Source organism: Gordonia sp. McavH-238-E (assembly GCF_022348225.1).
Classification (GTDB): domain Bacteria; phylum Actinomycetota; class Actinomycetes; order Mycobacteriales; family Mycobacteriaceae; genus Gordonia; species Gordonia terrae.
The window spans coordinates 57,143-150,882 of record NZ_JAKRFE010000012.1; the positions used below are offsets into that span (position 1 = coordinate 57,143).

The 93,740-nt window shown below is 67.5% G+C and carries 89 protein-coding genes (1 of these 89 cut by a window edge); 41 read left to right on the forward strand and 48 right to left on the reverse strand.

Going from position 1 to position 93,740, the window contains the following annotated elements; translation table 11 throughout:
- A protein-coding gene (locus MHN80_RS18685; RefSeq protein ID WP_004021132.1) for an AIM24 family protein crosses the window boundary here: on the reverse strand, positions 1-686 show its 5' portion. Its footprint begins 34 nt before the window's first position; only the first 686 of its 720 coding nucleotides appear in the window; its start codon is at positions 684-686; its stop codon lies beyond the left edge, outside the window.
- Between the two features lie 16 nt (positions 687-702).
- Positions 703-1,323 carry an AIM24 family protein gene (locus tag MHN80_RS18690; protein WP_033204169.1) on the reverse strand — a complete coding sequence of 207 codons (621 nt, stop codon included), beginning with the start codon at positions 1,321-1,323 and terminating at the stop codon, positions 703-705.
- Between the two features lie 247 nt (positions 1,324-1,570).
- Between MHN80_RS18690 and MHN80_RS18695 the strand changes: the two genes are divergently transcribed.
- Genes MHN80_RS18695 through MHN80_RS18715 form a run of 5 tightly spaced genes read left to right on the forward strand, consistent with a single transcriptional unit; the run spans position 1,571 to position 7,167 of the window.
- A complete protein-coding gene (locus tag MHN80_RS18695; RefSeq protein WP_239402962.1) occupies positions 1,571-2,683 on the forward strand; it encodes a hypothetical protein in 1,113 nt (370 codons plus the stop codon).
- A complete protein-coding gene (locus MHN80_RS18700; protein WP_004021129.1) occupies positions 2,680-3,897 on the forward strand; it encodes an HpcH/HpaI aldolase/citrate lyase family protein in 1,218 nt (405 codons plus the stop codon). Before MHN80_RS18695 ends, MHN80_RS18700 begins: the two co-directional genes overlap by 4 nt.
- Positions 3,894-5,192 carry a phosphoribosyltransferase family protein gene (locus MHN80_RS18705; RefSeq protein ID WP_239402963.1) on the forward strand — a complete coding sequence of 433 codons (1,299 nt, stop codon included), beginning with the start codon at positions 3,894-3,896 and terminating at the stop codon, positions 5,190-5,192. Before MHN80_RS18700 ends, MHN80_RS18705 begins: the two co-directional genes overlap by 4 nt.
- Positions 5,192-6,316: a cysteine protease StiP family protein gene (locus MHN80_RS18710; protein WP_239402964.1), complete on the forward strand. Its 1,125-nt coding sequence runs from the start codon at positions 5,192-5,194 to the stop codon at positions 6,314-6,316. The genes MHN80_RS18705 and MHN80_RS18710 overlap by 1 nt, the downstream gene beginning before the upstream one ends.
- Positions 6,313-7,167 carry an HAD family hydrolase gene (locus MHN80_RS18715; protein WP_239402965.1) on the forward strand — a complete coding sequence of 285 codons (855 nt, stop codon included), beginning with the start codon at positions 6,313-6,315 and terminating at the stop codon, positions 7,165-7,167. The genes MHN80_RS18710 and MHN80_RS18715 overlap by 4 nt, the downstream gene beginning before the upstream one ends.
- Here MHN80_RS18715 and MHN80_RS18720 read toward each other — a convergent pair whose 3' ends face one another.
- Positions 7,168-7,905 carry a response regulator gene (locus tag MHN80_RS18720; protein ID WP_239402966.1) on the reverse strand — a complete coding sequence of 246 codons (738 nt, stop codon included), beginning with the start codon at positions 7,903-7,905 and terminating at the stop codon, positions 7,168-7,170.
- Positions 7,906-8,172: 267 nt separating this feature from the next.
- On the opposite strand from MHN80_RS18720, the gene MHN80_RS18725 reads away from it, so the two are divergent.
- Both MHN80_RS18725 and MHN80_RS18730 read left to right on the forward strand, forming a co-directional pair.
- A complete protein-coding gene (locus tag MHN80_RS18725; RefSeq protein WP_374206391.1) occupies positions 8,173-8,844 on the forward strand; it encodes a helix-turn-helix transcriptional regulator in 672 nt (223 codons plus the stop codon).
- Positions 8,845-8,922: 78 nt separating this feature from the next.
- The gene (locus tag MHN80_RS18730) at positions 8,923-9,381 is read left to right on the forward strand and encodes a hypothetical protein (RefSeq protein ID WP_239402968.1); all 459 of its coding nucleotides are present in this window, start codon (positions 8,923-8,925) and stop codon (positions 9,379-9,381) included.
- A gap of 18 nt (positions 9,382-9,399) precedes the next feature.
- Here the strand turns inward: MHN80_RS18730 and MHN80_RS18735 are convergent, their stop codons facing one another.
- The 4 genes from MHN80_RS18735 to MHN80_RS18750 form a co-directional block, all read right to left on the reverse strand.
- On the reverse strand, positions 9,400-9,651 hold the full coding sequence (locus tag MHN80_RS18735) for a DUF6480 family protein (protein ID WP_033204173.1): 252 nt from the start codon (positions 9,649-9,651) through the stop codon (positions 9,400-9,402).
- 44 nt (positions 9,652-9,695) lie between these two features.
- Entirely contained in the window at positions 9,696-10,697 is a 1,002-nt protein-coding gene (locus MHN80_RS18740) for an alpha/beta hydrolase family protein (protein ID WP_239402969.1), read from the reverse strand.
- On the reverse strand, positions 10,694-11,104 hold the full coding sequence (locus MHN80_RS18745; RefSeq protein ID WP_239402970.1) for an ester cyclase: 411 nt from the start codon (positions 11,102-11,104) through the stop codon (positions 10,694-10,696). Before MHN80_RS18745 ends, MHN80_RS18740 begins: the two co-directional genes overlap by 4 nt.
- A gap of 94 nt (positions 11,105-11,198) precedes the next feature.
- On the reverse strand, positions 11,199-12,500 hold the full coding sequence (locus tag MHN80_RS18750) for a nucleotide disphospho-sugar-binding domain-containing protein (RefSeq protein ID WP_239402971.1): 1,302 nt from the start codon (positions 12,498-12,500) through the stop codon (positions 11,199-11,201).
- A 189-nt stretch (positions 12,501-12,689) separates the two neighbouring features.
- Between MHN80_RS18750 and MHN80_RS18755 the strand changes: the two genes are divergently transcribed.
- From MHN80_RS18755 to MHN80_RS18765, 3 genes are all read left to right on the forward strand, one after another.
- Entirely contained in the window at positions 12,690-13,313 is a 624-nt protein-coding gene (locus MHN80_RS18755) for a TetR/AcrR family transcriptional regulator (RefSeq protein WP_239402972.1), read from the forward strand.
- Between the two features lie 242 nt (positions 13,314-13,555).
- On the forward strand, positions 13,556-13,939 hold the full coding sequence (locus MHN80_RS18760) for a hypothetical protein (RefSeq protein ID WP_239402973.1): 384 nt from the start codon (positions 13,556-13,558) through the stop codon (positions 13,937-13,939).
- Between the two features lie 181 nt (positions 13,940-14,120).
- Complete coding sequence (locus MHN80_RS18765; protein ID WP_239402974.1) at positions 14,121-14,633, forward strand: hypothetical protein; 513 nt, start codon at positions 14,121-14,123, stop codon at positions 14,631-14,633.
- Between the two features lie 35 nt (positions 14,634-14,668).
- Here MHN80_RS18765 and MHN80_RS18770 read toward each other — a convergent pair whose 3' ends face one another.
- Both MHN80_RS18770 and MHN80_RS18775 read right to left on the reverse strand, forming a co-directional pair.
- Entirely contained in the window at positions 14,669-14,989 is a 321-nt protein-coding gene (locus MHN80_RS18770; RefSeq protein ID WP_239402975.1) for a nuclear transport factor 2 family protein, read from the reverse strand.
- 29 nt (positions 14,990-15,018) lie between these two features.
- The gene (locus tag MHN80_RS18775; protein ID WP_086536017.1) at positions 15,019-15,795 is read right to left on the reverse strand and encodes an SDR family oxidoreductase; all 777 of its coding nucleotides are present in this window, start codon (positions 15,793-15,795) and stop codon (positions 15,019-15,021) included.
- A gap of 84 nt (positions 15,796-15,879) precedes the next feature.
- Here MHN80_RS18775 and MHN80_RS18780 point away from each other — a divergent pair, with 84 nt between their 5' ends.
- Positions 15,880-16,776 (forward strand): LysR family transcriptional regulator, encoded by an 897-nt coding sequence (locus MHN80_RS18780; protein ID WP_239402976.1) that lies wholly within the window; start codon positions 15,880-15,882, stop codon positions 16,774-16,776.
- Between the two features lie 53 nt (positions 16,777-16,829).
- Here the strand turns inward: MHN80_RS18780 and MHN80_RS18785 are convergent, their stop codons facing one another.
- Positions 16,830-18,002 (reverse strand): low temperature requirement protein A, encoded by a 1,173-nt coding sequence (locus MHN80_RS18785; RefSeq protein WP_239402977.1) that lies wholly within the window; start codon positions 18,000-18,002, stop codon positions 16,830-16,832.
- A gap of 173 nt (positions 18,003-18,175) precedes the next feature.
- Here MHN80_RS18785 and MHN80_RS18790 point away from each other — a divergent pair, with 173 nt between their 5' ends.
- On the forward strand, positions 18,176-19,567 hold the full coding sequence (locus tag MHN80_RS18790; RefSeq protein WP_239402978.1) for an acyl-CoA synthetase: 1,392 nt from the start codon (positions 18,176-18,178) through the stop codon (positions 19,565-19,567).
- A gap of 762 nt (positions 19,568-20,329) precedes the next feature.
- Here the strand turns inward: MHN80_RS18790 and MHN80_RS18795 are convergent.
- Together MHN80_RS18795 and MHN80_RS18800 are read right to left on the reverse strand one after the other, a co-directional pair.
- A complete protein-coding gene (locus MHN80_RS18795) occupies positions 20,330-21,517 on the reverse strand; it encodes an alpha/beta fold hydrolase (RefSeq protein WP_239402979.1) in 1,188 nt (395 codons plus the stop codon).
- Positions 21,514-22,632 (reverse strand): homogentisate 1,2-dioxygenase, encoded by a 1,119-nt coding sequence (locus tag MHN80_RS18800; RefSeq protein ID WP_239402980.1) that lies wholly within the window; start codon positions 22,630-22,632, stop codon positions 21,514-21,516. Before MHN80_RS18800 ends, MHN80_RS18795 begins: the two co-directional genes overlap by 4 nt.
- A 141-nt stretch (positions 22,633-22,773) precedes the next feature.
- Here MHN80_RS18800 and MHN80_RS18805 point away from each other — a divergent pair, with 141 nt between their 5' ends.
- Positions 22,774-23,394, forward strand: a complete 621-nt coding sequence (locus MHN80_RS18805; RefSeq protein ID WP_239402981.1) for a TetR/AcrR family transcriptional regulator — start codon at positions 22,774-22,776, stop codon at positions 23,392-23,394.
- Positions 23,395-23,449: 55 nt separating this feature from the next.
- Complete coding sequence (locus MHN80_RS18810) at positions 23,450-24,025, forward strand: GNAT family N-acetyltransferase (protein ID WP_239402982.1); 576 nt, start codon at positions 23,450-23,452, stop codon at positions 24,023-24,025.
- A 13-nt stretch (positions 24,026-24,038) separates the two neighbouring features.
- On the opposite strand, the gene MHN80_RS18815 is transcribed toward MHN80_RS18810, so the two are convergent.
- From MHN80_RS18815 to MHN80_RS18845, 7 genes are all read right to left on the reverse strand, one after another.
- Complete coding sequence (locus tag MHN80_RS18815; protein WP_180819540.1) at positions 24,039-24,767, reverse strand: DUF429 domain-containing protein; 729 nt, start codon at positions 24,765-24,767, stop codon at positions 24,039-24,041.
- Between the two features lie 26 nt (positions 24,768-24,793).
- On the reverse strand, positions 24,794-26,101 hold the full coding sequence (locus tag MHN80_RS18820) for a TrpB-like pyridoxal phosphate-dependent enzyme (protein ID WP_239402983.1): 1,308 nt from the start codon (positions 26,099-26,101) through the stop codon (positions 24,794-24,796).
- Positions 26,102-26,161: 60 nt separating this feature from the next.
- Positions 26,162-26,827: a response regulator gene (locus MHN80_RS18825; RefSeq protein WP_239402984.1), complete on the reverse strand. Its 666-nt coding sequence runs from the start codon at positions 26,825-26,827 to the stop codon at positions 26,162-26,164.
- Positions 26,824-28,557 (reverse strand): sensor histidine kinase, encoded by a 1,734-nt coding sequence (locus MHN80_RS18830; protein ID WP_239402985.1) that lies wholly within the window; start codon positions 28,555-28,557, stop codon positions 26,824-26,826. Before MHN80_RS18830 ends, MHN80_RS18825 begins: the two co-directional genes overlap by 4 nt.
- Before the next feature lie 113 nt (positions 28,558-28,670).
- Positions 28,671-30,275, reverse strand: a complete 1,605-nt coding sequence (locus MHN80_RS18835; protein ID WP_082931966.1) for a CitMHS family transporter — start codon at positions 30,273-30,275, stop codon at positions 28,671-28,673.
- Positions 30,276-30,334: 59 nt separating this feature from the next.
- Positions 30,335-31,543 carry a DNA polymerase IV gene (dinB, locus tag MHN80_RS18840; protein WP_239402986.1) on the reverse strand — a complete coding sequence of 403 codons (1,209 nt, stop codon included), beginning with the start codon at positions 31,541-31,543 and terminating at the stop codon, positions 30,335-30,337.
- A gap of 181 nt (positions 31,544-31,724) precedes the next feature.
- Positions 31,725-32,339, reverse strand: a complete 615-nt coding sequence (locus MHN80_RS18845; protein ID WP_239402987.1) for a TetR family transcriptional regulator — start codon at positions 32,337-32,339, stop codon at positions 31,725-31,727.
- A 95-nt stretch (positions 32,340-32,434) separates the two neighbouring features.
- Here MHN80_RS18845 and MHN80_RS18850 point away from each other — a divergent pair, with 95 nt between their 5' ends.
- Together MHN80_RS18850 and MHN80_RS18855 are read left to right on the forward strand one after the other, a co-directional pair.
- Positions 32,435-34,192 carry a CocE/NonD family hydrolase gene (locus MHN80_RS18850; RefSeq protein WP_239402988.1) on the forward strand — a complete coding sequence of 586 codons (1,758 nt, stop codon included), beginning with the start codon at positions 32,435-32,437 and terminating at the stop codon, positions 34,190-34,192.
- A gap of 68 nt (positions 34,193-34,260) precedes the next feature.
- Complete coding sequence (locus tag MHN80_RS18855; protein WP_004021103.1) at positions 34,261-35,103, forward strand: class I SAM-dependent methyltransferase; 843 nt, start codon at positions 34,261-34,263, stop codon at positions 35,101-35,103.
- 125 nt (positions 35,104-35,228) lie between these two features.
- On the opposite strand, the gene MHN80_RS18860 is transcribed toward MHN80_RS18855, so the two are convergent.
- From MHN80_RS18860 to MHN80_RS18875, 4 genes are all read right to left on the reverse strand, one after another.
- A complete protein-coding gene (locus tag MHN80_RS18860) occupies positions 35,229-35,633 on the reverse strand; it encodes a VOC family protein (RefSeq protein ID WP_239402989.1) in 405 nt (134 codons plus the stop codon).
- Positions 35,634-35,789: 156 nt separating this feature from the next.
- Complete coding sequence (locus MHN80_RS18865; protein WP_239402990.1) at positions 35,790-37,130, reverse strand: carboxylesterase family protein; 1,341 nt, start codon at positions 37,128-37,130, stop codon at positions 35,790-35,792.
- On the reverse strand, positions 37,123-39,264 hold the full coding sequence (locus tag MHN80_RS18870) for a cation-translocating P-type ATPase (RefSeq protein WP_275447926.1): 2,142 nt from the start codon (positions 39,262-39,264) through the stop codon (positions 37,123-37,125). Before MHN80_RS18870 ends, MHN80_RS18865 begins: the two co-directional genes overlap by 8 nt.
- A gap of 87 nt (positions 39,265-39,351) precedes the next feature.
- Positions 39,352-39,639 carry a DUF1490 family protein gene (locus tag MHN80_RS18875; protein ID WP_004021099.1) on the reverse strand — a complete coding sequence of 96 codons (288 nt, stop codon included), beginning with the start codon at positions 39,637-39,639 and terminating at the stop codon, positions 39,352-39,354.
- Between the two features lie 347 nt (positions 39,640-39,986).
- On the opposite strand from MHN80_RS18875, the gene ilvD reads away from it, so the two are divergent.
- Entirely contained in the window at positions 39,987-41,702 is a 1,716-nt protein-coding gene (ilvD, locus tag MHN80_RS18880; RefSeq protein WP_239402991.1) for a dihydroxy-acid dehydratase, read from the forward strand.
- A gap of 43 nt (positions 41,703-41,745) precedes the next feature.
- Here the strand turns inward: ilvD and MHN80_RS18885 are convergent, their stop codons facing one another.
- Positions 41,746-42,261 carry a MarR family winged helix-turn-helix transcriptional regulator gene (locus MHN80_RS18885; RefSeq protein WP_239402992.1) on the reverse strand — a complete coding sequence of 172 codons (516 nt, stop codon included), beginning with the start codon at positions 42,259-42,261 and terminating at the stop codon, positions 41,746-41,748.
- Positions 42,262-42,370: 109 nt separating this feature from the next.
- On the opposite strand from MHN80_RS18885, the gene MHN80_RS18890 reads away from it, so the two are divergent.
- The 3 genes from MHN80_RS18890 to MHN80_RS18900 all read left to right on the forward strand — a co-directional run bounded on the left by MHN80_RS18890 (position 42,371) and on the right by MHN80_RS18900 (position 44,880).
- Positions 42,371-43,300: an NADP-dependent oxidoreductase gene (locus tag MHN80_RS18890; RefSeq protein WP_239402993.1), complete on the forward strand. Its 930-nt coding sequence runs from the start codon at positions 42,371-42,373 to the stop codon at positions 43,298-43,300.
- A gap of 282 nt (positions 43,301-43,582) precedes the next feature.
- The gene (locus tag MHN80_RS18895) at positions 43,583-44,524 is read left to right on the forward strand and encodes a manganese catalase family protein (RefSeq protein WP_239402994.1); all 942 of its coding nucleotides are present in this window, start codon (positions 43,583-43,585) and stop codon (positions 44,522-44,524) included.
- 89 nt (positions 44,525-44,613) lie between these two features.
- Positions 44,614-44,880, forward strand: coding sequence for a lipopolysaccharide assembly protein LapA domain-containing protein (locus MHN80_RS18900; RefSeq protein ID WP_239402995.1), 267 nt, complete (start codon positions 44,614-44,616; stop codon positions 44,878-44,880).
- Positions 44,881-44,911: 31 nt separating this feature from the next.
- Here the strand turns inward: MHN80_RS18900 and MHN80_RS18905 are convergent, their stop codons facing one another.
- Both MHN80_RS18905 and MHN80_RS18910 read right to left on the reverse strand, forming a co-directional pair.
- Entirely contained in the window at positions 44,912-46,162 is a 1,251-nt protein-coding gene (locus MHN80_RS18905; protein WP_239402996.1) for a triacylglycerol lipase, read from the reverse strand.
- Positions 46,163-46,279: 117 nt separating this feature from the next.
- The gene (locus tag MHN80_RS18910) at positions 46,280-46,924 is read right to left on the reverse strand and encodes a bifunctional 2-polyprenyl-6-hydroxyphenol methylase/3-demethylubiquinol 3-O-methyltransferase UbiG (RefSeq protein ID WP_239402997.1); all 645 of its coding nucleotides are present in this window, start codon (positions 46,922-46,924) and stop codon (positions 46,280-46,282) included.
- 139 nt (positions 46,925-47,063) lie between these two features.
- Here MHN80_RS18910 and MHN80_RS18915 point away from each other — a divergent pair, with 139 nt between their 5' ends.
- From MHN80_RS18915 to MHN80_RS18955, 9 genes are all read left to right on the forward strand, one after another.
- Positions 47,064-47,855: an LLM class F420-dependent oxidoreductase gene (locus MHN80_RS18915; protein WP_239402998.1), complete on the forward strand. Its 792-nt coding sequence runs from the start codon at positions 47,064-47,066 to the stop codon at positions 47,853-47,855.
- A gap of 57 nt (positions 47,856-47,912) precedes the next feature.
- Positions 47,913-49,955: a TPM domain-containing protein gene (locus tag MHN80_RS18920; protein ID WP_239402999.1), complete on the forward strand. Its 2,043-nt coding sequence runs from the start codon at positions 47,913-47,915 to the stop codon at positions 49,953-49,955.
- 221 nt (positions 49,956-50,176) lie between these two features.
- Positions 50,177-52,267, forward strand: a complete 2,091-nt coding sequence (locus tag MHN80_RS18925) for a PhoX family phosphatase (protein WP_239403000.1) — start codon at positions 50,177-50,179, stop codon at positions 52,265-52,267.
- A 264-nt stretch (positions 52,268-52,531) separates the two neighbouring features.
- A complete protein-coding gene (locus MHN80_RS18930) occupies positions 52,532-53,335 on the forward strand; it encodes an SDR family NAD(P)-dependent oxidoreductase (protein ID WP_101820533.1) in 804 nt (267 codons plus the stop codon).
- 82 nt (positions 53,336-53,417) lie between these two features.
- Positions 53,418-54,545 carry a DUF5938 domain-containing protein gene (locus MHN80_RS18935; RefSeq protein WP_165629353.1) on the forward strand — a complete coding sequence of 376 codons (1,128 nt, stop codon included), beginning with the start codon at positions 53,418-53,420 and terminating at the stop codon, positions 54,543-54,545.
- Positions 54,546-54,552: 7 nt separating this feature from the next.
- The gene (locus MHN80_RS18940; RefSeq protein WP_239403001.1) at positions 54,553-56,085 is read left to right on the forward strand and encodes a long-chain fatty acid--CoA ligase; all 1,533 of its coding nucleotides are present in this window, start codon (positions 54,553-54,555) and stop codon (positions 56,083-56,085) included.
- Positions 56,086-56,180: 95 nt separating this feature from the next.
- Positions 56,181-56,810 carry a TetR/AcrR family transcriptional regulator gene (locus MHN80_RS18945; RefSeq protein ID WP_239403002.1) on the forward strand — a complete coding sequence of 210 codons (630 nt, stop codon included), beginning with the start codon at positions 56,181-56,183 and terminating at the stop codon, positions 56,808-56,810.
- A gap of 90 nt (positions 56,811-56,900) precedes the next feature.
- Positions 56,901-57,347: a MarR family winged helix-turn-helix transcriptional regulator gene (locus MHN80_RS18950; protein ID WP_004021086.1), complete on the forward strand. Its 447-nt coding sequence runs from the start codon at positions 56,901-56,903 to the stop codon at positions 57,345-57,347.
- 16 nt (positions 57,348-57,363) lie between these two features.
- A complete protein-coding gene (locus MHN80_RS18955; protein WP_239403003.1) occupies positions 57,364-58,641 on the forward strand; it encodes an MFS transporter in 1,278 nt (425 codons plus the stop codon).
- Positions 58,642-58,644: 3 nt separating this feature from the next.
- On the opposite strand, the gene MHN80_RS18960 is transcribed toward MHN80_RS18955, so the two are convergent.
- A complete protein-coding gene (locus MHN80_RS18960) occupies positions 58,645-59,286 on the reverse strand; it encodes a YoaK family protein (RefSeq protein WP_239403004.1) in 642 nt (213 codons plus the stop codon).
- Between the two features lie 68 nt (positions 59,287-59,354).
- Positions 59,355-59,744 carry a hypothetical protein gene (locus MHN80_RS18965; protein ID WP_239403005.1) on the reverse strand — a complete coding sequence of 130 codons (390 nt, stop codon included), beginning with the start codon at positions 59,742-59,744 and terminating at the stop codon, positions 59,355-59,357.
- Positions 59,745-59,863: 119 nt separating this feature from the next.
- Here MHN80_RS18965 and MHN80_RS18970 point away from each other — a divergent pair, with 119 nt between their 5' ends.
- A complete protein-coding gene (locus MHN80_RS18970; protein WP_239403006.1) occupies positions 59,864-60,730 on the forward strand; it encodes a dihydrodipicolinate synthase family protein in 867 nt (288 codons plus the stop codon).
- On the opposite strand, the gene MHN80_RS18975 is transcribed toward MHN80_RS18970, so the two are convergent.
- The 3 genes from MHN80_RS18975 to MHN80_RS18985 are packed head-to-tail and all read right to left on the reverse strand — an operon-like array spanning position 60,720 to position 63,681.
- Positions 60,720-61,349, reverse strand: coding sequence for a TetR/AcrR family transcriptional regulator (locus MHN80_RS18975; protein ID WP_239403007.1), 630 nt, complete (start codon positions 61,347-61,349; stop codon positions 60,720-60,722). The genes MHN80_RS18970 and MHN80_RS18975 overlap by 11 nt on opposite strands.
- Positions 61,350-61,357: 8 nt before the next feature.
- On the reverse strand, positions 61,358-62,245 hold the full coding sequence (locus MHN80_RS18980) for an alpha/beta hydrolase (protein ID WP_239403008.1): 888 nt from the start codon (positions 62,243-62,245) through the stop codon (positions 61,358-61,360).
- A gap of 11 nt (positions 62,246-62,256) precedes the next feature.
- Positions 62,257-63,681, reverse strand: a complete 1,425-nt coding sequence (locus MHN80_RS18985) for an APC family permease (RefSeq protein ID WP_239403009.1) — start codon at positions 63,679-63,681, stop codon at positions 62,257-62,259.
- 215 nt (positions 63,682-63,896) lie between these two features.
- Here MHN80_RS18985 and MHN80_RS18990 point away from each other — a divergent pair, with 215 nt between their 5' ends.
- The 3 genes from MHN80_RS18990 to MHN80_RS19000 all read left to right on the forward strand — a co-directional run bounded on the left by MHN80_RS18990 (position 63,897) and on the right by MHN80_RS19000 (position 67,667).
- On the forward strand, positions 63,897-65,006 hold the full coding sequence (locus MHN80_RS18990) for an FAD-dependent monooxygenase (protein ID WP_239403010.1): 1,110 nt from the start codon (positions 63,897-63,899) through the stop codon (positions 65,004-65,006).
- A 115-nt stretch (positions 65,007-65,121) separates the two neighbouring features.
- A complete protein-coding gene (locus tag MHN80_RS18995) occupies positions 65,122-65,784 on the forward strand; it encodes a GntR family transcriptional regulator (protein WP_239403011.1) in 663 nt (220 codons plus the stop codon).
- A gap of 71 nt (positions 65,785-65,855) precedes the next feature.
- A complete protein-coding gene (locus tag MHN80_RS19000; protein WP_239403012.1) occupies positions 65,856-67,667 on the forward strand; it encodes a gamma-glutamyltransferase family protein in 1,812 nt (603 codons plus the stop codon).
- A gap of 24 nt (positions 67,668-67,691) precedes the next feature.
- On the opposite strand, the gene MHN80_RS19005 is transcribed toward MHN80_RS19000, so the two are convergent.
- Entirely contained in the window at positions 67,692-68,186 is a 495-nt protein-coding gene (locus MHN80_RS19005) for an Lrp/AsnC family transcriptional regulator (RefSeq protein WP_239403013.1), read from the reverse strand.
- Positions 68,187-68,329: 143 nt separating this feature from the next.
- Here MHN80_RS19005 and pdhA point away from each other — a divergent pair, with 143 nt between their 5' ends.
- The 6 genes from pdhA (at position 68,330) to MHN80_RS19035 (ending at position 75,089) form a co-directional block, all read left to right on the forward strand.
- A complete protein-coding gene (gene pdhA / locus MHN80_RS19010; protein WP_239403014.1) occupies positions 68,330-69,421 on the forward strand; it encodes a pyruvate dehydrogenase (acetyl-transferring) E1 component subunit alpha in 1,092 nt (363 codons plus the stop codon).
- The gene (locus MHN80_RS19015; RefSeq protein WP_239403015.1) at positions 69,418-70,407 is read left to right on the forward strand and encodes an alpha-ketoacid dehydrogenase subunit beta; all 990 of its coding nucleotides are present in this window, start codon (positions 69,418-69,420) and stop codon (positions 70,405-70,407) included. The genes pdhA and MHN80_RS19015 overlap by 4 nt, the downstream gene beginning before the upstream one ends.
- A gap of 17 nt (positions 70,408-70,424) precedes the next feature.
- Positions 70,425-71,786, forward strand: a complete 1,362-nt coding sequence (locus MHN80_RS19020) for a dihydrolipoamide acetyltransferase family protein (RefSeq protein WP_239403016.1) — start codon at positions 70,425-70,427, stop codon at positions 71,784-71,786.
- 31 nt (positions 71,787-71,817) lie between these two features.
- On the forward strand, positions 71,818-73,200 hold the full coding sequence (gene lpdA, locus MHN80_RS19025; protein WP_239403017.1) for a dihydrolipoyl dehydrogenase: 1,383 nt from the start codon (positions 71,818-71,820) through the stop codon (positions 73,198-73,200).
- A 34-nt stretch (positions 73,201-73,234) separates the two neighbouring features.
- Entirely contained in the window at positions 73,235-74,329 is a 1,095-nt protein-coding gene (locus MHN80_RS19030; RefSeq protein WP_239403018.1) for a Glu/Leu/Phe/Val dehydrogenase, read from the forward strand.
- A 73-nt stretch (positions 74,330-74,402) separates the two neighbouring features.
- Positions 74,403-75,089, forward strand: a complete 687-nt coding sequence (locus MHN80_RS19035; protein WP_239403019.1) for an EthD domain-containing protein — start codon at positions 74,403-74,405, stop codon at positions 75,087-75,089.
- Between the two features lie 9 nt (positions 75,090-75,098).
- On the opposite strand, the gene MHN80_RS19040 is transcribed toward MHN80_RS19035, so the two are convergent.
- The 15 genes from MHN80_RS19040 to MHN80_RS19110 form a co-directional block, all read right to left on the reverse strand.
- Positions 75,099-75,746 (reverse strand): helix-turn-helix domain-containing protein, encoded by a 648-nt coding sequence (locus tag MHN80_RS19040; RefSeq protein ID WP_374206393.1) that lies wholly within the window; start codon positions 75,744-75,746, stop codon positions 75,099-75,101.
- Between the two features lie 69 nt (positions 75,747-75,815).
- Entirely contained in the window at positions 75,816-77,009 is a 1,194-nt protein-coding gene (locus MHN80_RS19045) for an FAD-binding oxidoreductase (RefSeq protein ID WP_239403021.1), read from the reverse strand.
- A gap of 57 nt (positions 77,010-77,066) precedes the next feature.
- The gene (locus MHN80_RS19050) at positions 77,067-78,314 is read right to left on the reverse strand and encodes an allantoate amidohydrolase (RefSeq protein ID WP_239403022.1); all 1,248 of its coding nucleotides are present in this window, start codon (positions 78,312-78,314) and stop codon (positions 77,067-77,069) included.
- Positions 78,311-78,955 (reverse strand): HutD family protein, encoded by a 645-nt coding sequence (locus tag MHN80_RS19055; RefSeq protein WP_239403023.1) that lies wholly within the window; start codon positions 78,953-78,955, stop codon positions 78,311-78,313. Before MHN80_RS19055 ends, MHN80_RS19050 begins: the two co-directional genes overlap by 4 nt.
- Positions 78,956-79,103: 148 nt before the next feature.
- Positions 79,104-80,435, reverse strand: a complete 1,332-nt coding sequence (locus MHN80_RS19060; RefSeq protein WP_239403024.1) for an FMN-binding glutamate synthase family protein — start codon at positions 80,433-80,435, stop codon at positions 79,104-79,106.
- Positions 80,436-80,647: 212 nt separating this feature from the next.
- Positions 80,648-81,406 carry a protein glxC gene (locus MHN80_RS19065; RefSeq protein ID WP_239403025.1) on the reverse strand — a complete coding sequence of 253 codons (759 nt, stop codon included), beginning with the start codon at positions 81,404-81,406 and terminating at the stop codon, positions 80,648-80,650.
- Positions 81,394-82,290 carry a glutamine amidotransferase gene (locus tag MHN80_RS19070; RefSeq protein WP_239403026.1) on the reverse strand — a complete coding sequence of 299 codons (897 nt, stop codon included), beginning with the start codon at positions 82,288-82,290 and terminating at the stop codon, positions 81,394-81,396. The genes MHN80_RS19065 and MHN80_RS19070 overlap by 13 nt, the downstream gene beginning before the upstream one ends.
- A gap of 66 nt (positions 82,291-82,356) precedes the next feature.
- Complete coding sequence (gene glnT / locus MHN80_RS19075; RefSeq protein WP_374206394.1) at positions 82,357-83,715, reverse strand: type III glutamate--ammonia ligase; 1,359 nt, start codon at positions 83,713-83,715, stop codon at positions 82,357-82,359.
- 229 nt (positions 83,716-83,944) lie between these two features.
- Positions 83,945-85,315, reverse strand: coding sequence for an ammonium transporter (locus tag MHN80_RS19080; RefSeq protein WP_239403028.1), 1,371 nt, complete (start codon positions 85,313-85,315; stop codon positions 83,945-83,947).
- A 64-nt stretch (positions 85,316-85,379) separates the two neighbouring features.
- Complete coding sequence (locus MHN80_RS19085) at positions 85,380-86,411, reverse strand: DUF3445 domain-containing protein (protein ID WP_239403038.1); 1,032 nt, start codon at positions 86,409-86,411, stop codon at positions 85,380-85,382.
- Positions 86,412-86,413: 2 nt separating this feature from the next.
- Positions 86,414-87,415 (reverse strand): PDR/VanB family oxidoreductase, encoded by a 1,002-nt coding sequence (locus MHN80_RS19090; protein ID WP_239403029.1) that lies wholly within the window; start codon positions 87,413-87,415, stop codon positions 86,414-86,416.
- Positions 87,412-88,950, reverse strand: coding sequence for a DUF3445 domain-containing protein (locus MHN80_RS19095; protein WP_239403030.1), 1,539 nt, complete (start codon positions 88,948-88,950; stop codon positions 87,412-87,414). The genes MHN80_RS19090 and MHN80_RS19095 overlap by 4 nt, the downstream gene beginning before the upstream one ends.
- A complete protein-coding gene (locus tag MHN80_RS19100) occupies positions 88,947-89,948 on the reverse strand; it encodes a PDR/VanB family oxidoreductase (protein ID WP_239403031.1) in 1,002 nt (333 codons plus the stop codon). Before MHN80_RS19100 ends, MHN80_RS19095 begins: the two co-directional genes overlap by 4 nt.
- A complete protein-coding gene (locus tag MHN80_RS19105; protein WP_239403032.1) occupies positions 89,945-90,514 on the reverse strand; it encodes a dimethylamine monooxygenase subunit DmmA family protein in 570 nt (189 codons plus the stop codon). Before MHN80_RS19105 ends, MHN80_RS19100 begins: the two co-directional genes overlap by 4 nt.
- Positions 90,515-90,523: 9 nt before the next feature.
- A complete protein-coding gene (locus tag MHN80_RS19110) occupies positions 90,524-90,907 on the reverse strand; it encodes an ethanolamine utilization protein (RefSeq protein ID WP_239403033.1) in 384 nt (127 codons plus the stop codon).
- Positions 90,908-91,215: 308 nt separating this feature from the next.
- Here MHN80_RS19110 and MHN80_RS19115 point away from each other — a divergent pair, with 308 nt between their 5' ends.
- The gene (locus tag MHN80_RS19115) at positions 91,216-91,569 is read left to right on the forward strand and encodes a WhiB family transcriptional regulator (RefSeq protein WP_239403034.1); all 354 of its coding nucleotides are present in this window, start codon (positions 91,216-91,218) and stop codon (positions 91,567-91,569) included.
- 83 nt (positions 91,570-91,652) lie between these two features.
- A complete protein-coding gene (locus MHN80_RS19120) occupies positions 91,653-92,027 on the forward strand; it encodes a hypothetical protein (RefSeq protein WP_239403035.1) in 375 nt (124 codons plus the stop codon).
- Here the strand turns inward: MHN80_RS19120 and MHN80_RS19125 are convergent.
- The gene (locus tag MHN80_RS19125) at positions 92,024-93,499 is read right to left on the reverse strand and encodes an MDR family MFS transporter (RefSeq protein WP_239403036.1); all 1,476 of its coding nucleotides are present in this window, start codon (positions 93,497-93,499) and stop codon (positions 92,024-92,026) included. The two genes, MHN80_RS19120 and MHN80_RS19125, sit on opposite strands and share 4 nt — an antisense overlap.
- Between the last annotated feature and the right edge of the window lie 241 nt (positions 93,500-93,740).

A 93,740-nucleotide genomic window follows, 5' to 3' on the forward strand; every position in this document is an offset into this window, starting at 1 on the left:
ATGCCCTGTCCGGAGCACTCCAATTGCATTGCCTCACCGCCGGTTCGGCCGACATTCCGCCAGCTCATCGACGATCGCAGAGTGGTGTTGACCTGCCCCGCCGATCCGACGAAGGCCTGTGGATCAACGCTCACCGGCGGCTTCTGCGGCGACACCTCTAGCTCGAAGACCCCGCCGTGCCCGAGGAGGACCGCCGAGCCGGGACCCGACAGCTGCGTCGTGAACATGCCCTGGCCGGTCACTGCGCCGGCCGCCGCGTTCCGCAGCGCCCCGAACAGACCGCCGCCACCGCCACCACCGCCGCCGCCCTGTGACGCGACCGAGACGACCGACGCCTGCAGGTTGGCCCCATAGGCGAGCAGGCGTGATGCTTCGACGCGCATCATCCCGCCGACTGCGCCGAGATCCACGACGTGGACCTCGATGCCGAGGAAGCCGTAGTGCACCTCACCGTGCCCCTGGGCGATCATCGTGGACTCGTGCTCGCCGGCGAGCATCCGACCGGCCATGCCGCCCATCCCGCCCAGTCCCGGCATCCCGCCGCCCATGCCGCCGGCACCCGCGATCTGGTGGGGCTGGAAGTGCACATCACCCTTGTAGAAGAGCATCGCCCCACGTCGTGCGATGACCGGACCGGTCCGACCGATGTCGACGGAGACGACCTTGCTGTTGACCTTGGTGAACATTCTCGCTACCTCACCCTCACCGCTCGGCCGGCTGGATCGACACGACGCCGCTGCCATCCCAGCGCAGCGAGAACGCTTCCCCGCCACCCTGTCCCAGCGCCGACCGCCAGGACACGTCGGTGACGAAGGACTGACTCAGCTGCCCACGGGCGCAGACGAACGCGTCCGGATCGACCACGAGGGGATACTGCGGTGACACCTCGAGATGGATGAGCGGGCCGCCGTTGGACAGCAGCGCGATCTGTCCGTGGCCACTCACCGTCGTGGTGAACAGGCCCTGACCCGACGACGCGCCGCGCAGACCGGCGAACGTGACGTTGGTCTGCAGGTTGCCGTTGAGCACCATCAGCTGCTCGGACTCCACCTGCAGCGTCTCGTTGTTCAGCTCGATGACCGTCGTCTCCGCGGCGTTGTGGGCGAAGTAGACGATGCCGTTGCCCGACGCCTCCATGAGCGACAATGCCTCCCCGGTGGCACGCTGCTTGAGGCCCGCGAGCACACCGTCACCGCCGCCGAAGCCCGCCGATTTGAAGGTGACCTGTCCCTCGTAGGCGACCATCGACCCGCTGATCGCGCGCACCGCAGAATTGTTCAGCCTGGCTTCCACCACGCGTTTGGACCGTTGTACCAACTGCATTCGACGTGCCTCTCTCGCGCCGCGGGGAGGTCGCCGATCGACCGTCCCTCGTTCGTCTCCCGACGCCATCCCCGCACCACGGCACCCGCAGGCGACCGGCATCCCAGCCCGCCGTGCGCCGGGGAATCCGGCCTCATACGGAGATGAAAATAGCCGATAGCATCGTGTGGTGCCCGGAAACTTCGTACGTCGATGGTTCGGGAACGATTCACGCACGAATTCCGCACCACCTGCATCATCGGAACAAATGACAGCGGCGTTCCTGGAGTCCGAATCCGTCCTGGCCGAGATCGATCCGGCCGTCGGTGTGACCGCCACCCTGGACCCGCGATCGCGGCTTCGCACTGTGTGGTCGGAACTCCGTGAGCAGCACGCCCAGGCGACGTCGGACTATCTCAGCCTGGTGTCGCCGCCCACCGGCACACGTGTCGCCCCGCAGGATCTCGAGCGCTCGACGCAGGCGTTGCGGGCGATCACCGCGTCGATGCGCGACTTCGCCCAGACCAACGCCGGCACCCTCGAACGGGCGCGGGCCACGATGCGCGCCGCCGACGCCCAGGACCACGAAGCCCGGGTGGCGGCCAACCGGGCGATGACCGCCCTGGAGGGCGCGACCCCGGCGGTGGCGCGGCTGCAGTCGGTGTCGGAAGCCACCGATGAACTCGCGCGGGCGCTCGCGGGTTTCGACCAGGGCACGGGCCTGCGCGAACGGCAGTCCGCCGCGGCGGCCGTACTCGGCGCGGCGCGGCGCCTCGAACAACTGCTGGCCGAAGCGCCCGCGTTCGCCGAGCGGGCACAGCAGGTCATCCGTTCGGTGGAAACCCGCCGCAGCGCGGTGTCGACCCGCAGCACGCAGGTCCCCGACACGCTGTCGGCCCTGCGCCGGGAGTTCAGTGCCGACTGTTCTCTCGATCTCCAGCGCAACGGCACGGTCGTCGACGAGCGACTCGTGCATGCCGACGCCGAGCTGGCGGCCGCACGCTCGATGGTCGCCGACGCCCCCGACCAGGCCATCGATCGCGCCGATGCGGCCCGCGACGACCTGGCGGTGGCCGAGAAGGCCGTCGACGCGGTGCTCGACCGGCTGCGCCTGCTGCGGGAGGTCCGGGCCGACCCCAAGGGCGCCGAGCAGCGGGTGCGCTTCCGTCTGCGTGACGCCCAGCTCTTCGCCGTGAACCACACTCTGGTTGACGAATGGGGTTCGGTCCTCGATGCTCAGGCCGACCGGATCGAGCGCGCCGAGGGGGAGCTCGACCGCATCCACCCCGACTACTGGAGCTATCTGACCCAGCTGCGTGCGGTGGACGACCGGATCACCGAGATCGTTTCGCGGATGAGAGGACAGGTGGCCGCAGGATGACCACCACTGCACGACACGACGCCACCGGTCTCGAGCCCGGTACGATCCGGCACTTCGACCACCTGGAGCCGTCGGTCGCCGAGCACCTGTTCTACCGGCAGCCCGAGCCGATCGAGCCGACCTGGCCCGCCCAGCGTCTCGCGGTCGCCCTCGGTGCCACCCTGTATGTCCCGGCGACCCGCCCCGATCTCGCCGACGTCATCCGCCGACGACGCGCCGAGGGGGTCATCTCGATGGTCATCGACCTCGAGGACGCGGTCGCCGACGACGAGGAGGCCGAGGCGATCGACCATGCCGTGGCCGCATTGCGCAGCATCGCCGAGAACCCGGGCCGGCCGATGCTGCTGTTCGTCCGGCCGCGTTCGGCCGATCGGATCGTGCCCATCGCCGAGGCCCTGAGCACCCCCTCGGTGCTCACCGGGTTCGTCATCCCGAAGTTCGCCTCGGACACCGCGGCCGCGGCCCTCGACGCGGTGACCCGGGCGAGCGAGATCCTCGGCAGGCACCTCTGGGTGATGCCGGTCCTCGAGTCGGCGTCGGTCGTGCACCGCGAGACCCGCGACGACGAACTGACCGCCCTGGCGTCGCTGCTCGGCGAACACCGGGACCACGTGCTGGCGGTTCGCATCGGGGCCACCGACATCTGTGGCTACTTCGGCATCCGCCGGGATCGGGACCTGACCATCTACGACGTCCGGGTGGCTGCCGACGTGATCGCCGGCATCGTCAATCATCTCGGCCGCAGCGACGAGAGCGGCTTCGTCGTGACCGGCCCGGTCTGGGAGTACTTCGCGGATCACGAACGCATGTTCCAGCCTCTGTTGCGGCACACGCCCTTTCGCGAGAACGACGCCGTCTACTTCCGGCAGCAACTGGTCAGCCGCGACATGGACGGCCTCTTGCGCGAGATCACCCTGGACCGCGCCAACGGGCTGCACGGCAAGACGGTCATCCATCCGGCGCACGTCGCGGCGGTGCACGCACTGTCGGCGGTGACCCATGAGGAGTATCACGATGCACTCGACATCCTGGCCGGGGAGTCCGGCGGGGTACGGGCCTCGTCGTACCGCAACAAGATGAACGAGCTGAAGCCGCACCGCAACTGGGCGCTGCGTATCGTCGACCGCGCTGCCGCCTTCGGGGTGACCCGGCAGGGAGTCTCCTTCGTCGACCTGCTCACCGCGCTCGCCTCGCCCGGATCGGCGGCCTCATGAGCGACCCCGGCGCCGTCGGTGTCGACTGGGTGACCGCGCGTTTCGGTGTCGAGATCGTCGCCGCCGACGACGCTCCCCGCGTACACACCGTGCACGATCTCGTCTCACTCGGGTTGCGCCACAATCGACGCCGTGCGCATCTGCTGGTCTCGACCGTCCTGGGCAAACACATCCCGACATCGCCGGCGATCGTCCGCCGCGCCGCCGATGACCTCGGCGCGGCGATCATCGCCGAGATCGGGGCGGATGCGGCGCGCGATGCGGTCGTGTTCGGTTTCGCCGAGACCGCGACGGGTCTCGGACACTGTGTGGCCGAGCGAATCTCCGCGTCACGCTATCTGCATTCGACGCGGCGCCGACGACGCGGCGTGACGGTGTCGGGCACCTTCGAGGAAGGGCACTCGCATGCGACGACGCACCTGCTGCAGCCCAGCGATCCCACTTTCCTCGACGCGACGACGCCGCAGGAGGTGCTGATCCTGGTCGACGACGAGGTCTCGACCGGGAAGACCGCACTCGGCGCCATCGAGGCCATCGTCGCCGACCGGCCCCGCACACGGTTCGTCGTGGCGTCCCTGGTGGACATGCGAACCGCAGCCCAGAAGTCCGAATGCGAGTCCTTTGCAGCGGAATCGGGTGCCGAGATCGCCTATGTGTCACTCGCCCACGGATCTGTCTCGCTTCCGCCGACCCTCCTCGAGGACGTGTGGGAGCTCGAGTCCGACGATCTCAATCCGGTGGCACCCCGCCGCGGCGACCAGGTCGCGGTCTCACTCGACTGGCCCCGGACGGTTCCCGACGGAGGCCGGCACGGAATCCTCCGCGCCGACTCGACGCACTTCCACCGAGCCGCGGCCGATTCCGCGGACACCGTGGCGGCACACCTCGATCCGCGGCGTCCGGTCGTCGTGATCGGGCATGAGGAGCTCATGTACGCGCCGCTGTGCATCGCCGAGGCGCTGGAGCGTCGCGGTTTCGCCACCGCGTATCAGACCACGACGAGATCACCGGCCCAGGTGCACGACGTCCCGGGGTACCCGCTCCGCCGCGGATTCCGGTTCATCGCACCAGAATCCGACCCGGCCACCCCTCGGTTCGTCTACAACGTGTCCTCCGTCGAACACCCCGACCCCCAGGTCGTACTCGTGATCGACACACCGGCCGACACCGACGAGTTGCGTGCACCCGGCGGACTCGTGGACGTGCTCACCGCCGCCGGACATCCGGTCGTCCTGGCCGTTCTGCCCGAGACCCCCCAGCGTTCGCTGACGCAAGCGCGGGAGGCGGTGCGCTGATGGACATCGCCGCCGCCACACCACCACTGTGCGGACCGGAGTTCGGTTCGTACGGGGCCGACGAGGTCACCTGGCTGCTGAAGGACTTGTCCGATGTGGCGCTGGAAGGTGAACTGCACGAACGGGAACGCCGTATCCAATCCGGGCAGGCGCATTACGCCGAATCCCTGCCGATCGAGTATCAGCCGGGACACGAGTACCAGGAGTTGTTCCACGCGACCCTGCGATCCTCGGCTCAGCGCCTCGCCGAGGCGGTCGGCGTCGTGGCCGAACTCATCCTGGCCGAGCGTCACTCCGCTCCGACGCTGGTATCGCTCGCCCGAGCGGGGACCCCGATCGGCATCCTGATCCGACGATGGATGCTCGCCGTCCACGGCGTCGAACCCCGGCACTACACGATCTCGATCGTCCGCGGCCGCGGGATCGACACCGTGGCACTCGATCACATCGTGGCACGTCACCCGGCCGAGTCGGTCGTCTTCGTCGACGGTTGGACCGGCAAGGGCGCCATCCAGCGCGAACTCACCGCCGCCGTCGACCAGTACGCGCGGGCCGGCCGGCCGCGATTGCACGACGAACTCGCGGTCCTGGCCGATCCCGGTTCCTGCACGACCCTGTACGGGACCAGAGACGACTTCCTCATCGCGTCCGCCTGTCTGAATTCGACTGTGTCCGGCCTGGTCTCGCGCACCGTCCTGAATGCCGACCACATCGGCCCCGGCGAGTTCCACGGCGCCAAGTTCTATCGTCATCTCACCGACTTCGATGTCTCGGGAGTGTTCCTCGACACCGTCAGTGCGGAGTTCGACGCGGTGGCCGACCGGGTGCAGACGACGATCGCATCGATGACGCCCGAGCCGCGCCGGCCCGACTGGTCCGGCTGGCGGTCCGTCGAGCGAATCCAGGCCGAGTACGGTTTGTCATCGATCAACCTGGTCAAGCCCGGTGTCGGCGAGACGACGCGAGTCCTGTTGCGCCGCGTGCCATGGCGGATCCTGGTACGCGCCGACGACCTGCCCGAGCACCGTCACATCCGGCTCCTCGCCGCCGAACGGGGTGTGCCCGTGGAAGTCTCGCCGGATCTCGCATACTCGTGTGTCGGGCTCATCAAGGAGGACTCGTGAACGCCCTGGTCGCCACGGATCTCGACCGGACCATGATCTACTCCCGCGCTGCGATGGGCGAGGAGCAGTTCGCGACCCTGGAGACGGTGTGCGTCGAGATCTACCGTGATGCGCCGCTGTCGTACATGACCCAGACCGCCGTCGAGCTGATGACCCGGCTGGCGCACGAGGCCGTCGTCGTACCGACGACCACCCGCACCCCGGCGCAGTACGCGCGAATCGCCCTGCCGGGCAGACCGTTCCGCCACGCCGTGGTCAGCAACGGTGGTCGGATCCTCGTCGACGGCGACGACGATCCCCGGTGGCGTGCGCACATCGACCGAGAGGTGACCCGTGCGGGCGCCACCCTCGAGCAGGTCCGGGACGAGCTCCGCACACGCATCGACGACTCCTGGGTCACGGCGTTGCGTACGGCCGACGATCTCTTCTGCTACCTCGTCGTCGACCCGTCTGCCCAGCCACCGGAGTTCCTCGAGCGATGGCAGGCGTGGTGTGACGCGCGGGGCTGGACAGCATCCCAGCAGGGCCGGAAGATCTACTCGACCCCGCAGCCGGTGACCAAGTCGGCGGCGATCGCCGAGGTCCGGCGCAGGCTCATCGAGGACGGGACGCTCGACGACTCGGCGACCCTCTGCGCGGCCGGCGACGGCTGGCTCGACACCGATCTGTTGCTCGCCGCCGATCACGCCATCCGCCCCCGGCACGGTGAACTGGAGTCGCTCGGGTGGTCGGCGCCGGGGCTCACGATCACGGCCGAGACCGGGGCCCTCGCCGGTGTCGAGATCCTGCGGTGGTTCGGCGAGCGGAGCGGCTTGGACGAGAGCCGGGACGCCCGAGTCCACGCACGCTGATCACGCGGGCGTTGGCCCGAGGACATCGGAATGCCCGTGGCGTCGGCACCAGCTGATCAGGTACCGGGCGTGCAGGCCACACCACCGGTAGACGGCGGCCTGTGTCATCGGCAACGATGCCTCGTGCTCACCGCGATCGACGATGATCGGCCCGAGGTAGTGACTCGTCACCTTGTTGGCGGTGTTCGGCGACACGGTCGCCACCCGGGCGAGTGATGAGTTGTCCGACGCGCTGCCCGAGGCGATCGCCCCGGCGAGTCGACCTGCGGTGTGGCCGCGCCGCCCGGTGAACAGCTCGTAGAGCGGTGGGTGTGGCCCGTCGGGCGTCTTGTCCGGCAACCCCTGACCGAGGGCCACCGATCGCACGACGCCGACCAGCGTGGCGAATCCGTCGGACCTGGCGATGATGCCCACCACCTCGTCCCGCAGTCGCGCCTCGTCGAGATGATCCTGTTCCATGCCGAGGCCCTGGGTCACCAGGACGACCGGGGCGTGCCGATCGTGCTCGTCGAGGACGTCGATGACGTCGAGTCCATCGAAGGTCCACTCCACATCGGGCCGATTCCAGACCAGATCCGCGACCACGACATCGAATCGCACGTTGCCGGCGACGCAGTGGACGAACTCATCCCGACCCGCGGCAACGGTCACCGTGGCCTGATCGAGCGACTTGGCCAGCGGCACGGCGATCACGTGCCCCAGCGGCGAAGCGATCAGTACCCGCAAATGGTTCGGCACAGCATGATCATGCTCGAACCGGTGGTGGTGTGCGCGATTACGCATGTTTTTCACCGAGTGCGTACGTATTTACCCGGATGAGCCCACATCCGGTCCGAGATACCGGTGACAAATCGTCTCAACTTCGTAGGCTGGAGAAGTCGACGTTCGGGAAATGCACATTCTCGGCGTCCGATCGCGAGCCAGGTCGATCACCCGAAGGAACCCCGCCGACGTCCACATCGGACTCGCGCGGTTCGAAACGAAGTCGACGAGGAGAGCCGGCCTGTGTCCGTACCCCTGAACGACGTCCGCCGATCGGCCCCATCATCCGACAGCATGCCCATCGGGCGGGGGTCGCAGACGCCTCGCCCCGAACTCGCCGTGACCTCGGGCCCGGCACCGCGCGTCACGGCCGTCGTCGCCGAGGGCGACATCTTCGACGCCGCCCTGGTCGCGCTCGTCGAGAGTGCCGGATACGAGGCGACCGTCGTCGAGCCCGCTCAGCTCGCCGCGCTGCGGAACCCGGCAGCGATCCTGGTCCGGTCCGCCGCGATGCTCGGGTTCGTCCGCCGCGTGCCGGCGTTGCGTTCGATCCGGGTCATCTTCGTCGGCAGCGGGGTCGCGGGGTTCGAGCACATCCGGATCTCCCCCCGCGCCGCGAGCGCCGAGGAGGCGCTCCAGCGGGCGTTGGCAAAGGTCGCGGGACCCCCGACGCCGCAGTCCCCGCCCGAGCTCGCGAACCGGGTACGACTCACCGACCGAGAGCTGGAGATCCTGCAGACCTATACGCTCGGGGCCACGCTGCGTCAGACGTCGCGCGTCCACGAGATCGCGGAAAGCACCGTGCGCGAACACTATCGGCGAGTTGCGCGACGTTACGAGGAAGCCGGGCGGCCGATCGGGAACAAGGCCCAACTGCTCGTCGAATTGATGAACGACGGGTGGGTGCGACCCTGAGCTCTCCACGCCCGGACATGAATCCATGATGTCTTTCGCCTCACGACACGACGCCCCATCTGCGAGAGACTGTGGAGCGTGACCACGACCTCTGACATCTCCGGCGACGGCAATCACCGGCTCGCCAACCGACGGACGGTTGCCGCCTGGGCGCTCGCGGTCGTCGAGGCCGTTGTCGCATTCGCGGCCGTCGCCGGCGGGCTGGCTCTCATCGGCGACCAGTGGGCGATGTCGCGGGAGTGGCTGCACAACACGCCGTTCACCACGTGGACCGGTCCCGGGATCGCGCTGATCGCCGTGATCGCGATCCCGCACCTCGTCGCGGTCGCGGCGATCGCCGTGCCCTCCGCACCCGCTCGTCTTGGCGTCCTCGGCGGCCTGCTCGCCGGCGGATCGCTGATCGCGTGGATCGTCCTCCAGCTCGCGCTGCTCCAGGTGTTCTTCTTCCTACAGCCGGTGATGTTCGTGGTCGGAATGGTCGAGGTGGGGCTGGCCTTGTGGTGGCGCCGCGGCGTCGAGACCTCCGCGGCGCGGTGAGGGACGCGGGGTTCGCGCCTAGAACAGTCCGACCGCACGCCCGATCAGGCCGAGCGCGACCAGCAGGAAGATGACCGCGGCGATGGCGATGACGATCACACCACCGGCCCGCCTGCGCTGAGGCGGCTCGTGCTCCTCGCCGCCGACGGCGGATTCGGCGGGCGGGGTGTCACCGGGCGCGACACCGCCTCCGGGCTCGAGGCCCGGTGTACTCGCCGGGTCGGGGTTCTGCGGATTGAACGGTTTCCGAGCGGGGTCGTTGTCTGCCATGGGGGTCGGTGTACCCGGAATGGCGGGAACTCACTCGTGGTCGATCAGAGACCCGTCGCGAGCACGGGGTACATCACGGTCAGGTCCTGCGCCCAGTAGGGCCACGCATGGGTTCCCACCGCCCGGAAGTGGGTGACGGGCCGCAGACCGTCCGCCCGCATCGCTCGCGCGAACTCCGTCGAGCACGCGTTCACCGAGCTCTCGAGCACCGCCCCCGACGCGATCTTCTCCGCGCGGTGGCGACCCGGGTCGAGCCTGGTCTCCTGGTCGAGAGGGCCGGGCACGCCGGTCCCGGACGCGAGGAACACACGCTTGCCCGTGAGGGCCCGGAGCCGACGGCCCGGGTCGTGGTCGGCCCATCCCGGCGCCCCCCACGGTCCCCACATCTTGGTGGGGTCCCCGCCGTCTCGGGTCACCGCGGCACGGATCTGGGATTCGTGCAGCACACCGGTGGTGAACGGACATGCGCTGATCGACCCGACGCCCGTGTAGAGCCCGGGTCGGCGTGTCGCGAGGGTGAATGCGGCTTGCCCGCCCATCGAGAGCCCGGCGATCGCGTTCTTGCCGTTGCCGTGGAACCGACCGTCGATCAACGGCGGGAGTTCGACGGTCAGGAAGGTCTCCCACTGCGGACGGCCGAAGGTCGCGTCGACGTTCTGCCAGTTCGTGTAGAAGGCGCCTTGACCGCCGGGCAGGACCACGTTGACGTCCTTGTCGCCGAAGTACCGGTCTGCGCGGGCGTCGCCGATCCAGTCACTGACCGCCGTCTTGCGACCGCCGCCGTCCAGGAGGTACAGCGTGCCGCGGGGTCGGGCGTGAGCCGGATGCAGCACGGTCACCGGCACATCCCGGCCCATCGCGGGCGAGCGGATCCACAGGTCATGGCGCTGGTGCCCCACCGCCGCACTGCCCACCACCCATGCCATCGACGGGCTCGCCCGCGTGGGCGCCGACGATGCGATCCCCGGCTGCGCGACCCCGACGATCATCCCGGCGGCGATCGTCGTCGACAGAAGCCGGACGACCAGGCGCCACGCACCACTCATCCCGGGAGGACGCCCAACTGCCCGAGGAAGTCGAGCTGGTCGAAGTAGAGGTGCTCGGAGAGCAACTGGGATCCCGCCACAAGGTAGGTCGCGCTCCACCGGAACGAGACCGTTCGCCCGGTGGGTTCGATCGGACCCGACGGACTCTGCAGCACTCCGTCGTGCACACCGTCGAAAGTGCCCTCCACCGAGGCGTTGTCGGCGTCGATCACAGATGAGCCGACAGTGAGGCGACCATCGGAGAATGCACCCTGAAAAACCGAGAGGAAACCGAGGACGCCCTCGCGACCGGTGAACACCCCTCCCGGTGAGACCAATTCGGCGTCCGCCGCCCAGGGTTCCTTCTCCGGGGTGCGATTGTTGAACGCGTCGATGTGCGCGTCGATCACTGCTCGGGCATCAGTCATGTCGGGTTCTCCTTCGGGTTGTCTGCGGTAGGCGTCACGATGCAGTCGGGGGGTGGTCGGCTCGGCGCTCGGCCATGCCTGGAGGGATGAACTCTCAACTCTCCGAGCGGCTTCGGTCACAGCTGCGGATCACGCGATCGAGCTCGCCGAGCAGGGTCGCGGCCGTGTCGTACTCGGCCATCGCGCGCGCCATCCGCCGGCACCGGTCGGTCACAGCGTCGTCGGCGAGAACGCGTAGCACCGCGTCGGAGACGGTCTCGGGAGTCGGGCGTCGGGTCCGCAGATCGATCCCGACCCCGAAGTGTGCGACCCTCGCGGCGACTTCGGGCTTGTCCTCTCCGCCCGGTGCGACGATCACCGGCACTCCGGCCCGCAACGCCTGGAGCACTCCACCGTAGCCTCCGTTGGTGATCAGGACCGACGTCCGCGGCAACAGTTCGTCGTAGTCGAGATACCGCGCGACCCGCGAATTCGCTTCGTGCGGAACTGGTTCCGGGTCGGCACCTCCGGTCGTGACGACGACCTGGACATCGTGCTCCGCCAGCCCGGCCACCGCGGGTTCGACCAGTTGCGAGAAATCGTCGTTGTCGAGCGTGCCCTGGGTGACGTGGACGACCGGGCGGCCGTCGGCGAGCATCTCCGGCCACCACGACGGTGCAGCCACATCACCGCCCCCCGCGAACACCGGACCCGCGAAGACCGTGTTCGGGTCGAGATCCGACCGCGGATACTCGAATTCGGACGGCCCCAACTGAACGAACCGGTCGAACGCCCGGGAGATGTCGAGGACGAAGTGGTCGAGGGTGCCCCCGGCGCGTCGAACCAGACGTCGCGCGGACCTCTGCGTGGATGCGAACAGCACACGCCGCACCGCGGTGTGGGCCAATCGGTTACGCACCCGTCCCAGCCGACCGGCCATCGGGGGCAGGCCGCTGTTGAACGGCGCGACGTCGACGCTCGTCTGCGCGAGTGGCATGGTGCCGATCCCGATGACGGGTGGACGCCGACCGGGAGGCCGGGACAGCAGGGGGATGATGCCGGCGAAGGTGCCGTCACACAGGATCGCGTCGACCGCGCGACTGCCGACAACCGATTCCACAGCGGCCGCCTGCTCCGGCAGCGGCGTGATGAACGTCCGCTCCACCTGGTAGCGCGACAGCGCCAGTCCGCGGTACCGGTGCCGGTCCGGGGTGAAACTGTCGGGATCCCGTTCGTCGAGATCAGCAGCGCCGCCCAGAGGTACGAGAGCAAGCCCGGCGTCGGCAACCCGGTCGGCAAACCGTGAGCCGGTCACCATGATCACCTCATGGCCCCGTTCGGCCAGCACACGTCCGACGCTGGTGAGCGGTCCGACGTGCCCGGCCAGCGGCGTGGCACACAGCAGAACGGTCGCCATCGCGCCTCCAATTCGATAGACCCAGACTCTATCGAATTCAGGGGAAAGCCGCGCATCTTCCACCGATCGGTCTCATCTTTGCAGTTCGAGACCGGTTCGGTTCCCGCGACGGAGGATCTGGGTCTACAACCAGTTCGTCGTCGACGCTATTATTGATGCTGTTGGAGTCCGATCCAAGCGGAGGCCGGCGTGACCAAGCGCCCCTACACAGCGCGTAAGCGCGCGATCAGCGCGGCGCAGACGCGCACGCGCATCCTCGACGCGGCGCAGGCGTTGTTTGTCGAGCACGGGTACTCGCGAACCACAGTGCAGCAGATCGCCCAGCACGCCGGCGTCGCTGTGGGCACTGTGCACCAAGCGGGGTCGAAGGCGTCGCTCATGATGGCTGTTCTCGAGCGCGGGTTCACGGGTGACGAGAAGTTCGTGTCGCTGCTCGAGCGCCCGGAGTTCGTCGCCATCATGAACGACTCCGACACCGACCGCGCCATCGGCAGGTACGTCGACCACATCATCGCGGCGAACAGTCGGATCGCGGACCTGTGGCACGCGGCGACGCTGGCGGCCGACACCGACCCCGCCATCGGCGAACAGCTCGAACGATCCGAGCTCCGGCGACTCGACGACGTGCACACCGGGTGCCATTGGTTCGTCCACCGCGGCCTCATCGCCGACACCCGGATCGACGAGTTCGCCGACATCCTGAGCTATCTCACCAGCCCCGTCACCTACCGCTATTTCACCGTCGAGCGGAACTGGACCGCGGCGCGCCTACGGAGCTGGTTGCTCACCAGCATCGCGGCAACCATGCACTGAACACCGAGGCTCACAACGAATCTGAATGTCGGCGTTGTCAATTGCGTTGTGCGCGACGCGTACACTCGGCGCGGAAGCTCGACGAGGCCTCCTCGATCCGGTCGGTCACCCCGATGACCCGATCGAAGTGGTCGGCCCCCTGCCGCACGCACCGCGGGAGGCCACGCACTGCGATCCCTCGATGTGACAACGGACCCGTGAACCGGTAGACGATCGCCCCCACGTGACAGCGGACGGTGGACGTGCCGGACAAGTTGGTTCGCGCTCTGAGAAGAGTCGTCGTGGTGCTGGTGGTCGCGCTGGCCGTCGTGATCGCCAGTCCGGCCTGGATGGTCGTCCTCGCACGATTCGACGACCATCCCGTGTCGGCCGGCTTCGCCGTGCTCGCCAACCTCGTGACGATCGCCTTCTTCGGTGTGAACACAGCCCTTTTCGCACTGTCGGCCGGCGCGGCGGTACGCACCTCGACCACTGAGGCACCACAGAAGCGGGAGACGCGGGTCGTCACGGCCGTCATCGGTGCGATGACGGTCGTGATGTCGGTGGGAACGGTCCTCGCAGCGATCGTGTTGGTCACGCTCCTGACGTCCTCGAGCGCCTCGCTGGCACCGTGGTCGGGGCCCTGACCCCGCTGATCTGAGTCATAGGGGCCGCAATCAATCCTCGCGACCTGAGCCCAGCCTTACCCGCTCGCCTCGATTCCGCACTCGAGCGAAGAACCGCCTTGTTCGCCACACTGATCAGCCGGGAGTTCTGTGCTTGAGTGAACACACGCATGGATAAGGAAAAGAACGGAGAGGATCGATGATGCAACTCGCGAAAACCGGAGCAAGGATCGCCGCCACAGCAGCCGCTGTGCTGGCCATCGGAAGCCTTCCCGCGCTGGCCGAGGCCGCACCACGCGCGGTGCCGACCCTGCCCGATCTTGACCTCGGGTCACTGTCTCCGGCCACGCAATCCGAGCTGTGTACCTTCACCTTCTACCAACCGGGCGGCACCGAGCGAACCGAATCGGCGCAGGTGAGCGTCTCGTCCGCGGGCGAGGGGAAAACGACGTTCGTCTTCCGCACCGAGTCCGTGGCGACTTCGCCGTACACCCAGGCCGCCGCAGTGACGTGGAGCAATCTCGACACCGGGCTCAGCGGCGGCGGTTACGACTCCCGCACCGAGGCGCAGGTCGAGGCAGGCACGACCACGATCACGCTCCCCGCCCAGAACGTCGGCAAGGGGCGCGTCACCGTGGTCGCCAGCGTGTCGAATACGCGAGGCAGCACCGCAACGTCCTACGACGACTGCACCGCCGAATACACCGCCCCCTGACCCCGGACCTCGCGCAGCCATTCACCGGTACACGGCTATTCGCGGATGGTCATCTGGGTCACCTCGTCACCGTCGATGGTGAATGTGAATGTCGAAGGGCCGTTGAAGCCGTGACCGCCCACCGTGGCGGTCATGGTGACCACTTCGGCGTCACGGAGCGCCGCGAGGGGAGCCAGGGTGGCTTGCTTGCCGATGAGTTCGGCATCACTCCAGCGCCTGATCTCCTCACGACCGGTGAACAGCCGGCCCCAGTCATCGACACGACCGGTCACGCTGAACGCTGCCAGAAAGGCGTCCGTGTCGCCGTTGTTGACGGCGTCGAGTAACCGCTGCACTGCTGCAGGTACGTCGACCATGGACTGCCTCCTCTCGTCGTCGGTGGGAATCAGCGTGTGGTGTAACCGCCGTTGGCAAAGAGTGTTTGTCCGGTTATCCACCAGCCCTCGGTGCACAAGAACGTGACGATCGGCGCGATGTCCTCGATCTTGGTCAGCTGATCGCCCATGGCCTGCGACTTGTGGAACTCGACGCGCTCGGGCGTTTCCTGCGGATAGAAGAACGGCGTGTCCATCGGGCCGGGTCCGATCGCGTTGACCGAGATGCCACGGTCGGCGAACTCCTTCGACGCCGCGCGATTGAAGTGCTCCACCGGGCTCTTGCCACCCGCGTAGGTCGAGTACCCGTCCGTGTAGGCGGCGAGCAGGCTCGTGACGATCGTGATCACCTTGCCACCCCGTTCGAGGTGCGTCCCGGCCTCCTTGAGGAAGAAGTACGCGGCCTTCGAGTTGATGGCGAACATCGCATCGTACTCATCCTCGGTGGTCTCGAGGATCGGCTTGCGCAAGACCTTGCCGACGGTGTTGATCGCGATGTCGAGCCGACCGAGATCCCTGGTCGCGGTATCGAACAAGTCTGTGACCGACGACGCCGTCGTGAGGTCGCCCTGATAGGCGGCGGCCTCCACACCCAGCGCACGGATCTCTGTGACCGTCTCGTCTGCAGCTGTCTTCGTCGCGTCGCTGTTGTAGTGGACGAACACGTTGGCGCCCCTACGCGCCAGATCCAGGGCGACAAGCCTTCCCAGGTTCTTCGCGCCGCCCGCTACGAGAGCGCTCTTGCCATCGAGCCGAGTGGATTCTGTTGCTTTCTCCTGTGTGGTCATGCCCCCAGTGTTGGAGCACAACGCACAAAGTTCAATCGATAATGCATGGTGTTATCACAAACCACACTTGTATGATCGATTCTCATGACACCACCAGACCTCGAATTGATCGATACGCGACGACTCCATCAGTTCGTGGTGGCGGTCGAATCCGACACATTGTCCGCTGCGGCCCAACAGCTCTACCTCACCCAGCAAGCCCTGTCCGCGTCGATGCGTCAGCTCGAGCGCGAGGTGGACGCCGCAGTCTTCGATCGCAGCCGGCGCAAGTTGCACCTGACCGACGCCGGAAACGCACTCTACTCGGGCGCCAAGTCCCTACTTGCGGGCAACAGCGCCCTCCTCACCCACGTTCGCGAGTCCGCTCGTGGCGTGGTCAGACCTTTCGTCGTCGGGCACTCTCCCGCCATCTCGGGCGAAGAGGTCTACCACCTCATCACCCCCGCAATCGAGTCGATGCCGCACCAGCCGATCACGGCCCGGCAAGTCTTTCCCGGGCAGCTCCACGAACTGCTGTTCGCCAACGAGATCGACGTCGCACTCCGCCGCGGCGTCGATTCGCCGGCAAATCTGACCTCGGCCGTGTTCGCCTATCACGAGCTGCGCATCGCGGTCGTCGCCGACCATCACCTCGCCAACCGTAGCTCCGTCAGTGCGCCCGACCTCATCGGCACTCCCATCGTGGTCTGGGCACCCGAACGCCGGTCGTTCTACACCGACTTCCTCATCTCCTACTGCCGCCGTAAAGGCTTCGAGCCCACCCTCATCGTGAACCCGATCCAGGGAACGCCACCTTTCACCGCGGTCCAGCGATACCCCGAGGCATGCGCTTTCGTCACCGACGTTCCCGGGGACCTACAGGGCGGAGCGGTCCGTGTCGTCGCCTTCGACGATCCGCCGCTAGCCCCCGTGCAGGCGATGTGGTTGCCGCACACTCACTCCGCTGTCCGTGATGCGATGGTGCGCGGGGCCGGTGTCTGACAGTTCCAGCAGTCGTCCGTCCACACCACTTCAGCGTCGTGATGGGCGTCAGTTCACCCGTGCGCGCCGCCTTCCACGCTCAGCGGCGGCCGCAGGACCAGCACGACGACGATCGCGATGAGGAACACCGCGGTCAACGCGAACGGAACCGGGATGACCGGGTCGAGCAGCACGAGCAGCGCGCCCACCGGGACCACGGTGTTGACCACGCGATCGGCATTGGCGCGCAGGGCGATCCACCAGATGCCGATGATGAAGACCGCGATGGGGATCGTCACGGTGAACGACGCCTGGGTCTCGGTGAGCTCACTGTGGTGCGTCAAGACGTCGATCTCGACTTCGATCCCGGCCGAGAACGCACCCGCCGCGGCGAAGACGAAGTAGTGCACGTATCCGTATCGGAGTGAATCGGCGAGCATCCCGCCGATGGCCCGGTGGTGCGGGGGCCAGAAGTAGATCCACCACAGCGCGGCGGTCGCGATGAACGTGAGGATCGCGATCGAGATGAGTGGCGCGAGTTCCTGCTCACTGTGCAGCGCCTCGATGATCGCGTTCGACGAGGCCAGCAGACTCTCGCCGAGCAGGATGAGCGTGAACAGGCCGTACCTCTCGGTGATGTGGTGCGGGTGCCACGGTGTGTTCCCCTGCCGTTCGGCGATCACGGGCACCGCGAGCTCGGCACCGACGAGCACCACGAACCCGACCGTCGCCGCGGCACCCGACGGGACGAGCAGCCAGAGCAGCCAGAGAACCTGGACGAGCGCGATCCCGGCAGCGTAGATCTGGGTCGTCCGGCGACGGTCACCGGCCGAGCCGGAAGCGCGCAGCCACTGGGCGACCATCGCGACGCGCATGATCACGTAACCGACGACCACCAGCCCGAACTCGTGGTCGACGAAGGCGGGCTCGATCCCCGCGGCCAACACCAGCACGCCCGCCATCTGCACGAAGGTCAGGACCCGATAGAGCCAGTCGTCGGTGCCGAACGACGTCGCGAACCAGGTGAAGTTCATCCACGCCCACCAGATGGCGAAGAACACGAAGGCGTACGACACCACACCGTCGACGATGTGGTCCTCGGTCAGTGCGTGATGCAGCTGGACCGCCGCGATACTCACCGCCACCACGAAGACCAGATCGAAAAACAGCTCGAGCGTGCTCGCGGCCCGACCCGGTTCGGCCGGGTCCCGCGGGCGCATGGTGCTCAGGTGAAATCGCGTGGACATCGTTGCCAACCCCCGATCGGTCACTGCGTGTGGACGAGATCATGCCACCGGAGCCTCAGCGGACGCGGGTGCGGCGCCGTGGGGCGACGGCTCGGCAGTCGGCGCACGCCGCGTGACCTCGACGATCAGTGCAGGTGACGGGGAGAATCGCCCCGCCGTGGCACAGTGAAGACGTGCTGCTGCCCACCCTGACCCCCACCGCGCCGGACGACCCTGCCGTGATCCGCGTCGGCGACGACAAGCTGTCGCGCGAAGACCTGGTCGGGGCGGCGACCGCGGTGGCCGAACGGATCGCCGGCGCGCGCACCGTCGCAGTCCTGGCCACGCCGACCGTGGAAACCGTGCTCGCGGTGGTCGGCGCCCTGATCGCCGGAGTCCCGGTCGTCCCCGTTCCGCCCGACTCGGGTCCGCGCGAGTTCGAGCACATCCTCGCCGATTCCGGCGCCCAGGCCTGGCTCGGGCAGGCCCCGGCCGAGCCGACCCTGCCGGTCATCCCGGTCCGGCGGTACGCGAAATCGTGGCACCGACACCCCGAACCGCACGCCGACTCGACGGCGCTGATCCTCTACACGTCCGGAACGACCGGCCTCCCCAAGGGCGTGCCGATCACCCGCCAGAGCATCGCCGAGGGGCTCGATGCACTCGCCGACGCCTGGCTGTGGACAGCCGACGACACTCTGGCGCATGGCCTTCCGCTGTTCCACGTCCACGGACTGATCCTGGGGGTCCTCGGCCCGCTGCGGCGCGGTGGGCGACTGATCCACACCGTCACGCCGACGGCCGACGCATACGCCGCCGCTGCTGGTGCAGGCGCGAGCATGTTCTTCGGGGTGCCGACGGTCTGGAACCGCGTCGCCGCCGAACCTGCTGCCGCGCAGTTGCTCTCGTCGGCCCGGGTGCTCGTGTCGGGAAGCGCCCCGCTACCCGTTCCGGTCTTCGACCGCATACGCGAACTCACCGGGCACCAGATCGTCGAGCGCTACGGCATGACCGAGACGCTGATCACCGTCAGTACCCGCGTCGACGGGGAACGACGCCCCGGGTGGGTGGGAGTGCCTCTCGCCCATGTGGAAACCCGACTCCTGGACAACGGCGAGCCACTACCGCACGACGGCGAGAGCGTCGGCGATCTCCACGTCCGTGGGCCGATGTTGGCGTCGGGGTATCTCAATCGCCCGGATGCCACCGCCGAATCATGGCTTCCCGACGGATTTTTCGCGACCGGGGACGTCGCCGTCATCGGCGCGGACGGGATGCACCGGATCGTCGGCCGACGTGCGACCGACCTCATCAAGTCCGGCGGGTTCCGCATCGGAGCCGGTGAGATCGAGACCGTGCTGCTCGCCCACCCGGCGGTCCGCGAGGTGGCCGTGATCGGCGTACCCGACGACTACCTGGGACAGCGCATCGTCGCCTATGTCGTCGGCGACGAGGTCGCCGACACCGAACTCATCGAGTTCGTCGCCGGCGAGTTGTCGAATCACAAACGGCCGCGCGAGATCCGGTTCGTCGAGTCCCTTCCGCGCAATGCGATGGGCAAGGTGCAGAAAAAGCTGCTGGACTGAGCCACTCGTCTCTGAAAACCGCCCGGTGGGCCCGACCCGGCAACGCGCTGCGGGGTCTCCGTTTTCCAGGGGTGGTTTTCAGATCGCGATGCAGTTGTCCACAGCGCCGCCGGCCCCATTGCTGACCGGCGACATGATCGACACTGTCTCGCATGGACTTCGACGAGCTCATCGAGCGGTTCGGCGGCGTGGTCGCCACCCACCAGCTCCTCGCCGCAGGTGAGACCACCGCGTCGATCCGAGATGCCCACCGTTCCGGCAGGCTCACGTCCATCCGGCATGGGTGGTACCGCACTCCCACCGCCGATCCGGAAGTGGTCGGCGCCGTCGACGATGTGGCGACAGCACTGCAGTATGCCGCCCGGTGTTTCGACGTCGAGGGTTTCGTCATTCTCTGCGACTCCGCGCTCAACAGCGGCAAGATCACACCCGAACGCCTCCGTGCCGAATTCGACGACGCGCCGATGTTCATCCGGCGCGCGATCGGCAAGACCAATCGCCTCGCCGCGTCGGGAACCGAGACCGCGGCTCGACTACGGCTCGTAGAGTGCCGGACTGCGGGTCGCTGTCCAGCATCGGGTACCCGGGGTCGGTTGGATCGACCTGGTGGTCGGACAGCGCCTCGCGCTCGAGTTGGACAGCGTCGAACACCACACCGGTGTCGAGAAGTACGAAGAGGACTTACTTCCGCCCGTCAGGAACGGACAGTCTGCGATGTGTCGCCGAGTGCCTCCCGGCGGGCGGTTTCCAGAGGCCCCGACGTCACTGAGCCCACGACCGTTCTGCCAGCCACTCCGTGATGATCGCGACCGCCTCCTTCAGGTGCGGGATCTGTTCGCGCCCCGAGTAGTAGTGCGTCGCACCGACTATGGTGTGCAGCGTATTGTCGGGATGACCGACGGCGTCGAACAACCGATGCGTGTGGCTCGGCGTGCACGCATTGTCGGCGGAGTTGCCGATGACCAGTGTCGGGATCGCGAGGTCGGCCGCGCAGCGCGGGCCGTCGCCGTAGGCGTCATCGAAACTCCACTGCGACAACCAGCTTCGCAGGGTGGTGAACCGGGCGAGGCCGACGGGACCCATGTTCACGATCCGCGGATCGCCCAGGTAGCAACCGAGCTCGCGGTCGTTGGGGTCGACGGTGAGATCCAGCCACCGCGGATCGGCCATCGTTCCGTGGACGATGAACCCGCGCTCCATCAGCGGTTCGCCGTGATCGCGGAGGTCGGCGAGTTGTTCCTTGACCCAGGCGGTGATCCGGCGGTTGCGCGCGATCTGCGCAGCGCGGTACCGGTCGAGGAACTCCGCCGAATACGGCGGTTGATTCGGATTCGACGGATCGTACAGATCCAGCTCCGGGTCGCGGTGGTGCGGATCCGACTCGTCGAGAATCGACGGATCCATCCACTCGGTCAGGGTTCCGTGTCGCGACACGTGCGCGGCGAGCAACATCATGCCGTCCGCGGCGGGCAGGTCGAGGGCGGTCAGGTCGGGCGATTCACCGGCAGGCGTCTCGGTCACCGTCGCGTGCTGGGCCTGCTGCTGGTAGTAGAGCGACAGCGCCCCACCACCGCTCCAACCGGCGAGGATCACCTTCTCGTAGCCCAGCCGTTCGCGCGCATCCCGTACACAGGCACCGAGGTCCTGTACGACCTTCTCCATGATCAACGCACTGTCGACGCCGCGATACCGGCTGTTGCAGTAGATGACGTGATGGCCGGCGCGGGCGAGCGCATTGGTCATCGGCAGGTAGGCCCCGCCCCCGATCGGATGCATGAAGACGATGACGTTCTTCGACGGCACACCCTTGGGCCGGAGCAGGTAGCTCTCGAGAACCACGCTCTCGGTGACCCCGCCATAGGTGTCCTGGTATGCCGAGAGGTCGTCGAAGACAACCAGATAGGGGATGCGGTCGTATTCATGCCGGGTCGGGTCGGTAGCGGTGCTCATACTCGCGACCCCTCGCCGGACTGAGCGGCGTCAGGCAGGGCGGAGACGAGCATCGTCGGTGCGGCGATGAGTCGACGACGCGTGTCGATCGAGATCACCTGCCATTCCACCCGATCGAACTCGTCGAACTTGCGACGGGACCGTTCCCGCGCCCGCTCGGGGATGCCGTGGTGCATGCCCTGGGGTGCGTGGGAGATCAGCCCCGGCGGCATGCCGACACCGAACATGCTGCCGCCGTGGAAGAATGCGATCTCGTCGAAGTCGGTGTTGCGGTGGTACCAGGGCAGTCGTTCGGCGCCCTTGCGCGCCTCGGCCGGGCGCGGCAGGAAGTTCATCACGTACACCCCGGTCGCCTGCATGAACAGATGGACCGTCGGCGGTAGGTGCACGGTCTCGGAGGTGATGACGTCGTAGTCCTCGATGTTGAAGGCAAACGGGAAATTGTCTCCGCGCCAACCCTCTACGTCGAGCGGATGGAAGGGGTAGAACAGCGAGGTCTGCCCCTCACGCTGGCGGAAACGGACCTCGTACTCGTCTCGACCGTCACCGTCGAAAGCCTCGGCTTCGGGAACGACGACGAGCGACGAATCAAACGGAAAGAACCTGCCGAGGACGCCTGGCTCGGGGACCCGGAACTCGTCGACGGCCTCGATGATGAGCAGCAGCGACGGGCCATTGGGTATCTGGCGGTAGGTGCATCCCTTCGGGATGTACACGTAATCACCGGGGCGGTAGGGCAGTCGGCCGAACTCGGTCTCGAAGTATCCGGCGCCCTCGTGGACGAAGACGAGTTCGTCACCGTCGACGGGCCGAAACCAGAAGGGAGCGGATTCGTTTCGACGACTCAACGAGATTCGGCAGTCCTCGTTGTGGAACATCAGGAGCGGTTCGCCGGCGGGGTCGGACTGATCGGTGGGTGTGAGGTCGGTGACGATCCGGTCGACGCCGGTGTGGGTGCCCACCGCGCGGAACTGCGTCGGGTCGTTGCGGCGGTACAGGTGCGCCGTGCGGCCGGTGAATCCATACCGACCGAGCTCATCGTCTTTCAGGTCGTCGACATCTCGGTGCACCTGCCGAGGCGTGCGCCCCTTGCGGTGCTGGATGAACGATTCCATGCCGAACTCCTGTCTCTACGATTTTCTGATGCTAGATTCAGTTTCAGGGGATGACAAGGGTCACACTCGTTCGAGATCCACGTGCCGCGACCGTCGGACCACGTGGTTCGATGAGGAACCGGTGCGTGGAAGGAGCTCACGGTGCCGCCGACCAACAAGGGACGCCAGACCGAGGCCGCGCTTCTCGACGCGGCGCGTCGGACGTTCGCCGAAAAGGGCTACCTGAACACCAAGATCGCCGACATCTCCGCGGCCGCGGGACGTTCGACGGGTTCGTTCTACAACTATTACGACAGCAAAGATCGGTTGCTCGAAGCCCTCCTCGACCAGTTCTCCGAGGAAGTGGTCGAGCAATCGCTCGCGACCAGACACACCGACCCGGAGGCGAGCGTCCGCGCGGCCGTGACCGCGTACTGGACGACCTACAAGAAGTACCTGCCCGAGATCATCGGGCTGTTCCAGATGTCGATGCTCGACGACGACTTCCGCGCCCGATGGCACGCCAACCGGGTGTCCGGCGTCAAACAGGTGCTGTCCGGACTGCGCGGCGCCGAACGCGCGGGCTACGCGGTCGGACTCCCGCTCGAGCCGCTCGCGTCCGCCCTCGTCGCGACCCTCGAGTCCACCTGCTGGACCTGGCTCGCGGTCCGCGGGGACGAGGCCGGACCCGTCCCCGACGACGACACCGCCATCGACATCCTCACAGCCATCTGGTACCGGACCGTGTTCGGGGCCGGCCCAGCCGCTGGGGCGGGCAACTGACGAAGAGGCGCGTAGCGGCTTGCCCTCCCACGGCGCGGCGACGATGCTGGAACGCATGCCCATCGAGGTCCGTCCCGCGGAGAACTTCGACGACATCGCCACGATGGTCGGTCCGAAGAAGCCGACGTCGAACGTCTGCTGGTGCCTGAGCTACCGCATTCCCAGCGCCCAGAATCAGCAGCTGGTCCGCGAGCAGCGTGGCGAGTTCGTCAAAGAGTTGTGCGACACCGGTGTTCCGCTGGGTGTGCTCGCCTACGACGACGCGGGCGAGGTCGTCGGTTGGGCGGCCGTATCGCCGCGCGCGGACACGACCTTCGCACGGAACCGGAAGATCCCACACGTGGACGACCTCCCGGTGTGGTCGGTCTGGTGCATCCGCGTCCGCCCCGGCCATCGCAAACAGGGAATCTCGCACGCGCTGCTCGCCGGGGCCGTCGACTACGCGCGATCGAACGGGGCGCCGGCCATCGAGGGATACCCCGTCGACAACAAGGGCGCCAAAGTCGATCTGACGATGGCGTACGTCGAGACCCGCGGCCTGTTCGAGAAGGCCGGCTTCGTGCGGGCCGCCGACACCTCGTCGGTCCTCGCCGGGTTCCCGCGCGTGCTCATGCGGTTGTCGCTGGCCTGATCGAGGCCACCACTCAGATCAGGTCTGCCAGTTCGGCGGTGGGAACGTGGATCCAACCCTCCCGCGCGGCGACCGGCCGGTCGGCGGCGGCGGGTCGCGTGGTCCGGCCGAGCTCTGCGGCGCGCGCGATCAGCGCGGTGATCACGGCGTCGAACGCGTCGTCGTCGCGGGCCATCCGCTCGGCGTGATCGCCGAGTTCGAGCCACGGTGCCGCCGCCTGCAGGGCGAGCACCAGGTCGGCGAGAACCGGTGCGTTGGCGGCACGTTTGTATCCCCGTGAGGTCAGTCCCCAGCGCTTGAGTGCCCCGGCGGGATACGCCTCGACCGCCCACCCGTCGACGCGGTCGTCGACACCCAGGTCCGCGAGCAGGCCGGCGCATCGGAACGCGACATGCGCGATCTGGTCGGCCGACACACTGAGCGGGCGACCCGCGCCGTCGTCGATGATCCGAAGATCGGTGCGACGCAAAGCAAGTGGACGACGACGAGCGATGTCGTCGAGCCCCCTCCCCGGCGACAACCGGTTACCGTGATGCGCGACGACGAAGTCGACGAACTCATCGGGCCAGCCGAAGGGCGAGTCGATCCCGATCCGGGTCGCCCCGTCCGTGCGGCGCCGGATCGCGGCGTCGTCCGCGCCCACGACGAGCTCGGTCAGCACCGCCCGGCCGGAAGACCAATCCACGCATGCGACAGCAGTTTTCGCCGGTGACGCGGACAGGTCGACGCCGACCGTCCGCATCACCGGGATCACTGCGCCGGGTCGACTCAGAAGTTGCCCTCGAGGAACTCGGCGTAGGCGGGCAGATCCAGCTGTCCATGACCCGACAACCCGATCACGACGACCTCTTCCTTGTCGCTGTCGGCGACGTGCGCGGCGCAGGCCGCGATCGCGTGCGTCGACTCCGGGGCCGGGACGATGCCCTGGGTCCTTGCGAACTGCACACCCGCGGTGAACGCGTCGTGCTGGGAGATGGCGACGCCCTGCACCAGTCCGAGCTCCACCGTGTGACTCAGAGCCGGGGCCATGCCGTGGTAGCGGAGACCACCGGCATGGATCGGATCGGGCACGAAATCCATTCCGAGCGTGTGCATCTTGAGCAAGGGTGTCAACCCGGCCACATCGCCGTGATCGTAGCGGTACTCCCCCTGCGTGATCGACGGACATGCGGCGGGCTCGGCGGCGACGACCCGCGGATTCGAGCGCCCGTGCAGCTTCTCCCGCAGGAACGGGAACGACAGCCCGGCGAGGTTCGAACCGCCCCCGGCGCAACCGAACACGACGTCGGCGCCGTCGGGCTCCACAGAGTTCAGCTGGTCGACGGCTTCCTGCCCGATCACACTCTGGTGCAGCACCACATGGTTGAGCACGCTGCCCAGCGCGTACCGGGTGTCGGGATTCGCGGCGGCGACCTCGACGGCCTCACTGACGGCCATGCCGAGGCTCCCGGTCGTGTTCGGATCCTTGGCGAGCATCGCACGCCCCGACTCGGTCAGCTCCGAGGGACTCGGGTGGATGGTGCCACCGTAGGTGCGGATCAGGAACCCCCGGTAGGGCTTCGAGCTGTAGGAGGCGCGGACCTGCCACACCTCGACATCGATGCCGAACTGCGCGCCCGCGAACGCCAGCGCGCTGCCCCACTGACCGGCCCCGGTTTCCGTGGTCAGTTTGGTCACGCCGTCGAGGCTGTTGTAATACGCCTGTGCGACAGCCGAATTGGTTTTGTGGCTGCCAACCGGGCTCACGCCCTCGTACTTCACGTAGATCCGCGCCTTGGTGTTCAGCGCCTCTTCGAAACGGCGCGCGCGGATCAACGGCGACGGCCGCCACATGCGGTAGATCTCGCGCACCGGCTCGGGGATCTCGATGTAGGCCTCGGTGGAGACCTCCTGCGCGATGAGTCCGCTCGGGAACAGCGCGGCGAGATCGTCGGGACCGACCGGCTCCTTGGTGCCCGGATGCAGGTGCGGTGGGATCGGGGTGTCGAGCTCCGCCGCGAGGTTGTACCAATGCGTAGGGACGCCCACCGTGATCAGATCCGGATTCTCGGCACCGGTTCGAACATGCGTTGTCATGGGTCACCACTCTAATCCTCGCGCCCACGCCGGTGACCGGTGCCGAACGATCCCCGCGCCTCACGCCCCGGGAAGCCGATACTCCTGCCGCGGCCTGCCCGTGGTGCCGTACTGCAGCGACATCGTCAGGCGCCCGGCGGCGACGAGGTTCGCCAGGTGCCGGCGCGCGGTCGGTGCCGCGATGCCGATCTCGCGGGACACGTCGTCGGCGAACAACGACGTACCGGCGTCGAACAACGCCAGGATGCGCTGTTCGGTCGACGAGCCACTCTCCGCACGGTCCGCGGCGCGGGTGCCGAAGCGCAGTGCCGACAGCGCGGAGTCGACGGCGTGCTGGTCGACGTTCGCCCCCGCCAGCACCCGCCGGTACTGGGCGTAACCGGCGAGGCGGCGCGCGAGGTCGGCGTCGTCGAAGGGTTTGATCAGGTAGGCGAGCGCACCGGCACGCATCGCGGTGCGCACCGCTGACGCGTCGGTCTCGGCGCCGACGATGAAGCAGTCGCAGTCGAGCTCGGCGACCAGGTCGATGCCCGAACCGTCGGGCAGATAGACATCGAGGAGCGCGAGATCGATGTCGGGGTGCTCGGCCACCGCCTGCCGGGCGGCACCGATGCTCCCCGCACGCGCCCGGACGGTGAACCCCCGCACCGCGTCGACGATCATCGAATGCAGTGCGGCGACCCGGAAGTCGTCGTCGACGATCAGGACGCCGAGGTCATCGGTCATGAGAGGCCTCCCGGCGTGTCGGTGTCGTTCGATCCAGCGGTGGCGCCGAACTCGTCGAGGCCTTCGAATGCCTCGGAACCGTCCGTCGGCGCGAGGACGCCCGGCAGTCGAGCGACGAACACGGCCCCGCGCGGTCCCGCGTCACCGTCGTGAGCCGCCCCGCCCGCATCGGCGACCCACACGTCACCACCGATCCGACGCGCGATCTGGCGGGCCAGGGCGAGGCCCATCCCGCGGCCGCCGGGGACGAGCGCGCCCGACTTGGTCGTGGCGCCCTCGGCGAAGACGTCGTCCGGCTCGTCGAAGGAGATGCCCGGCCCGGAGTCCCCGACGGTGACCAGGATGGTGTCGCCGTCGGCGATCACCTCGACCTCGACCTCGCCCGTAGCGGGGCCGGGCCCGACTGCATCGACCGAACCGGCAGCCTCGATGGCGTTGTCGACGAGGTTGCCGAGCACGGTGGTGACGACGACGGGCTCGGTGAGGAAACCCTGCAGCCAGGTCTGGTCACCCAACCGCAGGGTGACCCGGCGTTCGCGTGCCTGGGCCGCCTTGGCGTCGAGGAAGGCGTGCAGATGTGGTTCGCGCACGTTGTCGAGCCCGGCGAGCAAGGGCCCTCCCGGCCCGGTCCCGGTGACCTCGTCCAGGTAGGCGAGCGCCTCGTCGGCGTGCCCGTGCCGGAGGAGGCCCGCGAGTACGTGCATCCGGTTGGCCGTCTCGTGGCGCTGCGCACGCAGGGCGGTGCTCATCGATCGGATCGAGTCCACCTCGCGGCTGAGCGCCTCGACGTCGGTGCGGTCGATCACCGACAGCACCATGCCGAGGTCGCGTCCGTCGGCGCGCACGCGATGTGAGCTCACCAGGACGACCCGCTCGCCGACACTCGCGGCGAGTGGCTCGTCGGTCGGCGTGGCGAGGACTGCGGCCACCCGCGGAGTGAGGCCGAGTTCGGCGGCCGGGGTGCCGACAGGCGCATCGATGTCGAGCAGTCCGCGTGCTCTGTCGTTGACGACCCGGACGATGCCGTCCGCATCGACGGCGAGCACGCCGTCGGCCATCGAATGGAGCACCGCACCCTGCTCCCGGACGAGTTCGGCCAGTTGGTCGGACTCCAATCCAAGGGTGAGCCGACGCCAGCGCCGGGCCAGCAGTGCCGAACCCACTGCGCCGATGCCGAGTGCCGTGAGTGCGAGGAGCGAGGTCGCGATGATGTCGCTCCGGGTCTCGGAGCCGAGCCGTTCGGTGGAGACCCCGACGCTGATGAACCCGACGACGGTGCCGTCTGCACTCAGCACCGGGACCTTCGCGCGGACCGACTCACCGAGGGTGCCCCGGTCGGTGTTGACCTCGTCCGATCCGGACAGCACCTTCGACGGGTCGGTGGAGACCGTCTTGGCCAGCTCCGACGCCTCCGGATGAGCGAGACGAATGCCGCGATCGTTGCCGATGACGACGAACAGGGCCCCGGTTCGGGCCCGCACCGCCGCGGCCTGCCGCTGGAGGGGTCCGTCGAGCAGGTCGGCCGCATCCACCTGGGTGCCGGGATGGGCGGCCACCTCGCTGCGGACCTCGGCGTCGGCGGCGACCGACTGGGCGATCGCCAGCGCGCGCTGGGCATACTCGTCGCGCACCCGGTCGTCGGCTCCGGCGATGAGCAGACCGAACCCGACCACGAGGCTGACCGCTATCACCGCCAGCTGCAGGAGCAGCACCTGCGTCCGCAAACGCATGACGTCAGCCTAGTGCTGTGTCGTCGGGCATGGCGGGCGCGCCGACACGGCGACCCGTCGGGGACGGATCGCCGCGTGCGGGTGGAGGTGGACCCTCGTCACCGGATGCCGGGTCAGAACGGGACGGCCCCGACCAGGACTCCGACGGCCAGCATCACGAGGGAGACGACCGTGGCCCGCCACAAGACCTTCTTGTGATGGTCGGCGAGGGTGACCCCGGCCAGCGCGACCAGCAACAGGATCGCCGGGACGAGGGGGCTCTGCATGTGCACGGTCTGACCGGTGATCGACGCGCGGGCCATCTCCGTGGGGTCGATGCCGTAGCGGGTCGCGGTCTCGGACAGCACGGGCAGCACTCCGTAGTAGAAGGCGTCGTTGCTCATCAGGAAGGTGAGCGGGATCGACAGCACGCCGATCACGATGGCCATGTGGGGGCCCATCCAGTCGGGAATGCCGTCGGCGAGCCAGTGTGCGATGGCATCGACCATTCCGGTGCCGTTGAAGACGCCGGTGAGCACGGCGGCGGCGAGGACCATGGCGACGACCGACACGATGCTCGAGCTGTGCCGGGTGATGGCCTCCTGCTGCTGCTTGATGTGCGGGAAGTTGATGGCCAGGGCGATGCCGGCGAAGACCATGAACAGTACGGGGATGGCCACGATGTCGGCGCCGAGGATGGCCAGCAGGGCGACGGTGAGGCCGGCGTTCACCCAGAAGAGCTTGGGACGCAGGGTTTCCCGGTTGGGGTCGAGGACGCCCGAGAAGGATGCGTCGCGGTCGTCGTCATCCGGGTTCGCGACGGGGCGGCGGAGGTCGTGGTCACCGGTGGGGGCGTCGTCGTGACCGGCCGAGCCGGTGCCCGCCGAACCCGAACCGCGTGCCCGACGACCTCTGGGCGGCAACCCGGTTCCGCCACCGGCGGCGACCAGCACCTCTTCCTTCGGGGCGAGCAGCGAGTCCCTGATCTCCAGCTTGCCGATGCGGCGACGTTCGAGGACACCGAGGTGGTACGCGAAGAGCAGCACGACGACGAGGGCAGCCGCCAGCGCAGGGATCATCGGGACGAACACATCGTTGGTGTCGATGTTCAGCGCGCTCGCGGCGCGGGCGGTGGGACCGCCCCACGGCAGGATGTTCATCGTGCCGTTGGTGAGTCCGGCGACGACGGTGAGGACGACGGGGCTGACACCGAGCTTCAGATAGAGCGGCAGCAGTGCGGCCGTCGTGATGATGAAGGTCGTCGAACCGTCACCGTCGAGGGATACGACGCCGGCAAGCACCGCGGTGCCGACCACCAGACGTGCCGGGTCGTCGTGCACCGCGCGGACGACCGCCCGAACCACCGGGTCGAAGAGCCCGACGTCGATCATGATGCCGAAGAAGATGATCGCGAAGAACAGCATCGCCGCCGTCGGGGCGAGGTCCTTGATGCCGTCGGTGATCATGTCGCTGATGTCGAGACCGGCACCGGCGAACAGGCCGAATGCGACGGGGACGAGGATCAGCGCCACGACGGGCGTCGCCCGCTTGGTGATGATCAGCACCATGAAGGTGGCGACCATCCCGAGGCCGAGTGCTACCAACATTGTCTTGCTCGTTTCTGAAGCGGATGTGAGGACGACCACATCGGTGGTCACAACAGAAGTGTTGGCGTAGCGGCCATCACAGTCACGCTTGAGCGCATAAGAATCGTTGTGCGCTTTTCGCGCGCCCCCGATCCGTGACTGCGATGCGTGGTCACCATGCGGACATGGCGCGCTCTGTTGCCACGAAATCCTCAGTCGGGCAGCATCGGCGCGTCGTCACCGTGGTTGCGACCGATCAGCACCGCGCGGGTGACCGAATCGCGCCCGAACCGGTCGCGCAGGAGATCCATCGTCGCGTCGAGTTCCTCGGCATGATCGGTGTCGAAGGGCAGGGCCAGCTGGATGTTGTCGTGGTCGTCGAGGTTGGTCAGCGACAGCCCGACCAGGGTGCAGCCGCGCTCGCGGATGATCGGCATGGCGTCGGCGAGGAGTCCGCGCGCCGAGGCCATGACGATGTGGGTGCGGTCGGTCGGCTCCAGCAGCGTCCGGGATCGGGTGGCACGGGTGAAATCGTCGAAGCGCAATCGCAGAATGACTGTCCGACAGACCCGTTCGGCCGATCGGAGGCGTTTGCCCAGACGCTCGACGATCGCGGTGACCGTCGCCTCGAGGTCGGCCTCGGATTTCGGGCGCCGGCCGAGCGCACGTTGCGACCCGATCGAGCTGCGACGCTTGCCGGTTTCCACCCGGCGCGGGTCCTGGGCGAGCGACAGGGCGAAGAGATGCCGTCCGGCCCCTGAACCGACGATGCCGCGCAACGACCGCTCCCCCAACTCGGCCAGCTGACCCACCGTCTCGACTCCGGCGTCGTGCAGCTTGGCCTCGGTCACCGGACCGACTCCCCAGAGCCTGCGGACCGGAAGCGGATGGAGGAAGTCGAGCTCGGTTCCCGGTTCGACGATCAACAGGCCGTCGGGTTTGCCCACCGCACTGGCGACCTTGGCGAGGAACTTGCTGCGTGCGCCGCCGACCGTGATGGGCAGTCCGACCTCGTCCCGGACGCGGCTTCGGATCGTCGTCGCAACGTCGCGTGGCGTACCGCTGATGCGACCCAGCCCGCCGACGTCGAGGAACGCCTCGTCGACCGAGATCCCCTCCACCACCGGTGTCGTGTCGTGGAAGATGTCGAAGACCTCACGGCTGGCCTCCATGTAGGCCTCGAATCGTGGGGCGACCACGACCGCATCGGGGCAGAGCGCACGCGCCTCGTGGCCGGGCATCGGCGACCGCACACCCCGGGCCTTGGCCTCATAGCTCGCGGCGAGGACCACACCGCCGCCGACGAGAACGGGCCGACCACGGAGCGAAGGGTTGTCCCGCTGCTCGACCGACGCATAGAAGGAGTCGAGATCGGCGTGCAGGATCGACGCGTCGCGCCGCTCCCGCCGCTCGATGTGCATAGAACACATGTTCGCATGGCGGTCGGACACGCACCAGCGTGGTGACTCACAGACCCGCCACCTGGGGCTCACATCTGCCGACCTGATCGGCGAGGTGTCCACCGTCGGCAAACTGGTCGAGTAGCGCACCCACGGAGGAACCGGAAATCCCTGCCGGCTCACACCCGGCAGGGAACGACCCTCATCCGGTCAGGTCCCCCTCGATGTAGCGCTGGAGATTCGGGGCGATCGCGCCGACGGCCTCGTCGGGCGTCATCGACGCCATCGGTTCGACGGCCCAGATGTACCGCATCATCGCGAAACCCATGATCTGCGTGGCGATCATGCCACTGCGGAGGCGACGCTCCTCGTCGTCGGCGCCCAGGCCCGACACACCCATCAGGCTTCGTTCGACGATCATCCGGAGCTTGGCCCGGGTGGACTCCTCGTGCGCGGCCGTCTGCAGCACCGCCCGAAGCACCGGTCCGATCTCCTCGTCGGCCCAGCTGTCCATCATGTAGCGCACCAGCGTCGCCCCGAGTTCGTCGCGCGGCGCCTCCCACGTCCGGGCGACCCCCTCGAGCCACACCGCGGGCGGGTTCGTGCACGCGTCGAGCAGTCCTTCCTTGGACCCGAAGTAGTGGTACACCAGCGCGTGATCGACGTCCGCGTCCCGCGCGACTCCACGGATCGTCGTCCCAGACCAACCGGTCGTCGCGAACGCGTTGCGGGCCGCCGCCAGGATCCGGCCCGAGAGCACCCCGCGCTCGTCCCGCGGCCCGGGTGTCGCCCGGTTTCTCGACTCCGCCTTCGCCATGAGTCTCACCATAGCGTGAAATTTCTCTTGCCCGTCGTCAGAGTTTCACCGTATGGTGAGACAACCTTCCGCAACGACCACCTCCGAGGTATCCCATGGCAGAGACAGCGCGGGACAGCGCCGGTACACCGTTCGCCGGGGCAGCCCCGCAGTCGGCCGACGCCGCGGCACCCGACCGACCGTGGCGCCGCCCGGGCGCCGGGCGCTACGCACTCACGCGGCTGCGTGGAATCGCCCGGCCGCCGGTCGAGGTCGTCGAGCCCGATGCTCAGTCCCTGGTGGTCGAGCGGGATGTCGAGGTCGGCACACGAGACGGAACAGTGCTGCGGGCCAACGTCCACCGCCCCGTCGGCGATGGGCCGTTTCCGGTCGTCCTCTGCGCGCACCCGTACGGCAAGGACAATCTCCCGACGAGGAAGCGGTTCGGCAGGGGTTACACGTTGCCGTTCCAGTACCGCGCCCTCCGGCAGACCGCGCCGGTGCGCTTCTCTGCGCTGACCAGTTGGGAGTCACCGGATCCCGCGTTCTGGACCGCGCAGGGATATGCGGTGGTGAACGCGGACCTGCGTGGCTGCGGTCATTCCGACGGCGTCGGCCGCCCCTTCGCCGACCAGGAGGGCGAGGACGTCCACGACCTCATCGAATGGGCCGGCATCCAGCCGTGGAGCACCGGCCGGGTGGCGATGATGGGGGTCTCGTATCTCGCGATCACCCAGTGGAAGGCGGCGGCGACCCGGCCCCCTCATCTGGTCGCCATCGTCCCCTGGGAGGGTTTCTCCGATGCGTACCGGGATCTGTTGCGTCCCGGTGGAATTCGTGAGACGGGCTTCGTCAAGATGTGGAGCCGGGGCGTGAAGAGCAACCGCCTGGCCTACGACATCGGCGCCGAGTCCGCCGAACATCCCACCCGCGACGACTACTGGCGTTCTCTCGTACCCGACCTGGCCGCCATCGAGGTACCGGCACTGATCTGCGGAAGCTTCTCCGACAACAATCTCCACAGCCGCGGATCGATGCGCGCCTTCGAGAACATCAGCTCCACCGAACGACACCTGTACACCCACCGCAGCGGCAAATGGGCCACTTTCTACTCCGACGAGGCGCAGCGATCCCAGATCGACTTCCTGGCACGACATCTACGCGCAGATGACACGGCGCCTGCGTTGCCGACCGTCCGGCTCGAGGTCCGTCACAGCCGGGACTCGGTGGTCGAGGTCCGCGACGAGTCCCAGTGGCCACCGGCCTCGACGCAGTGGACATCGCTGCACCTCGGCAACTCCGGACTCACACCCGATGCGCCCGAGACCGGTTCGATCTTCTTCGATCCGGCGAAGACCGGAGTGCGGTTCGGAATCACGTTCGATGCCGACACCGAGATCTGCGGATCGGCAACTCTACGCCTGTTCGTCTCCGTCGACGACGCGGACGATGTCGACCTGTACGTCGGTATCGAGAAGTGGTGCGGCGCAGAGTATGTCCCGTTCGAGGGTTCGTACGGGTTCGGCCGCGACCGAGTGACCACCGGCTGGATGCGAGCCTCCATGCGTGACCTCGACCCCGGGCTGTCGACACCCACCGCGCCTGTCGCCACGTACGAGCAGAGGCGCCCACTCGCCGCCGGTGAGGTCGTGCCGGTCGACATTCCGCTCGGCCCGTCCGCCACCCTGTTCCGCCGAGGCGAGCAACTGCGACTCGTTGTCGCGGGACGGTGGTTGTGGCCGCGAAATCCGCTGACCGGGAACGCACCCGCAGCGTACGAACGCGGCTCGCGCGGGCGGACCACGGTCCACTGGGGCGGCGATACGCCATCACGACTGCTGGTACCGGTGACGGCGGTCCGGTCCGCGCACTGACACGACATGCGGCGTGAGACGTCGACCACTTTATCGGAAATCGTTCTCAACACGGCTACGCTGACGACATGGCCCGACCCAGCATCGCCGAGACCTTCAACTCGGCCAGTTCCGACTTCGATCTGGTGACGCCACTTGTCTGGGGCCCGGCCGGCGAGACGTTGGTCGCGCGGGGGCGGACCGCCCTGGGCGACCGGGTACTCGACGTCTGTTCCGGCACCGGAGCGAGCGCACTGGCCGCGGCGCGCGTGGTCGGCCCCGACGGACACGTCACAGCAGTCGATTTCGCCGCGGACCTGGTCGACCGCGGGCGGATCAGCGCCTTTGCAGCGGGACTGCGCAACATCGATTTCCGGGTCGAGGATGTGACGACCCTCGCCGGTCGAGGTGATGACATCGGTGGGTACGACGTTCTCACCTGCGGTTTCGGGGTCTTCTTCCTCCCGGACATGGACGCGGCCGTGCGCGACCTCCTGACGCTCCTGCGCCCGGGTGGGCGGATCGCGGTCGCGGTCTGGCACGACGACGCCCTCTACGACTTCACCGGGGCCTACTTCGACGAGGTTGCGCGGGTGACCAAGACGCCTCCGCCGCCCGGACCGCGCGCACCGTCGGATGGTCCGCCGCACCCGATCACGCGCATCGACACCGAGGAGAAGATCACGGCGTGGTTGGAATCCATTGGTGCCGTGGAGGCTTCAGCATCCGTTCTGGAGTTGCGCATTCCGCGCACCGACGAGTTCTCGTGGTCGATGGTCCTGGGCAGCGGGTTGAGGGGTGCGCTGACAGGTATGGACGCCGACGCCATCGCCGACGTCCGGGCCGGCTTCCTGCAGCGTCTGGTCGACGAGGGCATCACCGAAGTCGACTGCGACACGCTGATCGGGGTCGGCCGACGCCCCGAGAACTGATCTCGACGCGCACCGTTCCTGCCGCCTGCCCCCCGCTGGCCGAGCAGCGTCGGCGCCGGCTCAACCAGCAGAAAGCGACACGGCGCAACCAGCGGGGGGTAGGGCCGGCTCAACCGCAGATCGTGTCACTCCGTCATGGCCGCAAGGTCCATGTAGGAGACCTCCCATGCGTGACCGTCGAGGTCGCGGAAGCTCCGCCCGTACATCCACCCGTGGTCCTGCGTGTCCTGCCACGGACTGCCACCGGTCGCCAGCGCCTTGTCCACCAGAGTGTCGACGGCCTCCCGCGACTCAGCCGAGATCGCCATCAGGACTTCGCGTTCGGTCGCAGTGTCGCTGATCCCACCGGTGATGAAGCCCTGGAACTTGTCCGGGGTCATGATCATCACGAATGACGACTCGTTGACGACCAGGCACAGCGTGGTGTCATCACAGAAGTCGTCGTTGAACGCGAACCCGAGGCCGGTCCAGAACTCCCGCGTGGCCGGGATGTCGGTGGCGGTGGTGTTGACGAACAGCATGCGGGACATCGGATCTCCGTTTCGTTGGGGCGGCGCCCCGAGGTGGGACGGTCAGAACGGTAGACAGGTGCAGCGTCGAAAACTCATCGGCGACTCGACGATGGTGCGGATACGGTTTCGTCACGGGGCAGGACAAGCCTGGGGCCCTCGACGGGTCGCCGCGGATCAGGGAAAGCGGATGAGGCCGGGGACATCCGACGGTGCGGTCCACCCGTCGCGGGCGAAGTCGGCCCAGATCCGGCGCAGCCGGCTGCCGTCCGCCGCGGCCCGTTCGGCGTCGTGGCCGGCCAGGATCGGGGCGCCGGTCCAGATCTCCGGGGTCCCGAACAGCAGCGGGATGTCCACCGTGTGCCCTGAGCGCAGTGGGTGATCGGCTGCGCCCCAGTCGATGACGTACTGGGCGGCCTTTCCGCCGGCCCGTCGGTGACGCCGCGCGAAGCGATCGGCGGCCGACGTGTAGATGGCACGGGTGAGTTGCTGGACGAGGCACTCGTACAGCCGGGTGCCGACCACGGGTATCGCAGGCAGCGACGACACCCCACCGATCGCGGCGGTGAAGAACGCGGCCTCGCGGCTGTTCCACCCGATCAGGAGCTCGACGTCGCGGGCGCGCTGCTCCCACACCGCGTCCACCTCGCCCTCGGGCGGCAAGGGATGGTGGCCGTACTGCGGACCGAAGGACATGAACGCGGGAAGGCCGTGCTGCAGCACCGCTTTGAGGCCCATCATCGATTCCTGGACGGCCAGGACCTCGTCGACGGTCGCCGACTCCGACACCTGGTGCGACGCGGCGAACATGTCCGCATGCAGCCGCTCGCGCCGGCGGGTGATGCCGAGCGGTGCACTCTGCACGATGGCGCGGTGGAACAGACCCGACACGCCGTCGGCCGCCATCAGCTGTGCGATCGCGTCTCCGCCCGCCGACTCGCCGAAGACGGTGACGGTGTCGGGATCGCCGCCGAACGATGCGATGTTCCGCTGAACCCAGCGCAGGGCCTCGATCATGTCGAGCAGGCCGAGATTCGCCGGGCGACTGACACCGTCCCCGAGGAACCCGAACAACCCCAGGCGGTAGGTCACCGATACGACGATGACCCGCTGCTCGGCCACCAGCGTCGCCGGATCGTGGCACGGCGCGTCCGCGGCGCCGATGATGTACGACCCACCGTGGATCCAGACCATCACCGGAAGCACCTCGTCGGGGCGACGGTCGGCGGGCGCGGTGACCGAGACATATTGCGCATGCTCGTCGCCGACCATCTCGCCGAGTGCGGCGTCGCCGAAGGTGCTGTGGACGAGTCCCTCACCGTCGCGCTGGGGACAGGCCGGCGACCACGACGTCGCGTCGATCGGCTCGTCCGCGGGCGGCTCCGCCGACGGCGCTTCGAAGCGCGCCGCGTGCGCGTAGCGGATACCGGTGGCGCGCAGGACGTCTCCGTCCACACGAGCGATGATCGTCCCCGCGGGACACTCGACGGTCGGGCTGGTCAGCGGTAGGTCAGGCACGGTGGGACTCCTCGGTGCGGCGTGGGGTCGCCTCGACCTGGTAGCGGATGAGTCGAGAACTGTTGAGCACCACCGCAACCGACGACGCGTTGTGCAACACTGCGGCGAGCACCGGGGACAGCGCACCGCCCGCACCGATCACCAGCCCCAGCGCGTTGACGGCGATCGACATCCCGTAGTTCTGGCGGATCACCTCGACCGTGTGCGTGCCCAGGTCGCGGATGTCGAGCAACTTGCGCAGATCGTCACCGGCCAGTGCGACATCCGCGGTCTCGACCGCGACGTCCGTACCCGCCAGGCCCATGGCGATGCCGATGTCCGCAGCGGCCAGTGCGGGGGCGTCGTTGACGCCGTCCCCCACCACGGCGACCACGTGACCGAGCGCCTGCAGTTCACGCACGACCGCGAGTTTGTCGTCGGGGGTGACCTCGGCGGCCCACCGCTCGATGCCGAGCTCTGCCGCGATGGTCGCGGCGGTGACCGGGTGATCGCCGGTGAGCATGGCGATCTCGGTGACACCATCGGCGCGCAGCGCGTCGAGGACCTCGCGCGCCTCGGGACGCAGCTCGTCGGACAGGCTCACCAACCCGACCAGGGTGCCGTCGACGGCGAGCAGGAGCGGGGTCTCGCTCGCATGCCGCAGTCGATCCACCCAGTCGATGGCGGCATCGGAGATGGCGACGCCGTGCCGGTCGAGAAGCGACGGGTTGCCGAGCAGGAGCACGCGCCCGTCGTCAGCGCGGGTGCGCATGCCGAGTCCGACGATGACCTCGCACTCGGCGTGCGTCGGGATCTCGATCCGACGCTCCTCCGTGGAGCGGATGACCGCCTCGGCGAGCGGATGACGCGAATGGATCTCGGAGCTGGCGGCATACGCGAGGATCTGTTCGGGCTGCCAGGCGTCGGAGAAGGACACCACGTTCGTCACGACCGGACGGCCGACGGTCAGCGTGCCCGTCTTGTCGAAGACGACCGCCGAGATCCGCCCCGAGATCTCCAGGTGCGATCCGCCCTTGATCAGGATGCCGCGGCGGGCACCGTTCCCGATGGCCCCGCTGATGGCGGTCGGGGTGGACAGTCCCACGGCACACGGGCACGCGATGAGCAGCATCGTCATCGCTCGACGGAGATCGCGCGTCGCCAGCAGGGTCAGCGCCGACAACGCGAACGACGCGGGTACGAAGCGTCGGGAGAAGTTCTCCCCGACCGTCTGGATGGGAGCGCGGTCGCGCTGTGCTTCCTCGACCCGGCTGATGATGCGACCGATCGACGTGTCGTCCCCGACGGCGTCGGCCTCGATCACGACGCGGCCGGTGAGCACCACCGAACCCGCCTGTACGCGATCACCGACGTGCTTGGTCACCGGAAGGTTCTCGCCGGTGAGCGCCGATTGGTCGACGACCGCCTCGCCGTCGACGACCACGCCGTCGACCGCGACGGCGACCTGCTCGTGCACGATCACCGCATCGCCGACGTGAAGGGCGTCGATCGCCACCTGCACCTCGGTGCCGTCGGCGAGGCGCACCCACGCGGTGTCCTGGGTGCCGCGAAGCAGGTCGGTGATGGCGCGGCGGGTGCGGCGCAAGGTGAGGTCCTGGAGGAATTCGCCGATGTTGAGCAGCCACAGCACTGTGAGCGCGACCACGTTCTCACGAAGCAGCAGACTCGCGATCGTGGCCGCCGAGACCAGCGCATCGGTACCGGCCCGGCCCCCGCGCAGGGACCGAAGCGCACCCCGGAGGAACGGGTAACCAGAGAAGATCGTGACACCGGTGGCGACGGTGCGGGATGCCGGACCGAGCAGCGGCGGACGCCGGAAACCGTAGCGACGAAAACCGAGCAGGACCAGTGCCCCGGCGCCGATGCCCATCCGCAACAGGTCGGCGTTGGTGACGTCAGCCGAATGCGGCGCGCGATCGGGCACCTTGGCGAAGTCTGCGTGCGTGGTCGCCGCGATCGCGTGATCGATGGCTTCCGGGTCGGTGTCGGCTCGGAACCACACGACGACCGAGGCCGTCCGCGGATAGGCGTGCACGGCCCGTACGCCCGTCACCCGGGCGACACTCTCCTCGACGGCCACGGCACGACGGTCGGCAGCGGCCCGATCGGGAATCCGCAGCCACGGGACCGTCATGCGGACCCGTCCCGCCGCCGACGACCGGACGACGATGTCGATCGGTGGCAACTCCGGCGAGTACGTCGGCGCAGACGTGCTCACGACTCAGTGATCGTGATCGTGGTCGTGCGCGACCGCTGTTCCCGGCGGGGTCGACTCCTCGCCCAGGCGTTCCTTCGCCTCGGCGACGATGTCGGCGGTGTTGAGCCGCATCGACTCGGCGACCTCTTCGGCCTTACGGGTTCCGCGGATACCCCACGTGGTGGCGACGACCGCGCCTTCACGCAGCGGAGCGCGCCGGGCGACGCTGCGGACGGCGTCGTAGGCAACGGCGCCGACGAATCCCGTCGCGACCGTCGCGCCGGCCTTGGCGAGCAATGCATGAAGGGCCATGTGGAGTCCTCGCTATCCGATGTGCAGCGCACGTGGTTACCGGACACCACGCTACATGCGTGCACCGACGCTCGCCTGCATGAAGGAAATGGTTGCAAGACATGCACATTCACTTATCGATACGTGAGCTAAGCCCGGTTCGAGAGCCGGCCGCCAATTCGATGTGCACGCCCGACCGCCGCGTGCGCCCGTTGCTGCCGATGCCGCCATCGGCCGCGCAGTTGATTCTCGCACCTGCCGTGACCATCTCAGTGAGTATCGGAACGGAGCAAAAGACTCCGCAACCATCCGTCCGTTCCGGTGCGGACTCCGACCGCGTTCGAACGATCACCACTACTCTTGCCCTCATGACCAAGCGAACCGAACCGGACGCCGAGATCGACATCAAGCCCCGTAGTCGCGACGTCACGGACGGCTTGGAGAAGACCGCTGCCCGCGGCATGCTCCGCGCGGTGGGGATGGGAGACGACGACTGGGTGAAACCGCAGATCGGGGTGGGGTCGTCGTGGAACGAGATCACGCCGTGCAACCTGTCGCTCGACCGGCTGGCCAAGGCTGTGAAGGACGGCGTGCACGAAGGTGGCGGATATCCGCTCGAATTCGGCACCATCTCGGTCTCCGACGGCATCTCGATGGGGCACGAGGGCATGCACTTCTCGCTGGTCTCCCGCGAGGTGATCGCCGACAGCGTGGAAACCGTGATGAGCGCCGAGCGGCTCGACGGCTCGGTCCTGCTCGCCGGATGCGACAAGTCGTTGCCCGGCATGCTCATGGCAGCCGCTCGCCTCGATCTCGCGTCGGTCTTCCTCTACGCCGGGTCGACACTGCCCGGTTATGCGACGTTGTCCGACGGCAAGGAGCGTCAGGTCACGATCATCGACGCGTTCGAGGCCGTGGGCGCGTGCTCGCGCGGACTGATGAGCCGCGAGGACGTCGACACCATCGAACGCGCCATCTGTCCGGGTGAGGGCGCGTGCGGCGGCATGTACACCGCCAACACGATGGCCAGCGCCGCCGAGGCGCTCGGGATGTCCATCCCCGGCAGCGCCGCTCCCCCGGCCCCCGACAAGCGCCGCGACCAATTCGCGCGTCAGAGCGGGATCGCCGTCGTCGAGATGCTGCGTCGCGGTATCACCGCGCGCGACATCATGACCCGCGAGGCCTTCGAGAACGCCATCGCCGTCGTGATGGCGTTCGGCGGATCGACGAACGCGGTGCTGCATCTTCTCGCCATCGCCAGCGAGGCCGAGGTCGAACTGTCGCTCGACGACTTCATCAGCGTGGGCAGCCGCGTTCCGCACCTCGCCGACGTCAAACCCTTCGGTCGGCATGTGATGACCGATGTCGACCGCATCGGCGGTGTGCCGGTGGTGATGAAGGCGCTCCTCGACGCGGGGCTGCTGCACGGCGACTGCCTGACGGTGACCGGTTCGACGGTCGCGGAGAACCTCGCTCACATCGCACCGCCGGATCCGGACGGCCAGGTCTTGCGGGCCACGAAGTCCCCCATCCATCCCACCGGCGGCATCACGATCCTCAAGGGATCGCTGGCCCCCGAAGGTGCGGTGGTGAAGTCGGCCGGCTTCGACTCGGACGTATTCGAGGGCACGGCACGGGTTTTCGATCGCGAACGCGCCGCGATGGATGCACTGGAGGACGGCACGATCACCGCCGGCGACGTCGTCGTCATCCGGTACGAAGGCCCCAAGGGCGGTCCGGGCATGCGCGAGATGCTCGCGATCACCGGCGCGATCAAGGGCGCGGGCCTGGGCAAGGACGTGCTGCTGATGACCGACGGACGATTCTCGGGCGGCACCACCGGCCTGTGCGTCGGACACGTCGCGCCGGAAGCCGTCGACGGCGGCCCGATCGCGCTGGTCCGCGATGGCGACCGGATCCGACTCGACGTCGGTCGCGGCCTTCTCGACCTTTTGGTCGATGACGCCGAACTCGCCTCACGCGCAGAGGATTTCACTCCCCTGCCGCCGCGCTACACGCGCGGCGTGTTGGCGAAGTACTCCAAGCTCGTGACTTCCGCGTCGCAAGGGGCTGTCTGCCGCTGAGGGTTCCGCCCACCCGGCGGGACGCCACGTGCCGGAGACGGGATCACTTCTTCTTCGTCTTGGCGGCTGTCCGCCGCGGCTTCGCAGAGCGCGGCGGGATCGTCCGCATATAACCGCGCGCCTTTCCCAGCACGCGGGCCAGGTCCTCGACGTCGTCGCGGTCGAGGGAGTCGAAGAGCAGTTGGCGCAGTACGGCGATATGACCGGGGAACACGGCGGCGAGACGTCGGTGACCGGCCTCGGTCACGGTGACCGTCACCCCTCGCTCGTCGTCCTCCGAGACGCCCCGCGCCACCAATCCCGCACGCTCCAGCAGTCCGACCTGATAGGTCAGACCACTTCTGCTGTAGACCACGCCGTCGGCGAGTTCGGTCATCCGCCGGCTGCCGCCCGGTGCGTCGCCGAGCGTTGCGAGCAGCTGGAACTGTACATAGCTCAGGTCGCCCGCGTCCCGTAGCTGCTGCTCCACCTCATGTCGCACCAGACTGCTGACCTCGATCAGTGCGAAGTACGCCTGTAGTTCGACGGGGTCCAACTGGTGTTCACCGCGCTCGTTCATCCCTCCATCCTACCTATTGCTTCGAATTCGAAGCAGTGTTACCGTTGCCATCAGTTGCTTCGAATTCGAAGCATCACAGCGATCACACCGAGAAGACAAGAGGCAGATCATGAAGGCAGTGCAGTTCGACGAGGTCGGCGGTCCGGAGGTTCTCGAGCTCCGCGATATCGAGCAACCGACGCCGGGGCCCGGCGAGGTCCGTGTTCGCGTTGCGGCATCCGCGTTCAACGCCGCGGACAACGGCATGCGGGCCGGGTTCCTGCCGATCCCGATCGCGTTGCCACACGTGCCCGGGTATGACGTCTCCGGCACGGTCGATGCCCTCGGAGAGGGGGTTCACGATCTCGAGATCGGCGACGCCGTCATCGGGTTTCTCCCCATGGAGCACGACGGCGGCGCAGCCGAATACGTCGTCGCACCGGCCGAGTCGCTGGTGCACGCACCTACGAGCATCCCACTCGCCGACGCCGCAGCACTGCCGTCGGTGAGCCTGACGGCGTGGCAGGCGCTGTTCGACGAGGGCAGACTCGAGCGCGGCCAGCGGGTGTTGATCGTCGGGGCCGGTGGCGTGGTCGGGAAGTACGCGATCCAGCTGGCCAAGCGGGCCGGGGTGCAGGTCGTCGCCACCGCGAGCCCGCGCAGCATCGAGGCGGTGCGGGCTGCAGGCGCCGATCACATCATCGATCACACGGTCACGGAGCTGCTCGACGGGCTCGACGACAGGGTCGACGTGCTGCTGAACCTCGCGCCGATCGAACCCGAGCAGTTCGCCGACTATGTGGCTGCTGTGCGCGACGGCGGGACGGTGGTCAGCACAACGGCTTTCATGGCGACCCCGGACGATGTGTCGCGGAATGTGCAGGCGTCGACCGTTTTCGTCCTGCCGAACCGCGAACGCCTCGGGGAATTGGTGTCGCTCGTCGACGCGGGGGTGTTGACCGTCGAGGTCACGCGGCGGATATCGCTGTCGGAGCTGCCTTCTCTTCACGCTGAAGCGTCGCACGGCCGGATCGCCGGCAAAGTGATAGTGGTCCCGTGACCCTGACGGACCCCGGCTGTGTCGACGTCATGGACCGGTTGGCAGCCGGGTCCCACTGACCGTGTTTGGGCCGCGCCGACGCGGGTACTGCTCGACCTACCAGTTGCTCCAGAAGTGCGGCCTCTGTTGATGACGTGCCCCTATCGACCGACGGCTGGGCGGTGCAGTGCCTCCTATCGGACCGAGCACACCTCTGCCACAGCCGTTTCGGTCCACCCGATCACTCTGTCGGCGAACTTCCTGCACCGCCGGTCCGCCTCCAAACGAGCTCTAGGAGAACCCGTGTACCTACACACTCAGCAACTGATCAACGAGATCGCCGTCGACGAGCCCGATCCGGCCGCCGCCAACGCCTTGCAGGAGGGGCTGGGCGGGCAGTTCGGCGAGATGCGCACGATGATGCAGTATCTGTTCCAGTCCATGAACTTCCGCGGTGATCCGGCGTCCAAGCCGTACCGGGATCTGCTTCAGGGGGTGGGAACCGAAGAGATCAGCCACGTCGAACTCATCGGCACCACCATCTCCCGCCTGCTCGACGGATCGCCGGAGTACAGCGGCAAGAAGACCGATCCGGTCGACAAGCCGGGCGCCAAGGGGGCCACTCCCCTCAAGATCGCCTTGGACACCAGCAACATCCACCATTACCTCGTCGGTGCACAGGGTGCGCTGCCGGTCGACGCCGCCGGAAATCCGTGGTCGGGGTCGTATGTGTACAACAGCGGGAACCTCGTTCTCGACCTGCTCTACAACCTGATGCTCGAGTCCACCGGGCGACTGCAGAAATGTCGGATCTACGAGATGACCGACAACAAGACAGCTCGTTCCACGATCGCCTATCTGATCGTCCGGGATCAGGCGCACGAGAACGCCTTCGCGAAGGCACTGGAGAGCCTCGGGGTCAACTGGGGATCGATCCTGCCCATCCCGAAGACCAACGCCGAGCGGTTCCCCGAGGTCAAGAAGCTCGTCGACCAGGGGCTGCAGAGTGTCCAGTACACCTTCAGTGCCGACGACCAGAGCGACGCGGCGAAGCTGTACCGCGGCGCGTCCCCCAGCAATGACGGAACCGAACTGAGCACCGCGATCATGCCCGAGGGATTCCCCATGACCATCGCCCCCGAACGACGCGAAGAGTTCGCGCCCGGACTGGACAAGGATCTTCTGGCGCTGATCCAAGCGACCGCCGAGGTCGAGATCGCGGCCGCCGACGACCCCAAGAAGTAACCATGTCAGGTTGCGATTTATCCCGGTTTCCGGGACAAATCGCAACGGGATCCCGGGTGACCGCCGACGGATGCTCCTAGAGTCTCACCATGGCCAAAGACCGAGGCGCCCCCAAGCCGGGTTCCGGCACCCGTTCCCCATTGTCCAAGGTGTCTCTGCCGCAGTGGATAGCGCTCGGCCTGACAATCCTCGCGGTGGTCTTCATCATTCAGAACCGGACCACCGTGCGCATCGAGCTGTTCTGGGTGAGCGTCGAGTCGCCCCTCTGGTTCATCCTGGCCGTGGTCTTCGTCGTGGGCTGGATCGTGGGAGTGCTCGCCGCCCGCGGCCGCTACCGTCAGCGCCGAACGCACTGAGCACACTGAGGCGTCGTCGAGGTGCTCGTGTCTACGACGACCGGCCGGCAGGCAATGCCTTCCGCGGGGTGAGGTGGCCGAGCAGCCAGTCGTAGATCGCGTCGCTGTTCAACAAGGTGAAATGGTGTGCGCCGCCGATGTGGAAGCCCTCCTGGAACTTCAGCCCACGACGGGCTCGCGTGTGCTGGCCGCGGCCGCTCGGCGCGAGAACCAGTCCGTCACCGAGCAGGCGGCCCAACGGATTGTCGGGGTCGCGGGTGATGGTGGCGGTGACAAAGAGATGCCGAGCGCCGTCGAGCAGCGGGACGTCGGCCCCCGGCGGTTGCGACCACGCGTCCGGGTCGTGACCCACCCAGTCGTCGTCGGTCAGGCTGCCGTGGAACAGATCTCGCACGCCCGCGCTGCGTCGTCGCAGGAGTGAGCCGATCGGACGCGTGACCGGCGTCCGGCGCAGTGCGTTCGTCGCGAGATGGACACCGCGGGCCAGTGGCGCGCCGAGATGCGGGGTGCCCAGGCACACCGTCTCCGACACCAGGCCCGTCCAGTAATCACCGCGCTGATCGGCTGTGTGACAGGCACTTCGGACGACGAGCCCACCCATCGAGTGGCCGATGAGGGTCAACCGCGTCACCGGGGTCGGCCAGAGCAGCACGAGGGCGTCGAGCAGATCGGCGAGGGCACGACCGTTCTCGCTGATATGACGCCCGGTGTTGTAGCGGACCTGGACCTCGGTGGCGCCGAGGTCGCCGGTCAGTCGCTCACCGTACGTCGGTTGGTCGCCGAGCGCCCATGCGAACTCGGACTCCATGAGTCCGTGCAGGAATACGACGACGTGCCCACCCGCATCAGGGAAACCGTCGTAGAGCGACTCTGCGTCGAGTGCCACCGGCCGGCCGTCGACGCGGATCGACATGTCGGTGGTCAGAGGTGAGCCCGCGGTCTCCAGCTCGTCGCCGATGAGTCCGTTGAGGATGCCGAGCAGCACTGCACCGCGGTGGGTCTGCGACGGTGCGCGACCCTCAGACCACGGCGCGTATTCGGCCGCCGACCGACCGGCGTCGAGCGCCGCGGCAATCGAGTTGTAGGCGCCCTCACTGATGGCGTCGTGCACCATGCGCGCCGAATCGACCGAGCTTCCCAACACCGGCCGGAGCATCCGGAAGACACCACCGGCGATGACACGGTGCATGGATCCGACTCCGCGCGCCGCGGCGCCGGCTTCGTAGAGCCCGAGGTCCGTGAGCGCCCGCAGCTCGGCCTCACGCGTGGTCGTGGCGGTCATGCCCCGAGTGTACAGATGTGCACTGAATTCGTGGTGCGATCGCAGCGCACCCCTCCAGCCGGCGCTGCCCGATCAAGTTGCGGTTCGCCCGGCTCTCGGACCACCGCAACTCCGATCTCAGGCTGGACGGCGTCGGGCCCGGAACACCACGTCGTGCGTGTGGTGACCGCCTCCTGCCGCCCGCCCACGCTCCCGCGTCTCATCGGTCACGATCTCCCAGTCCTCTCCGAGCAGATCCGCGAAGTCGCCGGGCTGCACGTAGGCGTCGGGGTCGAAGCCGTGCGCCCGCACGCCCTCGGGGGCGTGCGCGACCACCAGCAGGGACCCGCCGGGTCCGACGGCCTCGACCATTCGGCGAGCGGCGTCGATGTTCTCCTTCGGGATCGGGAAGTAGTGCGCCGTCACGAGACCGACGTCGGCGGCGGGCACGTCATCGGCGATCACGTCGGCACGCAGCCAGGTGATGGACGGTCGCGGGTCGATCTCGCGGGCCCGGTCGACCGCGACCTGCGAGATGTCCAGGGCCGTGACCTGCCATCCACGGTCGGCCAGCCACCGGGCGTCGGCACCCTCGCCCGACCCGACGTCGAGTGCGGTGCCCGGGTCGAGGTCGGACACCTCGGCGACGAGCGCGGGGTTGACGTCAGACGTCCAGAGCCGATCCGCGCCGCGGTAGCGCGCATCCCAACCCTCGGCAGATCCCGGATCGTGGGGCTTCGCGGGTTGGGTCACGGTGTCGGGGCTGCTGTCGTCGGTGGCCATGCCCTCGACTGTGGCATGCGAGATCGCGGGTCGCCAGAACGGTTGCCGATGCGGCAAGAATCGACCCGGGGTCCGGGTCGACCCGGGTCTCCCGTCACGTCCGTCGACGAACCTGCCGACAGCGGGCAGACTGGTCGACATGGCCTTCCCCATTCGCATCGGTGTCCAACTCCAGCCCCAGCACGCACCCGAGTACTCGCTGATCCGTGACGCGGTCCGCCGCGCCGAGGACACGGGTGTCGACGTCGCGTTCAACTGGGATCACTTCTATCCGCTGTACGGCGCCCCGGAGGGCGAACACTTCGAGTGTTGGACGATGCTCGGCGCGTGGGCCGAGCAGACCTCCCGCGTGGAGATCGGCGCGCTCGTGACCTGCAACTCCTACCGCAATCCGGAATTGCTCGCCGACATGGCCCGCACGGTCGACCACATCAGTGGCGGCCGCCTGATCCTGGGCGTCGGAGCCGGCTGGTTCGAGAAGGACTACGACGAGTACGGATACGACTTCGGCACCGTCGGGTCCCGTCTGAACGATTTCGGCGCGGCGCTGCCGAGGATCAAATCGCGTCTGGCCAAGCTCAATCCGGCTCCCACCCGCGACATCCCGATCCTGATCGGCGGCAGCGGCGAGAAGAAGACCCTGCGCTACATCGCCGAGCACGGCGACGTCTGGCACGGTTTCAACGACGTCGAGCAGTACCGGCACAAGGCCGAGGTGCTGGCCGACCACTGCGCCGCCGTGGGGCGCGACCCCGAGACCATCGAACGGTCCTCGGGTGTCCAGTTCGACGGGGACACCGACGCCCTCCTGCGCGACGCGGACGCGCTCGCCGACGAGGGCGTCACCTTGCTGACCGTCGGCGTCACCGGCCCCGACTACGACCTCACCGCACTCGAGGCGCTCTGCCGCTGGCGCGACTCGCGGAACTGACCCGCGTAGCGTGCGGCGTCGACGACACCGCACGCCCGCACGGCTAGGTTTGTGATCATGCATCGAGTGCCGGCACTTCGGGAACTGCTGACACGCGTGGCCTCGGCGGCCGCGCTGGTGGGATTGCTGGGCTTGATCGTGGCCCTGGCATCACCCGGCGCGGCGTCGGCCGAACCGCCGACCCGGCTGCCCACCTACGTCGTCGACTCCGCCGACGCGATCACACCGGAACAGCGCACCGAGCTCGAGGCGGCGATCGACGCGCTCTACAACGACCACGCGGTCCAGATGTGGATCGTGTATGTCCGCGACTTCGACGGCCTCACCAGCGAACAGTGGGCCGATCAGACCGCCGTCGCCAGTGAGTTGGGTGATCACGACGCCCTGCTCGCCGTCGCGACCGAGGACCGGGCGTACCGGTTGTTCGCCCCCGACAGCGTCGGCGGCCTGGATCAGTCCACGCTCGAAGAGGTGGCCAACGACGACGTCGTCCCGCAGCTGCGCGACGGCAACTGGGCGGGTGCCGGGCTCGCGGCGGTCAACGGGCTGTCCGGAGCGCTCGAGCCGAGCCACACCGGCGTGATCGCGGCCGGGGTCGTCGGCGGGGTGATCGTGCTCGGCGGCGGCGGCGCCTACCTCTACTCACGACGACGGAGGCAACGTCGGATCTCCGAAAGCGTCGAGACCCTGCGTGAGCAGGAACTGACCGTGGACCAGTTGGCCGCCCAGCCCGTCGAGGTGCTCGACCCGTGGTCACGCGAAGTGCTCACCGACCTGGACAACGCGATCCGGACCAGCAAGGAAGAGCTACAGCTTGCGGTGGGCGAGTTCGGGGAGGTCGAGACCGCGCCGTTCACGGACACCGTACGACGGGCCGAGGAGGCTCTGGCACGGGCGTTCGCATTGCGGCAACGGCTCGACGACAACGTCCCCGAGACCGACGACGAGCGCCGCTCGATCCTGGTGCAGATCATCACCACGAGCACCGAGATCGACGGCGTGCTCGACGATCAGGTCGAGAACTTCGACGCGATGCGCAATCTGCTCATCAACGCGGACTCGAGGTTCGATTCGATCACCCAGCAGTTGATCGGCCTCCGCGCCCGGCTGGAATCGGCGTCCCAGCAGCTCACCGACCTCATCGGCAAGCACGGCGAAGCCACCCTGACCTCCGTTCTCGACAATGTCGATCTCGCCCGGTCCCAGATCGACTTCGCCGAGGCCACCGCGGACCAGGGCCGCGCCGCGATCGCCGCGCCGGTGGGTCAGCAGGGCCCGGCGGTTGCCGCGATCCGATCGGCGGAGGGTTCGATCGAGCAGGCGACCGTGCTCCTCGACGCCATCGACCACGCGGATGCAAACATCGCCGCCGCCCGCTCCCGGATGCCTGCGCTCATCGCCGAGGTCGAGGAGGAGCTCGCCGAGGCGGACGCCCTGGCGGAGGCCGGTGGACCGTCACTGGTGAGCGCGATCGAGACCGCGCGCACGGCGGTTGCCGGCGCGCGCGGCAACTTCGACGCCGACCCCCTGGGCACCTTCACCGCGCTGGTCGACGCCGACGCCGACCTCGACGACGCGCTCGCGGCCGCTCGCGATGCCGCTGCCGAACGCATCCGCCGCGCGCAGGTCCTCACGGCCGCACTCGAGTCGGCCGGCGCGAAGGTGACCGCGGCCGCGGATTTCATCGGCACCCGCCGCGGTGCCATCCAGTCCACCGCTCGCACCCGGCTCGCCGAAGCGCAACGCCTCCTCCAGTCCGCCACGGACCTTGCTGCCACCGATCCACCCGCGGCGACGGAGACGGCGCGTCGTGCCGGTTCGCTCGCCGATCAGTCCTTGATGGCCGCCCAGGGTGACGTGGTCAGCTGGCAACAGTCGCAGCAGCGGCACCCGACCGGCGCGTCCACCGCCGGCGCGGTCCTCGGCGGCATCCTCGTCGACAGTTTCCTGCGCGGCACGATCGGCGGTCGCGGAGGGGGATTCGGCGGCGGCTTCGGCGGCGGCTTCGGGGGAGGCGGCTTCGGCAGCGGTGGCCGCAGTCCGGGATCGTTCGGCGGCTCCGGGTCCTCGGGCCGGATCGGCACCGGCGGTCGCTTCTGAATCGCCGGCGCCGGGAGCGAAGCGAGCGGGCCGAATCAGAACACCGGCGCCGGGAGCACAGCGAGCGGGCCGAATCAAAAGCCGCGATGTTCCACGTGGAACCAACAGGGGTGTTGGGTTGCCGTTCACAATCGGGTAGCCATCGGTTCGCTTCGCCCTCCTAACGTGCTCCTCGTCGTGCGCCGGCCCCGTGGCGCGACCATGCTTTCAGAGGAGCCCGTGTGCGTATTCCGTTGCAGCTGTTCATGTCCACCGGTGAGGATGCCGGGCGCTCGTCTCGCGCCTACGTGACCTGCCGCTACAAGTGCGGCGACGCCTGCCGGCACGATCCGGGCAACTCGAGCGACAACACCTACTTCCGGGACGTCGTCCGGACAGCGGTGTCGCGTCGCAGCGTCCTGAAGACCTCGGCCGGCGCCGCCGTGGCCGTCGGCGCAACATCCCTCCTCGCGGCGTGCGGGGATTCCGGTTCGTCCGACCCGGCGTCGTCGAGCGGCACCCCGTCCGGAGATGCACTGCCCGGCATGAAGTTCGATGCCGTGGCGCCGAACACCGAGGACGCCGTGGTGATCCCGGACGGATATCGCCAGGAGGTCGTGATCAGGTGGGGCGACCCGATTCTGCCCGGCGCACCCGAGTTCGACTTCGCCAACCAGACCCCGGAGGCGCAGGCCGGGCAGTTCGGGTTCAACAACGACTTCGCCGGGCTCATCCCGGTCGACGGGGTCGCCGACCATCACTACCTGGTCGCCAACCTCGAGTATCCGACCGAACCGTTCATGTTCACCGGGTACATCGACGGCGAACCCACCGAGCAGCAGGCCAGGATCGCGATGGCGTCGGTCGGCATCGCGATCGTCGAGGTCACCTCGCAATCCGGGAGTGGTGCACTCAAACCCGTTGTGGGTCCGCGTAACCGGCGGCTCACCGCGTCCAGCCCGTTCCGCCTGACGGGTCCTGCCGCGGGCAGCGAGTTCGTCAAGACCGCAGCCGACCCGGCCGGGACGACCGTCCTGGGGACCTTCGCGAACTGCTCCGGCGGACTGACCCCGTGGGGCACCATGCTCTCCGGCGAGGAGAACTTCAACAACTACTTCGCCAACCCGAGCACGATCACCGAACCCAAGGCGGCGGAGCGACTCGAACGCTACTCCTTCGAGGACGACGGGGACGAGCACCACTGGGGACGGTTCGACAAGCGCTTCGACCTGGCTGTCGAGCCGAACGAGGGCAATCGCTTCGGCTACATCGTCGAGGTCGACCCGCATGATCCGAATGCCGTTCCGGTCAAGCACAGTTCGATGGGCCGGTTCAAGCACGAGTCGGCGAACATCTACGTGGTCGGCAGCGGCCCGGACAAGGGCACCGTCGTCGCGTACAGCGGCGACGACGAGCGTTTCGAGTACATCTACAAGTTCGTGTCGAGCCGGAAGATGAAGTCCGGACTGTCGAAGACCGCGCGTGAGCACAACATGGGCATCCTCGACGAAGGCACGCTCTACGTCGCCACCTTCACCGGCGACTCCCCCGATCCGGTCGACGGCTCCGGCACTCCGCCCGCCTCAGGGAAATTCGCGGGCAAGGGATCGTGGAAACCGCTGTTGACGGTCAACGCCGACGGCTCGGCACGCTCCTACGTCTCGGGGATGTCACCCGCCGAGGTGGCGGTCTTCACCCGTCAGGCCGCCGACACCGTCGGCGCGACCAAGATGGACCGGCCCGAGGACATCGAGCCGAACCCGAAGACCGGCAAGGTCTACTGCGCACTGACGAACAACGACGACCGAGGCACCGACGGGAAGGCCGCCGCCGACGCCGTGAATCCCCGCAACGAGAACAAGAACGGCCAGGTTCTCGAGATGACCGACGACCACACCGGTACCGAGTTCACCTGGGAACTCCTGCTGGTGTGCGGTGATCCCGGCGCCGCCGACACGTACTACGGCGGCTTCGACAAGACCAAGGTCAGCGCCATCTCCTGCCCCGACAACGTCGCCTTCGATCCGCACGGAAACCTGTGGATCTCGACCGACGGCAACGCGCTCGACAGCAACGACGGCCTGTTCGCGGTTGCGCTCGACGGCGAGCGGCGCGGCGAGACCAAGCAGTTCCTCACCGTGCCCAAGGGCGGTGAGACCTGCGGCCCGATCATCGACACCGATCGCGTCCTCATCGCCGTCCAGCACCCGGGCGAGCTCGACGACCACTCCGCCGACAACCCGGCGTCGCACTGGCCCGATGGCGGTGACTCCCAGCCGCGACCCGCCGTCGTCGCCGTGTGGCGGGACGGTGGCGCCGAGATCGGCGTCTGATCACGGCTTCCCGATCGCGGCGCCCCTGAACTCTCCATCCGGGTGAGTTCGGGGGCGCCGTCGTCTGCCGGGATCGCTCGACTGCTCACCTTCATCGACACGACCCGACCCGACGCGCCGGGGGTTCGTGACAGTCGTCAAGTTTTTTCTTGACGACTGTCAAGCTTTCGACTTAGTGTGGCGTGCGACACAGATCGCATCGACTGTGTTTCGCTCTCCGCCGGCGCTGACGGCTCGCGGCGGTTCCTACTGGAGGTGTCAACGATGACGAGTTATGACCTGACCGGACGAACCGCGCTGGTCACCGGCGGCGCGCAGGGTCTCGGGGCCGGAATGGCCGAGGCTCTTGCCGCTGCGGGTGCCTCCGTCGCGATCGGCGACGTGAACGCCGACGGCGGTCGGCAGACCGTCGAATCCCTACGCGCGCAAGGCGCGAAAGCCGAATTTGTCGCTCTCGACGTCACCGACGACTCGGCCTGGGAGGCGGCGGTGGCGTCGACCGTCGAGGCCCTGGGAGGTCTCGACATCGTCGTGAACAACGCCGGCATCGAGGTGACGAACCTCCTGGTCGACCTCGATGCCGGAGAGGCGTCGAAGATGCTGGACGTCAACGTCTTGGGTACGGCCCTCGGCATCAAGCACGCGTTCCGCGCCATGCGTCCCGGCGGTCTCGCGGGCAAGGGCGGCGCAGTCGTGAACATCGCATCCGTCGCTGCGACAATCGCTTTCCCGGGGATCAGCGTCTACTCCGCGACGAAATCGGGGATCGATCGCCTCACCCGCGTCGCGGCCGCGGAGTCGGGCAAGCTGGGGTACGGCGTCCGCGTCAACTCGATCTATCCCGCGCTCACCCCGACCGCGATGGGCAACAAGCTCGCCGTCGAGACCGCCGCGCTGGGTCTGTTCGAGTCGCCGGAGGCGGCTGCACAGGCCGTCGCGGAGCTGACTCCCCTGGGCCGGCTCGGCCAGGTCGACGACATGGCCGACGCCGTGGTCTTCCTCGTCTCCGACGCCGCGAAGTTCATCACCGGCGCCGGCCTGCCGGTCGACGGCGGGATGGGGATGTAGCAAGCTCATCGAACCCCGCACGTCACAACGCTTTCCACGAACATCCGAACCAAAACCGTTTCCAGACACGAGGAGTCCCACCATGCCCACTGACAAGCGCGTCGTCGTCTACGGAGCGTCCGGTTACACCGGTCGGCTGATCTGCGAATATCTGCGCGAGTACAACATCCCGTTCCTGGCGGCGGGTCGCGACCATGCCCGGCTGAAGAGCGCGGTCGAGGCGGTGCCCGGCATCGACACCGTCGCCTACGACATCGTCGAGGTCGAGCACACGGTCGAGGCACTCACCGAGGCGTTCCGCGGCGCCGACGTCGTACTGAACACGGTCGGACCGTTCGCCCGCTACGGTCACGAGGTCGTCCAGGCCTGCCTGGAGATCGGGGCCCATTACACCGACACCAACGGTGAGCAGAACTGGATGATCGACGCCGAGGCCCGGTACGGTGCCGAATTCGCCTCGCGCGAACTGGTGTTGACCCCTGGGCTGGCTCAGATGTACTCGATCGGCGAGATCGCGGCGAACATCTGTCTGGAGAACCCGGGACTGGACACCCTCGACATCCAGGTGTTCTGGAAGGGCCACCCGACGGTCGCGTCGACCAACACGATCCTCACGAATGCCGCGTTCGCGAAGGCGTACTACCTCGAGGAGAACGAGTACGTCGAGTGGCCCGCGGACGAAGGTCTGTACACCGTGAGCGTGCCCGGCCAGCACGATCTCGGGCTCGCGCTGCCCTGGGGCGGAACGTCACACCCGGTGTGGTTCAAGAACGATCCGCGCGTGGCCACCGCCAAGGCGCTCGGTGGCGTGTTCAATCGTCCGCTGATGCAGGGCGTTCCGGTCCTCGTTGCGGCTGCGCTCGAACAGATGGAGGGCAAGTCCGAGGAGGAGAAGTATCGCATCATCGACGAGCAGTCGGCCGCCATCCGCAGCGAGATGCCGCCGCGGGAGAATCCGCGCCTGAACACCTCGCTCGACTCGGTGTACGCGTCGGGACCTCTGGGTCGGGCGCACTGTGTGATCCACGGCAACTCCAACTACAAGCAGACTGCGCTCCTCAACGCGCATGCCGCCAACGAACTGCTGCAGGCACGTCCCCGCCGCGTCGGCTTCGTGTCCAGCTGCCAGGCCTTCGGGCACCGCGAATTGCTCGGTACACTGCGGGCTTTCGGTCTGGTGCTGGACCCGATCGTCTCCGTTCACCGCTGAGGTCGGCGTGCGACTCTCGGAGTACCTCGACAAGGGCGCCTCGATGGGACGCGATGCGCCCTGCCTCACCACCGGCGGCGTCACCGCGACCTACGGCGAGGTTCAGGACCGTTCGTCCGCGATCGCGGGAGCGTTGCAACACAACGGGATCGAGGCGGGCGATCGGGTCGCCGTCCTGTCGTCGAACGACCCGCTGGCATTGACGTGCGTCTTCGGTATCTCGCGCGCCGGCGCGGTGTGGTGCCCGGTCAATCCCCGAAACGAGGCCGACGAGAACCGGCAGCTGTTCGACCTCTTCGGGTGTCGGCTGCTGTTCTTCCAGGCGAAGTTCGCCGGGTTGGTCGAGAAGATCAAAGATCAGCTACCTCAATTGGATCGGCTCGTGTGCCTGGACGGCGACGTCGAGTGGGCGACCTCCTTCGACGCCTGGCTCGACGCGCACCGCGCGGAGCCGGACGAGAGCCGACGACCCGACGGCGGCCTGTGCATGCTGGCCGGTACCGGCGGAACGACCGGGCGTCCGAAGGGGGTGCGACTGACCGAGGACAACATGATGACCTCGACCGCGCTGGCGCTGATGAGCTACCCCTTCGGCGACCGGCCGCGCTACCTCGCGCTGGCCCCGCTGACCCACTCGGCGGGGGTGCTGACGTTTCCGATCCTCAGCCTCGGCGGCGAGGTCGTGATCATGCCGGCGCCCGACATCGGCGAGTTCTTGGCGCTGATCGAGCGGCATCGCATCACTCACGCGTTCCTGCCGCCGACGGTGATCTACGGGGTTCTCGACCATCCTGATCTCGATAGTCGGGACCTGACCTCGCTGCGATGTCTCTGGTACGGCGCAGCGCCGATGTCGCCGACCCGCCTCGAGGAGGCGCTGACGCGGATCGGTCCGGTTCTGGGCCAGCTGTTCGGACAGACCGAGGCACCCAACATGATCGCGACCCTGGCGCCGGCGGAGCACTTCCACGACGACGGCTCGATGGCGACCGAGCGGTTCAGCTCGGCCGGCCGGCCGACACCGCTGACCACGGTGGCGATCATGAGCGACGACGGAACGCTGCTGGGTCGCGGGGAACGAGGCGAGATCGTCGTCCGCGGTCCGCTGGTCATGGACGGTTACCACCAGAACCCCGCGGCCACCGCCGAGGTCAGTGCACACGGCTGGCATCACACCGGAGACATCGGCTACCTCGACGACTCCGGCTACCTCTTTGTCGTCGACCGCGCCAAGGACATGATCATCACGGGCGGCTTCAACGTCTACTCGGCCGAGGTCGAGCAGGCGCTCCTCGCGCACCCGGCGGTCAAAGACTCGGCGGTGATCGGTCTACCCGATCCCAAGTGGGGCGAACGGGTGACGGCCGCCGTCGAATTGCGCGCCGGGCAGCAGGTCGACGCCGCTGACCTGATCGTGTTCGTGAAGGAACGGATCGGCAGCGTCAAGGCCCCGAAGGAGATCGAGATCTGGACCGAGCTGCCGCGGTCGAAAGTCGGCAAGATCCTGAAGACGGAGGTTCGCGGCGCGTTCGGCCGGTGACGCTCAGCCCGCCGGACTGGACGAGTGTCAAGTCCGGCGGGGTGGGTACACTGAGGCCTCGTAACTCCAACGATTTCTCCAGCAAGGACGGCGAGATGACGCAGGTCGTCGACCGGCAGGCCCGTATCGAGGCCCGCTCGCGCGACAAGTTCCAGGCGAAGCGTGACGAGCTCGCCATGGCAACTCTGACGACGCTTGCCGAACTGGGTTACGCACGCACGAGCCTGCGGGAGATCGCCCAGAACTCCGAGTACTCGCACGGGGTGCTGCACTACTACTTCACCGACAAACTCGACCTCATCGCCCACGCGGTCCGGCAGTACGAAGCCGTCTGCGTGACCCGCTACGACGAGGCCGTCGCCAACGCCACCGATGCCGCGCACCTGCGCGACGAGTTCGCCGACACGTTCTTCGCCGGCATGCACTCCGAGGCCTCCATCCACCGACTCTGGTACGACCTGCGCAACCAGAGCATGTTCGACGACTCGTTCCGCTCCGACGTCATCGAGATCGAGAGCCGGCGCGAAGAGATGATCTGGCGCGTGGTCGAGCGGTACTGCGAGTTGTCGGGAACAACACCCGTGGTGACACCCGCAGTCGCGTACATCGCACTCGACGGCATCTTCCAGCGCGGTCTGCTCAGCGAGATCGACGGCAGGCCGGAGGGCGTTGCAAACGCCCGACTCGACCTCATCGCCTTCTTCGACGTCGTGGGGCACCTCTGACCGTCTGACCACTCCGTTCGCGCGTTCGTGCGCAGCATCACAACCCCCTGCCCTAATACTTCGAAGTCCTAAGTATTAGACTCTCTAAACGTGTCCGCTTCCGAACCCGCGCAGCTCGCCCTGACCCTGCGGCCGACGATCACCAGGCTGTACCTGGCACTTCGCCGACGCGCACCGTCGGTCGAGCTGACCGCCGCGCAGACCTCAGCCCTGAGTGTTCTCGCCGACCACGGGTCGATGCGCATGGGTGAATTCGCCGACCGCGAATCCATCCGCATGCCGACAGCGACGTCGGTGATCGACGGACTCACGAAACACGAGCTGGTCGACCGCAGCCCCGATCCGACCGACCGTCGCGCCGTCCTCGTCGGCCTCACCGATCACGGACACGCCTTGGTGAAGCAGATCCGCAAGGAGCGGGACGTCATCCTCACGGGTGCGCTCGCCGAGCTCACCGATGAGCAGCGCGACGCCATCGCCGCCGCGGGTCCCGCCCTGCAGGCGCTGCGCGACCGACTCGACAACCATTCCGCCTGATCTGGCAAAGGACCCCATGACCGTCACCGAACACACCCCGAGCGACACCCTCGCGAGCACGGCTCAGACCGAGCCGTCGATGCTCGCGTCCTTACGAGCGCAACCGCGTGCCGTGTGGATCACCGCATTCGCCGCCGTCATCGCCTTCATGGGCATCGGCCTCGTCGACCCGATCCTGCACAGCATCGCCGAGGCGCTGAACGCCCCGCCGGAGAAGCTCACGCTCCTGTTCGGCGTGTATGTCGGCGTCCAGTGCGTCGCGATGCTGCTGACCGGTTGGGCCGCATACCGTTTCGGGCCGAGGCGCACGCTCACCGTCGGGTTGGGACTCATCGTCGTCGCTGCCGGCGTCTCGGCCTTCGCCGACAACATCGACCAGCTCATCGCCTACCGCGTGATCTGGGGTCTCGGCAACGCGCTGTTCCTCGCCACCGCACTGGCTTTCATCGTCCAGTCGGCGGTCGGGAACCGGAACAGCGCCATCATGATGTACGAGGCCGCGCTGGGCATCGGCCTCGCGGTCGGACCGCTCCTGGGCGCCACACTCGGTGAATGGACCTGGCGCGCACCGTTTGCCGGGACCGCACTACTGATGCTGGCCGGCGCTGTTCTCTGTGCGGTCATGCTCCCCGCCGACGGCCCGCGATCCGAGCGCGTCCGGGTGCGGATCGTCGACCCGATCAAGGTCCTGCGCAACCGCACCCTGTTCGTCACCTCCGTCGGGTCCGCGTTCTACACGGGCGCACTGTTCACCGTGATCGCCTGGGCACCCATCGCGATGGGACTCCGGCCCATCTATGCGGGACTGGTCTTCTTCGGCTGGGGTCTGCTCACCGCGGTCGCAGGCGTCTTCGTGGCACCGCTCCTGGCGCGGCTCGTCGGCGAGAAGGCCGGGGTCATGGTGGCCATCTCGACGTACGGGCTGGTCATGGTGCTCGCCGGGGTCGGCACGGCCACCGGACAGGTCTGGCTGATCGGGCTGGCCGTCATCCTCTCCGGCTTCCCGTCCGGCGTGCTCAACACCCTCTTCACCGACGTCGCGATGTCGGCGGTCGGCGGCGACACCCCGCGTTCGGTCTCCAGTGCCGGATTCAGCTTCCTGCGCTGGATGGGCGCCGCCATCGCAGCGGTCCTCGTTGCGTACCTCGCGAAGTGGACCGGCTCGGAGGCGACTCCGTGGTGGTTCGCCACCGGGTACTGCGTCGTCGCCCTCGGCGCGGTGTCGCTGGCGAAGGTCGCCCACGACCGCAAGGTCGCCGACGACGCCGCCCTCATCGGGGCCGAGGAGTTCTGAGGCTCAGGGGGCGGGGATCGGCCTGACGTTCCGATGCCCCTGGATGCACACCACCGCGGTGAGCACGGCGGCCAGCCCCATCGCCCAGGACATGTGCGCGTAGCGCAGCAGCACAGCACCGACGACCGCGCCGGCGAACAGGGCGAGAATGGCCGCCGACCGCCTGTTCCACCAGCCGCGCCACCCTCCGGTGAAGAGGTCCGCGGACAGTTGGGTGAGCGTCGACGTCACGACGACGGTGGTCATGTCCTTGATCGCGAGCTTGCGCGCCACACACGCCTGCACACCCATGACCCCGGCGGTGGCACACGCCGCCACGATCTCGAAGTGCGCCGAGTCCGCGACCCGGGGAACCGCGAACAGCGCGGTGAGAGTCACCAGAACCGCGCTACCCATCCCCAGTAACCCGGTGGTGAGCGACGTCCACGACGTGTCCTGACGCCGGAGCAGGAACCCGGCGACGGCTGCTGCCAACGTGAACGTCGCCAGTGCCGCCAGCGGCCCGGCCACCGGCAGATCATCCGCGCCGGCCGCGCCCATGCCGAGGATCACGACGTTGCCGGTCATGTTGCCGACGAAGACGCGGTCGAGACCGAGGTAGCCCACCGCATCGACCAGTCCGGTGACGAAGGTCAGAACGACCATGAGAGACACCGCGTGGACGGGTCCCCGCCTGCTTGCCTGGGCAGATCTCGACAGGGTTGCGCCCGCGGTCATCTGGTGAAGGAACCGCGGTCGTTGTGCTCCCATGGGAGTTCGTGCTCGCTCGGCGATTCGTCGAGCAGTTCGACGATGAAATGGGTGACGCTGCGGTCCTCCAGATTTCGGATGCGATGTGGTTTCAGAGGCAGTTCGCGCCCCACCGTCTTGTAGAGGACAAATCCCGCCTGGGCGACCTGGCTGATCCCCCACTCGTCGTCACCCAGGTCCTGGCCCTGCGCGGTACCGGGTTCGGGCCACACGACGACGTGGTCATGGTGATGCTGGTGGAAGTCGAACATCCCGTGCGGCTCGAGCGTCATGGACCAGACGCGCACGCGGTCGTTCTCGAAGAGAAGTGTGTCGCCGGGCGTCGGCGGGATGTCGCGATCTGCGGTGGACATGGGACCTCCTGTATTGGATGCTATTTTTGGAGAATAGCATCTTCTTACTGAAAGGCTCCCCAACTCCGATGAAACGTCAGCAGGGCGCCGGCGACCCGAGAAGCATCACAGCCTGGGGCATGGTGCCGACTCCCTTCACCCGGACCGGCGATGTCGACCACGCCTCCCTGCACCGCGTCGTGACACACCTGCGCAGTTGTGGCTGCGACGGTTTCATCGCGCTGGGTGCCATCGCCGAGCCGGGCACCCTCAGCCGAAGTGAGAAAGTCGATACCGTGCGGACCATCGCCGTGGCGGCGGGTAGCGCACCGGTCGCCGGTGCGGTTCTCGCACTCGAGCCCGAGCGGTTCGACGCCGACCTGAACGCTCTGAGCACACAGACCCGAGACGTTCTCTCCGCGATCATGATCCCGGTGAACAGCCCCGATCCGGACCTTCTCGAGGCGGCGATCGAACACGCCGGCCTCGCCTCTGGACTCCCGGTCATACTCCAGGACCTGCCCCGGTTCTCCGGTGTCCACATCGACACCTCCGACCTCGCCGCGGCGGTGTCGGCGAGCTCGTGCTGCATGGCCGTGAAGTGTGAGGCGCCACCGACGTACGAACGGATCCGGTTTTTGTCGGAGCACACCTCCACTGCCCTCATCAGTGGGTTCGGCGGCCTCGGCCTCGTCGACGACGTGATCGCGGGTGCATCATCGGTCGCAATAGGATCCACCCCGACGCGGGAGGTCGTCGAGGCGATGAGGCGGGCGCTCGACGGCCGTTACGAAGAGGCATCCGCGATGATCGGAACGGTGGCGTCGCGAATCCACTTCGAGACCCAACCAGGCGCGAATGTCGCCATCCGCAAACGATATTGGCAACGGGCCGGCGTCATCGAGACACACGTGGTACGACAACCGACCCGCGGATTCGGTCCCGAACTCGAAGAGCATTCGCTCGTTCACCACCCGGCGGTCTCGCCGTTCGGCCTCACGACCTGACGTCGTCCAACAGGCGGGTGGTGACGTCGATCAACGAGTCAGCGTACTCGTCCGGGCTCGGAAAGCCGTCGTAGGGAACGGTTCCGGGGGCCAGATGACCTAACGAGATGACCCGCATGAGCAGACTCTGCACGATGACTTCATAGGCCGTCGCGACAGCCCGCTCGTCATGGACGCCTTGAGCTCTCAGGCTGTCGACGAGAACCGATCGAATCTGCTCGTGGAAGGCGAAACCCCGACTCCGCAGCCGCTCATCGTGGGCGGAGTGGACGAAGATGAACGCGTACAGGCGTTCCGCGCCGAACAGGGTGCGGCTCAACGTGCCGATGTAGGCACGCAGAATCGCCTCCGGCGTCGGCCGCGTCTCCGCGAGACGTCGCTCGATCTCGTCGGCGAGGTCGGAGAGCGCCTGGTCCTTGACCGCGTACAACAACGAGTCCTTGTCCGGGTACCGGCCATACACTCCCCCGACGGACACCGCCGCACGGGAGGCCACCGCCGCCATCGTGAAGTCCTGGATTCCGACGTCGGTGATCACCTCGATGGCGGCCTGCAGGATTCGTGCCGCCGATTGCCGACTACGGCTCTGTTGTGGCTCCAGCGCGGGGCGAACGGTCATCGAATCGCCTACTCCTTCCAGGACTGTCGCAAGAACGACACCGCGTCCTCGGTCCGTGTGTCGTCGGAGAACTCGGCCGCTCCGTGATCTGCGCCCTCGACGATACGGAGCGTGCTGCGGAAGCCGGCCTCCTGGAGTGCAGTATGCAGGTTGATCGACTGCGCGTGTCCGACGCGCGTGTCCGCGTCTCCGTGGACCAGGAGGTAATCGGGCCGAACGCCCGCCGTGAAGTGCGCCGCGACGGCGGGCACGACGGCGCTGCTAGCGGCGAACAGGTCGACGATGTCGGACAGGTCAGCAGCCGCCCGTGCTCCCGTCGGTGAGGCGTCGGCTCGCAGAGATCGCGCATCGGCCACACCGTAATGCGCGATGACTGAACGAACGACCGCCGACTCGCGGCCCTCGTCGACGCCACGCCCCACCAGCCTGTCCCCGGTCACAGCGGCGATGCCGGCGAGCAGCGCGCCCGCGGAGCTTCCCCACAGCGACACCCGCTGGGGGTCGAGATTCCACTCGTGGGCGTGCCGGCGTAGCCAGCGCACGGCGGCCCGCACGTCTTCGACCGGTTCGGGGAAGCCGACTTCGCCCGCCAGTCGGTACGACGCGGATGCGACCGCGATCCCGCTGCGGGGCAGGGAGTTCCACGGTCCCATCTCGCGCACTCCGCCGACGAAGCTGCCGCCGTGGATGTAGACCACCACCGGCCACGGACCGCCGGTGGTCGGAAGATGGAGATCGAGCCGCAGGGGTCGCCAACCGGGTATCGCCGCGAAGATCAGGCCGCGGTGACTCGCCGTCGCAGGCAGTACACCCACCGGAGGCGGTGACAACAGTTCGGGAGGAGTCACCGACTCGTAGTCGATCGAGGGTGCGACGTCGGCGATGGTCCGGGGCATGGTCGTGACTCCTAGTCGAGGACGGACAACTCGTTGCGATTGCCGATGTGCTTCTGCCGCGCTGCGCCGTAGACCGCCGCGGCGATGGGGAGAAGTGGCATGAGCAGGACGATCAGCTTCGTACTACCTGTGACATCGGAGTAGTTGGCGATGATGACACCGAGGACCACCAGGAGGCACAGGCCCGACACGATGGGCGCGACGAGGACCGCCCAGACATTCGCCCGGGGGAGCTTCCCCAACCGGGCCGCCACGAGGATGCTCACGCAGCATCCGAGCATGAGGGCGGTCAACGAGATGCTGGTGACACCCGACACCATCGGAAAAAGGTTGACGATGGGATCGGCACCTGCGACGACGAAGGGTGCGAGGACCACCACCGAGATTCCCGTCTGCACCGCTCCGGCCACGGATGGCGTTCCCCATCGCGGATGCACCGACGCCAACACCGATGGCAGCAGGTCCGCGCGGCCGAGGGCGAAGTGATACCGGGCCGCCATGTTGTGGAACGCGACGCTGGCGGCGAAGAAGCTGATGGTGACCAGGACGGACAACAGATTCCCCGACCACGAGCCGAGATAGATGTCGGCGGTCGCGAAGACCAGCGCGCCCGGGTCCTCGGCGGCGACCGCCTTGACGTCGTCGAACGCCGCGACCAGCGACCAGGTGGCGACGACGAAGACGCCCACGAGCAGTGCGATAGAGGCGTACGTCGCGATCTTGATGCTCTTACGCGCCGCCCTGGCCTCTTCGCCGTAGATCGCGGTCGCTTCGAATCCGACGAACGACAGGACACAGAACGCCAGCGTCAGCGCCACGTTCCCGTCCAACATCGCACCGGGTGAGAAGACGTCGAACGACCAACCCTCCGGACGCTGGACGGCGACCGCGACCGCGAGGACGAGCAGCATCACGAACTGCAGGATCGACACGACGGTGATGAGGTGTTTGGCGACCTCGACGCCGCGCCGGCCGAACCATGCGGTCAGGACGAGCACGACGGCTGCGTAGAGGTACCAGGGCGCATCGAAGCCGAACATCGATTCGATCGTCAGGCCGAGGAAGTACCCTGTCGCCGCGGCCATTCCGGCCGCCGCCATGTTGTAGGCGGTGGTGGCGACGAACGCCGCACCGGAGCCGACGAGACGTCCGAGCCCGAATCCGATGAAGGCGTAGTACGCACCGGCATTCGTGACGTACCGAGCTAGGGTCACGAACGCCGAGGCGAACACGGTCAACGCGAGTGCGACTACCACCAGAAGTCCCACGGTTCCGGCGCCGACACCGAACCCGAGGCTCAGGGAGAGATTCGACGCCATCGCGGTGAGGGGCGCGGCGACGGCCACCACCATGAACGTCAAGCCGCATGCGCCGATCGTGTTGCGCTTGAGATGTTCGGTATGCGGGACTGGTGGCCGGCTGGTCTGTGAGGACATGGTGCCTTCGATTCCTGTGGGTTGGGGCCGGTCGCTCGAGTCTGCGAGCCGGGCCGTCGAACGGACTGCAGCGGTATACGCGAATCCGAATTCGTGTTAGAACTATTGCATCCAATTCGAATCACCGTCAATGGCGAAGGTGATTCGTAACACATCGGAAACACGCCACCGCACGGAGCGAGCTGGTGGTTCCGCACTCGGAGGAGACCCACACGATGCGAGTTCTGATTTCTGGCGGCTCGGTGGCCGGCCTGACCGCGGCGGCTCTGTTGAGCCGTGACGGTCACGAGGTCACCTTGTTGGAACGTGCTTCCGGACCGCGGCAGGGCGGGGTCGCCGTCGACGTTCGCGGACCGGCGCTCGATGTTGCTCGGAGGCTGGGCCTTCACGAACTGTTGCTCGACCATCGCGTCGACTACGAGGACCGCTTCTCGTTCGTGGACAGCGCGGGGGTGCCCCAGGCCCTCGTGACGCCCAACACCGATGTCTACGACAGCCCCGACGACATCGAGATCTCGCGCGACCGGCTCGTGGACATCCTGTCCGATGCCGTCCCCCGAGCGGTCACCACGTCGTACGGGTCCTGGATCGATGAACTCGAGGACGAGGACTCTCATGTCACCGTCGGGATCCGGGGTGCCGAGACCCGGCCTGAGGAGTTCGATCTGGTGATCGGGGCCGACGGTCTGCACTCCGGGGTTCGACGACTGGCCTTCGGGCCCGAGCACCGCTTCGTACGTCACCTCGGTCTGTATGTCGGCGTGATCCGGAGCTGCTCGACAGATCTGGGCGTTCGGGACACGACGGTCTACAACGAGCCGGGGAGGATGGTGATGGTCCGCGGCGACGGTCGGGAACAGTCCGTCATCCTCGGATACCGATCCCCACTGATCGACTACGACTACCGCGACGTCGACGCGCACCGAAGAATGCTCTTGAACGCTTTCACCGGCGACACGGGCTGGAGGTTCGGTGAGATCCGCAACGAGATCGCGTCCACCCCGGACCTCTACTTCGACGCCGTCAGCCAGACCGTCATGGACTCGTGGACGACCGGACGCGTCGCACTCATCGGCGATGCCGGGTACTGCGCATCGTTCTTCTCGGGTATGGGCACCACCCTCGCCATGACCGGCGCAGCCGCATTGGCGCGGGCCCTCGCCGAGGAGGCCACGGTGCCGAAGGCGCTGCACGCCTACTGCTCGACGATGCGTCCCGTGGTCGACGCCGCGCATGCGTTGGCCGGCGAGGGTGCCGACATCCTGTTCCCGACGACGGATGAGGACATCACCCTCCGCAATCGCCGATACGCGCTGAAGGTCTGATCGCCGCATGTCCCGCCCGGCGCCGACGCTGCCGTAAGATTGGCGCTCGTCCCGACGAGCCTGGGTGGAGGACGAGCAGGTGCTGGTGGAACCTACCGCTGACGAGCCGCTGTCGATGAGCGACTCGTTGGTCGCCGAACTCCAGCGCCGAATCCTCGACGGTCAGATCGCCGTGGGCTCGTGGCTCCGGCACGAAGCACTCGCCGAGGAGTTTGGTGTCAGCAGAACCCCTGTCCGCGAGGCTCTCCGGGTGCTCCAGGCACAGGGGATCGTCACGATCGTCAAGAATCGCGGCGCGCTCGTCGAGGGGCTCTCCGGACGCGACATCCGCGAACTCGGCGAGGTGCGTGCGGAATTGGAGGGTTTGGCGGCCGCGCTCGCCGCGGAGAACATGTCCGACGACCTGCTCATCGTCGTCAACACGGCGTGGGACGCCTTCGAGTCCGCACTGGACGCCGGCGACACCGATCGCACAGCCCTCGAGGGAACGTGGCGAGAAGCCAACCGGCGCTTCCATTCCGCCATCCTGAACGGATGCGGCAACCGTCAGCTGGGCATCACGATCAGAGAGGTCAGTCGTCGACTGCCGACCAACTCGTCGTTCGCGATCTACGCCAGGAGTTCGAGGCTGCTCCGGGACAACCTCGAGCAGCACCACGACATCGCCCGCGCGATCGAGGCGCACGATGCCCGTAAGGCGCGCGAAGCCATGTCGTGGCACATCCGATCGACGGCCGAACATCTCGCCCGATGGGTCGAGGACCAGGACCGGGCCTGACCGGTCTCTCCAGGCCACACCGGCCCGAGCAGTGATTGCATCCAATTGGCTCCGGTGTGCATACTGCTTGCATGACCCTGGCCTCCTCGACCACTCGCTTCCGTACTCCGTCTCCTGACGTCAGCAGGCCTACCCTGCGCGGGTGGTTCGGCATGGCCGCGTCGACCCACTGGATGGCCACCGGCGCGGCTCAGTCCGTGCTGGAGCGCGGCGGCAACGCATTCGATGCGGCTGTGGCCGCGGGTTTCGTGCTCCACGTGGTCGAACCCCACCTCAACGGCCCGGGAGGCGACCTGGTGGCTCTCATCGCACCCGCCAATCGAGGCCAGGCCGAAGTCGTTGTGGGACAGGGGCCCGCACCCCGGGGCGCCTCCATCGAGGCGTTCACCGCCATGGGGATCTCCGAGGTCCCCGCGGCGGGCGCCCTCGCCGCAGCGGTACCCGCGGCCGTCGAATCGTGGCTGTCGATCCTCGAAGAACACGGCACATGGCACCTGGCCGATGTACTCGCCTACGCGATCGACTATGCCCGCAACGGAATCCCGTGCAGCCCCAAGCTGGCCGGAGTCATCGAGACGATGGCCCCACACTTCCGCGAGCACTGGCCGACCTCGGCCGAGGTATGGCTGACCGACGGCATACCGGGCGAGGGGGACCTCATCCGGAACCCCGCGTACGCTTCAGTCCTCGACGAACTGGCGGCTGCCTCGTCCGCGACGTCTCGAACCGAAGGCATTCGACGCGCCCGAGAACTCTGGCGCGGGCCGATCGCGCGGTCGATCGTGTCGTTCGCATCGCGGCCTCATCGACACTCCGACGGGCGGGATCACGCCGGGGTGATCACGGCACACGATTTCGCCGAACTCAACGTCCCGCGCGAAGAACCGCTCGTCCGGAACTTCCACGGGGTCGAGGTGGTCAAGGCGGGGTTCTGGTCATCGGGACCGGTGTTGCTCCAGGCGTTGGGCATCCTGGAATCGGCCGGCCAGACCAGGAGCATCGATCCGTCGACCGTCGAGGGCATCCACACCATCACCGAGGCGATGAAGCTGGCGATGGCCGATCGCGACGCCTACTACGGCGACGCCCGCGCCCTGCCGGACATCGTCGCCGAGTACCTTCTCTCCCCCGAATACTGCGCTCGACGTGCGGGCCTGATCTCCGACGAGGCCAGCGGCGACTTCCGTCCGGGCCCGGTTCCCGGATGCCGGCCCTTCATCCCTCCCGTGTCCGAACCCGACGATGTCCCGACAATCGGGACCGGTGAGCCCACCGTCTCGCGAGATGGCGAAACACGGGGCGACACATGCCATGTCGATATCGTCGACCGCTGGGGGAACTTCGTCTCCGCGACTCCGTCCGGCGGGTGGCTGCAATCCTCGCCGGCGATTCCCGGCCTCGGTTTCTGCCTCGGGACGCGGCTGCAGATGACGTGGCTGGATCCGACCTCGCCGTCGGCGTTGACGCCCGGCCGCCGCCCGCGGACCACGCTCAGCCCCACGATGCTGTCGAGTGCCGGAACGCCCGTCGCCGCGCTGGGTACGCCGGGGGGAGATCAACAAGACCAATGGCAGTTGCTCTATCTCCTGCGCACCGTTGTCGGCGGCTACACGCCCCAGGAGGCGATCGACGCGCCCATGTTCCACACCACGGCGATCACCAGTTCTTTCTGGCCTCGGGTGAGGTCGGAGCGCGGTCTGGTGATCGAGGACCGCGTGGATCCCGGAGTGCTAGACGGTCTACGCGAACGGGGACATGACGTCGCCGTGTCATCCGGATGGTCGCTCGGCCGCCTGTCCATGGTTGGACGAGATCCGTTGAGCGGCATGCTCAGCGGAGCCGCCAATCCCCGCGGGGGTCTCGGATATGCCGCCGGCCGGTGATGCGGTGAACCGCGCGTAGTGGCTTCACGGGGCACCTGTGGCCGGCGACTCGCCTGTCGCGGCCCGTCTCAGCAACTGATGCGTGCGATAGGGGACGAGTTCCTGCATGGCGAGGCTCACGTTGGTCCGCTCCACCCCGTCGACGTCGAGGATGAGTCCCGCGACGCGGTACAGGTCGTCGGTGTCTGCGGCGACGATTCGGATGAGAAGGTCTGAGGGGCCGGATAATCCGATCACCTCGACGATCTCCGGGATGCCCGCGAGGCTCTCGGTGACCTCCGCGAGTCGGCGCTGATCGACCGTGGTGATCACGAAGGCGAGCAATGGCAGACCGAGGCTGCGCGGTGAGACCCGCCGGTCGTAACCCCCGAGCACATCGTCCCGATCCCACCGATCGAGCCTGGACTGCACGGTGTTTCGCGATACCTTCAGCCGGGCCGCGAGATCCACGCCGGTGGCTCGAGGGGTATCGCACAGGGCGAGGAGTAGGCGCGCGTCGGTGCGATCGAGATCAGGCATACCGCTCAGTGTGCCACACCACATACCCATTCCGCCTGAGCATGATGCGCAATCAGAAATAGAGCGGTTGCGCATTCAGTGCGTCGATGTTTGTCTCGAACGAACAGACTGACCAATGGCACCAACCGTTCTCAGGAGGAACCATGGCGTTCGAACTCCATGCCACCCCCGCCCAGCTCATCACCGCGGACGGGACTCGCGTCGAGGACGACGACCTGTCGCCCGCGATCGTCGACATCGACGGCGAGGCCCTCCGTGATCTCTACGAGGATCTCGTCGTGGTTCGCCGGATCGACTCCGAGGCAACGGCTCTGCAACGCCAGGGCGAGCTCGGACTGTGGGCTCCGCTGCTCGGCCAGGAAGCCGCACAGGTGGGATCCGCACGGGCACTCGACACGTCCGACTTCGTCTTCGCCAGCTACCGCGAACATGGCGTCGCCTACTGTCGCGGCGTCGATCCCACGCATATGCTGCGGTTCTGGCGCGGTTCGACCCACTCGGGATGGAATCCGCTCGAGTACCGGATGACCACTCCGGCAATCATCGTCGGATGCCAGGCCCTGCACGCGACGGGTTACGCCATGGGTTCGGCACTCGACGGAGACACCGCCGCGACGATCACCTACTTCGGCGACGGCGCCACCAGCCAGGGCGACATCTCCGAAGCCTTCCTGTTCGCGGCCAGCTACCGGGCCCCGGTGGTGTTCTTCTGCCAGAACAACCAGTGGGCCATCTCCGAGCCGGTGTCGCTGCAGACGACCGTGTCGATCGCCGAACGCGGCCGCGGGTTCGGCATCCCGTCGATTCGCGTCGACGGCAACGACGTGCTCGCCGTGCTGGCGGCCACACGACTGGCGCTCGCCAACGCGCGAGAAGGCAACGGGCCCAGCCTGATCGAGGCGGTCACCTACCGGATGGGCCCGCACACGACGTCCGACGACCCCACCCGCTACCGGGACGCCGCCCTCGACGACGAATGGAAGCAGAAGGATCCCCTCGATCGGGTGCGCGCTCTGCTGGAGCGCGAAGGGCTCGTCGACGACGCGTTCCTCTCCCGCATCCAGAAGCGGGCGGACACCACCGCCGCCGCATTGCGCAAGGGCTGCCTGGAAACCGTCGAACCCGAACCCATGTCCCTGTTCGATCACGTCTATGCCGACCCGCATCCGCTGATCGACGACGAACGCGCACAGTACGCGAGCTATCTCGCCGGATTCGAAGGATCGACACGATGAGCAACACCACCACGCTCCCCCTGGGCAAGGCACTCAACGCCGGTCTGCGGCGCGCGCTCGAGGACGACCCACGAGTCCTGTTGATGGGTGAGGACATCGGGGCGCTCGGCGGGGTCTTCCGCATCACCGACGGACTGCAGAAGGACTTCGGACCGCATCGTGTGGTCGACACGCCGCTCGCCGAGTCCGGCATCCTCGGAACGGCGGTCGGGCTGGCCATGCGCGGCTACCGGCCGGTCATCGAGATCCAGTTCGACGGGTTCATCTACCCGGCCTTCGACCAGATCGTGTCCCAGGTCGCGAAGCTGCACTACCGGACGAGCGGTAACGTGAAGATGCCGCTCACGATCCGCGTCCCCTACGGGGGCGGCATCGGCGCCATCGAGCACCACTCCGAATCCCCCGAGGGCTACTTCGCCCAGACCGCGGGTCTGCGCGTGGTCACGTGCAGCACCGCCGCGGATGCGCATCTGATGATCCGGCAGGCGATCGCATCCGACGATCCGGTCCTGTTCTTCGAGCCGAAGCGGCGCTATTGGGAGAAGGGTGAGGTCGATCTGCAGGCCCCCGCCGACTCCTACCCACTGCACCGTGCGCGGACCGTCGTCGAGGGCGACGACATCACGTTGCTGACCTATGGACCTCTCGTCACCACAGCCCGTCAGGCCGCGAAAGTCGCTGCCGAAGAGGGCACTTCGGTGGAGGTGATCGATCTGCGGTCACTGTCACCGCTCGACATGGACACCATCGAGAACTCCGTGCGCAAGACGGGGCGACTGGTCGTGGCGCACGAGGCGCCGGTCTTCCTGGGTATCGGCGCGGAGATCGCCGCCCGCGTCACCGAGCGATGCTTCTACCACCTCGAAGCCCCCGTTCTGCGTGTCGGCGGCTTCGCCATCCCGTACCCGCCAGCCAAGCTCGAGGAACACTTTCTCCCCGATGTCGACCGCATGCTCGATGCGGTCGACAAATCTACGGCCGCGTGACGGCAGAGGACCTGACGATGAGCACCATCAACACCTTTCATCTGCCGGACCTCGGTGAAGGACTCACCGAGGCCGACCTCGTCACCTGGACGGTCGGGGTCGGCGACACCGTCGAACTCAATCAGGTGATCGCCGAGGTCGAGACAGCCAAGGCCTCGGTGGAACTGCCGTCCCCGTACGCCGGGACCGTCGTCGCACTGCACGCCGCCGAAGGCGACACCATCGACGTCGGCCGGCCCATCATCGAGATCGATACCGCCGGGGAACCCGTCGATCGATCTGACGTCGAGGCCGAGTCCGCGGCCGCTGCCTCCGAAGGGGAAACGGAACGTGTCCCCGTCCTGGTCGGTTACGGGGTCGCCGGCGAGGGCACGAGCCGCCGGCGTCGAACCGGGACCACCCCGCTGGTCGACGACGCACCGTCCCCCGACACCGCCACCCGGGACATCACGCCGGTGACCACCGAAGGTCGCCGACGTCCGCTCGCGAAACCGCCGGTCCGGTTCCTGGCCAAGCAGAACGGGGTCGACCTGGCCGCGGTCACGCCGACCGGCCGGCACGGAGAGGTGACCCGTGCCGACGTGGCCGGGTACCTGTCCGACCGGACGGCGCCGTCCGCAGACGACTCCCACGTCGCTGCCGACGTCGTCGCAGATTCACCCCCGGCCACACCGCATCTCGAGGAAACCCGCACGCCGATCAAGGGCGTACGCAAACACACCGCGGCAGCGATGGTCTCCTCCGCGTTCACCGCGCCGCACGTCACCGAGTTCGTGACGATCGACATCACCGAGACCCTCGGACTACTCGATCGTCTTCGCGCCCACCGCCGGTTCGCCGAGACCCGACTGACTCCCCTCGCACTGATCTCCAAGGCGTTGCTCATCGCCTTGCGGTCGAACCCGAGCCTCAACTCGTACTGGGACGAGGACGCACAGGAGATCGTCACGAAGCACTACGTCAATCTCGGCATCGCGGCCGCCACGCCGCGCGGACTGATGGTGCCCAACATCAAGGGCGCAGAACGCATGTCGCTCCACGAACTCGCGGGGGCGCTGGTCGAACTGACCACCACGGCGAAGTCGGGCAAGACCCCTCCGGCCGACCTGGCGGGCGGGACCATCACGATCACCAACGTCGGAGTGTTCGGCGTCGATTCCGGTACGCCGATCCTCAATCCCGGTGAGGCGGCCATCCTCTGTGTCGGCGCGATTCGTCGTCAGCCATGGGAACACCAGGGCGAGATCGCCCTTCGCTCGGTCACGACCCTGAGTCTGTCCTTCGACCACCGGCTCGTCGACGGCGAACAGGGTTCACGTTTCCTCGCCGACATCGGACGCATCCTGTCGGACCCGTTCGAACTGATCGCGCTCGGATGACCGGGCGCAGACCGAAGACAGGAGAACCCTCATGACCCGCACCCCTGATGTCGTCGTCCTCGGCGGTGGTTCAGGCGGTTATGCCTGTGCGATCCGTGCCGCACAACTCGGGCTCGCCGTGACGCTGGTCGAGTCCGCCAAGCTCGGCGGCACGTGCCTGCACCGGGGTTGCATTCCGACCAAGGCGCTCGTCCACGCGGGCGAGGTCGTCGAGACCATTCGGGACAGTTCGCGATTCGGCGTGCTGGGATCACTAGACGGCATCGACATGGAACGGGTCCACTCGTACAAGAACGGAGTCGTCGGCAAACTGTTCCAAGGGCTCCAGGGCCTGATCCGGCACCACGGCATCGAGGTGGTCTCCGGCCATGGCCGGTACGTCGGCAACAAGACCGTCGACGTCGACGGCGAGCCGATCGAAGCGCGACGCGCTGTGGTCCTGGCGACCGGTTCGCAACCTCGGACCATTCCCGGCCTCCCGATCGGCGACCGGATCATGACCAGCGACGACGCCCTCGAGCTGTCGCAGATCCCCTCGCGAGCAGTCATTCTCGGCGGCGGTGTGATCGGGGTCGAGTTCGCCGGTCTCCTCGATGCACTCGGGACCGAGGTCACCGTGGTCGAAGCGCTCCCGCGACTCGTCGCGTCGGAGGACGAGTGGTCGTCGAAGAGACTGGCTCGGGCTTTCCGCAAGCGCGGGATCGACGTCAGAACGTCGACGAAGGTCCTCGATGCGCACCAGACCGGAGCCACCGTCACCATCAGCATGGATGCCGGGGAGAAGATCGACACCGACCTCCTTCTCGTCGCAGTGGGTCGCGAACCCCGCACAGTCGACAGCGGTGTCGCCCAGGCGGGCGTCGCTCTCGATCGAGGCCACATCGTCGTGGACGATCAGCTGCGAACGAACCACGACGGGGTGTGGGCAGTCGGAGACGTCGTCGCTGGACTGCAACTCGCGCATCGCGGTTTCCAACAAGGTCTGTACGTCGCCGAGCAGATCGCCGGTCACAATCCGCCCCCGCTCGAAGAGACCGGAATCCCGCGTGTCACCTACACGAGTCCCGAGATCGCGTCCGTCGGGCTCACCGAGGCGCAGGCCCGAGAGAAGTACGGCGACGTCACCACCGCCGAGTACGACCTCGCGGGCAACGGCAAGAGCCAGATCCTGGGCACCGCAGGAGGAATCAAGCTGATCCGCGCTGGCAACAACGACCAAGACGGCCCGGTCGTCGGCATCCACATGGTCGGGGACCGTATCAGTGAACTGGTGGGTCAGGCCCAGTTGATCGTCAACTGGAATGCCCACCCGGAGGATGTGGCCGCGCTCATCCACGCCCACCCGACCCAGTCCGAGGCTCTCGGCGAAGCGCATCTCGCACTCGCCGGCCAGCCGCTCCACGCCCATGGCTGACACGATCTGCCACCCCATCGAAGAAGGAACCACCTTGTCCGTCACCGTCGACACCCGCCACGATGCCCCCGACGCCGCCGTGTTCGGCCGCACCGACGCCATCCCCGGGCTCCCCCATGAACAGGTGGTCTTCTGCGAGGACGCGGCCACCGGCCTCCGAGCGATCATCGGTATCCACTCCACCGCACTCGGTCCCGCGCTCGGTGGGACCCGATTCCACCCGTACCCTGATCAGGGCGCAGCGCTCACCGACGTACTCCGACTCTCCCGCGGAATGACCTACAAGGCGGCGGTCGCGGGGGTCGATCTCGGCGGCGGGAAGGCCGTGATCATCGGTGATCCGGCGCGGGACAAGACACCCGAGCTGCTGCGGGTCTACGGCCGCTTCATCGACACCCTCGGTGGTCGGTACATCTCCGCGGGTGACGTCGGCACCGGCACCGAGGACCTCGACATCATCGGTGAATTCACCGACCATGTCGTCGGACGATCCGCGTCGGCGGGCGGCTCCGGGAACAGCGGGCCCATGACCGCTTTCGGTGTGTACCAGGGCATGCGGGCCGCGGCCGCGGCAGCCTGGGGGTCGCCGGATCTGGGCGACCGTGTTGTCGGCGTCGAAGGCGTCGGAAAGGTGGGCGCCGAACTCATCTCGTTGTTGCTGGCCGACGGGGCACGCGTCGTGGCCACCGATGTGAACCACGAGGCGTTGGCCGCGGTCGCGAACCGGTTCTCGGGGGTCGCGACATCAGGTGACCTGTTGGGCGAGGCGCTGGACGTCTATGCGCCGTGTGCCCTCGGCGGAACCCTGCATCCGCTGTCGCTGGAACGCATGACCGCGTCGGTGGTGTGCGGGGCCGCGAACAACCAACTCCTCGAGCCAGGCGTCGACGAACTGTTGCATGATCGCGGGATCACCTGGGTGCCCGATTATGTCGCGAACGCCGGCGGGTTGATCCAGGTCGCGGGTGAACGAGAGGGAGTCGAGCCCGACGCCGTGCGCAGCCGCGTGGCGACCATCTACGGAACGGTGACCGGGATCTTCGAACGCGCAGCCGCGGAATCCATCGCCCCCGGCCGTGCCGCCGATCGGATCGCGCAGACGCGTCTCGCCGAGGCCCGCGCCATGTGAGCAGACCGCGTCATCAACCCCGGCGCGCCCGAATCCCGTCCACGTACGTCAGTCGCCCGGTACCGTGCGCGGGATGACGGATTCCAAGGTGATCGTCGCCATCCGGGGCGGTGGACCCGCACGCGCCGACGTCAACGCCCTGGTCGAGCGCTGCGCGACAGCGGGCGCCACGCGCGTCCAGGTCAACATCTGCGACGACCTGGTGTCGGGCGCCATGCGCATCGACGAGCTCGACCCGCCGATCGGCGCGGTGGTGTCGTTCTGGGCGCTCGAAGCGGCGACGGTGCTCGACGCCATCGATGAGGCAGTCGACGGTCCGATAGCCGCGTGGGAGGTCACCGCGCGGACACCGCTGAATCCGGACCTTCCCGCCGACGGGTCGCGCATCGACGCGCTGTCCAACATCGCGTTCCTGCGCCGCCCTGACGACCTCGACCGCGACGAGTGGCTCCGTCGGTGGTTGGACGATCACACCCAGGTCGCCATCGACACCCAGGCCACGTTCGGATATGTCCAGAACATCGTGGATCGACCGCTGACCGAGAACGCCCCGCCGGTCGCGGCCATCGTCGAAGAACTGTTCCCGATGGCGGCGGTCAACGACATCCACGCGTTCTACGGAAGCGACGGGGACCAGCGGGAACTCGAGCGCCGGATGACCTCGATGCTGGAGAGTGTGTCGCGGTTCGGCGCGGACCGCCACCTCGACGTGGTGCCGACGTCGCGTCATGACTTCGACCTCAGCCGGTCGCGGACCTGAATCAGGCTGTCACACAGCCGAGTCCGGGAACGCGATCACCGACAGGAAGCGCACCGGCAGTTCGACGAGTTCGACGGGCCCGTGCGCCCCTTCACCGTCGAGCTGTAGCGAGTCGCCCGGTTGCATCCGATACACCGACCGACTGTGCGCGTAGTCCATGACGCCCTCGAGGACGTGCAGGAACTCGGTTCCGGCGTGCTGGAACAGCGGCTGGGTGACCGACTTCTCGGTCAGGGTGACGAGCAGGCACTCGAGGCGCTTGTGCTCGCCACGTAACGAACCCAGCAGCTCGTACTCATGCCCCTCCCGGGAGCCCTCACGAATGATCTCCGAACCCTCACCGGCTTTGACGAACACCGCCGACCGCTCCATCTCGGCGCCGCGGAACAGCGAGGTGACCGACACGTCGAAGCCGTTCGCCAGGCGGGCGAGGGTGCTCAGACTGCAGGAGGTCTGGGCGTTCTCGATCTTCGACAGCATCGCCTTGGAGATGCCGACGCGAGTGGCCATGTCCCCCACCGACAGCCCCTGCTGGCGTCGCAGGCGCCGCACGTTGTGCGCGATCGCGGTCTCGAGCTCCAGCTCCTCGACCGACTGGTCGACGGGCCGCTCCCGCGCGGTGCCGGATTGATTCCGGATCAGAGGGTCGTCCGTCACGCTGACAGCATAGAGAGAAACATCGTTTCCTGACAGTTGACACACGATGACACCCTGTGGGCGGGGAGATCAGCGCATCTCGCCGGCTCCCTCATACGGATGCAGACTCACCAGCAGGTCGTTCTCGGCGAAGCGCGAGTAGCGGAAGTCCCGCGGGTCGACGTTCTTCAGGGTGGTCGAACCGGTGAGGAGCAGATCGGCGACGAGCTTGCCGACGGCCGGCGAGATCTTGTAGCCATGGCCGGAGAATCCGGTGGCAAGGAACAGGCCGTCGACCGGTGCGGGACCGATGACGGGGTTGTAATCCGGCGTGACGTCGTATGCACCGACGTAGCTGCTGGTGATTCGTGGGTCGGGCATGTCGGGGAGTCGGTGGCCCATTTTCATCACGATCTTGTCGATCGTGCTCGAATCCGCACGATTCGCGTAGTTGTCGGGATCGATGTATTGCGGCGCGGCATGATCCGAGTTTCCCACCAAGAGTTCACCGTTCGGTTCCCGGCACACATACGACAGTCCTGCGAGATCAGACAGGACCGGCACGACCGGGGTCGGTTCCCCCTGATCGACGAGAACCAGCTGGGCGCGCTGGGCCAGGACGTCGACGGGCACTCCGACGGGTTCGGTCAGCGCGGGTGTCCATGGTCCCGCTGCCACAATGACGGAGTCGGCGTAAATGAGCTCGCCGTCGGCCATCTCGGCCCCGATGACACGACCGCCGGCGCCGGTCAGCAGCCGGGCCACCGGCGAGGACTGCCTGATCTTGACACCCAGTTGGCGGGCGGACGCACCGAACGCCATTCCTGCCATGTAGGCCTCACCGCGTCCACCAAGTGGCTCGTAGGCGAAGGCCGCGAAATCGTCTAGGTGCAGTCCCGGCCAGAGCTCGGCCATCTTGTCGTGGGCGATGAGCGAGACGTCGATGCCCAGTCCTTGCATCATCGCGACATTCGCCTCCAGCGGGGCGACATTGTTCTCGCCGACACCCACGACGTACCCGCATTGCTGGAAGGACATGTCGTCGCCGAATATCTCGGTGGCGCGCGTGAAGATGTCGATCCCGTACCACGACATCGCCGCCAGCGATGGGGTCCCGTAGTGGCAGCGCACGACGCCGCTCGACTTTCCGGTCATCCCGGAACAGAGGGTGTCGCGTTCGACGACGAGGACGTCGCTCACGCCCTGGTCGGCCAGCGACCAGGCGATGGCCAGGCCCTCAAGTCCTCCGCCGACGATGAGGAATCTTGTTGTGGTGATGGTCATGTGGGTCACGCTTTCGGGGTCGGGGGGCCGGGTGGAGGGTCGGTCGGGGTGGAATGCTCAGGCGTTGGCGGGAGAGGTGAGCAGGTCTTCGAGGACGGTGGCGAGCGCATGCCCACCGGCGTCGGCATCGGGGTCCTCGACAAACTCGTCGGGCGAATGCGAGACGCCGGTCGGGTTCCGGACGAACAGCATGGCGGTGGGAAGCTCGTCCTTGAGAACCCCGGCGTCGTGCCCGGCTCCGGTGGGCAGGATCGGAGCGTCGGGCAGCAAGCCGGCCAGGCGCCCCCGCAACCCGGGATGGAAGTCGACCCGCGGGCTCATCGACGCTTCGGCCAGCGTCACGGTGCAACCTTCGGCTCGCGCGTGTCCCCCTGCAGCATTTGCGATTTCGGCGACCAGCGCGGCGACGACGACATCGTCGGAGTGGCGGACGTCGAGCCACACGTCGACACGCGAGGCGATCACATTGGAACCGCCCGGCACCGGATCGAGTTTGCCGACGGTGGCGCGCGCACCGTCGACGGATCGGGCGAGGCTGCGCACGTCGAGCACGGTGGCAGCCGCGGCCACCATCGGATCTCGACGGTCTGTCATCAGGGTGGTGCCCGCGTGATTCCCCTGGCCGCCGAACGACAATCGCCAGCGGCCGTGCCCGAGGATCGAGGATCCGATCGCGATGGCACGATCCTGATCGACAAGGCCTCGACCCTGTTCGACGTGGAGTTCGACGAAGCAACCGATCTGGGCGAGGCGTTCGTCGTCGCGGCCGATGCCACGGATGTCGAGGCCGTTGCGCGTGGCGAGGTCGGCGAAGGACGTGCCATCCGAATCGACGAGGGCCGCAGCACGTTCCGGGGTCACCGCTCCGGTCATCAGTTGCGAGCCGAGACAGGCCAATCCGTACCTCGAGCCCTCCTCCTCGGGAAACACGGCCAGCGCCAGCGGGCGTGCCGGCGCGATCCCGCGGTCTTGTAGGACATCAACGGCGGCCAGAGCGGAGGCGACGCCGAGCGGGCCGTCGAATGCACCACCGCCGGGCACCGAATCCAGATGACTGCCGGTAACAACGGCGTCGGACAAGGCCAGCCGGCCCGGGTTCCACCAAGCCCAGGTGATGCCATTGCGGTCGGTCTCGACATCAAGGGACCGTTGCGCGGCCGCAGCGATGAACCACTCGCGCAGCTCCAGTTCAGCCGATGAGTACACCGGTCGGCTGTATCCGCCGCGTGCGTTGTCGACGCCGATGTCGGCGATCTCGGCGAGCAGTCCGCTCACCGATGGAGGGTGTGCGCTGGATTCGGTCACGCGGGTGACTCCTCATCGTTGATTGGCGACCGCCGAACAACGTCGGCCGATGAACTGATGTGCACGACCGCGACGGTCGCGGCGCCGGAGATCTCGTTTCTCTGCCTTCCCAAGAGCACGGTGTCCCAACGGCATAGTTCCGCACCGTTGACCCGAAGCGCCCCGGTGAGGACCACCCACGCACGACCGTTACCCGGACCGACCGCGACCCGCCCACGGATGTGTCGCAGGTTCAGTGCGCCGACGACAACGCCTCGACGGGTCATCAAGTTGAGCAGATAGGTCGCGCCACGCACAGGCCCGGCTTCGACGTCGTCCTCGCCGGCGAACGAGACACGGTCCAGCAGCCCGAGGGTGCGCGAGGTCCCGTTGATCGTCATGTCCACCGGGTCATCACCGACGACCACAGCGGCGCGGTCGACGCCGGCAAACGTCGAGAAAGCGGATCGCTTCTCGATGTCGGCCAGGCTGAGGGCCCAGTCAGGCTCGTGCCCGCCGCACCCGGCGGCGATGCGACGGGTCGTCCCGCCACCATTGCGCCACGAGGTCACGTCGAGCGACGACAGCGGGATGACCTCCGCAACAGTGGAGTCGATGGTTGTATTCGTGCCGTGCGCATTCGATGCGCGGTCCAGCGTCATGTCGATGATCCATTCCGAAGTGGTCGATTGCAGCGACACCGTGGTCGGCCTCGTGCCGGCAGGAGTGGGAATCCTGGAGTGCCGATGTGGCCTACGACGGCGATCACCGCCGGGTTCTCACGCCGCGCACAGTGTCATTCGCACGACGTCAGAAGCCGGCCCCCGGAATCCAGTTCGTTCCGGCGAGCGGCACCCGGGCCATTGCCGACGCCTCGATCGAGATGGCGACGAGGTCTTCGGGCTCCAGATGCTGCAGATGCGCCTTGCCGCACGCACGGGCGATCGTCTGGGCCTCCATCGTCATCACACGAAGGAAGTTCGCGAGACGCTTTCCGCCGAGCACGGGATCGAAGCGCGCCGACAGTTCGGGATCCTGCGTGCTGATGCCCGCGGGGTCGCGCCCGTCTTGGAAGTCGTCATAGAAACCGGCGGCCGAACCCAGCGCCTCGTACTCCTCGGAGTATCGAGGATCGTTGTCGCCCAGCGCGATCAGCGCTGCGGTACCGATGGCGACGGCATCCGCGCCGAGCGCCATCGCCTTGGCGACGTCGGCGCCGTTGCGGATTCCGCCCGACACGACGAGTTGGACCTCGCGATGAACACCCAACTCCTGCAAAGCCTGCACCGCCTGCGGGATGGCGGCGAGCGTCGGGATGCCGACATGTTCGATGAAGACGTCCTGGGTCGCCGCCGTTCCGCCCTGCATGCCGTCGACCACGACGACATCGGCACCGGAGTGCACGGCGAGCTTCACGTCGTAATAGGTGCGGGTGGCACCGACCTTCACATAGATCGGCTTCTCCCAGTCGGTGATCTCCCGCAGTTCGTTGATCTTGATCGCGAGGTCGTCCGGACCGGTCCAGTCGGGGTGGCGGCAGGCGCTGCGCTGGTCGATACCCTGCGGCAGCGTACGCATCCCGGCGACGCGCTCGGAGATCTTCTGTCCCAGCAGCATTCCACCGCCACCGGGCTTTGCGCCCTGGCCGAGCACGATCTCGATCGCATCGGCTTTGCGCAGGTCGTCGGGGTTCATCCCGTACCGCGACGGAAGGTATTGGTAGACCAGGTTCTTGGACTGCCCACGCTCCTCCGGCGTCATCCCGCCGTCACCGGTGGTGGTCGACGTACCGACCTCTGACGCGCCGCGTCCGAGAGCTTCTTTCGCCCCGGCCGACAGCGCACCGAAGCTCATCCCGGCGATCGTCACCGGGGTGGAGAGATGCAACGGGTACTTGGCATTTCGGCTGCCGAGGACGACGTCGGTGTCACAGCGTTCGCGGTAACCCTCGAGCGGATACCGGGACATCGACGCGCCGAGGAACAGCAGGTCGTCGAAGTGTGGCAGCTTGCGCTTGGCGCCCCAGCCGCGGATGTCGTAGATGCCGGTCTCGGCGGCGCGCTGGATCGCGGCGATGGTGGTGCGATCGAACGTGGCCGACTCGCGCAGGCCGCGCTGTTCGGTGCTCAGGTTGTTCGTCATGGTGGTTCTCTTTCGTCGTGTGGTCGTGCGACGTCGCGGCCCTTCGTGGCTCGTCGCTGGCGCTCCTCGCACCTCAGGGAGCAGAAGGTCGGGCCGCTGGCGCTCCTCGCACCTCAGGGAGCAGAAGGTCGGGCCGCTGGCGCTCCTCGCACCTCAGGGAGCAGAAGGTCGGGGCCGCTGACGCTCCTCGCACCTCAGGGAGCAGAAGGCGCTCAGTACGCGGCGGTGTTGTCGACCTTGAAGTGGTAGAGCTCGCGGGCCGATCCGTAGCGGGTGTAGTCGCGGGGATCGTCGTCGCCGAACCCGGCGGCCTTCAGGAGTCCGGCCAGTTCCTCGAGGTGTTCGGCGCGCATCGGCTTGGCGATGCAGTCGGCGCCGAGGGATGCGACCTCGCCGCGTACGTAGATTCGGGTCTCGTAGATGGAGTCACCGAGTCCGTCGCCCGCGTCTCCGCGGACGACCAGGCGGCCGGCCTGGGCCATGAAAGCGCTGTTGTGCCCGACGTTTCCGCCGACGACGATGTCGACGCCCTTCATCGAGATCCCGCAGCGGGCGGCGGCGTCGCCCTCGACGACGAGAAGCCCGCCGTGCGCGGTGGCACCGGCCGACTGCGAGGCGTTGCCCTTCACGATGACGCTGCCGCTCATCATGTTCTCGGCGACACCGGTACCGGCGTTGCCGTTGATCGTGACCTCGGCCTGCTGGTTCATGCCGGCCGCGTAATAGCCGACGTGGCCGTTGATCGTGATCTTCAGGGGGAGGTTGACCCCGGCGGCGACGCTGTGTGCGCCGGCCGGATTGTCGATGACGATCTCACCCGAGATGTCACCGTGGAGCGTCGAGTTGATCTCGCGCAGTGCGGTGCTCGCGAGGTCGAAGGTGTGGTTGGGACTCATCGTCTCAGCTTTCGCCGTGCCGGTGGAGGCGGGTACGGAAGTTGTCGAGGCCATGTCGGCGGTCATCGTGTCCATGCGTAGACGACCTCCGGCTCGGGCTCCCAGATGCGGGCGTTCTCCACGCCGGGCAGTTTGGCCAGCGCTCGGTACTCACTTGCCATCGCCACCCAATCGTCGGTCTCGGCGATGACGGCCGGTTTGCACGCGATCGCGTCACGGACCACAGCGAACGAATCCCGGTTGGACACGAGGAGGGTGTAGAAGCCGTCGAAGTTCACGCACACCTCCTTCAGCGCGGTTTCCACATCTTTGCCCGCCGCCAGCTGGTGGGCGACGAAGCGAGCACCCACCTCGGTGTCGTTCTCACTGTCGAATTCGACTCCCGCGGCGCGCAGTTCCCGTCGGATGGTGGCGTGGTTGGCGAACGAGCCGTTGTGGACCAGGCATTGCTCCGGACCGACTGCGAACGGATGCGCCCCCGAGGAGGTGACGGCCGACTCGGTCGCCATCCGGGTGTGACCGACCCCCTGCCATCCCGAAGCCGCTGACAGACCCCAGGATTCGGTGAGGTCTCGGGGAGCTCCGACACCTTTGAGCACGGTGAGGTCGGCGCCGAAGCCCGCGACGAGAGCGTGCGGGTAGGCCGCTCGGGCGGCGGCCAGCAGTTCGTCGGACGTCACCGGGGCGGAGGCCACGAGAGTGACGTCGATCGACTGTGCCGCGACGGGCACGCCGAGGGCCGCGCTCAAGATCGCGGACACCTCGTCGGGCACCGCGTCCAGTTCGAGCAGGGAGATGCAGCCGTGACCCGGCGGCGCCCACGCGGGGTTGCCGTAGACGGCGATTCCTGCCGAATCCGCACCGCGGTCCTGCATCTCGCCGAGCATCTCGGCGAGCATCTCGCCGAGCCGGGGGTGGAGGTCCGGGTTGCGCAGATGCAGCCCGACGATTCCGCACATGGTCAGATCCTTTACGTCGAGGGGTGGATGATGCTGTCTGAGAGATGAATCGGTCGAGGTGGACGGTCAGAACGCCGTCAGGTACTTGTCGACCTCCCACGGCGTGACCGCCGCGTGCCAGTCGAAGAACTCGTCGCGCTTCAACCCGGCGAAGTACGTCGAGACCCGCTGCTGATCGGCCGGCCAGTCCTCTGGCAGTGCGGCGTCGAGCGTTCCGGTGACCACTGCGTCGGCCTCCAGCGCCTCCACGGCGTGCAGGAGGGTGAGCGGGAGTTCGGCGATGTGACCGGGACAGTTCCCGACCGCACCGGGGTCCAGACTCCGCTTGATGCCGTCGAGTCCGGCCCCCAGCAGCGCGGCGGCGGCCAGATAGGGATTCGCCGATCCGTCGCCTCCCCGGAGCTCGACCCGCTGGTCGTCGGGCACTCGGATGTAATGGGTGCGATCGTTGCCACCGTAGGTGGCCCGCCGGGGAGCCCAGGACGCACCGGAGCGGGTCGCTGTCGCACCGGTGCGCTTGTAGGAGTTGACCGTCGGCGCGATGACGGCCTGGAGTGCGGGTGCGTGCTCCAGGATTCCGCCGATGAACCCGTAGGCGGTCTCCGACAATCCGAGGCCGCGCTCGTCGTCGGTGACCTGGGGGAACACCGCGTCACCCGCCTGCGTCAGGGACAGGTGGAAGTGCAATCCCGATCCGGTGCGCTCGGCGAACGGTTTCGGCATGAACGTGGCGATCATGCCCTTCTCGGCGGCCAGGGCGGAGAGCAGGTAGCGGAGGGTGACGACACGATCGGCGGTCGTCAACGCATCGGAGTAGGCGAAGTTCTGCTCGAACTGGCCGTTGCCGTCCTCGTGATCGTTGGCGTAGTTGCTCCAGCCGAGCTGGTTCATCGCGGTGGAGACAGTCGTGAGATGGTCGTACATCCGGGTGAGGCCGCGCACGTCGTAACACGGCTGATCGGAGTCGTCGGCGGCGTCGGCGGTCACCAACGAACCATCCGCGGCCCGCTTGAGCAGGAAGTACTCGACCTCCGCCCCGACCCACGGTTCGAAGCCGGCGTCCGCGGTCTGCGCGATGAGCGCCTTGAGGATGTTTCTCGGCGCGAAGGGCCACGGCTTGCCCTCGACATGCGGATCGCACTGGACGACCGCGAGCCCCTCTTTGATGAACGGGATGGGGAGGAACGAGCGGACGTCCGGGATCGCGATGAGATCGGGGTCCTTCGGTTCCTGCCCGATCGCGCCGACGGCGTAACCGGCGAAACCCACACCGTCGGAGGCCAGTTCGTCGACCGCCTCCACCGGCACCAGTTTGGCGCAGGGTTTGCCGCGGAGGTCGACGAACATCGCGAGGATGAACTTCGTGCCGTGCGTGGCGCAGAGATCGGCGAGGTCGCCGGTCGTCGTCTCGGTGGTTGTCATCATGTGCTCCGGGGGTCGACTCTAGGGGCTTCGGTTGCGTCTGTCCACTCACGTGAACCTTTGTCTACTAGTAGTAGACCTGTTGGATGTTTCGGCCCTGTTTCGACTCAGTGAGCGGTGGGTGTCGGTTTGCCCGCACGATTTCGGCGTCGCACAACGCAGACGCCTCGGGGGCCCACCGTCGAACGGTGGGCCCCCGAGTGGTCGGGTCGAGAACGACGACCGGCGTCGATCAGACCCCGGCCGGCGGCGCCGATGTCGGAGCGCTCGTCGGCATGGCCTCCTCCACCTTCTCCGCAGCGCGAGCGGGCGACATGGTCGCGAGCCCACCTGCGTGTCCGACTGAGGCGCTGGGGATCTCGTAGGCGGTCTCGGCGTGCAACGCGGTGTCGAGGCCGACCATCTCGGTCTCCTCGTCGACGCGCATACCGATCAGCTTGTCGAGTCCCTTGGCGATGAGCCAGGTCATTCCGAACGAGTAGGAACACGTGATGACGATTCCGGCGAGTTCACGCCAGACGATGTCGACGGGTCCGCCGAACAGGATGCCCTGGACACCGGCGGGTGCCGCCTCGGTGGCGAAGAGCACGATGCAGATGGTTCCGACGATGCCGCCGATGCCGTGCACCGCGAAAGCGTCGAGCGTCTCGTCGATCTTGATCTTGCTCTTGAAGCTGAGCAGGAACGCCACGACCGCAGCGGCGAAGACGCCGACGAGCAGGGCACCGAGCGGGGCCATGCTGCTGGCCGCCGGGGTGATGCCGACGAGGCCGGCGACGGTACCGGTGATCATCCCGAGGGAGGTGACGTGTCCCTCGCGCCACCTCTCGATGATCGCGAAGCCGATCATTCCCGCCGAGCCGGCCAGCAGCGTGTTCAGGATGACGGCCTGCGCGAGGAAATTGGCACCGAGCGCGCAACTGCCGTTGAACCCGAACCACCCGAAGAACAGGATGCCGCCGCCCATGATGGTCATCGGCACGTTGTGCGGACGTTCCATCCGGCGCTTGCGCGCGCCCAGCACGACTGCCAGCGCGAGTGCCGCGACACCGGCGTTCATGTGGACCGCGGTTCCGCCTGCGTAGTCGACGATCTCGAGGTCGTTGAGCAGGAAGCCGCCGCTGTGGTTGTCGTCGACGTCGGCCGCGAAGACCCAGTGCGCCACCGGGAAGTACACCACCAGCAGCCAGATCGGCGCGAAGACGAGCCACGCCGAGAACTTCATCCGCCCGGCCGCACCACTTGCCACGATGGCAATGGTGATCGCGGCGAACAGGATGAACCACGCGGCGAAGTACAGGTTCTGGGTGGCGCCGGAGGCGTCGTCGGTGAGCCAGTTAGTCAGGCCTATGTAGTCGGTCGGATTGCCGATGAATCCCCACCCGCCCACCGACGGGCCGGACACCAGTCCGTGCCCGATCACGACGTAGAGGACCGCCGTGATCGCCAGGGTCGACATGACCATCGTCATGATGTTGAGGACGTTCTTCGATCCGACCATGCCGCCGTAGAAGAAGGCCAGGCCGGGGAACATCAGCAGGACGAAGACGAAGGCCGCCAGCATCCATGCCAGGTCGGCATTGGCGGCGAGTATGGGTTCCATGAGCGATCTTTCGGTTCAGGGACTCTACGAGAAGTCGGGTGTTCGGGACCTGAGCTCACGGGCGTCATTGACCGCGCAGATATGCGACGACGCTGTCGCGGTAGTCGAGAAATCCCTTGTAGGCGGCGATGTCCTCGCCGAGCGTCTCGATGACGGTCGCCAGTTGACCGGCCCACTCGGGAATGCGCTTCACGTCCTCGAGCGAGGCCATGAATGTCCGAATATTGAACGTCACCGCACCCGACATCGGCAACCGGACGAAGTGTTCCAACTCGATTCGCAGACGTGCGCGGCCGAAATCGCCGTCGGCGACCATGCCCGGGACGTCGGTCGCCCACTCCGGGAGTTCCTCGAGGCTGACGTCGAGCTTGTGGGAATCCGACGCCGACAGCGTCCAGTTCACGCGGCGGTACACCTGATCGGCGGGTAGCCTGCGCAGGAACTGCTCGGCGCGGGCGACGATGCCTTCGCGGAGCATCCGGGGAACGGGTGCGTGGATCTCGTACATGTCCATGCCGACGTCGAACGAGACCGACCACGCCGCGGCGAAGGTGACGACGCCGGCGTCGAAGTACAGGTGTCCGTCGCGCTCGGTGACGAGCAGCAGGTCGTCGGGGACCTCGCGGGCGAGGAACTCCATCGGGCCCCACGGCAGGGTGGCCGGGTCGCCGACGACGAAGCCCTGGTCTGTCCCGAGAAGGTCGTTGCGCCAATGGAATCGGCCGTCACCGTACTCGGTGAGCCGCATGTCCGCGGAATAGGCGTGGCCGAGATCCCGGAGGTAGTACAGGAGAAGGTCCCAGCACGCGAGTTCCATGCCCGGACGCACCCGGACACGCATCGGATCGGCGTCGAGGATTCGGCGTCGCTCGGCCATGATCGCCGGGTACTCGACACCGCCGAGGTCGACGAGGTGCCGCCCCCATTCCCCGGCGCGGGTGGGGCGCGGGATGCGTGCCGGCTCCACGTTGACGCTGTAGGAGAACTCCTCCAGTTCGTCCGGGAACGGCCAGGGCAGGTTCGCCAGATGGTCGACCCGCCGGTCACATTCGGCCCGCTCGCTTCGCTCCCGGCGCCGGGTCGAGAACGAATCGATGCTCACAGGTCCACCTCGATCTCCTCGCCACGCGACACGCAGCACAGCATTGCGTCGCCGGTGGCCTTTTCGTCGTCGGTCAACACGAAGTCACGGTGCTCGATACGCCCGCGTCGCACCGGGATCCGGCATTCGCCGCACACCCCCTGACGGCACAGGTTGGACACCGGCACACCGTGGTCGAGAAGCCGCTGCAGCAGCGACACCCCGGGCGGTACGTCGATCCGGACCCCGGTGGACGCCAGGGTGACGGTGAACGGGTCACCGGGATCCTGCTCGGGCGCACTGAAGCGCTCGAGATGAACACGTGCGCTCGGCCAGCCGGCCGCCTCGGCGAGTTCCGTATACGCCGTCAGCATCGACGCCGGGCCGCAGGCGTAGGCGTGTGTGCCGAGCGGCTGGGCACGAAGCCGCTCGGCGAGCAGCGCGGCGGTCGCGGCGGCACCGGACACCTCGTGCAGCGTCACGGTGGGTTGCTCCGCGAGCGCGCGCAGGTCGTCGGCATGCGCATCGCACCCCGGGCGATACGAGTAGACGATGTCGACGCGAAGCCCGTCCCGGGCCAGAGCTCGGGCATGGGACAGCACCGGCGTCACACCGATGCCACCGGCCACCAGCAGGGCGCCGCGCTGATCGAGCACCGGCGCGAACATCGAACGCGGACCCTCGATCTCGACGACGGAATCCTCAACGAGGTTGTCGTGCAACCAGTCCGAGCCACCGCCCGCACCTCGTCGCAGCACCGAGATGCCGTAGCTGGTCGGGTACATCCCGTCGTCGACGAGCGAGTAGGCGTTGCGTTGTCCACCCGCGGAGATGATCAGGTGGCTGCCCGGCTGATACGCGGTCAGAGCCGGCGCATCGGCATCGAGGGGTCCGAACCGGAAGTGGGTCACCTCATCGGTGAGTCGTCGCACCGAGAGGACGCGCATCGGTCTCGGACCGGTGACGTATGCGGGGTGGAGGTGAGCCGGATACGCCACCCCGACAGTGGCCGCGGTCATGCCTCGCCGCCCGACGCGGAGCCCAGAAAGCTACCCAGTACCGGCGAATGATGCTCGTGCACTTCGAGATCCCGTGCGCAACCGGGGCACACGACGGTACCGCCGGCAGCGGCGACGACCCGAAAGGCGTCGCGGCAGTGTGCACAGTACAGTGGCAGATCGCGCGTGTGCGTGACATACGACGACAGTTCGGCCGCCACCGCGCCGGCGGCCCGGGCCATCGCGAGTGCGGTCATCACGTCGTACTGTCCCCCGGTCACCAGGATGCGGGTGCCGGTGCGGCACTCGTCGAGAGCCGACCGAAGCGCCGACCGGTCCGCTGCATCGACGAGTGCGTCCAGGACCAGCAGACGCGTCGCGCCGATCGCCTCGGCCTCACCCACCCAGCCCCGGGACACGTGCGCGACGTCGGCGTCGTCTCCGATCGCCACGACGAGAAACGCTGATCCGGTGGTGTCGACCGCCGGCGGCCTCGTGGGCCAGACCGGCATCCCCGGTCCAGGCGTCGCGGCCGGCACGGGTGCGGCCGCCCGCAACCACTGCGCCGCTCGATCCCGGAACTTGATGATGCCTTTGTAGTCGGCCATGTCGGCCGGCAGCTCGGACAGGACGTCGGCGGCGCGGCGCCGCCAGGGTTCGACCGTCGCGAGTTGGTCGAGCGGCAGCATGTAGGTCCGGATCAGGAACATCACCGCACCCGAGTCCGACAGGCGGATGAGGTGTTGCACCTCCACGCGCAGATGCACCCGCCTGCCGAACTCGTCGTCGGGCACCCGCTGAATGGCCTCCCGGTCGGGTCCCCACTCGTGGTAGATCTCGGTCGAGACGTCGAGGCGGCGGTCGATGGTCAGGGTCCAGTTGGTCCGCCGGTACGGCTGATGGGGTTGCAAGCGCTTGAGGAACTCGTGCGCGCGGGTGATCACGCCTTCCTTCCGGATGCGTGGCACCGGTCCGTGGATCTCGAGGAAGCTCATCCCGACGTCGAACCCGAAGCTCCAGTCGGCGGCGAAGGTCACCACCCCGGCGTCGACATACAGCTGGTCGTTGCGCTGATCGAGGAGCGCGATGTCCTCCTGCACCTGAGAGGTGATGTACCGCAACGGTTCCTCGGGCAGAGACGCGGGATCGCCGTAGCGGAAGTGCTGCTCGATGCCCAGGATCTCGTTCCGCCACAACCAGGTGTCGGTTCCTGTTGTCCGGAGCTGCATCTGATCGGGGTGGGTGACGTCGAGTTCCCGCATCAGCGTCAACATCGCGTCCCAGGCGGCCGGCACCATGTGCGGCAGCACCGCGTGGCGGGTGGGATCGGCGGCCAGGATCATCGCGCGCCGGTCGAGTTCGGCGCGGTACTCCGAGTCGATGTCGACCACCGCTGCGCCCCACCGGCCGGCCGCGGTGGTCACCGTCGTCCGTGCCGGCTCGACGTTCGTGCTGTATCGGTAACGGTCTTCGGGGAACGGGAACGGAAAGCCCGCGAGGAGATCATCCGCGGACGGCACACCTGTTCCGGCCGCCGGTTCGAATGTGGTCGTCACAGTGGAACCTCCAAAGTGCTTGCGGCAGTGGCACGCGAGACGCACGGCATGATGGCGTCCCCCGCGTCTTTCTCCTCGGTGCTGAGATACAGGTCGCGATGGACCGGGGTACCGCCGGCGAGCGGGATGCGGCATTCTCCGCACACCCCCTGCCGGCAGAGATTCGGCACTGCGATGCCCTCGTCCTCGAGTGCCTCCAACATGCTGGTCCCCGCCGGCACGTCGACCGTGCGTCCCGAAGCGGTCAGCTCCACGCGGAACGGGTCGCCGGGATCGAGGGCGTCGACACCGAACCGCTCGAAGTGGACGCGCGATTCCGGCCAGCCCGCGTCGACGGCGGCACCGACGACCGCGTCGATCATCGACGACGGTCCGCACACGTACAGGTGGGTCCCGACGGGTTGGGCTCGCAGTGCCTGCCCGAGACGATCAGTGAACGACGCACGGTCGGTGAACAATTCGGCACGACGACCGGCCAGACGGGTGACATCGTCGAGATGCGCGGCCGACGAGTCGCGAAAGACGTAGAGCAGCTGCACATCGCGACGCCACCTGACCGCCGCCCGAAGGTGCGACACCATCGGGGTGATGCCGATCCCACCGGCTATCAACAGGTGCTTGCGCGCCCGGGCGATCGGCGCGAACGCGCTGCGCGGCAGTCCCACCGTCACCGTTGCGCCGACCTCGAGTTCGTCGTGGAGCCACCGTGATCCGCCCTTGCCCCCGGGGAGCCGCAGAACCGAGATCGAGTACTGCGACGGGTGCGCGCCATCACCGGTGAGGCTGTAGGCGTTGGTGGAAGCGCCCGCGTGCACGACCAGGTGGCTGCCCGGGACGTATCCGGGCAGTGCGTTCCCATCGGGGTCGGCAAAGGTGATCGTCCGGATGTCCCGAGAGGGCGCGTCGACAGCGGTCACGACGAGTTCCAGTGTCGTCGCGGCAGATGCACGACGCAGGACGGGCTCGGACGGGCTCATCTCGGCCACTCCGCTGATCATGAGACGGGTTCCTCGTGTGGTTCGTGTGCTGGACAGGGCGATTGGGCGGTCTCCGCGTCGATCATGAATCCCAGGTAGTGACCGGTCCGGCGCGAGACGTGGTGGTACACGAGGAGATCGCGACGACATCCGGCGCAGGCGACGACATCGTCGATCGCCGCCGCCGTACGCGTGACCGAGCGGCAGTGCGCACAGAAGACCTCGACGGTGACCTCCGCTGCGGACGCCGCGGGAACGACGGTGATCTCGTCGTCCTCGAGGCCGGCACCGAGCGCCACCGCGCGCAGGGTCAACGCCGATCCCGCATCGGCTGCGATCCAGACCCGTACGCCGACAACGGCTTCGGTCAGCGCACTGCCCAGTTGGGCGGCGGCGGTGTCGGTGTCACCGTGGATCCGGGTCGTGGCTTGCGGTGGCAGTGCGGACTCCCAACGCGCAAGTGTCTCGGCGACGTCCCCGACACCGACCAGCACGTAGGAGTTGCCGGTCGGTGTAGGCGTCGTGGCCTCGATCGGATCACCGGGACGTGCCCACACGGGCACGCTGGAGTAGGCGATCTGCGACATGGCCGCGGCTCAGAGGAGGGTGGCGTCGCGCAGCCCGGTGTAGAAGGCGAGCGCATAGTCGGGGGTGCTGAAGTAGATCTTCGAACCCTTCGGGAAGAAGATCGCGTCCTTGGCCTTGGCGACCGCCTTCTGGCCGGTCTCCTTGTTCTCGAGGAGGAACTCACCTTCGAGAACGACCTTCATCTCGTCGTACTCGTATTCGTAGTACAGCGGCTCGTCGGTGTGGCGCAGCTCGAAATAGCCGCTGCACATGGGACTTCCGTCCGGATTCTCGTAGACGTCGCCGATGAAGCCCTCGGTTCCGGGGTACTCGGCTTCCGGCATCTTCGGCAGGTCTTCGTGTCCGCCGCTGGTCACGCGGAACTCCAACGCCTTGGCACTCTCGATGGTCACGATGCTCCTTCACAGTTTTCCGATGCGTACTCGCGGGCGGCGGTACGTCGACGATGTCCTTCGGATCGTCCGCGGTGCGGATCTACGTCGGCCGCGTGCGGCGACTCCCCTCAGTGGACTTTGTCCCCTGTTATGAAACAAGCGTCGTGTTTCGGAAGTGTGACGGCTCTGTAATGGAGTGCTACGCGCTGAGTGAGCGGATACCCCGTTGTACATTGCGTCCCGCCTCGAAGTCTGACAACATTCGTTCTCAGTTTGATGGGAGGTGTTCGGTGAACCAGCGGCGTCAGAGGGCGACGGTGGCCGTGATGGCGGCCGCAGACGGACGGCAGGTCCGGCGAGAGGACGGTCTCGCCGGCGTGCGCGACCCGCGGCCCACCTGTTCCTCGAACCCGGACGCGTGGTTTCCGGAACAGAACGCCGGACCCCGTAGCCAGGCGAACCGTCACGCGCTCGACGGATGCGTCCGCTGCCCCATCCGTTCCAGTTGTGCCCGTCTCGCCCTCGACGACCCCACGCACCTCACCGGCATCTGGGCGGGCGTCTACGTGCCGCCGCCGGGCCACCAGCACACGGCCCGTACCCATGCGCTGAACCGGCTGCGGTCGATCGGGTTTCCCGCCACACGGGAGGATTCCGCGGACGCCCTCACCGCGGTGTGAGTCCCGGCCACTACCCGGGAGGTAGTGGCCTTTCCGACCTCCGACGCCGACTCTGGGATCACGACGATTCCAGGAGGTGTCCGATGACCACCCACCCGACCATCGCGAGCACGCGGCCCCCTGCACATGTCGCGCCCACGAGCTCCAGCCCACGCTGGCTGACGGCAGTGTTGCGGTGCGACCGGGCCCTGTCGTCCTGGTTCATCGGAGCCGGCTTCTTCTTCGCGCCGGTCCTGCTGATTCTCGATCCGTGGCCGATCGCCGTCGTGATCGCGTGGGTGACGATCTCGGCGTCCGGACTGTGGCTCGGCCTGCTCGGCGTGTTCATGGCCGCAGGTCTCGCCCAGGTGCTGCGCGCCGGTGAGGAGATACCCGACGAATTCTGGTCCGGCCTCCTGGAGTACCGCATCCGAACCGGCCGGACGCCAACCGATCGGGCGTCGGGAGCCCGTCGCTAGGCGGGATCGGTTGCGCCGACCTTCGGCGCTCCGGTCCGGCCACGGACGAGCGCGGCCGCCGCGATGAGCACGAGCGACAGGCAGGCCGCGACGACGAACGCGAGGTGGATGCCGTCGGCCCCCGCCTGTAGCGGATTCACCCCGTCGTCGATGGCCGACTGCGTACCCCGGGACATCAGCGTGATGAACAACGCGGTACCCGCCGCTCCGGCGACCTGCTGGATCGTGCTGACCGTCGCGCTCCCGTGTGAGTACAGTTCGGGGCTCAGCGAGCCCAGGGCCGAGGTCATCAGCGGGGTCAACCCGAAAGCGATTCCGGCGCTGAGGATCACGTGGGCCGCGATCACCATGCCCAACGACGACCCGGCGTCGAGCGTGGTGAGCAACCACGTACCCGCGCTGACGGCGACCGTGCCGGGAAGAACCAGCGGTCGTGCGCCGACCTTGTCGAACAGTGCTCCCACGAACGGCGCCAGCAGACCCATCACGAGACCGCCGGGCAACAGCACGAGGCCGGTGGTCAGGACATCCTTGCCCATCACGTTCTGCAGATAGAGCGGCAGCAGGATGAGGGCGCCGAAGAGCGTCAGCATGAAGCCCGCCATCAGCACCACGGCCAGCCGGAACGATGCGATCGCGAAGGTCCGCAGATCGAGCAGCGCCAGGCCGCGGTCGGCGAGTTTGAGCTGTCGCACGACGAACAGCGCCAGCGCGACGGCGCCGACGACCAGCGGGACCCAGGGCGGGATCGGCGCGTGTCCACCCGCCGATTCCCCGATGCTGCTCAACCCGTACACGATTCCACCGAAGCCCAACGCCGACAGCGGGACCGAGATGATGTCGAGCTGCGCGGGGCGCCGCTCGGTGACATTGCGGACGAACACCCCGCCGAGGATCAGCGCGCCGATCGCGATGGGCAGCACGATCCAGAACATGGCTCGCCAGCTGAGGGACTGCAGGATCAGACCGGACACCGTGGGCCCGACGGCCGGCGCCACGGCGATGACGATGGAGACCAGTCCCATTGTCCGGCCGCGGTTCTGCTCCGGTACGACGTTGAGGATCGTCGTCATGAGAAGTGGAACCATCAGCGCGGTGCCGGATGCCTGCACCACGCGCGCGATGATCAGCAGTTCGAAGCCCGGCGCCAGCGCGGCGACGAGGGTACCGATGGTGAACAGGCTCATCGCCGCGATGTAGATGGAGCGGAGGGTGAACCGCTGCATCAGGTACCCGGTGATCGGGATGACGATCGCCATGGTGAGCAAGAAGCCGCTGGTGAGCCACTGCGCGGTGGCGGCGGTGATGTCGAGATCGGTCATCAGCGTGGGCAACGCGACGCTGAGAATCGTCTCGTTGAGAATCACCACGAAGGCCGCGACGAGCAGCACGCCGATCAGCAGCACGCGGCTGCGATCCGTGCCGGTGGCGGAGCGGTTGTCGGTGCCCTGCAGGGCGGCGTTCTCGGTCACAGGCGTTCTTCCATCGCGTCGGTCGTCCGGTCGATCACAGAACGAAGCTACCGGATAATGGCAGAGACTGCCACAGTGGCAGTAGATGACACTGGCGCAGATCAGCGCGCTAGTTGTAACTCTTGGGGAGGTTGTGAACGGCGTGGTTCCGGTCAACAGGTGAGGGCCTCCGGTATCGATGTGGTTACCACACACACGCCGATCACCAAGAGGCCCTCATGACCCACCGTAATGCTTTTCT

Excerpts from the sequence above, each read along its gene's own strand:
- MHN80_RS18690 (WP_033204169.1), bottom strand. The coding sequence starts at position 1,323 with ATGCAGTTGGTACAACGGTCCAAACGCGTGGTGGAAGCCAGGCTGAAC.
- MHN80_RS18695 (WP_239402962.1), top strand. The coding sequence starts at position 1,571 with ATGACAGCGGCGTTCCTGGAGTCCGAATCCGTCCTGGCCGAGATCGAT.
- MHN80_RS18700 (WP_004021129.1), top strand. The coding sequence starts at position 2,680 with ATGACCACCACTGCACGACACGACGCCACCGGTCTCGAGCCCGGTACG.
- MHN80_RS18705 (WP_239402963.1), top strand. The coding sequence starts at position 3,894 with ATGAGCGACCCCGGCGCCGTCGGTGTCGACTGGGTGACCGCGCGTTTC.
- MHN80_RS18710 (WP_239402964.1), top strand. The coding sequence starts at position 5,192 with ATGGACATCGCCGCCGCCACACCACCACTGTGCGGACCGGAGTTCGGT.
- MHN80_RS18735 (WP_033204173.1), bottom strand. The coding sequence starts at position 9,651 with ATGGCAGACAACGACCCCGCTCGGAAACCGTTCAATCCGCAGAACCCC.
- MHN80_RS18740 (WP_239402969.1), bottom strand. The coding sequence starts at position 10,697 with ATGAGTGGTGCGTGGCGCCTGGTCGTCCGGCTTCTGTCGACGACGATC.
- MHN80_RS18745 (WP_239402970.1), bottom strand. The coding sequence starts at position 11,104 with ATGACTGATGCCCGAGCAGTGATCGACGCGCACATCGACGCGTTCAAC.
- MHN80_RS18750 (WP_239402971.1), bottom strand. The coding sequence starts at position 12,500 with ATGGCGACCGTTCTGCTGTGTGCCACGCCGCTGGCCGGGCACGTCGGA.
- MHN80_RS18765 (WP_239402974.1), top strand. The coding sequence starts at position 14,121 with ATGCAACTCGCGAAAACCGGAGCAAGGATCGCCGCCACAGCAGCCGCT.
- MHN80_RS18770 (WP_239402975.1), bottom strand. The coding sequence starts at position 14,989 with ATGGTCGACGTACCTGCAGCAGTGCAGCGGTTACTCGACGCCGTCAAC.
- MHN80_RS18775 (WP_086536017.1), bottom strand. The coding sequence starts at position 15,795 with ATGACCACACAGGAGAAAGCAACAGAATCCACTCGGCTCGATGGCAAG.
- MHN80_RS18780 (WP_239402976.1), top strand. The coding sequence starts at position 15,880 with ATGACACCACCAGACCTCGAATTGATCGATACGCGACGACTCCATCAG.
- MHN80_RS18785 (WP_239402977.1), bottom strand. The coding sequence starts at position 18,002 with ATGTCCACGCGATTTCACCTGAGCACCATGCGCCCGCGGGACCCGGCC.
- MHN80_RS18795 (WP_239402979.1), bottom strand. The coding sequence starts at position 21,517 with ATGAGCACCGCTACCGACCCGACCCGGCATGAATACGACCGCATCCCC.
- MHN80_RS18800 (WP_239402980.1), bottom strand. The coding sequence starts at position 22,632 with ATGGAATCGTTCATCCAGCACCGCAAGGGGCGCACGCCTCGGCAGGTG.
- MHN80_RS18810 (WP_239402982.1), top strand. The coding sequence starts at position 23,450 with ATGCCCATCGAGGTCCGTCCCGCGGAGAACTTCGACGACATCGCCACG.
- MHN80_RS18815 (WP_180819540.1), bottom strand. The coding sequence starts at position 24,767 with ATGCGGACGGTCGGCGTCGACCTGTCCGCGTCACCGGCGAAAACTGCT.
- MHN80_RS18820 (WP_239402983.1), bottom strand. The coding sequence starts at position 26,101 with ATGACAACGCATGTTCGAACCGGTGCCGAGAATCCGGATCTGATCACG.
- MHN80_RS18825 (WP_239402984.1), bottom strand. The coding sequence starts at position 26,827 with ATGACCGATGACCTCGGCGTCCTGATCGTCGACGACGACTTCCGGGTC.
- MHN80_RS18830 (WP_239402985.1), bottom strand. The coding sequence starts at position 28,557 with ATGCGTTTGCGGACGCAGGTGCTGCTCCTGCAGCTGGCGGTGATAGCG.
- dinB (WP_239402986.1), bottom strand. The coding sequence starts at position 31,543 with ATGCACATCGAGCGGCGGGAGCGGCGCGACGCGTCGATCCTGCACGCC.
- MHN80_RS18845 (WP_239402987.1), bottom strand. The coding sequence starts at position 32,339 with ATGGCGAAGGCGGAGTCGAGAAACCGGGCGACACCCGGGCCGCGGGAC.
- MHN80_RS18850 (WP_239402988.1), top strand. The coding sequence starts at position 32,435 with ATGGCAGAGACAGCGCGGGACAGCGCCGGTACACCGTTCGCCGGGGCA.
- MHN80_RS18855 (WP_004021103.1), top strand. The coding sequence starts at position 34,261 with ATGGCCCGACCCAGCATCGCCGAGACCTTCAACTCGGCCAGTTCCGAC.
- MHN80_RS18860 (WP_239402989.1), bottom strand. The coding sequence starts at position 35,633 with ATGTCCCGCATGCTGTTCGTCAACACCACCGCCACCGACATCCCGGCC.
- MHN80_RS18870 (WP_275447926.1), bottom strand. The coding sequence starts at position 39,264 with ATGACGGTCCCGTGGCTGCGGATTCCCGATCGGGCCGCTGCCGACCGT.
- MHN80_RS18875 (WP_004021099.1), bottom strand. The coding sequence starts at position 39,639 with ATGGCCCTTCATGCATTGCTCGCCAAGGCCGGCGCGACGGTCGCGACG.
- ilvD (WP_239402991.1), top strand. The coding sequence starts at position 39,987 with ATGACCAAGCGAACCGAACCGGACGCCGAGATCGACATCAAGCCCCGT.
- MHN80_RS18885 (WP_239402992.1), bottom strand. The coding sequence starts at position 42,261 with ATGAACGAGCGCGGTGAACACCAGTTGGACCCCGTCGAACTACAGGCG.
- MHN80_RS18890 (WP_239402993.1), top strand. The coding sequence starts at position 42,371 with ATGAAGGCAGTGCAGTTCGACGAGGTCGGCGGTCCGGAGGTTCTCGAG.
- MHN80_RS18900 (WP_239402995.1), top strand. The coding sequence starts at position 44,614 with ATGGCCAAAGACCGAGGCGCCCCCAAGCCGGGTTCCGGCACCCGTTCC.
- MHN80_RS18905 (WP_239402996.1), bottom strand. The coding sequence starts at position 46,162 with ATGACCGCCACGACCACGCGTGAGGCCGAGCTGCGGGCGCTCACGGAC.
- MHN80_RS18910 (WP_239402997.1), bottom strand. The coding sequence starts at position 46,924 with ATGGCCACCGACGACAGCAGCCCCGACACCGTGACCCAACCCGCGAAG.
- MHN80_RS18915 (WP_239402998.1), top strand. The coding sequence starts at position 47,064 with ATGGCCTTCCCCATTCGCATCGGTGTCCAACTCCAGCCCCAGCACGCA.
- MHN80_RS18920 (WP_239402999.1), top strand. The coding sequence starts at position 47,913 with ATGCATCGAGTGCCGGCACTTCGGGAACTGCTGACACGCGTGGCCTCG.
- MHN80_RS18930 (WP_101820533.1), top strand. The coding sequence starts at position 52,532 with ATGACGAGTTATGACCTGACCGGACGAACCGCGCTGGTCACCGGCGGC.
- MHN80_RS18935 (WP_165629353.1), top strand. The coding sequence starts at position 53,418 with ATGCCCACTGACAAGCGCGTCGTCGTCTACGGAGCGTCCGGTTACACC.
- MHN80_RS18945 (WP_239403002.1), top strand. The coding sequence starts at position 56,181 with ATGACGCAGGTCGTCGACCGGCAGGCCCGTATCGAGGCCCGCTCGCGC.
- MHN80_RS18955 (WP_239403003.1), top strand. The coding sequence starts at position 57,364 with ATGACCGTCACCGAACACACCCCGAGCGACACCCTCGCGAGCACGGCT.
- MHN80_RS18960 (WP_239403004.1), bottom strand. The coding sequence starts at position 59,286 with ATGGTCGTTCTGACCTTCGTCACCGGACTGGTCGATGCGGTGGGCTAC.
- MHN80_RS18965 (WP_239403005.1), bottom strand. The coding sequence starts at position 59,744 with ATGTCCACCGCAGATCGCGACATCCCGCCGACGCCCGGCGACACACTT.
- MHN80_RS18970 (WP_239403006.1), top strand. The coding sequence starts at position 59,864 with ATGGTGCCGACTCCCTTCACCCGGACCGGCGATGTCGACCACGCCTCC.
- MHN80_RS18975 (WP_239403007.1), bottom strand. The coding sequence starts at position 61,349 with ATGACCGTTCGCCCCGCGCTGGAGCCACAACAGAGCCGTAGTCGGCAA.
- MHN80_RS18980 (WP_239403008.1), bottom strand. The coding sequence starts at position 62,245 with ATGCCCCGGACCATCGCCGACGTCGCACCCTCGATCGACTACGAGTCG.
- MHN80_RS18985 (WP_239403009.1), bottom strand. The coding sequence starts at position 63,681 with ATGTCCTCACAGACCAGCCGGCCACCAGTCCCGCATACCGAACATCTC.
- MHN80_RS18990 (WP_239403010.1), top strand. The coding sequence starts at position 63,897 with ATGCGAGTTCTGATTTCTGGCGGCTCGGTGGCCGGCCTGACCGCGGCG.
- MHN80_RS18995 (WP_239403011.1), top strand. The coding sequence starts at position 65,122 with ATGAGCGACTCGTTGGTCGCCGAACTCCAGCGCCGAATCCTCGACGGT.
- MHN80_RS19000 (WP_239403012.1), top strand. The coding sequence starts at position 65,856 with ATGACCCTGGCCTCCTCGACCACTCGCTTCCGTACTCCGTCTCCTGAC.
- MHN80_RS19005 (WP_239403013.1), bottom strand. The coding sequence starts at position 68,186 with ATGCCTGATCTCGATCGCACCGACGCGCGCCTACTCCTCGCCCTGTGC.
- pdhA (WP_239403014.1), top strand. The coding sequence starts at position 68,330 with ATGGCGTTCGAACTCCATGCCACCCCCGCCCAGCTCATCACCGCGGAC.
- MHN80_RS19015 (WP_239403015.1), top strand. The coding sequence starts at position 69,418 with ATGAGCAACACCACCACGCTCCCCCTGGGCAAGGCACTCAACGCCGGT.
- MHN80_RS19020 (WP_239403016.1), top strand. The coding sequence starts at position 70,425 with ATGAGCACCATCAACACCTTTCATCTGCCGGACCTCGGTGAAGGACTC.
- lpdA (WP_239403017.1), top strand. The coding sequence starts at position 71,818 with ATGACCCGCACCCCTGATGTCGTCGTCCTCGGCGGTGGTTCAGGCGGT.
- MHN80_RS19035 (WP_239403019.1), top strand. The coding sequence starts at position 74,403 with ATGACGGATTCCAAGGTGATCGTCGCCATCCGGGGCGGTGGACCCGCA.
- MHN80_RS19045 (WP_239403021.1), bottom strand. The coding sequence starts at position 77,009 with ATGACCATCACCACAACAAGATTCCTCATCGTCGGCGGAGGACTTGAG.
- MHN80_RS19055 (WP_239403023.1), bottom strand. The coding sequence starts at position 78,955 with ATGACGCTGGACCGCGCATCGAATGCGCACGGCACGAATACAACCATC.
- MHN80_RS19060 (WP_239403024.1), bottom strand. The coding sequence starts at position 80,435 with ATGACGAACAACCTGAGCACCGAACAGCGCGGCCTGCGCGAGTCGGCC.
- MHN80_RS19065 (WP_239403025.1), bottom strand. The coding sequence starts at position 81,406 with ATGGACACGATGACCGCCGACATGGCCTCGACAACTTCCGTACCCGCC.
- MHN80_RS19070 (WP_239403026.1), bottom strand. The coding sequence starts at position 82,290 with ATGTGCGGAATCGTCGGGCTGCATCTGCGCAACCCGGACCTCCACCCC.
- glnT (WP_374206394.1), bottom strand. The coding sequence starts at position 83,715 with ATGATGACAACCACCGAGACGACGACCGGCGACCTCGCCGATCTCTGC.
- MHN80_RS19080 (WP_239403028.1), bottom strand. The coding sequence starts at position 85,315 with ATGGAACCCATACTCGCCGCCAATGCCGACCTGGCATGGATGCTGGCG.
- MHN80_RS19090 (WP_239403029.1), bottom strand. The coding sequence starts at position 87,415 with ATGACCGCGGCCACTGTCGGGGTGGCGTATCCGGCTCACCTCCACCCC.
- MHN80_RS19100 (WP_239403031.1), bottom strand. The coding sequence starts at position 89,948 with ATGATCAGCGGAGTGGCCGAGATGAGCCCGTCCGAGCCCGTCCTGCGT.
- MHN80_RS19105 (WP_239403032.1), bottom strand. The coding sequence starts at position 90,514 with ATGTCGCAGATCGCCTACTCCAGCGTGCCCGTGTGGGCACGTCCCGGT.
- MHN80_RS19115 (WP_239403034.1), top strand. The coding sequence starts at position 91,216 with ATGGCGGCCGCAGACGGACGGCAGGTCCGGCGAGAGGACGGTCTCGCC.
- MHN80_RS19120 (WP_239403035.1), top strand. The coding sequence starts at position 91,653 with ATGACCACCCACCCGACCATCGCGAGCACGCGGCCCCCTGCACATGTC.